At 68.5% G+C, this 115,343-nt stretch carries 94 protein-coding genes, 1 tRNA gene, 1 other RNA gene and 3 pseudogenes (1 of these 99 cut by a window edge); 55 read left to right on the forward strand and 44 right to left on the reverse strand.

The genetic code is table 11. The annotated features are described in order from the left end of the window. Positions 1–400 precede the first annotated feature (400 nt). The 5 genes from GO592_RS28350 to GO592_RS28370 all read left to right on the forward strand — a co-directional run bounded on the left by GO592_RS28350 (position 401) and on the right by GO592_RS28370 (position 4,908). Positions 401–1,615 (forward strand): low temperature requirement protein A, encoded by a 1,215-nt coding sequence (locus tag GO592_RS28350; RefSeq protein ID WP_039951772.1) that lies wholly within the window; start codon positions 401–403, stop codon positions 1,613–1,615. A 116-nt stretch (positions 1,616–1,731) separates the two neighbouring features. Then, the gene (locus GO592_RS28355; protein ID WP_007298470.1) at positions 1,732–2,982 is read left to right on the forward strand and encodes a molybdopterin-dependent oxidoreductase; all 1,251 of its coding nucleotides are present in this window, start codon (positions 1,732–1,734) and stop codon (positions 2,980–2,982) included. A 1-nt stretch (position 2,983) separates the two neighbouring features. Beyond that, positions 2,984–3,496 (forward strand): hypothetical protein, encoded by a 513-nt coding sequence (locus tag GO592_RS28360; protein WP_007298469.1) that lies wholly within the window; start codon positions 2,984–2,986, stop codon positions 3,494–3,496. Further along, positions 3,493–4,152, forward strand: a complete 660-nt coding sequence (locus tag GO592_RS28365; RefSeq protein WP_039951770.1) for a class I SAM-dependent methyltransferase — start codon at positions 3,493–3,495, stop codon at positions 4,150–4,152. Before GO592_RS28360 ends, GO592_RS28365 begins: the two co-directional genes overlap by 4 nt. A gap of 87 nt (positions 4,153–4,239) precedes the next feature. Then, positions 4,240–4,908 carry a hypothetical protein gene (locus tag GO592_RS28370; RefSeq protein ID WP_007298467.1) on the forward strand — a complete coding sequence of 223 codons (669 nt, stop codon included), beginning with the start codon at positions 4,240–4,242 and terminating at the stop codon, positions 4,906–4,908. Positions 4,909–4,946: 38 nt separating this feature from the next. On the opposite strand, the gene GO592_RS28375 is transcribed toward GO592_RS28370, so the two are convergent. Further along, positions 4,947–6,359: a hypothetical protein gene (locus GO592_RS28375; protein ID WP_007298466.1), complete on the reverse strand. Its 1,413-nt coding sequence runs from the start codon at positions 6,357–6,359 to the stop codon at positions 4,947–4,949. A 20-nt stretch (positions 6,360–6,379) separates the two neighbouring features. On the opposite strand from GO592_RS28375, the gene GO592_RS28380 reads away from it, so the two are divergent. The 7 genes from GO592_RS28380 (at position 6,380) to GO592_RS28410 (ending at position 11,526) form a co-directional block, all read left to right on the forward strand. Further along, positions 6,380–7,186: an S-methyl-5'-thioadenosine phosphorylase gene (locus tag GO592_RS28380; RefSeq protein ID WP_007298465.1), complete on the forward strand. Its 807-nt coding sequence runs from the start codon at positions 6,380–6,382 to the stop codon at positions 7,184–7,186. Continuing rightward, positions 7,183–8,250, forward strand: coding sequence for an NAD-dependent epimerase/dehydratase family protein (locus tag GO592_RS28385; protein ID WP_007298464.1), 1,068 nt, complete (start codon positions 7,183–7,185; stop codon positions 8,248–8,250). The genes GO592_RS28380 and GO592_RS28385 overlap by 4 nt, the downstream gene beginning before the upstream one ends. Then, entirely contained in the window at positions 8,243–8,917 is a 675-nt protein-coding gene (locus GO592_RS28390; RefSeq protein ID WP_039951767.1) for a glycosyltransferase family 2 protein, read from the forward strand. Before GO592_RS28385 ends, GO592_RS28390 begins: the two co-directional genes overlap by 8 nt. Further along, complete coding sequence (locus tag GO592_RS28395; protein WP_007298462.1) at positions 8,914–9,588, forward strand: TIGR04282 family arsenosugar biosynthesis glycosyltransferase; 675 nt, start codon at positions 8,914–8,916, stop codon at positions 9,586–9,588. Before GO592_RS28390 ends, GO592_RS28395 begins: the two co-directional genes overlap by 4 nt. 50 nt (positions 9,589–9,638) lie before the next feature. Then, complete coding sequence (locus GO592_RS28400; protein WP_007298461.1) at positions 9,639–9,869, forward strand: hypothetical protein; 231 nt, start codon at positions 9,639–9,641, stop codon at positions 9,867–9,869. An 85-nt stretch (positions 9,870–9,954) separates the two neighbouring features. Continuing rightward, a complete protein-coding gene (locus GO592_RS28405; RefSeq protein WP_157234267.1) occupies positions 9,955–10,308 on the forward strand; it encodes a hypothetical protein in 354 nt (117 codons plus the stop codon). Positions 10,309–10,368: 60 nt separating this feature from the next. After that, on the forward strand, positions 10,369–11,526 hold the full coding sequence (locus GO592_RS28410) for an alpha/beta fold hydrolase (RefSeq protein ID WP_007298459.1): 1,158 nt from the start codon (positions 10,369–10,371) through the stop codon (positions 11,524–11,526). On the opposite strand, the gene GO592_RS28415 is transcribed toward GO592_RS28410, so the two are convergent. Further along, a complete protein-coding gene (locus tag GO592_RS28415) occupies positions 11,495–12,394 on the reverse strand; it encodes a phosphatase PAP2 family protein (RefSeq protein ID WP_007298458.1) in 900 nt (299 codons plus the stop codon). The genes GO592_RS28410 and GO592_RS28415 overlap by 32 nt on opposite strands. Positions 12,395–12,534: 140 nt before the next feature. Continuing rightward, positions 12,535–13,320: a crotonase/enoyl-CoA hydratase family protein gene (locus GO592_RS28420; protein ID WP_007298457.1), complete on the reverse strand. Its 786-nt coding sequence runs from the start codon at positions 13,318–13,320 to the stop codon at positions 12,535–12,537. A 79-nt stretch (positions 13,321–13,399) separates the two neighbouring features. Between GO592_RS28420 and GO592_RS28425 the strand changes: the two genes are divergently transcribed. Genes GO592_RS28425 through GO592_RS28435 form a run of 3 tightly spaced genes read left to right on the forward strand, consistent with a single transcriptional unit; the run spans position 13,400 to position 16,673 of the window. Then, positions 13,400–14,011 (forward strand): TetR/AcrR family transcriptional regulator, encoded by a 612-nt coding sequence (locus GO592_RS28425; RefSeq protein WP_007298456.1) that lies wholly within the window; start codon positions 13,400–13,402, stop codon positions 14,009–14,011. Next, on the forward strand, positions 14,008–15,645 hold the full coding sequence (locus GO592_RS28430; RefSeq protein ID WP_007298455.1) for an acyl-CoA dehydrogenase family protein: 1,638 nt from the start codon (positions 14,008–14,010) through the stop codon (positions 15,643–15,645). The genes GO592_RS28425 and GO592_RS28430 overlap by 4 nt, the downstream gene beginning before the upstream one ends. Further along, entirely contained in the window at positions 15,642–16,673 is a 1,032-nt protein-coding gene (locus tag GO592_RS28435) for a crotonase/enoyl-CoA hydratase family protein (RefSeq protein WP_007298454.1), read from the forward strand. Before GO592_RS28430 ends, GO592_RS28435 begins: the two co-directional genes overlap by 4 nt. On the opposite strand, the gene GO592_RS28440 is transcribed toward GO592_RS28435, so the two are convergent. The 4 genes from GO592_RS28440 to GO592_RS28455 are packed head-to-tail and all read right to left on the reverse strand — an operon-like array spanning position 16,640 to position 19,421. Next, positions 16,640–17,329 carry a cation diffusion facilitator family transporter gene (locus tag GO592_RS28440; RefSeq protein ID WP_007298453.1) on the reverse strand — a complete coding sequence of 230 codons (690 nt, stop codon included), beginning with the start codon at positions 17,327–17,329 and terminating at the stop codon, positions 16,640–16,642. The genes GO592_RS28435 and GO592_RS28440 overlap by 34 nt on opposite strands. Beyond that, positions 17,329–17,658 (reverse strand): ArsR/SmtB family transcription factor, encoded by a 330-nt coding sequence (locus GO592_RS28445; RefSeq protein WP_007298452.1) that lies wholly within the window; start codon positions 17,656–17,658, stop codon positions 17,329–17,331. Before GO592_RS28445 ends, GO592_RS28440 begins: the two co-directional genes overlap by 1 nt. A gap of 57 nt (positions 17,659–17,715) precedes the next feature. Beyond that, positions 17,716–18,975 carry an RNA polymerase sigma factor gene (locus GO592_RS28450; RefSeq protein ID WP_007298451.1) on the reverse strand — a complete coding sequence of 420 codons (1,260 nt, stop codon included), beginning with the start codon at positions 18,973–18,975 and terminating at the stop codon, positions 17,716–17,718. A gap of 5 nt (positions 18,976–18,980) precedes the next feature. Continuing rightward, on the reverse strand, positions 18,981–19,421 hold the full coding sequence (locus tag GO592_RS28455; protein WP_005253402.1) for a YciI family protein: 441 nt from the start codon (positions 19,419–19,421) through the stop codon (positions 18,981–18,983). A gap of 220 nt (positions 19,422–19,641) precedes the next feature. On the opposite strand from GO592_RS28455, the gene GO592_RS28460 reads away from it, so the two are divergent. Together GO592_RS28460 and GO592_RS28465 are read left to right on the forward strand one after the other, a co-directional pair. Continuing rightward, positions 19,642–21,465, forward strand: a complete 1,824-nt coding sequence (locus tag GO592_RS28460) for a flavin-containing monooxygenase (protein WP_007298450.1) — start codon at positions 19,642–19,644, stop codon at positions 21,463–21,465. A gap of 115 nt (positions 21,466–21,580) precedes the next feature. After that, complete coding sequence (locus tag GO592_RS28465) at positions 21,581–21,877, forward strand: hypothetical protein (RefSeq protein ID WP_007298449.1); 297 nt, start codon at positions 21,581–21,583, stop codon at positions 21,875–21,877. Positions 21,878–21,939: 62 nt separating this feature from the next. Here GO592_RS28465 and GO592_RS28470 read toward each other — a convergent pair whose 3' ends face one another. Together GO592_RS28470 and GO592_RS28475 are read right to left on the reverse strand one after the other, a co-directional pair. After that, complete coding sequence (locus GO592_RS28470) at positions 21,940–22,374, reverse strand: SRPBCC family protein (RefSeq protein WP_007298448.1); 435 nt, start codon at positions 22,372–22,374, stop codon at positions 21,940–21,942. A 9-nt stretch (positions 22,375–22,383) separates the two neighbouring features. Then, a complete protein-coding gene (locus GO592_RS28475; protein WP_005248611.1) occupies positions 22,384–22,683 on the reverse strand; it encodes a DUF4193 domain-containing protein in 300 nt (99 codons plus the stop codon). A gap of 467 nt (positions 22,684–23,150) precedes the next feature. On the opposite strand from GO592_RS28475, the gene GO592_RS28480 reads away from it, so the two are divergent. Continuing rightward, positions 23,151–23,582 (forward strand): hypothetical protein, encoded by a 432-nt coding sequence (locus GO592_RS28480; protein ID WP_063709734.1) that lies wholly within the window; start codon positions 23,151–23,153, stop codon positions 23,580–23,582. On the opposite strand, the gene GO592_RS28485 is transcribed toward GO592_RS28480, so the two are convergent. Together GO592_RS28485 and GO592_RS28490 are read right to left on the reverse strand one after the other, a co-directional pair. Continuing rightward, entirely contained in the window at positions 23,554–25,935 is a 2,382-nt protein-coding gene (locus tag GO592_RS28485) for a glutamate--cysteine ligase (RefSeq protein ID WP_007298446.1), read from the reverse strand. The genes GO592_RS28480 and GO592_RS28485 overlap by 29 nt on opposite strands. Positions 25,936–25,944: 9 nt before the next feature. Then, entirely contained in the window at positions 25,945–26,142 is a 198-nt protein-coding gene (locus tag GO592_RS28490) for a hypothetical protein (RefSeq protein ID WP_007298445.1), read from the reverse strand. A 113-nt stretch (positions 26,143–26,255) separates the two neighbouring features. Here GO592_RS28490 and GO592_RS28495 point away from each other — a divergent pair, with 113 nt between their 5' ends. Next, positions 26,256–27,266 carry an LLM class flavin-dependent oxidoreductase gene (locus GO592_RS28495; RefSeq protein WP_007298444.1) on the forward strand — a complete coding sequence of 337 codons (1,011 nt, stop codon included), beginning with the start codon at positions 26,256–26,258 and terminating at the stop codon, positions 27,264–27,266. Between the two features lie 19 nt (positions 27,267–27,285). Here the strand turns inward: GO592_RS28495 and ggt are convergent, their stop codons facing one another. From ggt to GO592_RS28510, 3 genes are all read right to left on the reverse strand, one after another. Beyond that, complete coding sequence (ggt, locus tag GO592_RS28500; protein ID WP_039951760.1) at positions 27,286–29,256, reverse strand: gamma-glutamyltransferase; 1,971 nt, start codon at positions 29,254–29,256, stop codon at positions 27,286–27,288. Positions 29,257–29,293: 37 nt separating this feature from the next. Continuing rightward, on the reverse strand, positions 29,294–30,859 hold the full coding sequence (locus GO592_RS28505; protein WP_039951814.1) for an FUSC family protein: 1,566 nt from the start codon (positions 30,857–30,859) through the stop codon (positions 29,294–29,296). A gap of 125 nt (positions 30,860–30,984) precedes the next feature. After that, the gene (locus GO592_RS28510) at positions 30,985–31,422 is read right to left on the reverse strand and encodes a DoxX family membrane protein (protein WP_005253393.1); all 438 of its coding nucleotides are present in this window, start codon (positions 31,420–31,422) and stop codon (positions 30,985–30,987) included. An 85-nt stretch (positions 31,423–31,507) separates the two neighbouring features. Here GO592_RS28510 and GO592_RS28515 point away from each other — a divergent pair, with 85 nt between their 5' ends. Further along, entirely contained in the window at positions 31,508–32,194 is a 687-nt protein-coding gene (locus GO592_RS28515; RefSeq protein ID WP_007298441.1) for a helix-turn-helix transcriptional regulator, read from the forward strand. A 28-nt stretch (positions 32,195–32,222) separates the two neighbouring features. Here the strand turns inward: GO592_RS28515 and GO592_RS28520 are convergent, their stop codons facing one another. Next, complete coding sequence (locus GO592_RS28520; RefSeq protein ID WP_007298440.1) at positions 32,223–33,014, reverse strand: putative protein N(5)-glutamine methyltransferase; 792 nt, start codon at positions 33,012–33,014, stop codon at positions 32,223–32,225. Between the two features lie 349 nt (positions 33,015–33,363). On the opposite strand from GO592_RS28520, the gene GO592_RS28525 reads away from it, so the two are divergent. The 3 genes from GO592_RS28525 to GO592_RS28535 all read left to right on the forward strand — a co-directional run bounded on the left by GO592_RS28525 (position 33,364) and on the right by GO592_RS28535 (position 45,574). Further along, positions 33,364–43,947 carry a type I polyketide synthase gene (locus GO592_RS28525; protein WP_007298439.1) on the forward strand — a complete coding sequence of 3,528 codons (10,584 nt, stop codon included), beginning with the start codon at positions 33,364–33,366 and terminating at the stop codon, positions 43,945–43,947. Positions 43,948–44,041: 94 nt separating this feature from the next. Then, positions 44,042–44,452, forward strand: a complete 411-nt coding sequence (locus tag GO592_RS28530; RefSeq protein ID WP_005248623.1) for a DUF732 domain-containing protein — start codon at positions 44,042–44,044, stop codon at positions 44,450–44,452. Positions 44,453–44,608: 156 nt separating this feature from the next. Then, complete coding sequence (locus GO592_RS28535) at positions 44,609–45,574, forward strand: pirin family protein (protein WP_005569602.1); 966 nt, start codon at positions 44,609–44,611, stop codon at positions 45,572–45,574. A gap of 86 nt (positions 45,575–45,660) precedes the next feature. Here the strand turns inward: GO592_RS28535 and GO592_RS28540 are convergent, their stop codons facing one another. Beyond that, positions 45,661–46,011, reverse strand: a complete 351-nt coding sequence (locus GO592_RS28540; protein WP_007298438.1) for a hypothetical protein — start codon at positions 46,009–46,011, stop codon at positions 45,661–45,663. A 1-nt stretch (position 46,012) separates the two neighbouring features. Next, complete coding sequence (locus GO592_RS28545) at positions 46,013–47,041, reverse strand: hypothetical protein (RefSeq protein ID WP_007298437.1); 1,029 nt, start codon at positions 47,039–47,041, stop codon at positions 46,013–46,015. Positions 47,042–47,244: 203 nt separating this feature from the next. Between GO592_RS28545 and leuA the strand changes: the two genes are divergently transcribed. From leuA to GO592_RS28565, 4 genes are all read left to right on the forward strand, one after another. Next, a complete protein-coding gene (gene leuA / locus GO592_RS28550) occupies positions 47,245–49,053 on the forward strand; it encodes a 2-isopropylmalate synthase (RefSeq protein ID WP_005569596.1) in 1,809 nt (602 codons plus the stop codon). Positions 49,054–49,211: 158 nt separating this feature from the next. Further along, positions 49,212–50,951 carry an aa3-type cytochrome oxidase subunit I gene (gene ctaD, locus GO592_RS28555; RefSeq protein ID WP_007298436.1) on the forward strand — a complete coding sequence of 580 codons (1,740 nt, stop codon included), beginning with the start codon at positions 49,212–49,214 and terminating at the stop codon, positions 50,949–50,951. A gap of 416 nt (positions 50,952–51,367) precedes the next feature. After that, positions 51,368–56,857 carry an ATP-binding protein gene (locus GO592_RS28560; RefSeq protein ID WP_007298435.1) on the forward strand — a complete coding sequence of 1,830 codons (5,490 nt, stop codon included), beginning with the start codon at positions 51,368–51,370 and terminating at the stop codon, positions 56,855–56,857. A 169-nt stretch (positions 56,858–57,026) separates the two neighbouring features. Continuing rightward, entirely contained in the window at positions 57,027–57,404 is a 378-nt protein-coding gene (locus GO592_RS28565) for an SHOCT domain-containing protein (RefSeq protein ID WP_005253383.1), read from the forward strand. A 57-nt stretch (positions 57,405–57,461) separates the two neighbouring features. Here the strand turns inward: GO592_RS28565 and GO592_RS28570 are convergent, their stop codons facing one another. Then, positions 57,462–58,355 (reverse strand): LysR family transcriptional regulator, encoded by an 894-nt coding sequence (locus tag GO592_RS28570; protein WP_007298434.1) that lies wholly within the window; start codon positions 58,353–58,355, stop codon positions 57,462–57,464. A 72-nt stretch (positions 58,356–58,427) separates the two neighbouring features. Here GO592_RS28570 and GO592_RS28575 point away from each other — a divergent pair, with 72 nt between their 5' ends. The 3 genes from GO592_RS28575 to GO592_RS28585 are packed head-to-tail and all read left to right on the forward strand — an operon-like array spanning position 58,428 to position 61,327. Continuing rightward, positions 58,428–59,345: an EamA family transporter gene (locus GO592_RS28575; RefSeq protein ID WP_007298433.1), complete on the forward strand. Its 918-nt coding sequence runs from the start codon at positions 58,428–58,430 to the stop codon at positions 59,343–59,345. Between the two features lie 25 nt (positions 59,346–59,370). After that, positions 59,371–60,624, forward strand: coding sequence for a Mur ligase family protein (locus GO592_RS28580; RefSeq protein WP_005253380.1), 1,254 nt, complete (start codon positions 59,371–59,373; stop codon positions 60,622–60,624). Then, the gene (locus GO592_RS28585) at positions 60,617–61,327 is read left to right on the forward strand and encodes a type 1 glutamine amidotransferase (protein WP_005562801.1); all 711 of its coding nucleotides are present in this window, start codon (positions 60,617–60,619) and stop codon (positions 61,325–61,327) included. The genes GO592_RS28580 and GO592_RS28585 overlap by 8 nt, the downstream gene beginning before the upstream one ends. 84 nt (positions 61,328–61,411) lie before the next feature. Here the strand turns inward: GO592_RS28585 and GO592_RS28590 are convergent, their stop codons facing one another. Continuing rightward, a complete protein-coding gene (locus GO592_RS28590) occupies positions 61,412–62,425 on the reverse strand; it encodes a type IV toxin-antitoxin system AbiEi family antitoxin domain-containing protein (RefSeq protein WP_007298432.1) in 1,014 nt (337 codons plus the stop codon). 206 nt (positions 62,426–62,631) lie between these two features. Between GO592_RS28590 and GO592_RS28595 the strand changes: the two genes are divergently transcribed. After that, positions 62,632–63,078, forward strand: a complete 447-nt coding sequence (locus GO592_RS28595) for an SRPBCC family protein (RefSeq protein WP_007298431.1) — start codon at positions 62,632–62,634, stop codon at positions 63,076–63,078. Further along, positions 63,075–63,407: an ArsR/SmtB family transcription factor gene (locus tag GO592_RS28600; protein WP_007298430.1), complete on the forward strand. Its 333-nt coding sequence runs from the start codon at positions 63,075–63,077 to the stop codon at positions 63,405–63,407. Before GO592_RS28595 ends, GO592_RS28600 begins: the two co-directional genes overlap by 4 nt. A 125-nt stretch (positions 63,408–63,532) precedes the next feature. Here the strand turns inward: GO592_RS28600 and GO592_RS28605 are convergent, their stop codons facing one another. From GO592_RS28605 to GO592_RS28625, 5 genes are all read right to left on the reverse strand, one after another. Further along, a complete protein-coding gene (locus GO592_RS28605; RefSeq protein ID WP_007298429.1) occupies positions 63,533–64,990 on the reverse strand; it encodes an MFS transporter in 1,458 nt (485 codons plus the stop codon). 84 nt (positions 64,991–65,074) lie between these two features. Next, a complete protein-coding gene (locus tag GO592_RS28610) occupies positions 65,075–65,647 on the reverse strand; it encodes a TetR/AcrR family transcriptional regulator (protein WP_005253374.1) in 573 nt (190 codons plus the stop codon). Next, the gene (gene recR, locus GO592_RS28615) at positions 65,644–66,252 is read right to left on the reverse strand and encodes a recombination mediator RecR (protein WP_005248644.1); all 609 of its coding nucleotides are present in this window, start codon (positions 66,250–66,252) and stop codon (positions 65,644–65,646) included. The genes GO592_RS28610 and recR overlap by 4 nt, the downstream gene beginning before the upstream one ends. A 9-nt stretch (positions 66,253–66,261) precedes the next feature. Then, positions 66,262–66,603 carry a YbaB/EbfC family nucleoid-associated protein gene (locus GO592_RS28620; RefSeq protein ID WP_005248645.1) on the reverse strand — a complete coding sequence of 114 codons (342 nt, stop codon included), beginning with the start codon at positions 66,601–66,603 and terminating at the stop codon, positions 66,262–66,264. Between the two features lie 117 nt (positions 66,604–66,720). Then, a complete protein-coding gene (locus GO592_RS28625; RefSeq protein WP_005248646.1) occupies positions 66,721–67,155 on the reverse strand; it encodes an SRPBCC family protein in 435 nt (144 codons plus the stop codon). Between the two features lie 248 nt (positions 67,156–67,403). Here GO592_RS28625 and GO592_RS28630 point away from each other — a divergent pair, with 248 nt between their 5' ends. Together GO592_RS28630 and GO592_RS28635 are read left to right on the forward strand one after the other, a co-directional pair. Further along, positions 67,404–68,855: an FAD-binding oxidoreductase gene (locus GO592_RS28630; protein WP_007298428.1), complete on the forward strand. Its 1,452-nt coding sequence runs from the start codon at positions 67,404–67,406 to the stop codon at positions 68,853–68,855. Further along, the gene (locus GO592_RS28635; protein ID WP_007298427.1) at positions 68,852–70,153 is read left to right on the forward strand and encodes a class I SAM-dependent methyltransferase; all 1,302 of its coding nucleotides are present in this window, start codon (positions 68,852–68,854) and stop codon (positions 70,151–70,153) included. The genes GO592_RS28630 and GO592_RS28635 overlap by 4 nt, the downstream gene beginning before the upstream one ends. 32 nt (positions 70,154–70,185) lie before the next feature. Here GO592_RS28635 and GO592_RS28640 read toward each other — a convergent pair whose 3' ends face one another. The 3 genes from GO592_RS28640 to GO592_RS28650 form a co-directional block, all read right to left on the reverse strand. Then, positions 70,186–71,193, reverse strand: a complete 1,008-nt coding sequence (locus GO592_RS28640; RefSeq protein ID WP_007298426.1) for a type IV toxin-antitoxin system AbiEi family antitoxin domain-containing protein — start codon at positions 71,191–71,193, stop codon at positions 70,186–70,188. Positions 71,194–71,351: 158 nt separating this feature from the next. Next, the gene (locus GO592_RS28645) at positions 71,352–73,490 is read right to left on the reverse strand and encodes a 3-hydroxyacyl-CoA dehydrogenase NAD-binding domain-containing protein (RefSeq protein WP_007298425.1); all 2,139 of its coding nucleotides are present in this window, start codon (positions 73,488–73,490) and stop codon (positions 71,352–71,354) included. Positions 73,491–73,519: 29 nt separating this feature from the next. After that, entirely contained in the window at positions 73,520–74,734 is a 1,215-nt protein-coding gene (locus tag GO592_RS28650) for an acetyl-CoA C-acetyltransferase (protein ID WP_007298424.1), read from the reverse strand. Positions 74,735–74,969: 235 nt separating this feature from the next. On the opposite strand from GO592_RS28650, the gene GO592_RS28655 reads away from it, so the two are divergent. Then, on the forward strand, positions 74,970–76,619 hold the full coding sequence (locus GO592_RS28655) for an amidase (protein WP_007298423.1): 1,650 nt from the start codon (positions 74,970–74,972) through the stop codon (positions 76,617–76,619). A 10-nt stretch (positions 76,620–76,629) separates the two neighbouring features. Here GO592_RS28655 and GO592_RS28660 read toward each other — a convergent pair whose 3' ends face one another. The 4 genes from GO592_RS28660 to GO592_RS28675 form a co-directional block, all read right to left on the reverse strand. Then, on the reverse strand, positions 76,630–77,304 hold the full coding sequence (locus GO592_RS28660) for a response regulator (RefSeq protein ID WP_007298422.1): 675 nt from the start codon (positions 77,302–77,304) through the stop codon (positions 76,630–76,632). Then, entirely contained in the window at positions 77,301–79,244 is a 1,944-nt protein-coding gene (locus tag GO592_RS28665; protein WP_039951813.1) for a sensor histidine kinase, read from the reverse strand. Before GO592_RS28665 ends, GO592_RS28660 begins: the two co-directional genes overlap by 4 nt. Positions 79,245–79,288: 44 nt before the next feature. Next, the gene (locus GO592_RS28670) at positions 79,289–79,987 is read right to left on the reverse strand and encodes a hypothetical protein (RefSeq protein WP_237720479.1); all 699 of its coding nucleotides are present in this window, start codon (positions 79,985–79,987) and stop codon (positions 79,289–79,291) included. Between the two features lie 85 nt (positions 79,988–80,072). After that, positions 80,073–82,313: a DNA polymerase III subunit gamma and tau gene (locus GO592_RS28675; protein ID WP_007298419.1), complete on the reverse strand. Its 2,241-nt coding sequence runs from the start codon at positions 82,311–82,313 to the stop codon at positions 80,073–80,075. A 210-nt stretch (positions 82,314–82,523) separates the two neighbouring features. Between GO592_RS28675 and GO592_RS28680 the strand changes: the two genes are divergently transcribed. Continuing rightward, positions 82,524–83,870, forward strand: a complete 1,347-nt coding sequence (locus GO592_RS28680; protein WP_007298418.1) for an ammonium transporter — start codon at positions 82,524–82,526, stop codon at positions 83,868–83,870. Positions 83,871–83,876: 6 nt separating this feature from the next. Here GO592_RS28680 and GO592_RS28685 read toward each other — a convergent pair whose 3' ends face one another. Together GO592_RS28685 and fes are read right to left on the reverse strand one after the other, a co-directional pair. Then, positions 83,877–84,470 carry an HhH-GPD-type base excision DNA repair protein gene (locus tag GO592_RS28685; protein ID WP_007298417.1) on the reverse strand — a complete coding sequence of 198 codons (594 nt, stop codon included), beginning with the start codon at positions 84,468–84,470 and terminating at the stop codon, positions 83,877–83,879. Positions 84,471–84,556: 86 nt separating this feature from the next. Continuing rightward, positions 84,557–85,770: pseudogene (gene fes, locus GO592_RS46615) on the reverse strand (enterochelin esterase). Between the two features lie 73 nt (positions 85,771–85,843). On the opposite strand from fes, the pseudogene fepB reads away from it, so the two are divergent. Both fepB and GO592_RS28700 read left to right on the forward strand, forming a co-directional pair. Further along, a pseudogene (gene fepB, locus GO592_RS46620) lies at positions 85,844–86,868 on the forward strand (Fe2+-enterobactin ABC transporter substrate-binding protein). 86 nt (positions 86,869–86,954) lie between these two features. Continuing rightward, positions 86,955–87,791: a DUF1206 domain-containing protein gene (locus tag GO592_RS28700; protein WP_007298415.1), complete on the forward strand. Its 837-nt coding sequence runs from the start codon at positions 86,955–86,957 to the stop codon at positions 87,789–87,791. Between the two features lie 51 nt (positions 87,792–87,842). Here GO592_RS28700 and GO592_RS28705 read toward each other — a convergent pair whose 3' ends face one another. Together GO592_RS28705 and ffs are read right to left on the reverse strand one after the other, a co-directional pair. Further along, the gene (locus GO592_RS28705; RefSeq protein ID WP_007298414.1) at positions 87,843–89,141 is read right to left on the reverse strand and encodes an aminotransferase class I/II-fold pyridoxal phosphate-dependent enzyme; all 1,299 of its coding nucleotides are present in this window, start codon (positions 89,139–89,141) and stop codon (positions 87,843–87,845) included. Between the two features lie 43 nt (positions 89,142–89,184). Further along, positions 89,185–89,279, reverse strand: an RNA gene (gene ffs / locus GO592_RS28710) — signal recognition particle sRNA small type. A 125-nt stretch (positions 89,280–89,404) separates the two neighbouring features. Here ffs and GO592_RS28715 point away from each other — a divergent pair. The 4 genes from GO592_RS28715 to GO592_RS28730 all read left to right on the forward strand — a co-directional run bounded on the left by GO592_RS28715 (position 89,405) and on the right by GO592_RS28730 (position 91,963). Beyond that, the gene (locus GO592_RS28715) at positions 89,405–89,899 is read left to right on the forward strand and encodes a DUF3558 family protein (RefSeq protein ID WP_039951754.1); all 495 of its coding nucleotides are present in this window, start codon (positions 89,405–89,407) and stop codon (positions 89,897–89,899) included. A gap of 59 nt (positions 89,900–89,958) precedes the next feature. Further along, a tRNA-Ser gene (locus tag GO592_RS28720) sits at positions 89,959–90,046 on the forward strand. Between the two features lie 189 nt (positions 90,047–90,235). Beyond that, positions 90,236–91,195 (forward strand): alpha/beta hydrolase, encoded by a 960-nt coding sequence (locus GO592_RS28725; protein WP_005253354.1) that lies wholly within the window; start codon positions 90,236–90,238, stop codon positions 91,193–91,195. Positions 91,196–91,282: 87 nt separating this feature from the next. Next, positions 91,283–91,963: a YoaK family protein gene (locus tag GO592_RS28730; RefSeq protein WP_005567001.1), complete on the forward strand. Its 681-nt coding sequence runs from the start codon at positions 91,283–91,285 to the stop codon at positions 91,961–91,963. On the opposite strand, the gene GO592_RS28735 is transcribed toward GO592_RS28730, so the two are convergent. Then, positions 91,938–92,453, reverse strand: a complete 516-nt coding sequence (locus GO592_RS28735; RefSeq protein WP_007298413.1) for a COG4315 family predicted lipoprotein — start codon at positions 92,451–92,453, stop codon at positions 91,938–91,940. The two genes, GO592_RS28730 and GO592_RS28735, sit on opposite strands and share 26 nt — an antisense overlap. A gap of 155 nt (positions 92,454–92,608) precedes the next feature. Here GO592_RS28735 and GO592_RS28740 point away from each other — a divergent pair, with 155 nt between their 5' ends. From GO592_RS28740 to GO592_RS28750, 3 genes are read left to right on the forward strand one after another with little or no spacing between them, the layout of a single operon-like run. After that, entirely contained in the window at positions 92,609–93,418 is an 810-nt protein-coding gene (locus tag GO592_RS28740) for an AraC family transcriptional regulator (protein ID WP_007298412.1), read from the forward strand. Next, positions 93,415–93,975 (forward strand): TIGR03086 family metal-binding protein, encoded by a 561-nt coding sequence (locus GO592_RS28745; protein WP_007298411.1) that lies wholly within the window; start codon positions 93,415–93,417, stop codon positions 93,973–93,975. The genes GO592_RS28740 and GO592_RS28745 overlap by 4 nt, the downstream gene beginning before the upstream one ends. A gap of 38 nt (positions 93,976–94,013) precedes the next feature. After that, the gene (locus GO592_RS28750) at positions 94,014–95,552 is read left to right on the forward strand and encodes a metallophosphoesterase (protein ID WP_039951753.1); all 1,539 of its coding nucleotides are present in this window, start codon (positions 94,014–94,016) and stop codon (positions 95,550–95,552) included. Here the strand turns inward: GO592_RS28750 and GO592_RS28755 are convergent. Next, a complete protein-coding gene (locus tag GO592_RS28755) occupies positions 95,542–96,123 on the reverse strand; it encodes a TetR/AcrR family transcriptional regulator (RefSeq protein WP_039951751.1) in 582 nt (193 codons plus the stop codon). The genes GO592_RS28750 and GO592_RS28755 overlap by 11 nt on opposite strands. Before the next feature lie 53 nt (positions 96,124–96,176). Here GO592_RS28755 and GO592_RS28760 point away from each other — a divergent pair. Beyond that, positions 96,177–96,844 (forward strand): annotated as a pseudogene (locus GO592_RS28760) (lysophospholipid acyltransferase family protein). Here the strand turns inward: GO592_RS28760 and GO592_RS28765 are convergent. Then, a complete protein-coding gene (locus GO592_RS28765) occupies positions 96,828–97,409 on the reverse strand; it encodes a TetR/AcrR family transcriptional regulator (protein WP_007298407.1) in 582 nt (193 codons plus the stop codon). The pseudogene GO592_RS28760 and the gene GO592_RS28765 overlap by 17 nt on opposite strands. An 85-nt stretch (positions 97,410–97,494) precedes the next feature. Between GO592_RS28765 and GO592_RS28770 the strand changes: the two genes are divergently transcribed. The 3 genes from GO592_RS28770 (at position 97,495) to gluQRS (ending at position 99,731) form a co-directional block, all read left to right on the forward strand. Then, positions 97,495–98,073 carry a dihydrofolate reductase family protein gene (locus tag GO592_RS28770; RefSeq protein WP_007298406.1) on the forward strand — a complete coding sequence of 193 codons (579 nt, stop codon included), beginning with the start codon at positions 97,495–97,497 and terminating at the stop codon, positions 98,071–98,073. 79 nt (positions 98,074–98,152) lie between these two features. Continuing rightward, the gene (locus GO592_RS28775; protein WP_007298405.1) at positions 98,153–98,764 is read left to right on the forward strand and encodes a TetR/AcrR family transcriptional regulator; all 612 of its coding nucleotides are present in this window, start codon (positions 98,153–98,155) and stop codon (positions 98,762–98,764) included. Positions 98,765–98,774: 10 nt separating this feature from the next. Then, positions 98,775–99,731, forward strand: coding sequence for a tRNA glutamyl-Q(34) synthetase GluQRS (gluQRS, locus tag GO592_RS28780; RefSeq protein WP_007298404.1), 957 nt, complete (start codon positions 98,775–98,777; stop codon positions 99,729–99,731). Here the strand turns inward: gluQRS and GO592_RS28785 are convergent. After that, positions 99,700–100,269, reverse strand: coding sequence for a DUF4190 domain-containing protein (locus GO592_RS28785; RefSeq protein ID WP_039951749.1), 570 nt, complete (start codon positions 100,267–100,269; stop codon positions 99,700–99,702). The two genes, gluQRS and GO592_RS28785, sit on opposite strands and share 32 nt — an antisense overlap. A 522-nt stretch (positions 100,270–100,791) precedes the next feature. Between GO592_RS28785 and GO592_RS28790 the strand changes: the two genes are divergently transcribed. From GO592_RS28790 to GO592_RS28800, 3 genes are all read left to right on the forward strand, one after another. Beyond that, complete coding sequence (locus tag GO592_RS28790) at positions 100,792–101,460, forward strand: hypothetical protein (protein WP_005253341.1); 669 nt, start codon at positions 100,792–100,794, stop codon at positions 101,458–101,460. A 159-nt stretch (positions 101,461–101,619) separates the two neighbouring features. Further along, a complete protein-coding gene (locus tag GO592_RS28795) occupies positions 101,620–102,252 on the forward strand; it encodes an RDD family protein (RefSeq protein WP_007298402.1) in 633 nt (210 codons plus the stop codon). 118 nt (positions 102,253–102,370) lie between these two features. Next, positions 102,371–103,099 carry a queuosine precursor transporter gene (locus GO592_RS28800; protein ID WP_005248717.1) on the forward strand — a complete coding sequence of 243 codons (729 nt, stop codon included), beginning with the start codon at positions 102,371–102,373 and terminating at the stop codon, positions 103,097–103,099. 43 nt (positions 103,100–103,142) lie between these two features. On the opposite strand, the gene tgt is transcribed toward GO592_RS28800, so the two are convergent. Next, a complete protein-coding gene (gene tgt / locus GO592_RS28805; RefSeq protein WP_007298401.1) occupies positions 103,143–104,387 on the reverse strand; it encodes a tRNA guanosine(34) transglycosylase Tgt in 1,245 nt (414 codons plus the stop codon). A gap of 106 nt (positions 104,388–104,493) precedes the next feature. On the opposite strand from tgt, the gene GO592_RS28810 reads away from it, so the two are divergent. Then, a complete protein-coding gene (locus GO592_RS28810; RefSeq protein WP_007298400.1) occupies positions 104,494–106,377 on the forward strand; it encodes a sulfatase-like hydrolase/transferase in 1,884 nt (627 codons plus the stop codon). A 5-nt stretch (positions 106,378–106,382) separates the two neighbouring features. Further along, the gene (locus GO592_RS28815; protein ID WP_007298399.1) at positions 106,383–107,624 is read left to right on the forward strand and encodes a hypothetical protein; all 1,242 of its coding nucleotides are present in this window, start codon (positions 106,383–106,385) and stop codon (positions 107,622–107,624) included. A gap of 42 nt (positions 107,625–107,666) precedes the next feature. Here the strand turns inward: GO592_RS28815 and GO592_RS28820 are convergent, their stop codons facing one another. From GO592_RS28820 to GO592_RS28835, 4 genes are all read right to left on the reverse strand, one after another. Then, the gene (locus GO592_RS28820; RefSeq protein WP_007298398.1) at positions 107,667–109,646 is read right to left on the reverse strand and encodes an ABC transporter ATP-binding protein; all 1,980 of its coding nucleotides are present in this window, start codon (positions 109,644–109,646) and stop codon (positions 107,667–107,669) included. Next, positions 109,643–111,376, reverse strand: coding sequence for an ABC transporter ATP-binding protein (locus tag GO592_RS28825; RefSeq protein ID WP_007298397.1), 1,734 nt, complete (start codon positions 111,374–111,376; stop codon positions 109,643–109,645). The genes GO592_RS28820 and GO592_RS28825 overlap by 4 nt, the downstream gene beginning before the upstream one ends. A 116-nt stretch (positions 111,377–111,492) precedes the next feature. Further along, on the reverse strand, positions 111,493–113,841 hold the full coding sequence (locus tag GO592_RS28830) for an MMPL family transporter (RefSeq protein WP_007298396.1): 2,349 nt from the start codon (positions 113,839–113,841) through the stop codon (positions 111,493–111,495). 50 nt (positions 113,842–113,891) lie between these two features. Continuing rightward, on the reverse strand, positions 113,892–114,494 hold the full coding sequence (locus tag GO592_RS28835) for a TetR/AcrR family transcriptional regulator (protein WP_005253325.1): 603 nt from the start codon (positions 114,492–114,494) through the stop codon (positions 113,892–113,894). Positions 114,495–114,615: 121 nt separating this feature from the next. On the opposite strand from GO592_RS28835, the gene GO592_RS28840 reads away from it, so the two are divergent. Beyond that, positions 114,616–115,343, forward strand: partial view of a class I SAM-dependent methyltransferase gene (locus GO592_RS28840; protein ID WP_007298395.1) — the 5' portion only. The gene runs 88 nt beyond the window's last position; the window shows 728 of its 816 coding nt (coding positions 1–728); the start codon lies at positions 114,616–114,618; its stop codon lies beyond the right edge, outside the window.

A 115,343-nucleotide genomic window follows, 5' to 3' on the forward strand; every position in this document is an offset into this window, starting at 1 on the left:
ATGCCACCCCGGATCCGGGCTCGGTCACGGTAGTCCGGGATCTCCCACGAGAATTCCGGCCATCGTCCGAGCATAATCCGGTTCGAGGCCCTCTCACGGGCTTTCCGTGATCCCACCGTGGTGGGTTCACCCGACACACAATTGGCCGCGGCCCTGGAGGAGGCGTCGGTCCCCGAAACCACCGCCCAGGGCGTCCTCGACATCAATTCCGGCGCGCGACTCGAGGCGCTCCGGGGGCGTACTCCGTCACCGCACTGCTCGTCACAACGGCGTTGTTCTCAACCGCGCGGATCCCCCGCACCCCGTCGGTACGCCCGAACGAAAGGCTGCGGCCGCCCCCACGGGTCGCCGCCGTTCGTAGGACTTTCCCGCGTCGCTGTCCGGTGGCAGCATTCTCCACGTGACTTTTGCTCATCGTTTGCGTCCCCGTCTCGTCGAAGAGCGAGCGTCGGTATCGCCGCTCGAGCTGTTCTTCGACCTCGTCTTCGTCTTCGCGCTCACCCGCGTCACCGACCTGATGGCCGAGGACCCCACCGGGGTGAACCTACTGCGCGGCGCACTGGTGATGGCCGTCCTGTGGTGGAGCTGGGTGGGGTACGCCTGGCTCTGCAACCTCGTGCGCGCCGACGAGGGCATCGTGCGGGTGGTGATGTTCGGCGCGATGAGCGCCATGTTCATCACGGCCCTGACGATCCCCGAGGCGTTCGACGACCTGGCCGGCGGACTCGACGGCCCCGTCATCTTCGCCCTCGGGTACTTCGTCGTCCGCCTGCTGCACCTGGTGATGTTCTGGGTGATCAGCCGCACCGACCCCCAGCTGCGCGGTCAGGTGCTGCGCTTCGCACCGAGCATGATCACCGGCACCGTGTTCCTGCTCATCGCGTCGCAACTCACCGGCACCGCGCAGACGGTGATGTGGATCCTCGCCCTCGCCGGCGACTACCTCGGCACACTGATCGGCGGCACCAACTGGCGGTTGCGGTCGGTGAGCCACTTCGCCGAACGGCACGGCCTCATCATCATCGTCGCGCTCGGCGAGTCGATCGTGTCGATCGGCATCGGTGTGGCGAGCCTGCCGATCTCCTGGGCGATCATCGTCGCCTCGCTGCTGGGACTGGCGGTGTCGGGGCTGCTGTGGTGGTCGTACTTCGACGTGACGTCGCTGGCCGTCGAGCACGCCTTCGAGGAGGCGACCGGTGCGCGTCAGATCAGGATCGCCCGCAACTGCTACAGCTTCCTACACCTGCCGATGGTGATCGGGATCGTGATGCTGTCGCTCGGCCTGAAGAAGATCCTGTCGTACGTCGGCGACGGCAACCATCACCGGCTCACCGACCCGCTGTACGGCTGGCCGCTGATCGCACTGTTCGGCGGCGCGGCGCTGTACCTCCTCGCGCTGGTCGCGTTCAAGGCGTACGCGACGAGGTCGGTCACCGTGCCGCGCGTCGTGACAGCGGTCGTGCTGATCGCGCTGCTCCCCGTCGTCTGGCACATCCCGGCCCTCGCCACCCTGGGCGTGCTCACCGCGGTCCTGGTCGCGATGATCGGATACGAGATGGTCCGGTACGACCAGCCCCGCGACGAGATCCGCCACGGAGGTGCTTCGCACCCGTGAGTACTTGTCAACGTCCGGCGGTTGACAAGTACTCACGGGCGAAGCAGTCCTGCACGGTGGCGGCACCGAATTACCTCTGAGGCCCGAGATGATCGAGCCGGAGGGATTGACACACCATGACCGACAACTCTCGCGGCCCACGATTACGCAGTCCACTGCGCGGACCGTGGCTGACCTCGGTATTCGGCCTCGTCCTGCTCATCGGACTTCCGGTCGTCATCGTCACGGGACTGCTCTCGTACATCGCGTACGGTCCGCAGTTCGGGCAGGCCCGTCCCGGCGACGTCGGGTGGTTGCACCTTCCGTACTTCGCGTGGCCCACCCGGCCGTCGTGGTTGTACCGGCTCACCCAGGGGCTGCACGTCGGGCTCGGACTGATCCTGGTGCCGATCGTGCTCGCCAAGCTGTGGTCGGTGATCCCCAAACTGTTCGTGTTTCCGCCGGTGCGGTCGCCGGCGCAGGCGCTCGAACGTCTGTCGCTGATCGCCCTGGTGGGCGGTGCGCTGTTCGAGATCATCACCGGGGTCCTGAACATTCAATACGACTACATCTTCGGCTTCGACTTCTACACGGCGCACTACTGGGGCGCGTGGGTCTTCATTGCCGGGTTCGTGACGCACACGATCCTGAAGGTGCCGTTGATGGTGAGGTCGCTGCGTTCCCGGTCGTTCCGGGAAGTGCTGCGCACGTCCCGCGCGGACACGCGCCCCGAACCGCCGGACGAGAACGGCCTCGTGGCCGAAGACCCCACCCCGCCCACGATCAGCCGCCGCGGCGCCCTCGCCCTGGTCGGTGGCGGCGCCGCCCTGGTCGCCGTCCTGTCGGTCGGGCAGACCACCGGCGGGTTCCTGCGCAGCGCCGCGCTACTCCTCCCCCGCGGCCGCTCGTACGGCGACGGTCCCAACGACTTTCAGATCAACCGCACCGCCGCGGCCGCGCAGATCACCCCGGAGCAGATCGGCGACACCTGGCGGCTCTCGGTGACGGGTGGCGCGGAACCCGTGCAGCTGAGCCGAAGTCAACTGCGCGCGATGCCGCCGCACACCGCGTCCCTTCCGATCGCGTGCGTCGAAGGATGGTCCACCACCGAGACGTGGACGGGCGTACGACTGCGTGACCTCGCGGACGCCGCCGGGGTGACGGCGTTCACGTCGGCGAAGGTGACGTCGCTGGAACGGTCCGGGGCGTTCAACCAGGCGGTACTGACGTCCGATCAGGTGCGCGACGCCGACGCCCTGCTCGCCCTCGAGGTCAACGGCGCGGACCTGTCCCTCGACCACGGCTACCCCGCCCGGATCATCGTTCCCGCCCTGCCCGGCGTCCACAACACCAAATGGGTGCAGGCCATCGAATTCCGGGAGGCGTGAGATGCGCCGATTTGCCCGCTTCTACGGAGCCAACCCGCTGCATTTGCTGGCGGTGCTGTTCACGTTCGCCCTCGCCGGCTATGCGGTGGCGGTGGTCGGTCCGCAGAATCTGTGGAATCAGGACGTGTGGTGGAAGTCGATCGCCGTGTGGTTCCTCGGCGCCGTGATCGCCCACGACCTCGTGCTGTTCCCTCTGTACGCGCTCGCGGACCGGTCCCTGACGTCCGGGCTGAACGCGTTGCGGGGCAGGAGAACGTCACGACCGCAGACGGTTTCGGCGCTCAACTATATTCGCGTACCGGCGCTCGCGTCCGGGCTGACGCTGCTGCTGTTCCTGCCGGGAATCATCGAGCAGGGTGCCGACGCGTATCTCGCTGCGACGGGGCTGACGCAGGAACCGTTCCTCGACCGCTGGCTGCTGCTCACCGCAACGTTCTTCGCGGTGTCCGCCGTCGCGTACGCCACCCGACTCGCGCTGTCCCGCAAGGACGGTGACACGGTGAGCGGCTCATGAGGAGAGCCGACGTGTCCACGGACCTTCTGATGCGGCGCGCGTCGGCGGGACTCCCGTGCTGGGTGCGCGACGTACGGGGAACGCGTCGCCCCCTGCCGGTGGGCCGGTGGATGGGCGGGGATGCATCCTCCCTCTCCGATCGGATCGCGGACCGGGTGATGCTCACCGGCTGTCACGGCGCCACCGTGGATCTCGGCTGCGGACCGGGGCGCCTCACCGCGGCGCTCGTGTCGGCCGGCGTCGCGGCTCTGGGCGTCGATTCGTCCTTCACGGCAGTGCAACTCACGATCCGCCGCGGTGGACTCGCGCTGCACCGGGACATCTTCGCGCCGCTTCCACGGTCCGGGCACTGGGACCGGGTGCTGCTCGCCGACGGCAACATCGGCATCGGCGGAGAGCCGGTGCGGATACTGCGTCGCGCGCGAGAATTGTTGCAACCATACGGAATTGTGATCGCCGAGGTGGATCCGCCGACCACGACAGGAGTTCGTCACGAACTACTGCGCTGGGAGACGGAGCATCTCGCCGGCGAGTGGTTCGCCTGGGCGAGTGTGAGTGTCGCCGCGATGTCCGGGGTCGCACGCGCCGCCGGACTGAGCGTGATCGATGTTCTGCAGCACGCCAATCGGTACTTCGTGCGGATGGAATGGGCGTAAGAACTCCCATCCGACGGCGAAGTCGCACCGAATACCTAGTGAACATCCACCCACCACCCCTTCCTCCGGAAAGGTTGTTTGATCATCATGTCGAACTATCGAAAAGCACTCGTAGCAGCGGCCATCGGCGCCCTCGCCCTGACCCCGCTCGCGGCGTGCTCGAGCAACGATTCGAATGCGTCGTCGAATGTGAGCGCAGCAGCAGCCACGCAACCCGAACCCGTCGCCCAGGTCGACAACCTGACCGGGGTGAGTACCGCTGTCGCACTGGATTCAGGCTTCACCGGAGCCCTGACGACGCTCGGCCTCACTCCCGGAGTGGTGGGTACGGCGGCCCTCGCCGACGGATCGGTCAGCTTTCCGATCACCGGCGGCAACGTCAAGTACTGGGAGCCGGGCACGGTCGATCCCTACGTACAGGGCGAGATCATGCACGACGGCAGTGGATTGTCGCTGGCGGCACCCGGCACCGTCGTCGAACTCACCGATTTCGCGATCGACCCGGGCACGTCGCTGCTCACCGGCGACGTGAGCGTCAACGGTGCGCCCGCGGCCGCCGATGCGGTGCTGTTCGATCTCAACGGCCGCACGTTGAAGCCGCTGCAGACAGGACCGAACGACACCGCGATCCTGCAGGGTACCGAGGTCAAGATCTCGGAGGACGCGGCCGGACTGCTGAACGAGACATTTAAGACCGACGCCGTGAAGCCGGGGCTGCTGGTCGGAATCGCCACCATCACGATCGCGACCAAGTGACCGTCTGCCCCCGAACGGCACCTCGGATGCGCCGGCCGTCACCAGTTCGTGAACAGAAGATGGTTGACGGCCAGCGCACCGGCGGCCTGCACCGCGAGCCAGAACCGATGGCTTCCGCGCGGCAGGAGTGCGGGGGCGGCGAGAAGCCACACTGCGAACGGCAACCAGATCCGCTCGGTCTCCGCCTTGCTCAACGCGCTCAGGTCGGCGATCACCACCGCCAGCAGCGCGGAGAGTACGAGGAGGGGAACCGGCGACAGCGCCCGCACCCGCGACCAGGCGAACGCCCGGGGCAGCGCGGCGGGCACCGCCAACCCCACCGCGCAGACGAGCGACGCGAAGTTGGCCCAGCCCCAGTAGGCGAAGGGACGATCCGACGCGATGCCCTGGTAATACCGTTCCTGCACCAGTTGGTAGCCGTCGAACCACCAGAATCCGTACCGCGTGAACACAGCCGCCACCGCGAGCGCACCGACCAGCGCGCCGACCAGCGGGCGGGCCGTGCGCGCGATCACCAGGACGGCGACCGCCGGAATCGCCATCAGCGTGAGCCCGTAACTGAGGTAGACACCGAACCCGAGCAGCACGCCCGCCGCCACCGCGACGAGGGCGGGGACCGGGACGGCCCGAGTCGCCGACAGGGCCAGCAGGGCGATCCCCCACGCCACCACACCGGCGAACAGTGCGTCCGCCGACACCGCCACCCAGATCGCGGCGGGTGCGAGGACGAGGAATGGGGCCGCGCGGCGGGCCATGGCCTCGTCGCCGAGCGCACGGATGGCGACGATCACCGCGGCCCCGGCGCTGGATCCGACCGCGACGCACAGCGCGGACGCCCAGGCACCGCCGTCGAGTCCGATCCGGTCGAGCCAGACGAACGTCAGGAGCGCACCGGGCGGATGGCCGGACACGTGGGTGGTCCACGAATCGGCCTGCAGGTCCAGGATCCGCCCCGCGAAACCGCGCAGCGTCGCGGGGATGTCCGTGACACGAGGGACCTCGTGGAGATACTCGTCGGTGGAGGTCAGGCGCCCGGCGAAGCCGCGCTGCCAGCCGTCGACCAGCGCGAGCGCCATCGACCACAGGGCGGAAACGAGCCACACTCCCACCGTGAGGCGACGCCACGCCAGCGTCTGTGCCAGGCCCGGCCCCCACATCACGACCGCCGCCGCGACGGCGACGGCGACCGGCGTCCCCCACCCGAAGTGCACGTCGCGGAACCCGAACAGCGGCGCGGCGTCCGCGAAGTCCCGCACGCTCTCCGCGGTGCGGTTGACGATGGGGGTGATGGTCTCGTTTCCCAGGCGCGGGACGACGAACGCGACCACCACCAGGATCAGGGCGAGCGCGGCGCCCACGACGTCGCGGTACGGAAAATTCCGCTCCTCGGCGCGCTGCGGGGATCCGATGACGTCATCTCCTTCGGCGAAAGTCGCACTCGCGCCCAGCATAACGACGCAGGATTGACTGCATGACCGCAATGAGTGCACGCGAACCGGCCCGCGCGGACGTCGCCGTGATCGGCGGGAGCGGCTTCTACTCGTTCTTCGACGAGGACGCCGCGGAAGTCACGATCGACACTCCGTACGGCCGCCCCAGCGCCCCGATCACGGTCGGCGACGTGGAGGGCAGGCAGGTGGCGTTCCTCCCCCGCCACGGCGCCCGGCACGAATTCGCGCCCCACACCATCCCCTACCGCGCCAACCTGTGGGCGCTGCGCACGCTGGGCGTGCGGCAGGTGTTCGCCCCCTGCGCCGCCGGCAGCCTCACCCCGGACCTCGGACCGGGCTCGATGGTCGTGCCCGACCAGTTGGTCGATCGCACCAGCGGGCGCACCCAGACGTACTTCGACGGAGGCGGCGTGCACGTGCAGTTCGCCGACCCGTACTGCTCGGACCTGCGCAAGGCCGCCGCCCGGCCGGGCACCGTGGAGGGCGGTGTGCTGGTGGTGGTCGAGGGACCGCGCTTCTCGACCAGGGCGGAGAGCCTGTGGTTCGCCCGGCAGGGCTGGACCCTCGTCAACATGACGGGCCACCCCGAGGCGGTCCTCGCCCGAGAACTCGAGATGTGCTACGCCACCATCGCTTTGGTCACCGACCTCGATGCGGGGATCGAGGCCGGCGGCGGTGTACGCGCCGTAGACGTGTTCACCGAGTTCCAGCGCAATCTCGGGTCGCTGAAGAAGCTGGTGCGGTCCGCGATCGCCGCCGCGCCCGAGGGCGCCTGCGAAGCCTGCCGCGTCCACGAGGGTGTGACACTGCCGATCGAGCTGCCATGACGGGAACACGCGTACTGCTCACGGGTGCGGCCGGATTCATCGGCAGTCACGTCCGCGCCGCGCTGACCGGAGCCGGCCACGACGTCGTGGCCGTGGATGCGCTGCTCCCCTCCGCGCACGGTGCCGACGTCGAGCCGCCGGACGGTGTGCGACGCGCCGACGTCCGCGACCTTCCCGCTCTGATCGAACTGCTGCGGGGTGTGGACGTCGTGTGCCATCAGGCGGCCGTCGTCGGTGCCGGTGTGGATGTGAGCGATGCCCCGGCCTACGCCAGCCACAACGATCTCGGCACCGCGACGTTGCTCGCCGCGATGCACGAGTCGGGTTGCGAGAAGCTGATACTCGCGTCGTCGATGGTCGTCTACGGAGAAGGCCGGTACCGCAACGGGCGCGGCGAGTTCGTGGAACCGGCCGCCCGCCGGGAGAAGGACCTGGCAGCGGGGATCTTCGACGAGACGGATCCCGATACCGGAGAGCGCCTGAGGTGGGCACTCGTGGAGGAGAACTCGCCACTGCGGCCGCGGAGTCTCTACGCCGCAGGCAAGGTCGCGCAGGAGAACTATGCGCTCGCCTGGGCACTGGCCACCGGCGGTTCCGTGACCGCTCTGCGCTATCACAACGTGTACGGCGAGCGCATGCCGCGCAACACCCCGTACTCCGGCGTGGCCGCGATGTTCCGTTCCGCCCTCGAGAACGGCGACCCACCGCACGTGTTCGAGGACGGCAGGCAGACGCGGGATTTCGTGCACGTCCACGACGTCGCGGCGGCGAACGTGGCCGCGGTCGAGGCGGCGCTGACCGGATTCTCGGCGTTCAATGTGTGCTCGGGACAACCGATCACGATCGGCGAGGTGGCCGCGACGCTCGCGCGTTCGTACGGTGGCCCCGAACCCGTCGTCACCGGCGAGTACCGTCCCGGCGACGTGCGGCACATCGTCGCCGACCCCCGGCTGGCCCGGGAGCGGCTGGGGTTCCGGGCGCGGATCATGCCCGCCGAGGGGATCGCGGCGTTCGCGCACGCACCCCTGAGGGACGCGGCGCCGGCGGGACCTCCCCGTGTCTGAGCGCTCACCGATCCGTGCACGGGACGTCACCGTCGTGATCCCGTGCATGAACGAGGCCGGTTCCCTGCCCGGAGTGCTGGCCGCGGTGCCCCGCGACTACCGGACGGTGGTGGTGGACAACAACTCCACCGACGACACGGCCGCCGTCGCCGGCGCGCACGGTGCGTCGGTGGTGCGGGAGCAGGTCCCGGGATACGGTTCGGCCGTGCACGCCGGGGTGCTGGCGGCGCGAACACCGGTGGTCTGCGTGCTGGACGGCGACGGCTCGATGGACCCGGGTGAACTCCCCCGGCTGGTCGCCGCGCTGGACTCGGGAGCCGATCTCGCCGTGGGGCGGCGGCGGGCCGATCGGCGCGGGACGTGGCCGCTGCACAGCAGGATCGGCAACGCCGTCCTCGCCGCACGACTCCGGCGCCGGTACGGCCTGCCGATCCACGACCTCGGGGCGATGAGAGCCGTGCGCAGACAGGACCTCCTCGAGTTGGGCGTCGACGACCGCAGGTCGGGCTACCCGCTGCAGCTACTGGTGCTCGCCGGCCGCGCCCACTGGCGGGTCGTGGAGCGTGACATCACGTACCACCCGCGCACCGCCGGCGCGTCGAAGGTGTCGGGTTCGCTGAAGGGCACCGTCGTCGCCGTCCACGACTTCTGGAAGGTGATCGGGTGACTCTCGACGTATCGGTGCTCGTGGTCGCGAAGGCGCCGGTGCCCGGGTTCGCGAAGACCCGGCTCGCGCGGGACGTCGGCGACGCCCGGGCCGCCGACCTCGCCGCCGCCTCACTGCTGGACACCCTGGACGCCGTCACCGGTGCGGGTGCCGCGCGGCGGGTGGTGGCGATGACCGGCGACCTCGGCCGGGCGGTCCGGGGCACCGACATCACGTCGGCGCTCGACCGTTTCACGGTGCTGCCGCAACGGGGTGAGGATTTCGCGGAGCGATTGGTGAACGCCCACACCGACACGTTCGACGCGTTCGGCCTGCCGGTCCTCCAGATCGGCACGGACACACCGCAGGTGACGGCGGGACTGCTCGCGGAATCGGCGGACCTGCTCACCGAGAGGAAGGGCCGATGCGTCCTCGGACTCGCGGAGGACGGCGGGTGGTGGATCCTCGGAGTGCCCGACGCCGTGGCGGCGGAGGCGATCCGCCTGGTTCCCACGTCGAGTCCGGACACCGGACGCCTCACCCGGGAGGCGCTCCTCGCGGCGGGCGCCGAGGTGCTGTCGCTGCCGACGCTCCGCGACGTCGACTACGCGGCCGACGTCGCCCCGGTCGCCGCCCTCTGTCCGGAGTCCAGCCGCTTCCGCCGTGAGTACTTATTAACCACGGGAGGTTGATAAGTACTCACGGGGCGTTGATGCGGGCAAGTGCGAGGCAGAGAGGTTCGGTGGGATCGAGTTCGATCCGATGGCTGGCCGGGGTCGCGTCGACGATCTTCGAGTCCGTGTCCGCCGAAGTCTCCGACGTCCGGTTCACCGCCCGCGCCGCGGTCGGGATCATGGTCTCGACCACCGACCTGTGGCTCGAGTCGTCGAAAGACTCCGGAAAGCCGGACACCGGGTACTTCGTCGGCCAGCCGGTCGGTGAGGTCGCGCTCGACGTCGAGGGACAGGGCTGATCCCGCGCCGTCCTGTTTCAGCTCGCCGTCTGCCAGGAAGCGGAAGACGTTCGGGTGCTCGGCGACTACTTCGGCGTAGCCGGTGATGGCATGGTTCAGCGCCTCGTGCGGTGTGGTGAGCAGGGAGCAGGAAGTCGAACTTGGGCGCCACCAGCTTGTAGACGTCGTGGGTGGTGCGGTCGGCGATGGTCTTACCAACCTGTCGCTGGTCAAGAGCAACTCCGTCGGCGCATTCGCCGGACAGTATTCGCAAGTGGCGTCGAACCTGCGGGACATGATCGTCCAGTACCAGGCCACGTCGTCCGCCCAGATCGTGCAGGCCGGGCTGGCCAGCGGCGATCAGGACGCCGCCGAAGTCCTGGTGTTCCTCGACCAGACGGTCACCACGAGGGCGGCGGCTGGAAACTGGCGAATGTCCAACTGCTGTAACGCACCGTAACTTCCATGCCACCTGACCCCTCCGTCCCCGCGCGTACCATCGGAGTGGATGTCGGAGAGAATGACACGCCATCCGTCCACCGTGGCCGACTGGAGCAACGATCGCCGCAAGGCGCGTCTGCACGCGACACGGCTCGGTCACCAGTGGCAGAAATTCGGTCGCACCCGGCGCCTCCTCGCCGCGATCGCGCTCGGGACCGTCCCCCTGCTCCTGGCCGGCGGCCAGTACTGGGTTCACGACGTGCAACCCGAACGCGAGCGACTCGCACTCACCCAGCCACAGATCCACGAGGTGTACGACGCGCAGTCGCCCGCAGACCACGACACCGCCGTCGTCGACCTGGTCGGGCTGGGCAACAAGGATGCCACCGACACGGCCCGCACCCTGTCCTCGTACGACCGCATCGGGCGGGTATGGGCGGTCCAGTACGACAACGGCGGCATCGACACCAAGGTGATCAGCGAACTGATCGCCACCCGCGCGGCCGACGAGGGCATCGACAACATCGTCCTGTCCGGGCACAGCATGGGCGGCGTCGTCGCGCTGGAGGTCGCGCAGCACATCTACGAGGACACGGACGCCAACCTCATCGGAGTGGTACTCGACTGCACCCCGGTGGACCTGCACGCCGTCCGGGCCGGGAGCCGCGACAGCGGCGAGGACATGCTGCGGTGGATCGGCTGGCTCCCCGGCGCGCGGGAGAGCCGGACGCTGCGCCTGCTGGTGGAGACCGCGGCCCGGCAGAGCAGGTTCCTCGACACGAAGTCGGACTGGTATCCGCACGTCGACGTCGACGAATTCCGCGACGTCGTCGACGAGGTCCTCACCGAGAAGGTCCTGTCGGAGGACGTGGCGAGCAACGGGCTGATCGAATCGCAGTTCAAGACCATCGTCGCGTCCGGTGCGATCGACAACCTGCAGTCGCTGGCGGTGGAGACGGACGACAAGCCGCGGCCCGGGATCGTCTTCGTGCGTCCCCGCGCGGGGTGGAAGGACCAGGTGGTCGACGTCGACTACACGCAGAAGATCCTCGTCGAACAGTCCGGCGGGACCGACGGCGCGCTGCTGGTGGCGAAGCTCGACGGGACCGGCCACGCGAATCCGAATCAGCAACCGGTCGCGTACAACGAGGCGATCGTAGGCCGCATCCTGCCTTTCCTCCAGCCCATGTTCGACGAGGTGTCGGTCACCAGCGACGCCGCGGGCGGCCGGCGGTGACGGCCCGGCCGGGCCATACCGTCGTGCGGGATTCCCACGCCCGCGCCAGCAGGACCGCCAGGCCCAGGTACGCCCATCCCACCAGCACGTCCACCACGTAGTGCTCGCCGCCGTAAACCAATACGAACGCCATGGCGAGCGGGTAGGCGACCAGCAGCGCCCGCGACCACAGGTTCTTCGTGAACGGCCAGAGAGCGACGGCCACGAGCAGGGCGAACGCCGCGTGCAGGGACGGCAGCGCGGCGACGGGGTTGCTCTGCGCCTCCAGCCACCGTGTGCTGACATCCGTGGGGACCACACCGAATCCGAAACCGGCGACGCGGCCCACGCTGCCCGAGATCACGTCCCCCTCGGCGGCCAGCCACGGCGGAACGGATGGAAGCAGGATGTAGGTGACCAGGCCGAGATACGACAACAACAGCACCCGCCGCATGTACCCCGACCACAGGTCGCGCGAGTACACGTAGAAGACGGCCGCGACGACCCACGGAACGATGAAGTGGCTGGTGTAGACGATTCCCGTGAGCAGAGTCCACCCCGGCAGCTCACCCGTCGGGGACAGCAGATTCTCCTGCAACCACACCGTGGGGATCGTGCCGCCGAACAGCCAGGTCTCCACGGACACCAGTTCCTCCGCCCGCACCGGCATCCCGAGTTCGTGGGCAAACCCCCGGCTGAGGTCGTACACGACGAGAGCGGCGATGAGCGGCAACCAGTCCCGCACGACGCGCAGATGGTCCTGCCACGGCCGATCTATCGTGAAGGCGACGAGGCCGGCGACGATCCACGTCGCCTGGTAGATGCGGTCGGTGGGGAGCCCCAGCGTGTAGATCGTGACGGCCAGCGCGAGCAGGTACGCACACCACACCGCGCGCCGGAACCGCACTCGTCGCCAGGAGGCACCCGGCGTCCCCGGCGGCAGCGTGTTCGCGGGTGAGGACCGCTCGTCCGACCAGTCATCCACGCGCACAATGCTATCGCCCGTGAGTACTTATTAACCGCCCTTGGTTAATAAGTACTCACGGGCGCAGCATCACCGTGCCTGCCTGCCCCGGCAGCGAAGCGTGCGGCACCCTCGACCGTTCCGTTGGCCAGAGAGATTGCACCGTGCCGGAATTCGTTCAGCAGGGCCTGATCCTCGGTGAGCCCCGACTGCTCGAGCAGCGACAACCGGTCCTGCCGCAGGCACACCTGAGGCAGACCGGCGATCTCGGCGGCCAGCTGCCGAGCCGCGGTGAGGGCCTCCCCGGCCGCGACCTTCCGGTTGATCAGCCCGATGCTCAGGGCTTCGTCGGCGTCGACGGGCCGGCCGGTGAGGACGAGGTCCATCGCGCGACTCTCCCCGATGAGCCTCGGCAGGCGGACGGTTCCGCCGTCGATGAGCGGCACGCCCCAGCGGCGGCAGAACACTCCGAGGACGGCGTCCGCGCCAGCGACCCGCAGGTCGGCCCACAGCGCCAGTTCGAGCCCGCCTGCCACCGCGTGCCCGTCGATCGCGGCGATCACCGGTTTGGACAACCGCATCCGGGAGATCCCCATCGGGGCGTCACCGTCGGGTGCGACCCGGTTCCCGTTCCCGGAACTGATCGACTTGAGATCCGCTCCCGCACAGAATGTTCCACCCTCACCGTGGAGCACCGCGATGGACGCGTCCTCGTCCGCGTCGAATGCGCGGAAGGCGTGGGCGAGCGCGTCGGCGGTGGGCCGGTCGACGGCATTGCGGACTTCGGGCCGGTTCAGGCTGATGGTCGTGACCGGGCCGTCCTTGCGGACGAGTACCACGTCGGAAGTCATCGAGTGCGCCTTTCCTCGCTGGTGCAGCCGACGCTAGCACTCTTGACGGAAGAACGGAACGGGTGTTCACTCCTTGAATATGGCCTACCGGCGCACACCCGCCGTCCAGGAACGCCTGGACGCGCTCCGCACCACCCTCATCGATTCCGCGATCGGGCTGATCGCCCGCCACGGATACGCCGGGTGCTCGATCTCCGCGGTCGCGGCCGAGGCAGGGGTCGGCACCGGCACCGTCTACCGGCACTTCGCGAACAAGGGCGAACTGTTCGCGGACGTCTTCCGCATCGTCTGCAGTCGCGAGGTGAGCGCCGCCGTCGAATCCGGCAACGCCGCCCGGGGCGCCGAGGGCCGCTGCGTCGCCGCGGTATCCGCCTCCGTCGGCACGTTCGCCGAACGCGCGCTGCGCGCACCCACCCTGGCCTACGCGCTGCTCGTCGAACCCGTCGACCCGCAGGTCGACACCGAACGCCTCCTGTTCCGCGAGTCGTTCCGCAACGCCCTCGCGGTCGCGATCGCCGCCGCTGTCGAGGCCGGGGAGATCCCGGAACAGGACGCGTCGGTGACCGCCGCCTGCATCGTCGGCGCCATCGGTGAAGCGCTGATTCTGCCCCTGGCCCGCGGTGCCGCCGACGGCGCGATCATCCCCGCCCTGCTCACCTTCACCCTTCGATCCCTCGGGAGCCCGACATGAGTGCCACACACGAGGTCGTCAACCAGGTGCCGCCGCTGATCAACTTCGACGCGGCCGATTACGCACCGATCCTCGACGTGCTGCAACGCGAGGGCGCCCACGACGCGCTCGAGGAACTACACGACGTCGGCCGCCTCGCCGGCAGCGAGGAGGCGCAGCGCTGGGGCGATCTCGCCGAGGCGCACCCTCCCCTCCTGCGCACCCACGACCGCTACGGCAACCGCATCGACGAGGTGGAGTACGACCCCGCGTACCACCAATTGATGACTACTGCCGTCGAGATGGGCCTGCACGGCGCGCCGTGGGCCGACCCCAACCCGCGCGCCCACCTGGTCCGGGCCGCGAAGATGGCGGTGTGGGGCCAGGTCGACGCCGGTCACGGCTGCCCGATCTCCATGACGTACGCCGTCGTCCCCGCCCTGCGCCACAACCGTGAGCTGGCGGAACAGTACGAACCGTTGCTCACCGCCCGGGTCTACGATCCGGCGCTGCACCCTCCACTGACGAAGGCCGGGCTGATCGCCGGGATGTCGATGACGGAGAAGCAGGGCGGCTCCGACGTCCGCGCGGGCACCACCCGCGCCGTGCCGCAGTCCGACGGCAGTTACGTCCTGACCGGGCACAAGTGGTTCACGTCGGCGCCGATGTCCGACGTGTTCCTCGTGCTGGCGCAGGCCCCCGGCGGACTGTCGTGTTTCTTCCTCCCCCGGGTGTTGCCGGACGGCACCCGCAACCGGATGCACCTGCAGCGACTCAAGGACAAACTCGGCAACCATTCCAACGCCAGCAGCGAGGTCGAGTACGACGAGGCCGTGGCGTGGCTGGTCGGCGAGGAAGGCCGCGGCGTGCGGACGATCATCGAGATGGTCAACATGACCCGCCTCGACTGCACCATCGGCACGGCCACCGGCATGCGTGCCGGCACCGCACAGGCCGCGCACCACGCCGTGCACCGCAGCGCATTCGGCGCTCACCTGGTGGATCAGCCGCTGATGCGGAACGTGCTCGCCGACCTCGCCGTCGAGTCGGAGGCGGCCACGACCGTCGCCCTGTGGCTGGCCGCGCTCACCGACCGCGCGACCGCGGGCGACGAGCACGCGAACACCCTGCGTCGCATCTCGCTGGCGGTCAGCAAGTACTTCGTCTGCAAACGCGGCCCGATCCACGCCGCCGAGGCCCTGGAATGCCTGGGCGGCAACGGGTACGTGGAGGAATCACGGATGCCGCGACTGTACCGGGAGGCTCCCCTGCTGTCGGTGTGGGAAGGCTCCGGCAACGTCGCCGCCCTGGACACCCTGCGTGCGATGGCGAAACAGCCGGAGACACTTCAGGTCTTCTTCGACGAACTCGATTCCACCGCGGGAGCCGACGCGCGACTCGACGCCGCCGTCGCGGATCTGAAGGCAAGTTTCGGCGACGTCGACACGCTCGAGCACCGGGCGCGGCGGGTCGTCGGCGACATGGCGCTCGCCCTGCAGGGTTCGCTGCTGATCCGCCACGGGCATCCGGCGGTGGCCGACGCGTTCTGCGTCAGCCGGCTGTCCGGCGACTGGGGCACCGTGTTCGGGACGCTGCCGACCGGCGTCGACACCGCCGCCATCATCGACCGCGCCACACCCAAGGTGGGGTCGTGACCGGCCACGACGAACACGCCGGCACCCGTCCGGCGGCCTGGCGCGACGGCTGGGACGAGGGCGACGACTCCCTGTTCGCGGGTCGAGAACCGGATCGGCCGGACGCCCCGGCGGAGTATCGGACCCTCACCTACGAGGTGACCGGACGCATCGCCCGGATCACGTTCAACCGTCCCGACCACGGCAACGCGATCACCACCGACACTCCTCTGGAGCTCGCCGCCACCGTGGAACGCGCCGACCTCGATCCCCGCGTCCACGTGATCCTGCTGGCGGGGCGCGGAAAGGGATTCTGCGGCGGATACGACCTGGGCATCTTCGCCGAACACGGCGGCCACCCCGGCGAGGGGCCGGACCGCACGACGGGCACCGTGCTCGATCCGATCGTGCAGGCGCGCAACCACAATCCGTTCGGCAACTGGGATCCGATGGCCGACTACGCGATGATGAGCCGGTTCAACCGCGGCTTCGCGAGCCTGCTCCACGCGAACAAGCCGACGGTCGCGAAGATCCACGGATTCTGCGTGGCCGGCGGCACCGACATCGCGCTGTACTGCGACCAGATCGTCGCCGCGGACGACACGAAGATCGGCTATCCCCCGACCCGGGTGTGGGGTGTGCCTGCCGCGGGCATGTGGGCGCACCGCCTCGGCGACCAGCGGGCGAAGCGACTCCTCCTCACCGGCGACTGCATCACGGGACGGCAGGCTGCCGAGTGGGGTCTCGCGGTGGAGTCGGCGCCTGCGGAGGAACTCGACCGGCGCACCGAGGACCTCGTCGAGCGGATCGCGAGGATGCCCGTCAATCAGCTGATGATGGTGAAACTCGCACTGAACAGCGCGCTGCTGGCGCAGGGCGTCGCGAATTCGACGATGGTGAGCACCGTCTTCGACGGCATGTCCCGGCACACCCGCGAGGGATATGCGTTCCAATTACGCTCGGCCACAGCCGGATTCCGTGAGGCCGTCCGCGAACGCGACGAGCCGTTCGGCGATCACAAGTCGCAGCAGTCGCAGCCGGGATCCTGATCCGCGGCGCGAGCACCGGCCGGCGCGGGGCAGCAGGTGTCGCCCTTCCACGCGTCGACGCCTTCCTTCACCGCGATGACCGCGATCACCAGGCCGGCGATCGGATCGGCCCACGACCAGCCGAGGGTGCTGTTGAGCAGCAACCCGACCAGCAGCACCGCGGACAGGTACGTGCACAACAGGGTCTGCTTGGAATCCGCCACCGCAGACAGGGAACCGAGTTCACGACCGGCCCGCCGCTGCGCCCACGACAGGACCGGCATCACGACCAGACTCGCTGCGGCCAGCACGATTCCGACCGTCGAGTGCTGCGCTTCGCCGACCCCCAGCAGTGACCGCACCGCGTCGACGCTCACGTACGCGGCGAGCCCGAAGAACGAGAACGCGATGACGCGCAGCGCGACCTTCTCCCGCGACTCGGGATCGCGTCCCGCGAACTGCCACGCGACCGCGGCCGCCGACGACACCTCGATCACCGAATCCAGGCCGAACCCGATCAACGCCGTCGACGACACCCGCGCACCCTCGGTGAGTGCCACGATCGCTTCGATCACGTTGTAGGTGATCGTCGCGGCCACGAAGAACCTGATCCGGCGGGACAGGACCTGCCTGCGTTCGCCGGACGGCCTGGTGGGCATGCCGGGTTCGGACGCCATCAGCAACAGCCTTCGGTCTCCGCGTCCGGGCAGCAGGACGGATCGACCGCGAGCACCAGGCCGAGCAGGTCGTCGAGGGCACGTCCGATCCGCGGGTCGGCGAGTTCGTACCGGCTCCACCTTCCCTCCGGCACCGCGGCGACCAGACCGCAGCCACGCAGGCACGACAGATGATTCGACAGGATCTGTCGGGACACCCCGATCTTCTCGGCCAACTCCGACGGATACCCGGGCCCGGACCGCAGGCTCAGCAGAATCTGTGTGCGGGTGGTGTCCGACAGCGCGTACCCGAAACGCGCGAGGGCGTCCCGGTGGACCCGTGTCTCCATGGGTCTGACCGTACATCGATTTCTGTATTCAGGAAATCGTGAATCAACGGTCGAGACTCACGGCTCGGCGTGCTCCGACGCGGCGGCGGCACGGGCCATGAGGAGGTTCCGTTCACGGTGGGTGGGTGCGGTCGCCGCGGCGTCCTCGAGCGTCCGGGCCGCCTCGTCGTAACGACCGAGGCGTTCGAGGACTTCGCCCCGCACGGCGCCGTAGAGGTGGTGGCGCGCCAGCCGAGGGTCGTCCCGTACGGCGTCGAGAGCAGCGAGCGCCGCCTCGGGTCCGTCCGAATGCAGCAACGCCACCGCACGATTGAGTTCCACCACCGGCGACGGCGCCACCTGCGCCAGCGCGTCGTACAGGGCGACGATCGCCTCCCAGTCGGTGGCCTCGAAACGTGGCGCCCGGGCATGACACCCGGCGATCGCGGCCTGCAGCGAGTAGGGGCCGAGCGGGCGGCCGAGCCCGACAGCCCGTTCCAGCGCGGCATTGCCGTGTGTCAGAAGGGTTCGGTCCCACCGCGACCGGTCCTGATCCTGCAGCAGGACCGGCTCACCGTCGGGACCCACCCGGGCGGCGAACCGTGACGCCTGCAACTCGGTGAGCGCCACCAGTCCGTGCACCTCCGGTTCCCGGGGCAGCAGGCCGGCGAGGACACGGGCGAGCCGCATCGCCTCCGACGCGAGGTCACGCCGAATCCAGTCCTCACCCGACGTGGCGGAGTACCCCTCGTTGAACACCAGATAGACCACCTCGAGCACCTCCGACAACCGTGCCGGAAGTTCCTCGCGTGCGGGCACTTCGAATGGGACCTTCGCCTCCGACAGCGTCCGCTTGGCCCTGCTGATCCGCTGCCCCATCGTCGCCGAGGGGACCAGGAACGCCCGCGCAATCTCGTCGGTGCGCAAACCCCCGACCAGTCGAAGGGTCAGTGCCACACGCGATTCCCGGGGAAGCACCGGATGACACGCCACGAAAACCAGAGCCAGCAGGTCGTCCTCCACGCCGTCGACGGCGTCCGGCGCGGGCAGGGCGCTCGGCGGTTGCGCGGACGGATCGACGGCGATCTCCGCATATTTCGACTGCCGCGACCGTTCACGGCGAATGCGATCGATCGCCTTGTGCTTGGCCGTGGCCGTCAGCCACGCACCCGGTTTGTCGGGAACGCCCTGCTCCGGCCACTGTTCGAGCGCGAGTACAAACGCGTCCTGAGCGATCTCCTCGGCGATCCCGATGTCACGGACGAGGCGGGTGAGCGACGCGATGAGGCGCGGCGACTCCATGCGCCACACCGCCTCGACCGTGCGCTGGACGTCCACCGGACTCAGCCGTTCGGGTGCTGCTCGCGGATCCGCGCCGCGAGTGCCTCTTCCTTCTCCCGCAGCTCCGGAGTGAACTCGTCCCCGAAGTCCTCCGACTCGAAGATCGGCCGCACCTCGATCAGCTGGCGCATTCCGGTGCCGGGGTCGGCGGGGCACTTCTTGACCCACTCGATCGCCTCTTCGAGGGATCGCACCTCCCAGATCCAGTAGCCCGCGATGATCTCCTTCGACTCGGTGAACGGGCCGTCGACCACCGACGTCGTGCCGCCCTCGAACACCACCCGCGCGCCTGCGCTGGTCGGCTTCAGACCCTGGCCGTCGAGCATGATGCCCGCGTTCACCAATTCCTCGTTGTACGCGCCCATCGCGGCCAGCATTTCCTCGGTCGGGGCGATCTTGTCTTCGTCGGCACCTGCACCCTCGATCATCACCATGACCCGCATGATTTCCTCCTCGATTGTGGTCGGTCCAGGCCTTCTTGCCGTGGACTCACACAGTACGTCGAACGGGCCACCACGGATTTCGACATTCACCCCGTGAGTACTTATCAACCGCGGGACGTTGACAAGTACTCACGGGCGGGATTGCAACACGATGCAACGCTTGCCGCCCGCCCCACTCCGGAGTGTGCTGTATGTCACATACCAAGCGAAGGAGAGGTACATGACACAGACGGTCCAGCCGACTGCGGTGCAGACGTCCCTGACACCTCAGGAACGAGTCGACCTGTGGTTGGCGAGCTTCGAATCCGCTCTCGCCGCGCGCGATGTCGACCGCGCCGCGGGCATGTTCGCAGTCGACAGCTTCTGGCGCGACCTGGTGGCGTTCACCTGGAACCTCAAGACGGTCGAGGGACGCGACGCCGTCGCCGCGATGCTGCACGCACGCCTGGACGACACCGACCCCGTCAACTTCCGCACCACCGAGACACCGGACGAGGCCGACGGCGTCACCTCGGCGTGGATCGAATTCGAGACCGCGACGGGCCGGGGCAAGGGACACCTGCGCCTGAAGGATGACGAGGCGTGGACCTTCCTCACCACACTGCAGGAGTTGAAGGGCCACGAGGAACGCCGGGGACGGAACCGCGTCAAGGGTGCAGTTCACGGCTCCGGCGGCGACACCCTGAGCTGGACGGAGAAACGGGAGATCGAGGAGCGGGAACTCGGTTACACCCGCCAGCCGTACGTTCTCGTGATCGGCGGTGGCCAGGGCGGCATCGCGCTCGGCGCGCGGCTGCGCCAACTCGGGGTCCCGGCCATCGTCGTGGACAAGAACGAACGCCCCGGCGACCAGTGGCGCAACCGCTACAAGTCGCTGTGCCTGCACGACCCGGTCTGGTACGACCACCTGCCCTACATGCCGTTCCCGGACAACTGGCCGGTCTTCGCGCCGAAGGACAAGATCGGCGACTGGCTCGAGATGTACACCAAGGTGATGGAAATTCCGTACTGGTCGTCCACCACCTGCACATCCGCGACGTTCGACGAGGAGACCAAGGAGTGGACCGTCGTCCTCGACCGCGACGGCGAGGACGTGGTACTCCACCCGAAGCAGCTGGTGCTCGCCACCGGCATGTCGGGCAAGCCGAACGTCCCGTCGTTCCCGGGCCAGGACGTCTTCCGGGGCGAGCAGCACCATTCGAGTCAGCACCCCGGTCCGGACGCCTACGTGGGGAAGCGCGTCGTCGTCGTGGGAGCCAACAACTCGGCTCACGACATCTGCAAGGCGCTCTTCGAGAACGGCGCCGACGTGACGATGCTGCAGCGGTCGTCCACGCACATCGTGAAGTCGGAGTCCCTGATGGATCTCGGCCTCGGCGACCTCTACTCGGAGCGCGCTGTCGCGGCGGGAATGACGACGGAGAAGGCCGACCTCACGTTCGCGTCGCTGCCGTACAAGATCATGCACGAGTTCCAGATCCCGATCTATCAGAAGATCGCCGAACGGGACAGGGACTTCTACGACCGACTGGAAAAGGCCGGATTCAAGCTCGATTTCGGTGACGACGGGTCCGGTCTGTTCATGAAGTACCTGCGCCGTGGGTCCGGCTACTACATCGACGTCGGCGCGTCCGACCTCGTCGCCGACGGCAGCATCCACCTCGTGTCCGGACAGGTCGACCATCTCACCGAGGACGCCGTGGTTCTCACCGACGGGACGGAACTGCCGGCCGACCTCGTCGTCTACGCCACCGGCTACGGGTCCATGAACGGCTGGGCCGCCGACCTCATGGGTCAGGAAGTGGCCGACAAGGTCGGAAAGTGCTGGGGCCTCGGCTCCGACACCACCAAGGACCCCGGACCGTGGGAGGGCGAGCAGCGCAACATGTGGAAGCCGACCCAGCAGGAAGCGCTGTGGTTCCACGGCGGCAACCTGCACCAGTCGCGGCACTACTCGCTGTATCTCGCTCTGCAGCTCAAGGCCCGGCACGAGGAGATCCCGACACCGGTCTACGGGCTGCAGGAGGTGCATCACCTCAGCTGATCGCCCCCGACATGCAGCGGCGCCCCGCATCACCGGTGCGGGGCGCCTAGGCGCGCACCGGTCACACGGTCGAGGTCGATGCCCCCACTGCCGCCGCCAGGGAGTCGAACTGTGGGTGGATGAGCGCCACGTAGCGCTCAAGATCGCAATGCTGCCCGGGATGAAGGTACAGGTGTCCGGCCGGCGGATGCTGTCGTCTCGCAAGTCGTATTTCGAGTACACGGCATCACTCCCCCGCACGCTGCGCGCCCACGGGTTGACGAAGCAGGCACGCGTCTCGTGGATCGGTGTGTGGCTGGTCCGGGCGATGTACTTCGCGGTCTGGATACCCACGCGCAGTTTCGACCCGGTCACCCGCAAACACAGTGTGCGGCGGATCTTTTCGGATCACGAGGACCGGATCATACCCTGATCCGAGGGGACGAAGCGCCCTCACTCGTCGAGAGTGAGGGCGCTGGTGAATCGTGGTACCGCTTACCTCGCTTCGAGAACCCCGGTCATCTGTTTGACGGTCTTGGCCGCGAGCACCTCGAATGCGAGGCGGGCGACGGGGTCGGCGAATCGCGCCAGGCCGGTGAAGTGGAGTTGCGCGCGGTAGGTGATCGACGTGGAGGCGTCGTCCACCCTCTCGAACGCCAGATCGTCCGACGTGACTGCGGTCTTGTTGCGACCTTCGAAGACGACGTGATCGGGGTCGTCGCGGGTCATGCGGTAGGTGAGTTCGGTGGTGCGTCCGAAGAACGACGACACGTTGTGCCATTCCGTGCCCACCGCCACCGGGCCGGGGGTGGTCTGCTCGCACTTGTCGGTCCCGGGATCCCAGGCCGTGGTGTTCGCGAAGTCGCGCAGGTACGCGACGACTTTCTCGAGCGGTGCGGCGACGGTGAACGTTCTACTGACCTCCGCCACTCGGGCCTCCTATGCGCAATCGCGGCAAATCAGCTGTCCGCCCTCTTCGGACGCGAGACGCGACCGATGATGGACCAGGAAGCAACTGCTGCAAGTGAATTCGTCGGCCCTTTTCGGGACGACGCGGACCGTGAGTTCCTCACCGGACAGGTCGGCGCCGGGCAGTTCGAAAGACTCCGCCGTGTCGGTCTCCTCGACGTCGACGACGGACGACTGCGAGTCGTTCCTCCGTGTCTTCAATTCTTCGAGCGAGTCCGCGGCGAGTTCGTCGTCGACGGTAACCCGTGGTGCGTCGTAGTCGGTTGCCATGACTTCCTCCCTTTGGCTCATGTTCCCCGTGTCGTGAAATTCCACACTTGCGGGGCACGGTTGCTAGACAACGCACCGATCCCGCGTTTTGTTCCCGGGCGGCCACAGCTCGGCCCGTGATTGCGGGATGCCCGTTCCGGGTACCACTCAATCAGCCGATCGGAAGGTGGTCAGTTGATGACGAGTGCCCACGACGAGCTCGGCAATCCCGTGCCGGACCCGGAGCCGGTGCCGCCGGATCCAGGCCCTCCTCCGGTGCCGCCGACGCCGACACCGCCTCACCCGTTTCCGCCCGAGCCGGGCCCCGAACCTGCACCTCCCGAGCCCGGACCACAGCCGGAACCGCCGGGACCTCCGGGACCTCCGCCGACACCTCCGATTCCCGAGCCGACTCCCCCGTTTCCGCCGCAGATGCACGGCCGGGGCCACTCCCTGTAGGTCAGCCTCACCTACAGGGAGGTACGTGGATGCGAACGCTCGACCACCGCAAGTTCCTGACCGTGAGTGCCGGGGTCGGCCTGGCCGACGCCACGTGGGCCTGGACCCAGGACGCGCGCGGCGGGACGCACCCCGAAGTCTTCAACCGCGGACAGTTCACCGGTGAGGCCGATTCGCGTACGAGGCGAACGTTCTACGTCCGCTCCCCGAACGACCCGCGCTCACGTCTGATGACGTCGCTCGGGTTCGTCGTCCCGGAGCAGATCGCACAACTCGCAGGCGATCGGGACGCGTTCACCAGCAGCAAGGAGCAGTTCTCGACATCGTCGACGTCGACGTCCTCATCTGGAACGTCCTCAGCCTCCCGTACGCCGTCGAGGCACTGGTGCCGAAACTGGCGGATGCCGCCGCCAAACCGGCCTGACGCCGCGGTCACCCGGACTGGTCTTCGAGCCGGGTGAGCGCGACCAGCGTCCGGACCCCGTGGATCATGGCGCGTTCGTCGAGGTTGAACCCCGGCTGGTGAAGCTCTTGCCGGGTGCCGATCCCGTCCCACACGCCGAGTCTGGCCATCGCGCCCGGAACCTTCTCGAGGTACCACGCGAAATCCTCGCCGCCGCTGGACTGATGTGCCTCGGCCAGGTGGTCGAAGCCGACGACCGATTCGATCGCCTCCCGGAGGTCGGCGGTGCAGTCGGGATCGTTGACGACGGGCGGGACGCCCTGCAGGTAGGAGAGTTCGTACCGCACGTTGTACGGCGCGAGCAGGTGACAGATCGTGTCCGTGACCAGCGGTTCGAGCGATGCCCACGTCTCGCGGGACGCGCTGCGCAGGGTGCCCACCAGTTCACCCGATTCGGGCACGGAGTTCGCGACCTGCCCGGCGGCCACCTTCCCCCAGGTGAGGACGGTCGCGGTGCGGGCGTCGATCCGGCGGTCGAGTACGGACGCCAGTCCGGTCACCAGGACGGCGGTCGCGTGGATCAGATCGCCGGTCAGGTGAGGTCGGGCGGTGTGGCCGCCCGCCGACCACAACCGCACCGTGACGGAGTCGTTGGACGACGTGATCGGCCCCGTCCGGGTGGACAGTTTGCCGACCTCGAGGTGCGGGTCGCAGTGCAGTGCAAAGATTTTCGACACCCCGTCGAGTGTGCCCGCGGCGATCGTGTCGACCGCCCCGCCGGGGGTGGTCTCCTCCGCCGGCTGGAAGACGAGACGGACGCGGGTCGGCGGCGGGTATTTCGTCAGGACGGATGCCGCGCCCATCAGCATCGTCGTATGGGCGTCGTGACCGCACGCGTGTGACACTCCGGGCACCCTCGACTCGAACGGGAGACCGGTTGTCTCGGCGACCGGCAGCGCGTCGAGGTCGGCCCGCAGCGCGATGCACTCGCCCGTCTCCGGACCGACGTCGCACCACAGGCCGGTTCCGCCGGGCATCAGGACGGGTTCGAGCCCGAGACCGACGAGATGATCGCGCACCACTCCGGTGGTCCGGCGTTCCTCGAACGACAGTTCTGGATGCGCGTGCAGGTCGCGGCGCCACTCGACGAGCTTCTTCTCGTCGAGCTCCGTCGACTCCGTCCAGGTCATGTCGGCGGTGTCGCCGCGGTCCCAGAACCTCGCGCTCCAATATCTCCGGGTCCGGCCCGCCCCGGTCGACTTCGGGCCGGGTTCGCGCGGCGGCGGCACCTCCACGTCGGGGAGATGCTCGGTGCGGCCCGCCGTCTCCGCCAGCAGCAGATCCACCACGTCGGTGAGCCGGCCTCGGCGACCGAGCGCCTGACGTTGCCGGGCGGCGGAACTCCCGTGGGCGGTAGCCTCGGCGGACAACCCCACCACGCGGTCCCAGTCACCGGTCTTCTCGAGCTGGGGGCGCAGCGAATTCACGAAGTCGCCGACGAGTTCCGACGCAGGACGTGCCTGCGGAACCGTCACGTCGACGAGTTCCTCCTCCAACCCCGACCGGGCCGCCCGCCACAGCGCCGCCCTCGTCAGGGTCGGGAGTACCTCGACGCCCTTCCTCCCGGCGCGCAATCCCTCCACCTCGCGTTCCACGAGCGCACGGAACAGGGCGGCGACGAGCAGGACCGTGTCCAGTCGCGGGCAGCTGTCGCACACCCGCAACTCCAGGGTCGGAAGCTTCACCGACGGCCGGACGTCGAAATACGCCATGCCGGGATCGCTGATCACCCCGCTGGCGACCAGGTCGTCGATCAGGGCGCTGTATTCGGCTGCCGAGGAGACGGGTGCGGCCGGACCCGTGCTGGGCCAGCGCAGCCACAGTAGTGTGCGCGCGCTGGCATAGCCGGTGTCCGCGCCGTCGGACCGGAACGGGGAACTCGCGCTGAGCGCGAGGAGGACGGGCATGTGCGGAGCAACGCGGTGCGCGACCTGCACGGCCTCGTCACGATCGGGCAGGTCGACGTGAACCTGCGTGCCGCAGATCAGCTGCTCGCGGGCGAGCACCTGATAGTCGGCGAGCATGCGCCCGTAGCGCTGCGTTCCCGTCACGTGCATCTCGGCGGGCAACGCCAGCGGCACCGAGCCCGCGGCCGCTACGCCGATGCCGAGATCCTCGGCCGCGTCGACGAGCAGCCTGCGGTGTCGCTCCAGATCGTTCCGCAGGCCGTCGAGGTCGGCGTACACACCACTGTTGACCTCGACGACGCACTGCTGGAGTTCGTCGACGTACACGTTGTCGGGAAGTCGTGCCAGCAACTCCGGCGCGCGGGTGGTCAGGCGCCGGGTCTTCAGATCGATGAGGTGGAATTCCTCCTCGACGCCCACTTTCCGTGGGTCGCTGGCGAGCACGATGTGCCTCTATTTCTGTTTCTCCGTGGCACCCTCGGTGTCGTCGAAGAACGCCCAGGTGCCGTCCTCGTCGACTTCCATCCGCCATCCGAGTTCGGAATTGTCCGCGCGAACGTCGACGAACCACGCGTGCGCGTCACCGGCGCTCGGAATCTCCTTCGTTTCGACGACACTGCCCTGGGGATCGATCACTCGGTATTTCGCCATGGTCGTCGGGTTCCCCGCCCACCCGGGTCTGAATCATCGGACGGAATATCCCTTCCACCCACGCAGCTACACCGCCTAATTGATGATTCAACTATCTAGAGCGAGGGTGTGCGATGGAACTCGGGTTGACGACGTTCGCGGAGGTCGGTTCCGGCGGGTCCGGGGTGGTGTCGCCGCGGCAGCGTCTGAAGGATCTGTTCGAAGAGGTCGTCCTGGCCGAGCAGGTCGGCCTCGACGTGTACGGCGTCGGTGAGCACCACCGCGCGGACTTCGCCGCGTCGGCACCCGCGGTCGTGCTGTCGGCCGCTGCCGCCCGGACGTCCCGCATCGCATTGACCAGTGCGGTCACCGTCCTGAGCTCCGACGACCCGGTACGGGTGTTCGAGGAATTCGCCACCCTCGACCTGATCTCCGACGGGCGCGCCGAGGTGATGGCCGGTCGCGGCTCGTTCACCGAATCGTTCCCGCTCTTCGGTTACGACCTGGCCGACTACGACGAGTTGTTCGTCGAGAAACTCGGCCTGCTACTCGCCCTCCGCGACTCGGAGACCGTGAACTGGTCGGGACGGCACCGGGCGGCGCTGACGGACCAGTCCGTCTACCCGCGGCCCGAACGTCCCCTTCCCATCTGGGTCGGGGTGGGTGGCAATCCCGAGTCGGTGGCTCGCGCCGGACTGCTCGGCCTGCCGATGGCGCTCGCGATCATCGGCGGACGACCCGCCCGATTCGCACCGCTGGCCGACCTGCACCGCCGTGCGGTGTCGGAGGGTGGGCACGAACCGCAGCCCATCGCCGTCCACGCGCACGGTTACGTCGCGGACACCGAGGACCGGGCGGTATCGGAGTTCTACCCGTCGTACGCCGCGGCCATGACCGGCCTCGGACGCGAACGCGGGTGGGCACCGATGAACCCGCAGGCATTCGACGGTCTGCGCGGACCCGGCGGTTCGCTCGTGCTCGGCAACCCCGAACAGGTGGCCGAGAAGATCGTCGGCATGCGAGACACCCTGGGCATCGAACGGTTCATGCTGCACCCCAGCGTCGGGCCGCTGCCCCACGACAAGGTGATGCGCGCGATCGAACTGCTCGGCACCAAGGTGGCCCCGCTCATCGAACAGGCGTGATTCCTGCGGTGGCGGTGCGTTAACCCGTACCGTCACCCATCACCGCGCCCTCCCGTCGTGGGTCCGCGCCGCCGACCCACCCCGAGTCCTGACGCTGCAGCGCACTGAGCCCACTGGACTGCGGTGCGACCGACACCTGGTGACCCATTGCCCGCAACTGCACGATCAACGGGTCGTCGGCGCCGTCGTTGACCGCGTTGATGTTCGGATGCTCCCCGCCGACGCCGGTGACCGGGGTGTTGGCGGCCCCGAAGTCGACCGCCGACACCGCCTGCTGCGGGTTCAGACCCCAATCCAACATTCCCACGAGCGTTTTCACGACGAACTGGATGATCACCGAACCGCCCGGAGACCCCGTCACGTACTGGACGTCCCCCAGCGACCCGTCGCTGCTGCGGTCGAAGACGAGCGTCGGCGCCATCGAACTGCGGGGCCGCTTACCCGGTTCGACGCGGTTGGCGAGCGGCGTCCCGTCCGGCCCGACGGGCTGGGCCGAGAAGTCGGTGAGCTGATTGTCGAGAACGAAGCCGTCCGTCATGTGGAACGAGCCGAACGCCGATTCCACCGTCGTCGTCATCGACGCGACGTTGCCGTACTGGTCGGCGATCGAGATGTGGCTGGTGCCGTGTTCCTTGTCCTGCGGCTGCACACCGAGCGGGACCGGACCGAAGTTTCCGGGTTGCGCGGTGCCCATGCTCTTGCCGGGGTCGATGAGGTCGGCCCGCTGCTTCAGGTAGTCCTCGTTCAGCAGCGTGTCGAGGGAATTGCCCGGCAGCGGAACGAAATCGGAGTCCGCAACGTACTTGTCCCGGTCGGCGTACGCCAGTCGCTCCGCCTCGGAGATGAGATGCACGGCCTCCGCCGTCGGCTTCCCGCCGTTGTCGTCGAGGTTCGTGGGCCCGTACTCCGACAGGTCGAAGTTCTCCAGGATGCCGAGCGTCGCCGCGACCGCCGTCCCGCCGGACGACGGGTTGGGCATGCCGCAGATCTCGTGGTCCCGATACGGCGTGCACAGCGCCGTCCGCTTCTTCGCCTGGTAGTTCGCGAGGTCACCGAGAGTCATCTGTCCGGGGGTGCGCCCGCCCGACGCCGTCGCCGTCGCATCGACGATGCCCTGGGCGATGGCCCCGGTGTAGAAGGCGTCGGCACCGCCCGCCGCGATCGCACCGAGCGTCTTGGCCATGGCCGGGTTCGTCAGCTTCGTGCCCGCCGGCTTGGGGCTGCCGTCCGGGTTGAGGAAGTACGCCTTCGACGGCTCGTCGAGCGCCAGATCGGGTGCGGACTCGGCGATCTGCCCGGCCATCCGGGGGCTGATCTCGAGCCCCTGGTCCGCGAGCGAGATGGCCGGGTCGAACAGTTCCCGCCACTGGTCCCGGCCGTGTTCGCGGTGCGCCAGCTCGAGCATCCGCACCACCCCGGGAACCCCGATGGACCGCCCGCTCGCCCGGGCGTCGGGCTTGGGCTCGGTGCGGTCGGTGTCGCTGATCCAGCGCAGGTAGTTCTCCGTCGCCGCCATCGGCGCGACCTCGCGACCGTCGTACGCCTCGACGCTCTTCTGCCCGGCGTCGTAGTAGAGCAGGAACGCCCCACCCCCGATTCCGGAGGACTGCGGTTCGACGAGCCCGAGAACGGTCTGGGCCACGATCAGCGCGTCGGCGGCCGTGCCCCCGTCCCGCAACACCTCGCACGCGGCTTGCGTCGACACGGGATTGGCGGTGGAGACCGCGTACGACGCGGTGGTCACCGGCACCATCCCGGAGCGGTACACGGTGGCGATCTCGGGGTTGGTCGCGAGGTTCTGGGTGGTCGGCGCCGGGCCGGGGGGCGGCGGTGCCTTGGCGATCGGGGTGCCGTTGGGAACGTCCGCACAGGTGGCCGCCGGATCGCTCTGCGGTTCCTCGTCCGACGCGCACGCGGCCAGCATGCCGACGCAGAGAGCCGCGGCCAACGAGGCCCGAATTGCCGTTCCGATTCCCGTCACAGGACCCATCACCGAACCCTAACAGCGGGGATCCGGTGCCGACCGGCTAAAGACGAGGTCCGAAGTGCCGGGTGAGGATTCGGTAGCCGAGCTCGTGGAGGTGGTGGTGCTCGGGCCACCGGTCGAGGGTCCACGCCGGGTCGGTGTGGGCGGCGGTGATCGCGGCGGTGGTGGAACTGTGCAGATCGAACTCGAGATCGCGGCAGAGTTCCGCGACGGCAGCCGGTTCCCGCGCATCTCCGAGCCGCCCGATCGTCCCGGCCACCTGCTCGTCCGCGTCGCGCAGGATCCGCCGGTACGAACCCGGAAGCACGGCCCACAGCACGAGGAGCGCCACCGCCACGCCGAGGACGGTCTCGAGAAGCCGGTCCCGGGTGACGGCGACGAGGTCGACGTGCGTTCCGAGACCGCCGAGAACCAACGCGAGCGGGGTGATGAACACCATCGCCAGGCCGTAGTTGCGGACGAGGAAGGCTTCCGTCCCCGCCATCAGGAGCGCCACGACGAGTACCAGCGCGGCCGGCGACAGGTCGAGCGTCGCCAGCGCTGCGAACAGAGCGAGTCCGAGCACCGTTCCGAAGAACCGGTGCAGCCCGCGGTACGTCCCCAGCACCCGGTCCGGGCCCTGGTGCAGGATCATCGCCGCGGTGATCACCGCCCAGTCGGGGCGGGCGACACCGAGACCCAGCGCCAGGAGACCGGCAGCGGGGCACGCGACCAGCAGTCGCGCGACGATCGTCCAGGACCGGCCCCGGAAATGTGCCGCCCGCGCGAGCCGGTAGCGGATCGACGGCCTGGGCAGCGGGACCTGCGGCCGCAGGTCGTCTTCGTCGGAGGCGTGGTCCGCGTCGTGGCCGTCGACCACGGCGGCGCACCGCAGGTGAGCCGCACGCAACGTGCGGGTGAGCGGATGATCGCGGCCGACGAGGGCCGCGTCGTGGAGGCACTGCCAGGCGGCGTGCAGCGACCGCACCGCGTCCCGGCGGGCATTCGGTGCGGGCGAGTCGGCGAGTGCGGCGTCGACCGCGGCGACCGCGGTCGCGACCGCGGCCCGCTCGGGGGTGCGTGGACGCGCAAGCAGCCCCGACATCGACACGAGCAACGCCGACGCCGCACCGGCCGCCGCCCAGGACGTCACCTCCGAAACGGAGACACCGAGGGCGGGCAGCGCGGACGAGATCTCCACCGTGAGCAGTGGAAGGAAGGCACCGGGCGCCCCGAGCCGCAACCCGTCGACGACGAAGGCGCAGACGGCCACGACGACGGTCATCGTGAGGACGAGCGCCATCCCCCACAGCGGGGAACCGCCCGCCGCGGTCGCGTCGTGAACGAGCGCGCCGACCGCGGCGCCGACACCGGCGAGGAGCACCATCACGGCGGCGGCGATCGAGACCACCCGCCACCGCACCCGGTACGCCCTGCCCTCGCCGTAGACGACGGCGAAGGCTCCCAGCGTCGCCGTCGCGGCGACCGCAGAGTGTCCGAGCGCGACGCCCGCCAGCGCGGGCAGGCACACGCCCACCGCGGCGCGGACCACGCCCGGCCAGCGCCGACCCTGTTTGGGTACCCCCAGGAGCAACGAGCGTGCCGGGGCCGGCGCAGGGATCGGCACACCGTGATCCCGAGACCCGGTTCCCTGGTCCTGCGCACCTACCGACACGACCACACAGACTACGAGCGGTCGAGTCACTCGAAACAGTCGATGAGGTGCATCTCACGTGCGGTGCGCGGTACCGATCAGGTGTGGGGGCGGTGGAGCGGGCGCCCGTACTCCGCGGCGAGCAGGCCGAGAGCGACGGCACCGGCGAGCAACCCGAAGTCGCGCAGTGCGACGTCGTAGTACCCGGACAGCGTGACCAGGTTGACGATGATTCCGGCCAGCCAGGCCGCGACGACCCAGGCGCCGATCCGCGGCGCCACGGCGACGAGGATTCCTGCGATCACTTCGATCACGCCGACGGCGTACATGCCCTGCTGCGCGGTTCCCGGCAGGATGCCGTCGATCCACGGCGCGAGGTAGGCCGGCCAGTCGGTGAGCCAGTTCGTGAACTTGTCCAGCCCGAACACGATCGGCGCCACGGTGAAGACCGTGCGCAGCACGAGAAAGGCCTGATAGCCGGGGTCGGCCAGGGTGTGCGAACCGTGGCTGACCTCGTGGGGTGTGTTGGTAGCCATGACGACTCCTTCTAAAAACTATGTGCATTCACTATAGAATTTCTCGCGCAATTAAGTCAACGGTTCTCGGTTTTACAATGGGTCCATGGGTGACACTCCACGCTCGGACGTCTCGGCCGTCTCCTCCCTCGACGAGCCGGTGCGCAGGCGGGTGTACGACCACGTGCGCACGCAGACGACGCCGGTCAGCCGCGACGACGTCGCCGAGGCGCTGGGACTAGCCCGCTCGACGTCCGCGTTCCATCTCGAGAAGCTGGCCGACGAGGGGCTACTGGCCGTCGAGTTCGCGCGGCGCGGGGGGCGGTCGGGTCCGGGCGCGGGGCGGCCCGCCAAGCTCTACCGACGATCCGACCGTGAATTCTCGGTACACCTGCCCGCGCGGGCTTACGCGCTCGCCGGGGAGTTGTTCGCCCGGGCGATCGAGGACGCGGAGGCCACCGGCGCATCACCGCGGGCGGCCCTCTCCGCGCGTGCCCACGACTTCGGGCGCGGCCTCGGCGCCGACACCGGCTGCACGGACGACGATCTGCTCGCGGCGCTCGCGACGTGCGGTTACGAACCGCGCCGTAGCGACGGCACCATCGTCCTGGTCAACTGCCCGTTCGACACGCTCGCCCGGCAGCACACCGACATGGTGTGCGGAATGAACCTCGCGCTGCTCTCCGGACTGCTCGACGGCGCGGGATGCGAGGATCGCCGCGCCACACTGGCACCCGCCGACGGGTACTGCTGCGTGCGGATCGAAAGTGAGCAGCCACCCGCATGTGAGTGACAAAGCGTGCCCCGGGACGCTTCGGCACTCACCTGGGGTTGGCGCCGACCACGACGGTGGCGTCCATGTCTTCCGAGATCTCGATCCGGGTGATCAACCCGGCCTCGGCGAAAGCTTCGGCGGTGAGCGCGGCCTGGCTCGCACTGGTCTCGATCAGTAGATGACCGCCCGGCGCGAGCCAGTCGCGCGCCCCGAGGGCCACCCGCCGCTGGATGTCGAGTCCGTCCGCGCCGCCGTCGAGCGAGACCCGCGGTTCGTGGAACCTGGCCTCCGGCGGCATCAACCGGATCGCGTCGGTGGGCACGTACGGTGCGTTCGCGACCAGGACGTCGACGCTTCCCCTCAGCGTGGTGGGCAACGGTTCGTACAGGTCGCCCTCGAACACCCGGCCGGGGTCTGGGACGTTGCGTCGCGCGCACCGGACCGCGGCGGGGTCGATGTCCACCGCATACAACTCGATGCCGTCCCCCAGCGTCTCGGCGAGCGCGGCCCCCACCGCGCCCGAACCGCAACACAGGTCGACCACGACAGCGCGCGGGCACGCGAGGGCGGCGGCCTGCTCGACGAGGAACGCGGTGCGGCGGCGCGGCACGAACACCCGCGGATCGACCGCGATCCGGAGCCCGCAGAATTCGGCCCAGCCGAGGACGTGTTCGAGGGGGACGCCCGCGACGCGGCGGTCCAGCATCGACGCGAGTTCGTCGGACGTCCGGGCCGCGGAGACGATCAAGCGGGCCTCGTCCTCGGCGAACACACAGCCGGCGGCGCGAAGCCTCGTGACGAGAACGAATTCGAGGGACGGTGAGAGAGACACTGACATGGGAGAGCCTTCCGGAATGCCGATGGGCGCTCTCCCGGTCACCTTATGTCGGTACGACCGCGCGGTCGCGGAGTGAGAGCACCCGAACTGAACGAACGGACACAGGTCTCACCTCCTCGATACGGAACCTGCTCGGAGTCGCCACACTACCTCCCTCAGCGGTCGCCGGGCATCCGAATAACCGGAAGTGGTGTGGACCGGAGCAGCGGCGGGTATCCCATGTGACCTGCCCGAATTGACCAGGCAGATCGATCGAAGGTGATGCTCGGACCGCTGCCTCCGCATGGTGGTGGCGGATACAATCGAGGTTTCCGCGCTACTGGAGGCGGATCTCGGATAGGACCCCGATATGGCCGATCAGGCGAAGCTCCTCGACTATCTGAAGCGAGTCACCGCGGAGCTCTACCAAGCGCGGGAGAAGCTGCGCGAGGTCGAGGGTGTGAGCCGTGAACCGATCGCCGTCATCGGGATGGGCTGCCGGTTCCCCGGCGGGGTGCGGTCGCCGCAGGACCTGTGGCGCCTGGTGGAGTCCGGCACCGACACCGTCGCCGGGTTCCCCGAGGACCGGGGCTGGGGCCTGGCGGACCTCTACGATCCGACGGCCGAGCAGGCCGGCAAGACATACACGGTGCAGGGCAGCTTCCTCGACGACCCGGCGGGGTTCGACCCCGAGGTCTTCGGCATCTCGCCGCGCGAGGCGCTGGCGATGGACCCGCAGCAGCGACTTCTCCTCGAGACGAGCTGGGAGACGTTCGAACACGCCGGCATCGATCCGCGGTCGGTGCACGGCCGCCAGGTCGGCGTCTTCACGGGGCTGTCCGGCATTGACTACGCGGCGCGGGCGGGCGGCATGCCGCCCGAGGACCTTGAGGGGTACTTCATCACCGGCAACGCCATGAGCGTCGCGTCCGGTCGCGTGGCCTACAGCTTCGGCCTGAACGGACCCGCGATCACGGTGGACACCGCGTGCTCGTCGTCGCTGGTGTCCATCCACCTCGCCATGCAGGCGCTGCGCAGCGGCGAGTGCGAACTGGCGCTGGCGGGCGGGGCGACCGTCATGGCGACCCCCGCGGTGTTCGTGGAGTTCAGCCGCCAGCGAGGACTGGCCCGGGACGGCCGGTGCAAGGCATTCTCGGCTGCTGCGGACGGAACGGCGTGGGGTGAAGGTGCGGGGATGGTCGCGTTGGAACGCCTGTCCGACGCAGAGCGCAAGGGCCGCCGGATACTGGCCGTCATCCGCGGCAGTGCGGTGAATCAGGACGGCGCCAGCAACGGCCTGACCGCCCCGAACAGGCAGGCTCAGGAGCGGGTGATCGCGCAGGCGCTGGCCAATGCGGGACTCGGCCCGGGCGATGTCGACGTGGTCGAGGCGCACGGGACCGGCACGAAACTGGGCGATCCGATCGAGGCGTCCGCCCTGCTGGCCGGCTACGGCCGCGACCGCCCCGCCGACCGGCCGCTGTGGCTCGGCTCGGTGAAGTCGAACCTCGGGCACACCCAGGCGGCCGCCGGCGTGGCCGGGGTGATCAAGATGATCATGGCGATGCGGCACGGTGTCCTGCCGAAGACGCTGCACGTCGACCGGCCGACCCCGCACGTCGACTGGTCCGCCGGTTCGGTGTCGTTGCTCACCGAGAACCGGGAGTGGCCGGGGTCCGATCGGCCCCGGCGGGCGGCGGTCTCGTCGTTCGGCATCAGCGGCACCAACGCGCACGTCGTCCTGGAGGAGTCCCCACCGGTCGAGCCGACTACTTCCGAATCAGCTACTCCCCCGGACGAAGTCGTGGCCTGGTTCCTTTCGGGCCACACCGAGCCCGCGCTGCGCGCCCAGGCCGAACGGCTGCGCGACTACGTCACCGAGCACCCCGAGCTGACGCCCGCCACGGTGGCAGGCACACTACTGGGTTCCCGTGCCGCGTTCGATCACCGCGCCGCCGTGATCGGCGCACGGCCCCAGAGTCTGCTGAGCGGCCTCGACGCACTCGGCCGAGGTGCGCCCAGCGCCGACGTCGTCACCGGTGTGGCGTTGGAAGCGGGCGACCGGCCGGTGTTCGTCTTCCCCGGCCAGGGTTCGCAGTGGGTGGGCATGGCCACCGAGCTACTGGACACGTCGCCGGTGTTCGCCGACACCGTGCGGGAGTGCGCCGACGCGCTGGCCCCGTACACCAACTTCTCGCTGCTGGACGTGCTGCGCGACCGCGATCCCGCGGCGCTGGACCGGGTCGACGTGGTGCAACCGGCGTTGTTCGCGATGATGGTCGGTCTCGCGGAGCTGTGGCGCTCCCACGGCGTCGAACCGGCGGCCGTCGTCGGACATTCACAAGGCGAGATCGCGGCCGCGTATGTCGCGGGTGCGCTGAGCCTTCCGGACGCGGCACTCGTCGTGGCCGCGCGCAGCAGGGTGATCGGCGCGTCGGCCCGGCGGGGCGGGGGAATGGCCTCGGTGGCTCTGCCGGCGGACATCGTGCGGGAAAAGATTCAGCCCTGGGCCGGCGCCGTCGAGGTCGCGGCGATCAACGGGCCGTCCGCGACGGTGATCTCCGGACCCGTCGACGCCCTCGACCTCCTGGTCGGGCAGTTGCAGGGCGACGGCGTCCAGGCCAGGCGGATCGCGGTGGAATACGCGTCGCATTGCGCGGACGTCTCCGTTCTGCGGGAACCCATTCTCGACGTCCTCGCCTCCATCACTCCCCGCCGGTCGCGAATTCCGTTCTACTCGTCGGTGACCGGTGGTGTGCTGGACGGCACCGCATTGGAGGCGGACTACTGGTACCGGAATCTGCGACGGACGGTCCGGTTCGAGCAAGCGACGAGATCACTGGCCGCGGACGGGTATCGACTGTTCGTCGAGTCGTGCAGCCACCCCGTCCTCACCGTGCCGTTGCAGGAAACCCTCGACGCGGCGGGTGTCGCCGGCCGCGCCATCGGCACCATCCGGCGCGACCGCGCGGGCCTCCGCCAGTTCACCGCCGCACTCGCCGAGGCACAGGTGCACGGGCTGCACGTCGAGTGGGATCGGGTGCGCTGGGCTCGACACGACGATCGGCAGCAGTGGGTGGACCTCCCCACGTACGCCTTCCAGCACCGCCGCTACTGGCTGGAAAGTCCGGTTCCACAGGGCGATTTCGCGTCGACGGGCATGGAAACGGGTGGACACCCGATGCTCGCCGCGTCGGTCGAGCTCGGCGACGGCCGGGGCGCGGTGTTCACGGGTCTGCTGTCGCCACAACGCCTTCCATGGCTGAGCGACCACGGCGTCAGCGGCACCGTCATTCTGCCGGGAACGGCTTTCGTGGAGCTCGCCCTGCACGCGGGGAACCGCGTGGGGTGCGGCCGGCTCGAGGAACTCGCCATCGAGGCACCCCTGGTGATCCCCGCCGAGGGTGAGGTGGCATTGCAGGTGAGCGTGCTCGCCGACGGTGAGGCGGGTCGAACCACGGTGTCGGTGCACTCCCGGCCTGCCGATGCCGCGCAGGACACCCCGTGGACCCGGCACGCCACCGGCACGCTCGCGGCGGCCGTGGACACCGCCGACTCCCCCGAACAGCCCTGGCCGCCCGCCGATGCCACGCCGATCGACGTTCGAGGCCTGTACGACGTGCTCGACGAGGCCGGCTACGAGTACGGCCCGGCCTTCCGTGGTCTCCGCGCGGCGTGGCGGCGCGGCGACGACCTGTACGGCGAGGTGCGGCTGAGCGGAGAGGACCCGGCTGCGGCGGTCGCGGGATACGGGATCCATCCGGCGGTGCTCGACGCGGCGCTGCACGTGATTGCGCTGGGAGCCGCAGACTCCGGTGTCCGGCTGCCGTTCGCCTGGGACAAGGTGCAACTGCACGCCGTGGGCGCCACCGCCTTGCGCGTGCACGTCACCACGACCGGACCCGAGCGCTACCGGATCTTCGCGTACGACGCGGCCGGCAGTCCGGTGCTGACCGCCGAATCGCTGGCGCTGCGGCCGCTCGGGGATGCGGGCGTGCCTGCCGCCGGGGTGCGAGACAGCCTCTACCGCGTGGAGTGGATGCCGGTGGGTGCGTCCAGCACCGCTCCGGCAGACCTGATGCCGCTCGAGGAGGCGCTTGCCGGCGGTGATCCGGCGGGTCGCGTGCTGTGGCTCGACCGCGAACCGGGCGACGAACCGGACACGCCGGCTCGGGCGCACGCCGCCGCGGAGGCGACGTTGCGGGCGGTCCAGTCCTGGCTCCGCGACGATCGCCTGGCCGAGACTCGCCTGCTGGTCACGACGAGGCTCGCGGTGGCGGTCCGCGACGACGATCCCGTCGACGACGTCTCCGCCGCCCCCGCGTGGGGACTGATCGGCGCGGTGCAGAACGAGCACCCGGACCGCATCACCCTGGTGGACCTGGACGCACACGCCGGTGACCCTTCGTTGATCTCCATGGCCCTGGCCTGCAACGAGCCTCAGCTGGCCATCCGGGACGGCGTACTGCTGGCGCCCATGCTCGCCGCGGTGACACCCGTTGCGGCGGCACCCGAACCGGTACCCGCGATCTTCGGCCCGGACGGCACAGTCCTGATCACCGGCGGCACGGGAACCATCGGCAGACTGATCGCCCGCCACCTCGTCGCGCGGCACGGGGTGCGCCGGCTGCTGCTGACCGGACGGCACGCGCTCGATCCCGAGGGTGCGGCCGGACTGCGTGCCGAGTTCGCGGAGTCGGGGGCGGAGGTCAACGCTGTCGCCTGCGACGTGGCCGACCGCGCCGCGGTGGCCGCTCTCCTTGCCGGCATTCCCGACCTGTCCGGCGTGATCCACGCCGCCGGAGTGCTCGAGGACGCCACCGCCGCCACCCTGACCGAACACCAGTTGCACGCCGTCCTTCGTCCCAAGGTGGACGGTGCCTGGCATCTGCACGAACTCACCCGGGACCGGGACTTGTCCGCGTTCGTGCTGTTCTCCTCCGCGGCGGGTGTGCTCGGCGGCGCAGGCCAGGCGAACTATGCGGCGGCGAATGTCTTCCTCGACGCACTCGCGCAGCACCGCCGCGCCCGCGGGCTGCCCGCGACGTCCATGGCCTGGGGACTGTGGGACCGGCCCAGCGGCATGACGTCCCATCTGAATGCGGCCGACCTCGACCGATTGCAGCGCAGTGGCATCGACACCATCAGTCCGGAGTCGGGTCTGGCCCTGTTCGACGCTGCCCTTGCCGTGAACCGTCCGTTGATCGTGCCGATACGGCTCTCGACGAGGGCCTCCCGATCCGACGGTGAGTCGCTGCCGCCGATCCTGCGCCGGGTGCTCGGCGTCCGCCGTCGCCGCGCCGCTGCCGCCGATTCCCCGACCGGTCTGGCCGAGGAGTTGCGGGCGCTGGACCCCGCCGAGCGGCACAGCCGCGTGCTCGACGTCGTCACCACCCACGTGGCGGCCGTGCTGGGTCACGAAGGCAAGGAGGCGATCGACCCGGAACGTGCCTTCAAACAACTCGGTTTCGACTCGCTGACCGCGGTGCAACTGCGCAATCAGCTGGCGACCGCCACCGGTGTGCGACTGGCCGCGACTGTGGTGTTCGACCATCCCACCGCGGACGCGCTGACCCAGGAGCTGGTGGCGCGCCTGCTCGGCGACGATACGGCTCCGCAGCCGGCCGGGCCGACGCGTGCCCGCAGGGACGACGACCCGATCGTGATCGTGGGAATGGCGTGCCGATACCCGGGCAAGGTGTACTGCCCGGAGGACCTGTGGCGGCTCGTCCGGGACGGCCGCAACGCCGTGGGCGCTTACCCCCACAACCGGGGCTGGAATCTCGACGAGGTGTACGACCCCGACCCCAACCGGGCCGGCACCACGTACATGAAGGAGGGCGGGTTCCTCTACGACGCAGACGAATTCGACGCCGCGTTCTTCGGGATCAGCCCGCGCGAGGCGATCGCGATGGACCCGCAGCACCGGCTGCTTCTCGAGAGCGCCTGGGAAGCCTTGGAGCAGGCGGGAATCCGGCCGACCGCGCCCGGCCTCACCGACACCGGCGTGTACGTCGGGCTGATGGGCGGCGACTACGGCTTCCACCTGATGACTCAGCGCAACGTCGACGCCGAGGGCTATCTGATGACCGGGACGAGCAACAGCGTGGCGTCCGGCCGGATCTCCTACTCCCTCGGCTTCACCGGTCCCGCGGTCACCGTGGACACGGCCTGCTCGTCGTCGCTGGTGGCCATGCATCTGGCGGCGCGGGCGCTCCGCGACGGGGAATGCGCGCTGGCGCTGGCCGGCGGCGCGACGGTGATGTCCACACCCGGTGTGCTGATCGAGTTCAGCCGCCAGCGCGGGCTCGCCTCGGACGGACGCTGCAAGCCGTTCTCCGACCGCGCCGACGGCACCGGGCTCAGCGAGGGCGCGGGAATGGTGGTGCTGGAGCGGCTCAGCGACGCCCGGCGCAACGGCCACCGGGTGCTGGCGATCATCCGCGGATCGGCGGTCAATCAGGACGGAGCGTCCAACGGATTGACCGCCCCGAACGGGCCGTCCCAGGAACGGGTCATCCGCCAGGCGCTGGCCGACGCCGCGCTCGGCCCGGCCGACATCGACGCCGTGGAGGCACACGGCACCGGCACCACGCTCGGCGACCCGATCGAGGCGCAGGCACTGCTGGCCGCGTACGGGCAGGGCCGGGAGGGCCGGCCGCTGTGGCTCGGTTCCGTCAAGTCGAACATCGGCCACTCCCAGGCGGCGGCGGGCGTCGCGGGCGTGATCAAGATGGTGATGGCGATGCGGCACGGGATGCTGCCACCCAGCCTGCACGGCGACGTCCCCACCCGGCACGTCGACTGGACCGCAGGCGAGGTCTCGCTGCTCGCCGAATCGGTTGCCTGGCCGGAGACCGGACGACCCCGGCGGGCGGCCGTCTCGTCGTTCGGTATCAGCGGCACCAACTCGCACATGATCCTCGAACAGCCGCCCGAGGACACGGCGCCGGGGGTCTCTCCGTCGGCGTCGCCGCTGGTCTGGGTGATCTCCGGAAAGACCGGGGATGCGCTGCGGGCGCAGGCCACCCGGTTGGCGGAGTTTCTCGACACGGACGAGTCCGAACTCCCGGATCCGGCCGACCTCGCCTACTCACTGGCCACCACCCGATCCGGATTCACCCACCGCGCCGCGGTGATCGGAGAAACACTGGCCGACCTGCGCGACGGCCTCGCCCGCATCGTCACGGGGCGACCCGGCGGCAACGTCGTCACCGGCACGAGCGCCCGCGGCAAGACGGCCTTCATGTTCACCGGCCAGGGTGCGCAGCGCATCGGGATGGGCCGCGGCCTCTACGAGACGTACCCGGTGTTCGCGAGGGCACTGGACGAGGTCTGCTCCGCACTCGACGAGCACGTGGAAACCCCGGTACGGCAAGTGATCTGGGACGAGTCCGACGGCGGCGGCGCGAAGCTCGACAGCACCGAATACACCCAACCGGCACTGTTCGCCATCGAGGTCGCGCTCTATCGGCTGCTGCGGGACTGGGACATCACTCCCGACTACCTGATCGGCCATTCGATCGGCGAGATCACCGCGGCACACGTCGCGGGAGTGTTCAGCCTGCCCGATGCCGCCGCTCTGGTGGGTGACCGTGGGCGGTTGATGCAGTCGACCAAACCGGGTCTGATGATCGCCGTACGGGCACGCGAGGAGGACATCCTGCCGCGGATCGACGGGCGCGTCGATCTCGCGGCCGTCAACGGCGCCGAATCCGTCGTTCTCGCCGGCGCCGAACGCGACGTGCAGGCCGTCGCCTCCGAACTGTCCGCCGCCGGTCTGAAGACCACGAGCCTCCGGGTCGAGCGGGCCTTCCATTCGACCCTGATGGACCCCATCCTCGACCAGTTCGCCGCCGTGGTGTCGAGGCTGACGGCGCAGCCGCCGAAGATTCCGGTCGTCTCCAACGTCACCGGGCGCGTCGCCACCGCCGAGGAACTCATGGCCCCGGACTACTGGACCCGGCACATCCGGCACGCGGTGCGTTTCCACGACGGCGTCTGCGCCCTCGACGAACTCGGCGTCACCCGCCTCGTCGAAGTCGGTCCCGGCGCGGCCCTGGCGGCGCTCGCCGCCGAGGTCGTCCCGAACACGATCGCCACGCTGCCCGGACGCGGAGACGAAGCACACGGGATCATCGAGGCGGTCGCCGCCGCCTACGTGCAGGGCGCCACCATCGACTGGGATCGGGTGCTGCCCGGTCGCCGCCGGGTGGCCCTGCCCACCTACGCATTCCAACGCCGCTCCTACTGGCCGACGGCGACCACCCGACATACCGGCGACCCGACCGAGCTGGGTCTGACCCCGGCCGATCATCCGCTGCTCGGTGCCGCGGTGACGCTCGACGACGACGCGACCCTGTTCACCGGACAGCTGTCCCTGCACCGGGATCCATGGCTCGTGCCACCGACGATCGACGACGGCGACCAGCCGTCGACCGTCGAAGCGAAGACGTTGTTGCCTGCGGTGCCGGTCGAACTCGCCCTGCACGCGGCCCACCGCGTCGGTCTCGACCACATCGACGAACTCACCCTGCACCACCCGCTCGTCCTCCCGTCGTCGGGACTGGCCTCGATTCGCGTGCTGGTGTCGCCGCCCGGCACCGACGGCGCTCGCACCGTCACGATCACGTCGAAGTCGGGTGACACCGACGGCCCGGACAGCTGGATTCGGAACGCTTCGGCGACGATCGACGACGTCGTCGGCCCTGCCGCCGGTGTGCCGCAGCAGGACCCGGGCGACACCGAGACCGAGGTGCGCCTCGACGAAGGCACCGACACGAGTGGTTTCGGTATTCACCCGGAACTGCTGCAGGCCGCGATCGAACCCCTCCTCGGGTGGGACGGCTGGCCGCTGACCTGGTCGGGGATCCGTCTGCACACCGTCGGCGCAGAGGCGATGACCGCCCGGTTCACCGCCGGCGAGGACGGACGGTACCGCGTTGCCGCCGTCGACCCCGCGGGCGAGCCGGTGCTGACCGTCGACGCGCTGCGGGTGACGCAGAGGACGGGCGACGGGCAGGACGCAGGCCGGTCGGCGGCCCTGCGACTGCACCGGGCCGCCTGGATCCCGGTGGAGGTGGCCACGTCCGAACGGGCCCCCGGTCCGGCGGTGGTCCTCGGCGCCGAGGGGTTCGGCGACCCGGGTGTCGGCTCGACGTTCCCGCGCTATCCCGACCTGGAGGCGCTGCGCACCGCGATGGAGTCCAGGCCGGACGGCGACGACCTGCGTCCGTGGACGGTGCTGGTCGGGTGTGCGACCGAGGGCGACCACGGTCCGGACGCGACCCACGACCTATGCGCGCGGGTATTGCGACTGCTCCAGGAGTGGCTCGACGACGAGGCTGTCGCCGACAACCCGCTCGTGATCGTGACACGCAACGCCATGGCGACCGACGACGGGCAGGACCACGACGCTCGTCCCGACCTCGCGGCCGCGGCGGTGTGGGGTCTCGTCGGCTCCGCACAGAACGAGAACCCGGACCGGTTCGTACTGATCGACCTGGACGACGCATCGGACGCCGAGGCCGCGATCACGTCGGCACTGGAGAGCGGGGAACCGCAATTGGCGGCCCGGAACGGCACCTTGCGCGCACCTCGGTTGCGGCGCATGCCCGCCGTCGACGAACCGACACCGTTCGATCCCGACGGCACCGTTCTGGTCACCGGCGGCACCGGCACGGTGGGATCTCTCGTAGCCCGGCACCTGGTGACCGAGCACGGGGCACGGCACGTGCTGCTGACCAGCCGGCACGGACCCGACGCCGAGGGCAGCGACGAACTGCGCAGCGAACTGCGCGGTCTGGGTGCCGAGGTGAGCATCGTTGCCTGCGATACCGCGGACGAGTCGGGGGTCGCCGCGCTGCTGGCCGGGATACCGCCCGAACACCCGCTCACGGCGGTGATCCACGCGGCCGGCGTGATCGACGACGGCACCCTCGCGTCGCTCACCCCCGAGCGGCTCGACGCGGTCCTGCGACCGAAGGTCGATGCGGCCTGGAACCTGCACCGGCTGACCGCGGACACCGACGTCCGGGCGTTCGTCATGTTCTCGTCGCTCGCCGGCATCCTCGGGGCCCCCGGGCAGGCGAACTACGCGGCCGCGAACATGTTCCTCGACGCCCTCGCCCATCACCGCCACGCCCTCGGGCTGCCCGGGCTCTCGATCGCGTGGGGCATGTGGGCGGCACCGAGCGCCATGACCGACAACCTCGGTGCGATCGACCTCGCCCGAGCCCGCCTCAGCGGAATGATTCCGATGCCCGCGGCCGACGGCCTGGCCCTCTTCGACAGCGCGCTGGCCGCCGGTGCACCCACGGTCGCGGCCGCACGGTTCGACCACTCCGGTTCGGCCGCACCGTACGTTCCCGCCCCGCTGCGTGGCCTGATCCGGGAATCGCGCCCGCACGCCGCGGGGTCGGACGCGGTCGTGACCGGTGCGAGCGGGTCCGGGCCCTCGGATTGGGCGCAGCGCCTCGCCGACCGGTCGATCCCCGAACAGCGGCACCTGATGCTCGATCTGGTGCGGGGCGGAGCCGCCACGGTGCTCGGCTACGACGCGTCGGACTCGGTGGACCCCGACCAGGCGTTCAAGGAACTCGGCTTCGATTCACTGGCGGCGGTTGCGCTCCGCAACCATCTCGGTGCCGCCACGGGGCTGCGGTTGCCGCCGACCATGGTGTTCGACCACCCGAGTCCGCGCGCGGTCGCCGAGTTCCTGCGCTCGGAACTCGTCCCGGATCCGATGTCCGTTGCTCTCGCCGACGTCGACCGGTTGCGCGCGACGATCGCCGAACTCGGCGAGGACAGCGAGGCACGGTCGGCGATCGCGCAGCGCCTCGGAAGCCTGTTGGCCGAGGTCGGCACGTCCGACGATGCGCATGCGGCCGCGGTCGACAAGATTCACGCCGCGACGAGTGAGGAGATCCTCGACCTCATCGATCGCGGTCTCTGACCCGAAACAGTGCGGGTGATCGCCGCCGGGAACACCGGCCCCGCAGGCGATACGATCGTCGCCGTCACAGGCCTCGAAAGGAATCACACGCCCCATGCGCCGCACCCTTGCTCTGACCGCCCTCACCGTCTGCTCCGCGGCAATCCTCACCGCCTGCGGTGGCGACAGCGACACCGCCGCCTCCGAGACGACGTCCGCCTCGGCTTCCGTGGCGGCGAGGACGACCGCCGCCACCGCCCCCGGCAGCCGCGTGTTCTCGGTCGCCGACGACCCGCAGACGGCCGCCGACTACCTGGCCTACCTGCGCGCGAACAACCAGACCGTCACCGACGACGACCTCGCGGTCCATCAGGCCGGTGAGATCTGCACCGCCCTCGACGCAGGCAAGCCCCTCGATCAGGTGCGTGAGGAGTGGACGCCGATGCTCACCAACGACGGCGTCTACCCGTACATCATCGGCGCGATCACGCGGTACTGCCCCGATCACGAGAACGTCCTCAACTAGTACGCGCTTCGCGCCCGTGCGCCTTTCTGGTTGTTGCAGCTACCAAAAAGGGGCACGGGCGGCGGAGCCGCCCCTGTGGGAATACCTGGACGCAGCGGGTGTTACACACCATGAAGTAGTTGAACAATCAATTACCTAAGTACGAGGAGACACCCCATGCCTGCCGTGACGGTCGACAACATCCTTGCCCTGCCGCGTATCGACGCACCCGCTCCCGGCGCCGTCGACCGCCCGGTCCGTTCGCTCACCACCGCACCCGTCGGCTACGAGGGCGAAGGCTTCCCGGTTCGCCGCGCGTTCGCCGGCATCGACCTGACGGCCCTCGACCCGTTCATCCACATGGACCAGATGGGCGAGGTCGACTACGCACCCGGGGAACCCAAGGGCACCCCGTGGCATCCGCACCGCGGCTTCGAGACCGTCACCTACATGATCGACGGCATCATGGAGCACCAGGATTCCAACGGCGGCGGCGGCACCATCGGTGGCGGCGACACCCAGTGGATGACCGCGGGCGGCGGCATCCTGCACATCGAGACCCCGCCCGAGCACCTGGTGATGAGCGGTGGCCTGTTCCACGGCGTCCAGTTGTGGGTGAACCTGCCGCGCGACAACAAGATGGCCGCGCCCCGCTACCAGGACATCACCGGCCAGAAGGTGGCCCTGCTGTCCTCGTCCGACGGCGGCGCTCTCGTTCGGGTGATCGCCGGTGACGTGGACGGACACCACGGCCCCGGGTCCACGTACACGCCGATCAGCCTCGTCCACGCGACGATCGCACCGGGTGCGAGTCTGACGCTGCCGTGGAACCCCGAGTTCAACGCGCTCGCCTACGTCCTCGCGGGCGAGGGGCTCGTCGGTTCGGAACGTCGTCCGATCCGCATGGGCCAGACGGCCGTCTACGGACGCGGTGACACCCTCACGATCGCCGCGGCTGACACACAGGATTCGCGGACCAAGTCCTTCGAGGTGTTCCTCCTCGGCGGCAAGCCGATCCGCGAGCCCGTCGCGATGGCCGGACCGTTCGTCATGAACACCAAGGCCGAGGTGCTGCAGGCGTTCGAGGACTTCCAGGCCGGCCGCCTGGGTTCCGTTCCCGCGGCGCACGAAACGCTCGACTGACCCCATGTGAGTGGCAAAGCGTGGCGGGGCACACAATGCCACTCACGTGCGGAAGACAATGCGCTACAGACGATTCGGCGCCAAGCTCAGGGGCGCCGGATCTTCGCGTCGATGCGGTGGATCCGTAGGTCGTCCTGCGGGATTTGGAACGTCTCGATCACCCGGACCGTCACGAGGGTGCGGCCGAACAGTCCGGCGTCGAGGAGGTAGTCGACGGTGACGTCGTCGCCGTCGACCGTCCACACGCAGTCGCGGATCGCCCGGATCACCCGGTACTGGGGGCCGCCGGACAGGCTTCGGCGCAGGTGATTTCCGGAGAATGCCGTCTTCAGCCCCATCTCGTAGCGCACGGCCCGCGGCTCGATGGGCACCGTGTTGCCGTCGTGGCTGAGCAACGCGTCCAGATAGGCCCGGGCGACATCGACCTGTGTGTTCATGTCAGTAGTCGAACATTTCGGCTGCGGCGAGCACCAGCGTTTCCGCGTCGTCGCAGCTAGGCGCGGATGCCGCCACGGACGCGGTCAGCCGATTGCTGCGTTTGTCCCGTTCGCTCACCGGACTCGACGGCAGGTTCGTGTCGAACACCGCACCCGGGTAGAAGTAGTAGTGACATTCGAGTGCGTCCCGGAAGTACGTGAACGTCTTGCCGTCGAGTTCGACCTCTTCGGGGCCGCCGGTCTGCGACGGTTCGGGCGACAGCGCCAGTTGCACGGATGCCGCGTCGCCGCCGCGGAGCGTCAGGAGACATTCGTAGGGACGGCTACCCGGAGAGAACGTCTCGACGCCCCGTCCGGACATCTTCTCGACCACCCGGCACGGATCCTGCTGCGCGAGAGGAATATCCGAACGCACCGGCGCCGGGGTGCGCAGCCTGCCGGCGACTGATCCGAGGACCGTGCGGGCCTCGGCGCAGTCGTCGCCGCCGGCGGAGTCACCCGTTCCGCCTGCCCCGTCGAGATACGACACGTGCCCCCATCGCCCCGGGGCGGTGTCGTCGTCCGGCACTCCCGGAACCGGCGGCAGCGAGAAGTAGAGGGTGCACGTGCCGGGGAGCGTGCCGACCGCGGGACGCACCTCGATTCCCGACGTCACCTCGCCGGCACCGGTGTCCTCCGTGGGTTCGCGTTCGCCCACCGTCACCTCGACCCAGACGGGGTTGGCGGGTGTGCCGCGGGGAGGCACCAACTCGGCGTGGCAGGTGGACAGATCGCCGACGGGCCCGAATGCAGTGACCTGCCCGAGCGAGGCGACGAGATTTTGGTCGAGCAGTCCGCACGGCGCGATGTCGCGGGCCCCGGCGGCGACGGCCAACTCGACGCGGCTGTGGTCGCTCACGGGCAGGCCGTAGATCGGCTCGCCGACCCCGGCGACGCTCGGCGCTCCCTCGACCACCCCGGCGCACGACGCGAGCAGTGCCGCAAAAAGTGCGGCGACCAGCGGTGTTACCACTGTCGCGCTGCGGCCCACCGCTGTCTCCTCACTCGGACTTCGAACCCCGGCACGCGAACGATGGTGCCCGGAGTACAGTGCTGAGTATGCAGCGCGCACTCCTCCTTGGTTGCCGCGACGGGGTCTGATCCAGACTGGCTTCCCGTCGCGGGGTTTCTCGTGCGCCGGTCGACACAGCCGTTGGACTCAGAAAGTCCACATCGAACCTGGAGATCAATCCCATGTCCCCCGCTGACGCCTTTACCTCCGGAACGCGCACCATCACGCCGCCTTCCAAGCCTGCTCCCTCCGATCAGCCGGAGTGGAACACGCAGAAGAATTCGTCGATGCCAACGTTCCGCTACCGCTCCTTCTCCGAAGAAGTGGAGCCCGTGTCGCTGCCGGACCGCTCGTGGCCCGACAAGATCATCGACCGTGCGCCGCAGTGGTGCGCGGTCGACCTCCGTGACGGCAACCAGGCGCTGATCGACCCGATGAGCCCCGCCCGCAAGCGCCGCATGTTCGAACTGCTGGTGCGGATGGGCTACAAGGAGATCGAGGTCGGCTTCCCGTCGGCGAGCCAGACGGACTTCGACTTCGTCCGCGAGATCATCGAAGACGGAGCGATTCCGGACGACGTCACCATCCAGGTGCTCACGCAGTCCCGGCCGGAACTGATCAAGCGCACGTTCGAGGCCTGTGAGGGCGCGAACAAGGTGATCGTCCACTTCTACAACTCGACGTCCATCCTGCAGCGGCGGGTGGTGTTCAAGGCCGAGCGCGACGTGATCAAGAAGATCGCGACCGACGCGGCGACCCTGGCCCTCGAAGAGGCGAAGAAGTACCCCGACACGCAGTGGCGCTGGGAGTACTCCCCCGAGTCGTACACCGGCACGGAACTCGAGTACGCCAAGGAGGTGTGCGACGCCGTCACCGAGGTGCTGCAGCCGACGCCGGAGAACCCGGTGATCCTGAACCTGCCCGCCACCGTCGAGATGGCGACGCCCAACGTGTACGCCGACTCCATCGAGTGGATGCACCGCAACCTGGCCCGCCGCGACTCGGTCATCCTGTCGCTGCACCCCCATAACGACCGCGGCACCGGCGTGGCCGCCGCCGAGCTGGGCTACCAGGCAGGCGCCGACCGCATCGAGGGCTGCCTGTTCGGCAACGGTGAGCGCACCGGCAACGTCTGCCTGGTCACGCTCGGCCTCAACATGTTCACCCGGGGCGTCGACCCGCAGATCGACTTCTCGAATATCGACGAGATCCGCCGCACCGTCGAGTACTGCAACCAGCTGCCCGTCCACGAGCGTCACCCGTACGGCGGCGACCTCGTGTACACCGCGTTCTCGGGCAGCCACCAGGACGCGATCAACAAGGGTCTCGACGCCATGAAGTTCGACGCCGACTCGCAGGACGCGGACGTCGACGACATCCTGTGGGCGGTTCCCTACCTGCCGATCGACCCCAAGGACGTGGGCCGCACCTACGAGGCCGTGATCCGCGTCAACTCGCAGTCCGGCAAGGGCGGCGTCGCGTACATCATGAAGGCCGATCACGGGTTGGTGCTGCCGCGTCGCCTGCAGATCGAGTTCTCGCAGGCCGTCCAGCGGATCACCGACGGCGAGGGCGGCGAGGTGTCGCCCAAGGAGATGTGGGACGTCTTCCACGAGGAGTACCTGGCTCCGATCACGCCGCTCGAGCGGATGAAGCAGAAGGTCACGGCGTCCGAGGAGGACGGCGGCACCGACTCCATCACCGCGACCGTGAAGGTCGACGGCAAGGAGCACGAGATCTCGGGTTCGGGCAACGGCCCGCTCGCCGCGTTCGTCGACGCGCTCGCCACCATCGACTTCGACGTGCGTGTGCTCGACTACTCCGAGCACGCCATGTCGGCCGGTGACGACGCCCAGGCGGCCGCGTACGTCGAGTGCGCGGTGACCGCTCCCGACGGACGGAACACCGTGGTCTGGGGTGTCGGCATCGCGACGTCGATCACCACCGCGTCGCTGCGCGCCGTCGTCTCGGCGGTCAACCGGGCGCACTGACCGCTTCCCGACCCTCGCTGCCGCAGGCGCGCACCACGCGCACCTGCGGCAGCGTCGTTTCCGGCCACGGAAAGCGGCTCCCTCCGGGCTTCGGGTGACTACCCTGGTAACGGAGTCCACACCGGACCCGAACCGCCTCGGACCCTTCGGGGGGCGTCGTGAATCTGGCATTTCAACAGCATCTTCCGGTCCGTCCGTATCCGGCCCGGCGCCGCCCCAAGGGCAGCTTCTTCTACAAGATGATCACAACGACGGATCCCAAGGATCTGGGGATTCTGTACCTGATCACGTCGTTCGTCTTCTTCATGGCCGGCGGTCTGATGGCGCTGTTGATCCGCGGCGAGCTCGCCGTTCCGGGTCTGCAGTTCCTGTCGAACGAGCAGTACAACCAGCTGTTCACGATGCACGGCACGATCATGCTGCTGCTGTACGCGACGCCGATCGTGTTCGGGTTCGCCAACTACATCCTGCCGCTGCAGATCGGCGCCCCCGACGTCGCGTTTCCCCGCCTCAACGCGTTCAGTTACTGGGCGTTCCTGTTCGGCGGCACCATCGCGATCGCGGGTTTCATCACTCCGGGTGGCGCCGCGGACTTCGGCTGGACGGCGTACTCGCCGCTGACGAGCGCGCTGCATGCGCCGGGCGTCGGCGCCGATCTGTGGATCATGGGGCTGGCGCTGTCCGGTCTCGGCACCATCCTCGGCGGGGTCAACATGATCACGACCGTCATCTGCCTGCGAGCCCCGGGCATGATCATGTTCCGGATGCCGATCTTCACGTGGAACATCTTCATCACCAGCATCCTGATCCTGGTGGCGTTCCCGATCCTCACCGCAGCGCTGATGGGGCTGTTCGTCGACCGCCATCTGGGCGGCAATCTGTACGACCCGGCCACCGGCGGCGTGCTGCTGTGGCAGCACCTGTTCTGGTTCTTCGGCCATCCGGAGGTGTACATCGTCGCGTTGCCGTTCTTCGGCATCGTGTCGGAGATCTTCCCGGTCTTCAGCCGCAAGCCGCTCTTCGGATACAGCGGGCTCGTCTACGCGACGATCGCCATCGCCGCCCTCTCGATCGCCGTGTGGGCGCACCACATGTACGCGACGGGCGCGGTGCTGCTGCCGTTCTTCTCCTTCATGACGTTCCTGATCGCGGTACCCACCGGGGTGAAGATCTTCAACTGGATCGGCACCATGTGGAAGGGGCAGCTGACGTTCGAGACCCCCATGCTGTTCTCGCTCGGCTTCCTCATCACGTTCATCTTCGGCGGCCTCACCGGTGTCATCCTCGCGAGTCCCCCGCTGGACTTCCACGTCACCGACAGCTACTTCGTGATCGCCCACTTCCACTACGTGCTGTTCGGGACGATAGTCTTCGCCACGTACGCAGGCATCTACTTCTGGTTCCCGAAGATGACGGGCCGCATGCTCGACGAGCGTCTCGGCAAATGGCATTTTTGGACCACGTTCACCGGTTTCCACGGCACGTTCCTCGTCCAGCACTGGCTCGGCGCCGAGGGGATGCCGCGCCGCTACGCCGACTACCTGCCCTCGGACGGCTTCACCGTCCTCAACTCGGTCTCCACGGTGTTCGCGTTCGTCCTGGGCGCGTCGACCGTGCCGTTCGTCTGGAACGTCTTCAAGAGCTACCGCTACGGCGAGGTGGTCACGGTGGACGATCCGTGGGGGTTCGGCAACTCCCTGGAGTGGGCGACGACGTGCCCGCCTCCGCGGCACAACTTCACCGAGCTGCCGCGCATCCGCTCCGAGCGGCCCGCGTTCGAACTGCACTATCCGCACATGGTCGACCGGATGCACCGCGAGGCACACGTCGGAGTGCGGGGCGCGGTGGCGCACGCGACCGAATCGGCGGGTGCCGATCCGAAGGTGAACCGCCAGTAACTTCTGCGTGAAAGTTCCCTTCCCCAAGAGCTTCTCGGGGAACCGGACGAAAACGACTCTGTGACAACGGGTTGCAGATACCTCTCCGGAGGACGCCCAGTTCGGCGGAATTCCGGCCGCATTACTCCCTCGTAGCGTCGACACGCAAGTCCTTGAACGCTTGACAAGCAGATCGGCGCCTCGCAGAAGTTACGCGCGGGTACAAATTTTCGACGTTATGCTCGCATTCCCCGAGCATCGGTCCCGCAATGGCGCAGGTCCGACGATCGCGTTCGGGACGCCCCTGGAGGTAGTCAAGTGGGTTGTGCAGGGGTGCACGTGTCCGCGAAGGCGGCACCCAGTCCTCGGCGGACATGGCCTTGGCCATCGAAACACTCTGCGGATCAATGAGTTTTACGGAAACGGAGCGATAACAGATGTTCAAGCGAATAGCGATAGTCAACCGCGGCGAAGCGGCGGTCCGCCTGATTCGTGCGGTGCGCGAACTGAACGCCGAGCACAACTACGGCATCCGCACGATCGCACTCCACACGGAGGCAGAACGCCGCGCGATGTTCGTTCGGCAGGCCGACGAAGGTGTGTGCTTGCGCACAGTCAAGACCGGCACCGCCTACCTCGATCACGCCGAGCTGGCCCGCGCGCTGCGCGAGAGCAAGGCCGACGCCGTGTGGGTCGGCTGGGGCTTCGTCGCCGAGGATCCCGCGTTCGTCGAGGTCTGCGAGCAGCTCGGCATCACGTTCATCGGCCCGCCCGCCGAATCGATGCGCCTGCTGGGCGACAAGGTCGAGGCCAAACTCCTCGCCGAGAAGGTGGAGGTCCCGGTCGCGCCGTGGAGCGGCGGCCCCGTCGCCACCCGCGCCGACGCCCGCCGTCACGCCCAGGCCATCGGCTACCCGCTCATCATCAAGGCCCGCTCCGGTGGTGGTGGCCGCGGTATCCGCAAGGTGTGGTCGGAGGACGAACTCGAACTCGCGCTCGAACGCACCCAGGGTGAGGCCCAGCGGTCCTTCGGCGACCCCGTCGTGTTCATCGAACGACTGGTCACCGACGCACGCCACGTCGAGGTACAGGTGATTGCCGACAACTTCGGCAACGTCTGGGCTCCCGGTGTGCGCGACTGCTCCATCCAGCGCAAGAACCAGAAGGTCATCGAGGAGTCCAGCTCGCCGCTCCTCACCTCCGACCAGTCCAACCACCTGCGCACCGTCTCCGCAGAGCTCGTGCGCGCCGCCGGCTACCGCGGCGCCGGCACGGTCGAGTACCTGTACCAGCCCGAGCAGAAGACGTTCACGTTCCTCGAGGTCAACACCCGCCTCCAGGTCGAGCACCCCATCACCGAGGCCACCACGGGCATCGACCTGGTGAAGCTGCAGATCCTCGTCGCCAGCGGTGAGCCGCTGGTCGGCGACTGCCCGCCCGAGTTCGGTCACGCCGTCGAGGCCCGCCTCAACGCGGAGGACGCCGCCAACGGCTTCGCTCCCGCGCCCGGCGCCGTGCAGCTGCTCAAGTTCCCGCTCGGCAGCGGCCTCCGCGTCGACACCGGTATCGCCCAGGGCGACGTCATCCCGCCCGACTACGACTCGATGGTCGCCAAGGTCATCGCCTGGGGTCGCGACCGCTCCGAGGCGCTCGCGCGTCTGCGCACCGCTCTCCGCGAGACCACGGTCGTGCTGCAGGGCGGCACCACCACCAAGTCGTTCCTGCTGGACCTGCTGGACCGCGAAGAGGTCATCTCGGCGTCCGCGGACACCGGCTGGCTGGACCGCACCGACGCAGGCACGTCCAACGTCCCGTCCCGGACCGCGGATGTCGCCCTGATCGCCGCCGCCATCGACATCTACGACGCCGAGGAGAAGCTCGAGCGTGAGGCGTTCCTGTCGTCCGCTCGGGGTGGACGGCCCCGCGCCGGCCACGCCATCGGCCGCAAGGTGGAGCTCAGCTACCAGGGCCAGGCCTATGGGCTCACCGTCACGCAGGTCGGCGCCCACAGCTACCGCGTCGACGGGGACGCCCCCGAGACCGAGGTCGAGGTCGACCGGCTCAGCGAGTTCGAGAGCCGCCTGGTGATCGGCGACCGCCGCCACCACGTCGTCTCGGTCGCAGGCCGCGCCCAGTACCTCGTCGAGGTCGACGGCATCAGCCACCAGATCAGCCAGGACGAGGCCGGCGTCGTCCGCGCACCGGCTCCCGCAGTCGTGGTCGCGGTGCCTGTGTCCGTCGGCGACGAGGTCGAGGTCGGCGCCACGCTGGTCGTCCTCGAGAGCATGAAGATGGAGACCGCGGTCCGCGCTCCCGTCGCAGGCCGGGTGCGGGAAGTTCTCGCCATGGTCAACTCCCAGGTCGACGCCGGAACGGCACTGCTGCGCGTCGAGGAGAGCTCGGAGGAGTCCACCGCTCCGAAGTCGCCTCGCGTCCAGTTCGATCTCGGTGCCCCCGCTTCGCACGGGAACACCCGGGCCGACGCCCTCGAGCAGATCGACGCACTCGCCGCACTGCTCACCGGTTACGACGTCAGCGCGAAGCGCGCCGGAGTGCTCCTCGCCGATTACGAGAAGCTGCGCGCCGAGATCGCGGGCGACCCGGATCTCGTGCAGGCAGAGCTCGCTCTACTGAACACGTTCGCGGATATCTGCGAGATCGGACGTAACCGTCCGACCGCCGCCGAGGAGGACGGTGACGAGCGCGTCCACAGCCCGCGCGAGCACTTCCACACCTACCTCCACACCCTCGACGTCGAACTCGAAGGCCTGCCCGAGTCGTTCACGACCCGGCTGTCGCGGGCGCTGCGTCACTACGACGTCACCGACCTCGAGCGCACCGCCGAGCTGGAGGAGGCGGTCTACCGTCTGTTCCTCGCGCAGCAGCGCATGGACAACCAGGTTCCCGTCATCGCCGCACTGCTCGATCGGTGGCTGAACGACGGCAACGCTCCCGGCCGCGCACCCAGCGGACTCGGTGAGGTCCTGGACCGGCTGATCATCGCCACCCAGGTCCGGTACCCGGTGATCGGAAACGTCGCCCGCAACGTGCGGTTCCGGTTCTTCGACGAGCCGCAGATCCGCAAGGCCCGCGAGCAGGTCTACGACGGTGTCCGTGGCAGCCTCGAGTACCTCGCCGAGCGTCCCGACGCCGCCGACTACCAGGAACGCCTCGAGGCCCTGGTCGCCACCCCGCAGTCGCTGACCGAGCTCCTCGGGCAGCGGATCGCACGCAAGAGCACGACCGTCGGGCCGCTGCTCGAGGTCGTCACCCGTCGCTACTACGACATCCGCACGCTCGAGGACGTCACGTCCTTCGACCGCAACGGACGGCGTTTCGTCACCGGCAACTTCGACCTGCTCGGCGAGCGCCTCAACCTGGTGTCGGCCGTCGCCGAGTACGCCGAACTGCCCGGTGCGCTCGACGAGATCGGTGCCGTCGCCGCGGAGAACCCCGCCAACCTCGTCCTCGACCTCTACCTGTCGTGGACCGCACCGCCCGCCGACCCGAACACGATGTCCGAGGACCTGCGGAAGGCGCTGGCGGCGCTGCCGCTGGCCGCGACCTGCCGCCGGGTCACGGTGTCCGTCTTCGGCGGAACCGACATAGACGTCCGCAAGTTCACGTACCGCCCGGACGACGCAGGTGTCCTGGCGGAAGAGACGCTGATCCGGGACATGCACCCGCTCACCGGCCAGCGACTCGACCTGTGGCGCCTGAAGAACTTCGACGGCACCCGCCTCCCCGCGGTCGCCGACACGTTCCTGTTCAACCTGGTCTCGCGCGACAACCCCACCGACGAACGCCTCATCGCGCTCGCCGAGATCCGCGACATCACGCCGGTCCGCAACGAAGACGGCCAGGTCATCGGTGTTCCCGCTGCGGAGCGCGTGCTGCAGTCGTGCCTCGACGGCATCCGCCGGGCGCAGGCCACGCGCGGCAGCAAGCGCAAGCTCGACGCCAACCGCGTCGTGCTGTACGTGTGGCCGAAGATCGACGTCCCGGTCGAGGACCTCGAGGCGTTCGCCCGGGTCGCGGCACCGCTCACCGCGGGCGCCGGACTCGAGGAGATCACCGTGATCGCCCGGCTCCAGGGCGAGCCCGGCACGGAGTCGCGGGAGAAGGCTCTGCGCTTCTCCTACCGCACCGGTGCCGGCGTGGTCGTCAAGGTCACCGAGCCGCCGACCGAGCCGCTGCAGCCGCTCGACGCGTACACGCAGAAGGTCCGCAGCTCACGTGCCCGCGGCACCGTCTACCCGTACGAGCTGATCCCGCTGCTCACCGGCCGTGACGGCAGCTTCGTCGAGCACGACCTGGACGAGACGGGCCAGCTTGTTCCCGTCGAGCGTCCGTACGGTCAGAACAAGGCCGGCCTCGTCGTCGGTCTGGTCACGGCCCGCACCGACCGGCATCCCGAGGGAATGACCCGCGTCGCGCTCTTCGGTGACCCGACGAAGGCACTGGGCACCGTCGCGGAAGCCGAGTGCGCCCGCCTCGTCGCCGGTGTCGACCTGGCCGAGAAGCTGGGTGTCCCGGTCGAGTGGTTCGCGCTGTCGTCCGGCGCGACGATCTCCATGGACAGTGGCACCGAGAACATGGACTGGGTGTCCCGCGGCCTGCGTCGCCTCATCACGTTCACGCAGAACGGTGGCGAGGTCAACGTGATCGTGGCCGGCATCAACGTCGGTGCGCAGCCGTACTGGAACGCCGAAGCCACGATGCTGATGCACACCAAGGGCATCCTCGTCATGACGCCGGACAGTGCCATGGTGCTCACCGGTAAGAACTCGCTCGACTACTCGGGTGGCGTCTCGGCCGAGGACAACTTCGGCATCGGCGGTTACGACCGCGTGATGGGCCCGAACGGTGAGGCGCAGTACTGGGCGCCGAACCTGCCCGCCGCGTGCGAGATCCTGTTCGCACACTACGACCACGCGTACGTCGTTGCCGGAGAACGCTTCCCGCGCCGGGCGCAGACCAGCGACCCGATCGGGCGCGACGTGCGGTCCTTCCCGCACATCCACCCGTCCAGCGACTTCACCACGGTCGGCGACATCTTCTCCGCGGAGACGAACCCGGAACGCAAGAAGCCGTTCGACATTCGCACGGTGATGCGTTCACTCGTCGACCAGGACCACGCGGTGCTGGAGCGGTGGGCCGACATGGCGGACGCCGACACGTCCGTCGTGTTCGACGCGCACCTCGGCGGTTACCCGGTGAGCGTCATCGGCATCGAGTCGCGGGCCATCGCCCGTAAGGGATGGTCGCCGGCCAACGGTCCCGACCAGTGGACTGCGGGAACGCTGTTCCCGCAGTCGTCGAAGAAGACGGCCCGGGCGATCAACGCCGCCAGCGGCAGCCGTCCGCTCGTCGTGCTGGCCAACCTGTCCGGCTTCGACGGTTCCCCGGACTCGCTGCGGCACATCCAGCTCGAGTACGGCGCCGAGATCGGCCGCGCCATCGTCAATTTCGACGGCCCGATCGTGTTCTGCGTCGTCTCCCGCTACCACGGTGGCGCGTTCGTGGTGTTCTCCGGAGCACTGAACGACAACATGGAGGTGCTGGCGGTCGAGGGTTCGTTCGCCTCGGTCCTCGGTGGTGCCCCCGCCGCGGCCGTGGTGTTCACCCGCGAGGTCAACTCTCGGGTGGCCGCCGACCCGTCGATCCGGGAGCTCGAAGCCAACCTGGCGGGCGCCCAGAACGACGCCCAGCAGGCTCACCTGCGGGTGGAGCTGGCGGCCCAGCAGGCTGCGGTGCGCAACGAGAAGCTCGGTGAGGTCGCGGCCGAGTTCGAGGCTGTGCACAACATCCAGCGGGCACAGCGGGTCGGCTCCGTCGACGCCGTCATCCCGGCCGTCGAGCTGCGTCCGTACATCATCGGTGCGGTCGAGCGCGGCATGCGCCGGGCGGTCGAAGCAGGCAAGTAGTCCCTACCCGAACGGCCGCGGCACCTACCGGTGTCGCGGCCGTTCGGCGTTTCGCGACCGCGGGCGGGGTCGGCACCGGCCACATTTCACCTGTTTCGGATGACGCGGGCGCCCCGGCCCGGTGCGATAGTCGGCGCAGAGTGAATTCGACTGTGAATGGAGCGCTGCAATGGACTCTTTCTGGGACTTTCTCTGGGTGATCATCGTCACGTTCGGCTTCGTGGCCTACCTGATCCTGTTGTTCTCCATCATCACCGACCTGTTCCGCGACCATAAGACGTCGGGCTGGGCGAAGGCCATCTGGATCATCTTCCTGTTCTTCATCCCGCTGCTGACCGCGCTCGTGTACCTCATCGTCAAGAGCGACGGCATGGCCCAGCGGTCGATGGCGGCCGCGCAGGAGGTGAAGCAGGCGCAGGACAGCTACATCCGTTCCGTCGCGGGCAAGTCTTCGGCCGAGCAGATCGCGGACGCGAAGGCACTGCTCGATGCAGGCACCATCACTCAGCAGGAGTACGAGACGCTGAAAGCCAAGGCGCTGGCCTGACCCCGCACCGTCACCGTCGAAGGCCCGCCCCGGTGCGGGCCTTCGTGCTGTCGGGGGTCAGTCCCGCACCCGTGCCGCGACATCCCGGAACGCCTGCAGCACCGTGGCCACCGCGGGAACGTCGTCGGCTGCCGGCCGCCGGGCCAGTTCGTAGATCCGGGCCGCGCGCACCCCGGCGAGCGGCAGCTGCACCACCGTGCGGCTCGTCACCGCATGGCGGGCCAGCAGGGCCACGCCGTGACCGCCGGCGACGAGTTCCTCGATGACCCGGAAGTCGTTGATGCGCATCACCACATGCGGCTGCACCCCGGTCGCGGCGGCCACCGACATCAGCACGTCGTCGACAGGGAAACCGCCGCGCACACTGATCCACCTCTCGTCCGCCAACTGGTCCGGGCGAACCGCATCCTGTCCGGCGAGCGGATGGCCGGGCGGCAGGATGAGGTCGATGGGTTCGCGCATCAGCGGTTCGGCCGACACCCGCGGCGAGGACGAGTCCGGGGCCCGCTCGTCGCGATGCGTCAGCACCACGTCGTAATCGGCGAGCAGGGTGGGCACCGCGGCGGCGGGCAGGTCCTCGTCGCGCGCCTGCACGTCCACCCCACTGCCTTCGAGCGCGTCCAGCAGTCCGGGAAGCAGCAGCGCGGCACCGGACGGGAACAGCGCCACCCGCACGCGGCCGCGCGGCGAACCGCGGTAGGCGCTCATCTCCGCCGCCGCACGGTCCAGGGCGGCCACGACGTCGTCGGCGCGGACGACGAGCGCCTGACCGGCATCGGTGAGCCGCAACCGGCGGCCGGCGGGTTCGAGCAGGGTCACCCCGGCCTCCCGCGAGAGGATCTTGAGCTGCTGCGACACCGCCGACGGCGTCATCGACAACGCCTGCGCGGTCGCCGCCACCGTGCCGCGGTCCGCCAGCTCGCGCAGCACGCGCAACCGGGTCGCATCCATGTAGCAAAACTACATCGATGATGCACTTTAATGCGCTTGTCCTGATTGTTTCCGGCCCTCACGATGGAAGGCATGACCTCCCGCGACCGGCTGCTCGGACTCACCGTCGTCGTCCTGTGGGGGCTCAACTTCCTCGCCATTCGCGCGGGCCTCGATCACTTCCCACCGTTCTTCTTCGCCGCGCTGCGATTCTTCGTCATCGCGATCCCGGTGATCCTGTTCGTTCCCCGGCCGCAGGTCCCGCTGAAGTGGCTGCTGGTGTACGGCCTGGGGTTCGGCGTCGGCCAGTTCGCCTTCCTGTTCTGGGCCATGCACGTCGGCATGCCCACCGGGCTGGCGTCGCTGGTCCTGCAGTCCTCGGCGCCGTTCACCGTGGTCCTCGGCGCGGTCCTGCTGCGGGAGCGACTGCGGCCGACGCAGGTGTGCGGACTGTTGGTGGCGATGGCCGGGATGACAGTCATCGGCTGGGACCGCGCCCAGCACGCCGCGCTGCTGCCGGTGGCCCTGACGCTGCTCGCGGGACTGTCGTGGGCGCTGGGCAACATCGGCAACCGCAAGGCCGCGTCGGATCAGCCGATGCGCCTGATGCTGTGGATGTGCGTCATTCCGCCGCTGCCGATGCTGGCGCTGTCGTTCGGCGTCGAGGGTCCGTCGGCGGGCTGGGACTCCCTGACGTCGTCACTGGACGGCAACGGCCCGCTCGCGCTCGCAGGCCTCGCCTACATCGTGATCCTCGGCACGGTCGCGGGCTCGGGCCTGTGGACGGCGCTGCTCAGCCGCTACCCCGCCGGAATGGTCGCGCCGTTCTCCCTGCTGGTTCCCATCGTCGGGATCGGGGCGTCCTGGCTGGTGCTGCACGAGGAGCCGAGCATCCTGTCGCTGATCGGCGGGGCCGTCGTCATCGCCGGTGCCGCCGCCACCCAGGTGCGCGGCAGGGTGCGTCCGAGCACACTTTCGCGCTCACGTGCCCCCGCGCGAGTCGGCGTCTGACCGGACCCTGTGCAAAACTCGCGGAGTGAGTACTGGAACTGGGATCACGACGCGCGGCAAGCTCGCCCTGCGCGCAGCGGCGGCGGCCTCCTGGGCGTCGCAGAAGGCGGGCCGGGGCAAGGGCTCGATGATCGGCGGACTGATCGCCCTGAAGATCGACCCAACCCTGATGGAGCAGCTCGGCGCCGGCCGGCGCACCGCGGTGATCACCGGCACCAACGGCAAGTCCACCACCACCCGGATGACGGCGGCGGCGCTCTCCACCCTCGGTGAGGTCGCGACGCAGGCCGACGGCGCCAATATGGACGCCGGCATCGTCGCGGCGCTCAGCACCCGCGTCCACGCGCCCCTCGCCGCCCTCGAGGTCGACGAGCTCCACGTCCCACACGTCAGCGACGCCGTCAACCCCGAGGCCCTGGTTCTGCTCAACCTCAGCCGCGACCAGCTCGACCGGGTCGGCGAGATCAACATGATCGAACGCAAACTCCGCGCCTGCGTCGCCGCGCACCCGGAGGCCGTCGTGATCGCCAACTGCGACGACGTCCTCGTCACCTCGGTGGCCTACGACGCGAAGAACGTCGTCTGGGTCGCTGCCGGGGGCGGATGGGCCAGCGACGCCGCCAGCTGTCCGCGCACCGGCGAACCCATCGTGTGGGAGGGCTCGCACTGGCGCAGCACGGGTTCCGACTTCGCGCGCCCGACCCCCGACTGGTGGTTGGACGACGAAAACCTGTACGGGCCCGACGGCCTGAAGATCCCGATGACCCTCGCCCTACCCGGACGCGCCAACCGCGGCAACGCCGCACAGGCCGTCGCTGCGGCCGTTGCGATGGGCGCGAAGGCGGAGGACGCCGTCGCCGCGGCGGCCACCGTCCAGGAGGTCGCGGGCCGCTACAGCACCGTCGAGGTCGGGTCGCACTCCGTGCACATGCTGCTCGCCAAGAACCCCGCCGGCTGGCAGGAAGCGCTGTCGATGATCGACCCCACCGTCGACGGACTCGTGATCGCCGTCAACGGGCAGGTTCCCGACGGCGAAGACCTGTCCTGGCTGTGGGACGTGCGGTTCGAGCACTTCGAGGGCGTCAAGGTGGTGGCCGCCGGCGAACGCGGCACCGACCTGGCCGTCCGCCTCACGTACGCCGGCGTCGAGCACACGCTCGACCCGAACCCGTTGCGGGCCATCGCGTCCTGCCCGCCCGGACGCGTCGAGGTGCTCGCCAACTACACCGCCTTCCGCGACCTGAACACCGCTATCGCGAAGGAGGCGCGCAATGCCTGACTCGACCGTACGCATCGGCCTGGTGCTGCCCGACGTGATGGGCACCTACGGCGACGGCGGCAACGCCCTGATCCTCCGGCAGCGACTGCGCATGCGCGGATACGACGCGGAGATCGTCGAGATCACGCTGAACGATCCGGTCCCGGAGTCCCTCGACGTCTACACGCTCGGTGGGGCCGAGGACTCGGCCCAGCGCCTCGCCACCCGGCACCTCGCCAAGTACCCCGGACTGCAGAAGGCCGCCGAACGCGGCGCCCCCGTCCTGGCGATCTGTGCCGCGATCCAGGTGCTCGGCAACTGGTACGAGACGTCGAGCGGCGAACGCGTCGACGGCGTCTCGATGCTCGACGTCACCACGTCCCCGCAGGCGACGCGTTCCATCGGTGAAGTGATCACGGCACCACGGATGGACGGGCTGACGCAGCCGCTCACTGGGTTCGAAAACCACCGCGGCGGAACCACACTCGGCTCCGACGCCCGCGGCCTGGCCCGGGTCACGCACGGCGTCGGCAACGGCGTCGGGGACGGGCTCGAAGGCGTCGTCCAGGGTTCCGTGATCGGCACGTACATGCACGGACCCGCGCTCGCCCGCAACCCCGAACTCGCCGACCTGCTCCTGAAGCGGGCGCTGGGCGTCGACGAACTCGCGCCCCTCGACCTGCCCGAGGTCGAGCAGTTGCGCCGGGAGCGCCTGCGCGTCTGAGCACGTGAGTGGCAAAGCGTCGTCCCGCACTCTTTCGCACTCACCTCCGCAGGTGAGTGAGAAGGAGTGGCGGGGCACTCTTTCTCACTCACGTGGGCAGGCTGGACAGCGGCGCGACATATCGGCCCATCCTTCGCGGACCAACACCCGGCGCACTTCCTCGAATACCCCGCAGGGGTCGCGGGTCGTCTCATCCCACCCGTAGACCAGCCGTGGACGGTCGGCCAGCTCCGCCGCGTTGTCGCGCCGACGGTCACGGAAACGGGACTGTTGCGCGCTGTGATACTTCTGCCCGTCGAGCCGGACGATCAGCGGCACACCCATGGGGCTGTAATCGACGTCCTCGTACAGAATCCGGCCGTCCACGACGTGCGGCATCTGACGTTTCCCGCTCGGCAGCCCGTGCGCCCGTTCGACGTCGAGTGCGTAGCGGTGTTCGAGGGCCGATTGAACGCCGTCGCCGAGCAGCATCACGGCGTCGGCGATGTCGGTCGCATACCGGTGTGGACGCCGGACCTCGAGTTTTCGCCGGAGCACCTCGACGTGGACCTTGCCACTTGTGGCGGCCTCGATGAACCGGAGGGCCGCCTCCCGCGGGGTGGCCTCGGACACCGCGAGGTCGATCACCGTGTCGGCCAACGATGTCCGTGGCCGACGGAACGGGACCGAGATGTGCTCGAACGCGCGAGACCGATGGACCACGACGCCACCATGAACGAGTGCGTTGCCGACCGAGGTCGGGCGCCGACTGCCGGGTGAGCGGACCGTCGGCCCCTGATTCACCGCCGAGCAGTTGTAGGGGACAGTGATGTGGACCGGTGCCGACGGGTCGTCGACGCGGAGCAGTCCCCATTCCTCGGCCGCGGTCCGGTGACTCAGGATCGCCCGGCCGCCGTACAGGAGTGCGGCGGATAGGGCCATCGGACGGGTGAGCGGACCGTTGTTGACCGCGATGACGCGCGGCAGCACCCGCAGCCACTGGCCGGACACCACACGATGCCGGAGTGCGGTGGCACTGACGCCGTGCGCCCGGAGCTGTGCCGTGGTGACGACGCCGTCCTGGGCGTCGAGAATGGACTGCCATGAGTCGTGTTCCATGCCCGGAACGGTGTCGGCCCGCCCCGACAGGAACCGCCCCTTCCCACCATTTTTTCCACAGCCTGTGGATAAACCCTGTGAGCGCCAATGCGCATCGGGGTACACATCGGCACTCGCCTGCCGAGCGCAACCGAAGGGTTGCAGAACGGCGGAAAGAGTGCAACCATGGAGTTGCACATCAACCGTCGTCGAAAAGGTGGCCCACCATGGACGCATCGAGCAGCATCACCCGGACCGTTGTCGTGAACGCCCCGAGATCGGCGGTGTGGGCGGCGATCACGGATCCCGACAAGATCAGCCAGTGGTTCGGGCAGCGCACGTCGCTCGACCTCAGCGTCGGCGGCAAGGCCGCCTTCACCTGGGACGAGCACGGCACCGCCCGCGCCGTCGTCACGGAGCTCGACGAACCGAACGCGTTCGGCTTCCGCTGGGCAGCCGACATGGAAGCAGACCCGGTGATCGGCAACTCCACGCTGGTGCGGTTCACGCTGTCCGAGCACGCGGCAGGCACCGAACTGACCGTCGTCGAGACCGGGTTCGACACCCTCGACCGCGACGTCGCCGACCAGAAGCGGGCCCGCGAGGGCAACGTCCAGGGCTGGCACGCCGAACTCGACGAACTGGTCGCGTACCTGCACGGCGTGAAGGCATGACAGGGGGCACGTACGCCGAATTGGCCTCGGTGTTCGCGGCGCTGTCCGACGAGACCCGCTGGGAGATCCTCACCGAACTCGGGCGGGCCGACCAGTCGGCGTCGTCGCTCGCCACCCGGCTTCCGGTGTCGAGGCAGGCCATCGCGAAGCATCTGAATGCGCTGCAGGCCTGCGGACTGGTGGAGTCGGTGAAGGTGGGCCGCGAGATCCGCTACCGCGCGCTGGGCGCCGAGCTCAACAGGACGGCGCGGACGCTGGAACGAATCGGCGCCGAGTGGGATCGCCGGCTGGCCACCATCAAGCAGATCGCGGAATCGATGGAGGAGTAAAGACCCCAGACAGGGGTTCGGCCGGGAATGCTTCTGCATTCTCGGCCGGATCTCTGCTTCTCGAGTTTTCTCTGCTCACAGGTACATTTCCTCGATCCGCATCACTGACGATACACGTGAGTGACCTACGTCACAAGAGGCTCTATCGGACTTTTCTTCATCCGATCGTGCCCCGGCAGGGCCAGGGACACCGCGAACACCAGTACCGCCAGCACCGCGCACACCCCGTAGGCGATCGAGAAACCGGCGGCCGAGGCGACACCGCCCACCATGCTCGCCGCCAAAACCGTCGCGACCACCGCGCTGCACATGGTGGTACCCATCGTCCGCAGCAGGACGTTGACGCCGTTGGCCGCGGCCATCTGCGTGGACGGCACAGCCCGGACGATCAGCATCGGCAGCGTGCTGTACACCAGCGCGGTGCCGACGGCCGCGACACCGAGCGCCGCGATCACCATCCACAACTCCTTGTGCGGCACGGTGTGCAGCGCGTAGCCGAGGACGAGACAGATCGCGCCCGACAGGATCGTCACCTTCGACCCGTAGCGCTCGGACACCCGGGCGCCGACCTGCGCGAAGACGATCATCGACAGACTCGTCGGCAGCTGGCACACCGCGGCCTGGAGGATCGTCAGGCCGTAGCCGGCGTCTCCGCGGGGCGCCTGCAGCAGCTGTGTGGTGATGAGAGCGTTTCCGTAGAACGCGAACCCGACGAGAAGCGCCGTCACGTGCGGCAGCAGCACCGACCGTCGCGCCGACACCCGCAGGTCCACGAGCGGGTTCCGGTTGCGCAGCTGCTGATGTCCCCACAACGCGAACAGGAACACCGCGGACGCGAACATGCCCAGCACCGCGGGACTTCCCCAGCCCCACGAGCTGCCCTGGGTGATCGGGACGAGCAGGCAGACGAGGGCGGCGGTCAGACCGACGGCACCGACACCGTCGAACCGCCCACCCGACCGCGCCTCGGACTCGCGAATGAACAGCACCGCGGCCATGGTGACCGCGAGCCCGATTCCCGCGATGACCCAGAAGAGGACGTGCCAGTTGGAGTACTCGGCGACGGACGCCGCGAACGGCAGTCCGAGCGCCGTGCCGATCCCGAGGGTCGAGCTCATCATGGCGATCGCGCCGTTGACCTTCTCCCGCGGCAATTCGTCGCGGAGGATCGAGATTCCGACCGGGATGACGGCGGCGCCTGCCCCCTGCAATCCTCGCGCGAAAATCAGGAACGCGATGTCGGACGTCACGGCGCAGATCAACGCGCCGAGCGTCATGAAGACGAAGGCGACGAGAAGCATCCGCTTCTTGCCGAACATGTCGGCGAGCCTGCCGAAGATCGGGGTGACGACCGCGCCGACCAGGAGGGTGGTGGTGATCAGCCAGGACACCGACGTCTGACTCGCGCCGGTGAACGTCGGCATGCTGGGCAGGAGGGGAACCATGACCGTTTGCAGGACGGCCTGGAACACGCCCGCGAACGCGAGAATCGGGAAGAGGTAACGCGATCCGCCGGCAGAGTCCGGCGGAGCGACCGGCTGATCCGCGAGCGCCGACAGTGGGCGCGGCAACGAGATCGTCAAGCGTCACCCCTTGCACAACTGGTAAATGGTTGTTCACCAGATTAGGTGAACAACCATTTACCCCGCAAGCCGGACAATCCGCCCTCAGCCGTCGAGCAACTCCTGCACCAGCGGGGCATAGTGCGCCACCACCTCTTCCGGGGTGCCTGTCGCGTGCTCCTGCATCATCTTGCGACGCATGACGGCGAGACCCGTCAGCATCGACATCACCAGTTCGGCGCGCAGCCGGGCATTCGGCCCGGGTAGTCGTTCGGCCAGCGCGTCGATCATCTGCGCCGAATAGTTGGCGCGGAGCTTGCGGCTGCTCTCCTCGCTCGGCCCGCTCATGAACAGAATGTTCAACGACAGGGGCTTGTACGGTTCGAGCGGCCGCGCGAACATCGACACCATCCGCTCACCGAGACCGTCCAGCGGACCGCTGAACACGATCTCCGCGGCGGCGCGGAAATCGACGAGCGCGTCGAACAGCTGCTCCTTCGACCCGAAGTACTTGATGATCAGCGGTGCGCTGACCCCGGCGTCCTCGGCGATGTCCTTGAGCGTGATCTCCCGATACGGACGTGTCGCGAACGCCCGCCCCGCCGCGTCGACGATCAGCGACCGCGACTGCTCGGCCGTCCGCTTCACCGGCGCGGCAGTGCCCGGATCCGACGTCACAGCGTGCGTCTCCCCGACAACGCCCTGCCCAGCGTGAGCTCGTCGGCGAACTCGAGGTCGCCGCCCATCGGCAGACCCGACGCGAGCCTGCTGACCGTCAGCCCGGGGAAGTCCCGCAGCATCCGCACCAGATACGTCGCAGTGGCCTCCCCCTCGGTGTTGGGGTCGGTCGCGATGATCACCTCGGAGACGTCGACGCCGTCCTCCTGATTGCCGATGCGCGCGAGCAACTCCCGGATACGGAGCTGATCGGGACCCACCCCGGACAGCGGATCCAGCGCGCCGCCCAGAACGTGATAGCGACCCTTGAACTCGCGCGTGCGCTCGACGGCCTGGACGTCCTTCGGCTCCTCGACCACACAGATCACCGTGCGGTCACGGCGCGGATCGGCGCAGATGCGGCAATGCTCCTTGTCGGAGACCGTGCCGCACACCACACAGAACTGGACGCCGTCGCGCACCCGCTGCAGCGCATTCTTGAGCCGGTCGATCTCCGGCGGCTCGACGCTGAGCAGGTGGAACGCGATGCGCTGTGCGCTCTTCGGCCCGACGCCAGGCAGCTTGCCGAGCTCGTCGATCAGATCCTGAACCGGACCTTCGTACACGCCGCGCCTCTAGAAACCGGGGAGACCGGGCAGGCCTCCCCCACCGAATCCACCCGCGAGCGGACCGAGTTTCTGCGCCGCGATCTCCTGCGCCTTGTTCGACGCGTCCTCGATCGCACCGATCACGAGGTCCTGCAGAGTCTCCACATCGTCGGGATCGACGACCTTCGGATCGATCTTCAGACCGACCACTTCACCTGTCCCCTTGACCGTCGCGGTCACGAGTCCGCCACCGGCCTGCCCGGTGACCTCGGCCTCGGCCATCTCCTGCTGAGCGGCCATCAGCTGCTGCTGCATCTGCTGTGCCTGCGCGAGGAGCTGCGACATGTCGGGTTGTCCACCTGGTTGCACTGACGTGGTCCTTTCTGCTGTTTCCCCTGCCAGCGTAGACCGTGACCGTCGGCGCGGTCCGGCGCCGACGCCGTCGTGGGACTCACCACGACGGCACCGGAGCGAACCGGCGTCGCGTCAGGCGAGTTCGCGCTCGAGGTTCGCCAGCACCTGCCCCTGGATCTTCTTCAGACCCAGCGGGGCGAACGTCTTCTCGAAGAAGCCCCCGATGCCGCCCGCACCCTTCCACTCGGTGGTCGTGGTGACCGTCGAACCGCTGCCGCTCGGGGCGACGACCCAGGTGGTGACGAGCGACGAGTTCGCGTCCGTCTCGGTGATCGTGTTGCCCGCCACGGTGACCGTGGCCTTGATGTCGCGGGACCGCTTCTCGGTGGCCTTCAACGTCCACTGCGCGACGGTGCCGCCGCCCTGCCCGCCCTCGAGGACGCGGTAGTCCAGGTACTGCTCCGAGAGGATGCGCGGACGCACCGTCTCGTAGTCCGTCAAGGCCGCGAGCGCCTTCTCCGGTGTGGCTGCGACGGTAATCGAACTGCTCGCGCTGACCTGGCCCACTGTTCTGACTCCTCTTGTACGATTTGTACGAAACTGCTTCCTCCTCTCATCCTGCCTTCCGTCCGCGAGTCCGGGCGATGACGTGGCAATCTATTGTGAGGTAGCTCACTTCGACGTGGTCACGACCCGCACATTGATGAGACATTTGTGTGAATCTTCGGTCGACCGCGCCGATATGCGTGGCCTGAACCCGCGGAGAGGGATAGCGTCAGGGTGTGGCTGCCTCTTCGGTTGAACTACTGAAAAGCATGCGGGAGGGTGGACGCCCCTTCCGTGCGCATCGCACTCTGCCCGTCACCGGGATTGACGCTCACCGCGCCGGCGTCGAACGACTTCTCGCGTCCTACCGCGCGATTCCCACGGACGCCACCGTGCGACTCGCGAAGAAGACGTCCAACCTGTTCCGGGCGCGGGCCCAGACCAGCGCACCCGGCCTCGACGTCTCCGGCCTCGGCGGAGTCATCTCGGTCGACGAGCAGGCCCGAACCGCGGATGTCGCCGGAATGTGCACGTACGAAGACCTGGTGGACGCCACCCTGCCGTACGGGCTGGCGCCGCTGGTGGTTCCGCAGCTCAAGACCATCACGCTCGGCGGCGCGGTCACCGGCCTCGGCATCGAGTCGACGTCGTTCCGCAACGGGCTCCCCCACGAATCGGTCCTCGAGATCGACGTGCTGACCGGCAGCGGCGACATCGTCACCGCGAGACCGGAAGGCGAGAACTCCGACCTGTTCTGGGGGTTCCCCAACTCCTACGGAACCCTCGGCTATTCCACACGACTGCGCATTCAGCTCGAGCCCGTCAAACGGTATGTGGCACTGCGGCATCTGCGTTTCGATTCCCTGGACGAGCTGCAGTCGGCGATGGATCGCATCGTCACCGAGCGCGTCCACGACGGCATCCCCGTCGACTATCTGGACGGCGTCGTGTTCACCGCGTCCGAGAGTTACCTGACGCTGGGCCATCAGACCGACGAGGGCGGCCCCGTCAGCGACTACACCGGGCAGAACATCTTCTACCGGTCCATCCAGCACAGTTCCGTGAACCACCCCAAAACGGACAAACTGACCATCCGAGACTACCTGTGGCGCTGGGACACCGACTGGTTCTGGTGCTCGCGCGCCTTCGGCGCCCAGAACCCCACCATCCGCCGGCTGTGGCCGAAGAACCTCCTCCGCAGCAGCTTCTACTGGAAGCTCATCGCCCTCGACCACAAGTACGACATCGGCGACCGACTCGAGAAGCGCAAGGGCAACCCGCCACGCGAACGCGTCGTGCAGGACGTCGAAGTGCCCATCGAGCGCACCGCGGACTTCGTCCGCTGGTTCCTCGACGAAATCCCGATCGAACCGCTGTGGCTCTGCCCGTTGCGGTTGCGGGAACCTGCCCCCGCCGGCGCGTCCTCGCAACGCCCCTGGCCCCTGTACCCCCTCGAACCGAAACGCACGTACGTGAACATCGGATTCTGGTCATCGGTGCCCATCGTTCCGGGCCGACCCGAGGGGGCCGCGAATCGGCTGATCGAAGACAAGGTCAGTGACTTCGACGGACACAAGTCCCTCTACTCCGATTCGTACTATTCACGCGAAGATTTCGAACGCCTCTACTACGGCGGCGATCGATACACGGAACTGAAAAAACGCTACGACCCAAAATCACGATTACTGGACCTTTTCTCCAAGGCGGTGCAACGTCGATGACAACTCTGAAAGCTTCACGCTCCCAAGACCACAAGCTGACCATCGCAGAGATTCTCGAAACTCTGTCCGACGGCATGCTCCCCCTGCGGTTCTCCGCCTACGACGGCAGCGCCGCCGGCCCGAAGGACGCCCCCTACGGTCTCCACCTCAAGACGACCCGGGGCACCACCTACCTGGCGACCGCCCCCGGCGACCTCGGCATGGCCCGGGCCTACGTGTCCGGCGACCTCGAGGCCCGCGGCGTCCACCCCGGCGACCCGTACGAAATCCTCCGCGTGATGGGCGACGAACTGCACTTCCGCCGTCCGTCCGCGCTCACGCTCGCCGCCATCACGCGCTCGCTCGGCTGGGATCTGCTGCGCCCCATCGCCCCTCCCCCGCAGGAGCATCTCCCGCGGTGGCGTCGAGTCGCGGAAGGGTTGCGGCACTCCAAGTCCCGCGACGCCGAAGTCATCCACCACCACTACGACGTCTCGAACACCTTCTACGAGTATGTCCTCGGCCCGTCCATGACGTACACGTGCGCCTGCTACGAGAACGCCGAGCAGACCCTCGAAGAGGCACAGGACAACAAGTACCGCCTCGTCTTCGAGAAGCTCGGCCTCCAGCCCGGCGACCGACTGCTCGACATCGGCTGCGGCTGGGGATCGATGGTCCGGTACGCCGCCCGCCGCGGCGTCAAGGTCATCGGCGCCACCCTGTCCCGCGAACAGGCCGAATGGGCACAGAAGGCCATCGCCGAAGAAGGACTGTCCGACCTCGCCGAGGTCCGGTTCTCCGACTACCGCGACGTCCCCGAGACCGGATTCGACGCCATCTCCTCGATCGGCCTGACCGAGCACATCGGCGTCGGCAACTACCCCGCCTATTTCGGCCTGCTGCAGAGCAAGCTCCGCGAGGGCGGTCGGCTGCTGAACCACTGCATCACCCGGCCCGACAACCAGAGTCAGGCACGCGCGGGCGGCTTCATCGACCGGTACGTCTTCCCCGACGGCGAACTCACCGGCTCCGGACGCATCATCTCCGAGATCCAGAACGTCGGACTCGAGGTGCGGCACGAGGAGAATCTGCGCGAGCACTACGCACTCACCCTCGCCGGCTGGTGCCAGAACCTCGTCGACAACTGGGACGCCTGCGTCGCCGAGGTCGGCGAAGGCACCGCACGTGTGTGGGGTCTCTACATGGCCGGGTCGCGACTGGGCTTCGAACGCAACGTCGTTCAGCTGCACCAGGTCCTCGCCGTCAAGCTCGGCCCCAAGGGCGAGGCGCATGTGCCGCTGCGTCCGTGGTGGAAGTAGGCGGCTCCGCCGCCCGTGCGCCTTTTTGGTAGCTAGAGCAACCAGAAGGGCGCGCAGGCCGGGCAGGGCCTCTCGCCGGGCCTGATCCACCCCTCCCGCACGAGCACGGTCTCCACTTCACGGGCCACTTCACACGGATTCTTCGTCACCTCGTCGAATCCGTAGACGAGTCGTGGGCGCCCCTGCAGTTCCGCGGCGTTGTCGCGTCGACGGTCCCGGAACGCGACCTCCGCCATGGCGTGCGCGCGGCGACCGTCGAGGCGCACGATGAGCGGCACACCATTGTCGGAGTAGTCGCAGTCCTCGAAAAGGGTGCGCCCGTCCACGACCACGGGTGATTGCCGCCGCGCCCGTGGGAGCCCGTGCGCGTCCTCGACGTCGGTGGCGCAGCGGTATTCGAGCACCGCATCCACGAGCGTCTTGCGGTACCGACGTGGTCGTCGCTCCTCCATGCGTCGCCGGATGTCGCGCAGTGGGATCCGGGCATTGGTCACGAGCGCGATGAGCCGGGTGTAGGCGTCCCGTGCCGTGGGCTCGGCGATCGCGAGGTCGAGCGCAGTGTCCGCTCGCGTCGTCCGAGGCGGATCCGTGTCGACGGCTATGTAATCGTGCGCCCTCGACCGGTGCACCACGACACCGGGATGCAGCGGTGAGGACAGTGCGATCGGATTGCCCGGCTTACGCGACGGACGCATGCCCGTCTCGCTCTGGCACCGCGACGATTTCCCGTACGGCACCGTGATGTGGATCGGTTCGCCGTCGCGGCGAGGGACCATCCCCCATTCCTCGGCGGCGGTGATGTGGCTGAGCATCGAATGGCCGCCGCCGTAGAGGAGTGCGGCGGACAGGATCATGTCCCGGGTCAACGGGCCGTTGGTGACGGCATAGACGCCTTGGAGGACACGGCGCCACTGCCCCGAGTCCAGGAGATGACGAACCCTCCCCCGGGAGAAGCCGAACGGCTCGAGTTGGGACTGTGTGACGATCCCGAACTGGGTGTCGACCAGGCGCTGAAAGTCGTGGAGATCGATGTCGGTCATACGGCGCATCGTGCGATGCGCGTCCGACTCCGATGCCGACAAAAACGCGGTTATCCACGCTACCTGTGGATAACCGCGAAGTTGTGGATAACCCGACCCGTGCGCCTTTTTGGTTGTTACAGCTACCAAAAAGGCGCACGGGCGGCGGAGCCGCCCTGCTACTTCAGCGACGCCGGCGGGGTGAAGCGCTCGCCGTACTTGGCGGCGAGTTCTTCAGCGCGCTTGACGAAGCCGGCCTGGCCGCCTTCGTAGCCCTGAATGTACTGCGACACACCGCCGGTCCAGGCGGGGAAGCCGATACCCATGATGGAGCCGATGTTGGCGTCGGCGGTGGTGAGGAGCACGCCTTCGTCGAAGCACTTCTGCGTCTCGATGGCCTCGATGAACAGCATGCGCTCGATGAGATCCTGGAACGGCACCTCGAGTTCCTTGGAACCGAAGTTCTCCCGGAGACCGGACCACAGGCCGGTGCGCTTGCCGTCGGCGTAGTCGTAGAAGCCGGCGCCGCCGAGCTTGCCCTTGCGGTCGAACTTGTCGACCATCGTGTTGATGACGTCGCCTGCCGGATCGGCGGGCAGTTCCTTGCCTTCGGCCTTCGCAGCTTCCGCGGTTTCCTTGCGGATCTTCTGCATCAGCGTGAGGTTCAGCTCGTCGGACAGCTGCAGCGGTGCCGCGGGGTAGCCGGCCTGCATGCCTGCCTGCTCGATGGTGGCGGGCTCGATGCCCTCCGCCAGCATGGCGATGGCCTCGTTGATGAACGTGCCGATGACGCGCGAGGTGAAGAAGCCACGCGAGTCGTTGACGACGATCGGCGTCTTGCGGATGGCCTGCACGTAGTCGAAGACGCGCGCGAGGGCTTCGTCGGACGTCTTCTCGCCGCGGATGATTTCGACGAGCGGCATCTTGTCGACGGGGGAGAAGAAGTGGATTCCGATGAAGTCCTCTTGACGCTTCACACCCGTCGCCAGGCCGGTGATCGGCAGGGTCGACGTGTTCGAGCCGAGCAGGGCCGTCGGCTCGACGATGTCCTCGATCTCCTGGAACACCTTGTGCTTCAGGTCCTGCGACTCGAACACGGCCTCGATGACGAAGTCGACACCGGCGAAGTCGGCGGGGTCGGCGGTCGGCGTGATGCGGTCGAGCAGCGTCTTCGACTTCTCCTCGGTGGTCTTGCCACGCGAGAGGGCCTTGGCCTCGATGCCCTCGGAGTACGCCTTGCCCTTGTTGGCGGCCTCGATGGTGACGTCCTTGAGGACGACGTCGAAGCCGGCCTTCGCGGACACGTAGGCGATGCCCGCGCCCATCATTCCGGCACCGAGCACACCGACCTTGGTGATCGGGGTCTTCTCGATGCCCTCGGGGCGGGAGGCGCCGGAGTTGATGGCCTGCAGGTCGAAGAAGAACGCCTGGATCATGTTCTTCGCGACCTGGCCGGTGACCAGCGACGTGAAGTAGCGGGCCTCGATGAGGAGCGCGTTGTCGATGTCGACCTGCGAACCCTCGACGGCGGCGGCCATGATGGCGCGCGGTGCCGGCATGGGAGCACCCTTGAGCTGCTTGCGCAGGTTCGCGGGGAACGCGGGCAGGTTGGCTGCGAACGCCGGGGTGGACGGGGTGCCGCCGGGGATCCGGTAGCCCTTCTTGTCCCACGGCTGGACGCCGCCCTCGGGGTTGGCCTTGATCCACGCCTTCGCGGCGGGCACCAGCTCCTCGACCGAGGACACGACCTCGTCGATCAGTCCGACCTCCTTGGCCTGCACCGGTCCACGCTGCTGCCCCTGGAGCAGCACCTGCATGAGCGCGTTCTGCAGGCCGAGCATGCGGACGGTGCGCACGACGCCGCCACCACCGGGCAGCAGGCCGAGGGTGACCTCGGGCAAGCCGATCTTGACGCCCTTCACGTCCGCGGCGACGCGGTGATGCGTGGCCAGGGCGATCTCGAGTCCGCCACCGAGCGCGGCACCGTTGATGGCGGCGACGACGGGCTTGCCGAGCGTCTCGAGTCGGCGCAGGTCTGACTTGATCGCGACGCTGTGGCTGTAGATCTCGTCGGCGTTCTCCGGGCCGACCTTGATCATGTTCTTCAGGTCGCCGCCGGCGAAGAACGTCTTCTTGCCGGACGTGATGACGACACCGGTGATGGAGTCCTTCTCGTCGACGAGGCGGTCGACGGTCGCCTTCATCGAGGAGATGTAGGCGTCGTTCATGGTGTTCGCGCCCTGGTTGGGATCGTCGATGGTGAGCACGACGATGCCGTCGGCGTCCTGCTCCCAGTTGATGATGTTCTGCTCGCTCACTGCTTCAAGTCTCCTGATGGTCCGGGCGGTCAGACGCGCTCGATGATGGTGGCGACGCCCATACCGCCGCCGATGCACAAGGTGATGAGGGCGTACCGGGCGTTGCGGCGTTCGAGCTCGTCGATCATGGTGCCGGTGATCATGGCGCCGGTGGCTCCGAGCGGGTGACCCATCGCGATGGCACCGCCGTTGACGTTGAGCTTCTCGTCGGGGATGTTCAGGTCCTTTTGGAACTTGAGCACGACGGACGCGAATGCCTCGTTGATCTCGAACAGGTCGATGTCGTCGACGGTCAGACCGGCGGCGGCGAGCACCTTCTTCGAGGCCGGGGTCGGGCCGGTAAGCATGATCGTGGAGTCGGCACCGCTGGTGGCCGTCGCGACGACGCGGGCGCGCGGGGTCAGGCTCATGTCCTTGCCCGCCCGCTCGGATCCGACGAGGACCAGTGCGGCGCCGTCGACGATGCCGGAGCTGTTGCCGCCGTGGTGGACGTGGTTGATCTTCTCGACCCAGTGGTACTTCTGCAGCGACACGGCATCGAAGCCGCCCATCTCGCCGACGCCGGCGAACGACGGGTTGAGGCCCGCGAGGTTCTCGAGTGTGGTGCCGGGACGCATGTGCTCGTCCTGATCGAGGACGGTGAGGCCGTTGATGTCCTTGACCGGGACGACGGACTTGGCGAAGTAACCGCCCGTCCACGCCTTCGCGGCGAGGTCCTGCGAGCGGACGGCGTACGCGTCGACGTCCTCGCGGGAGAAGCCCTCGATGGTGGCGATCAGGTCGGCGCCCACACCCTGGGGAACGAAGTAGTTGTCGTAGTTGGTGGCCGGGTCGAGCGCCCACGGTCCACCGTCGGAGCCCATCGGCACGCGGGACATCGACTCGACGCCACCGGCGATGACCAGTTCGTCCCAGCCGGAGCGCACCTTCTGCGCGGCGGTGTTGACGGCCTCGAGGCCGGATGCGCAGAACCGGTTCAGCTGGACGCCACCGACGGTGTCGGGCAGTCCGGCGTCGTTGACCGCGACGCGCGCGATGTCCATGCCCTGGTCGCCGACCGGGGTGACGACGCCGAGGATCAGGTCCGAGATGCGATCCTCGTCGAGGTCGGGGAAGCGGGCGCGGAGCTCGTCGATCAGGCCGGTGACCAGCGAGATCGGCTTGACCGAGTGCAGCGAACCGGTCTTCTTTCCGCGGCCACGCGGGGTGCGGATGGCTTCATAAATGAATGCCTCTGTGGTCACTGTGGAGTGTTCCTTCCTTATCTGCGTCGACGCCGACCGTGCACACGGCGCTCTGCACGGGGCATACCCCGGCACGTCCACCTTAGAACGTGTTGCAAAACGGAAGGAAGGACCGAAGCGATCCTGGATCGTGACCCAGGCGATCACGATCGGCCGGTCTCCACCCTGCCCGGCCCGACCTTTCGTGCTGTAGTGACGCGGCGCTCGACCCGATCCGAGCGGAGGAGAACACGCTGTGACCACCCGACTGTCCCGTCGGCAACTGTTCGGCGCCGCGACCGCGGGTGCGGTGACCGTTGCCGGGCTGGGGCGTGCCGCAGCGTCCGCGAACCCGGCTCTCCGACTGCCGTCTCCCGCCGCGATCACCGCGTCCGATCCGGCTCTCCTCAGTGCGGTCGAGGCCGCGTCGCTGTTGCAGTCCCGGGCGCTGCATCCGCGCGAACTGCTCGACGCGTGCCTGGCACGCAGCGCCGCGCACGACGGCGGCATCGGGGCGTGGATCCGGCTCTATCTCGAGCAGGCGTACGAGGCCGCGGAGTCGGCCGCGCATCGGCTGGCGGCAGGGTCCGCGCCGCTGGTCTGCGGATTGCCGATCGCACTGAAGGACCTGTACGCGGTGGCCGGGCTGCCCGTGACGGCGTCGAGCGGCGTCCTCGAGGGCAACATCGCCGCCCGCGATTCCGGGGTGTGGCGGCAGCTGCGCGACGCGGGCATGGTGCTTATGGGCCACGCGCACACCCACGAGTTCGCCATCGGAACGGCGACCCCGCAGGTGGGGAACCCGTGGGACGTCGAGTACTCGCCGGGTGGCTCGTCCGGTGGGAGCGCCGCCGCCCTCACCGCACGGTTCGCGCCCTGTGCGCTGGGAACCGACACCGGCGGGTCGTTGCGCATCCCTGCGAGCGCGTGCGGGATCACGTCGATCAAACCGACGTTCGGCCGGTGCAGCACCAGCGGGGTGATTCCACTGACCTGGACGCGCGATCACACCGGCCCGATGGGCCGCAGTGTCGCCGACGCGTCGCTGCTCCTGAGCCACATGGCGGGCGTCGACGTCGACGATCCCAGCACGTCGGTGGGTCCGGACGTTCCCGCGGAGGGTTACCCGCTGGCCGCCGCGGGTGGGTCACGCCCACTGTCCGGTACGCGCTTCGGGTTGCCGCGCGGTGTCGCCGACGAGCTACCCGGCCCGATCGGGGCCCTGTTCTCCGGCTTCCTCGACCTCGTCCGCGCGCTGGGCGGCGAGGTCGTCGACGTGACCGTGCCCGACGTCCCGAAGGGGCTGCTGAGCGGAGATTATGCCGAGTTCGGCTCGTATCACCGGCAGTTCGCGGACCGGCTCCCGGCGTACGGTCCGGAGTCGGCGCTCGCCGCGACCGCGGCGATGGCGAGCCTCGCCCTGCCTGTCGCGGACTACTTCGCTCTCGAACGCGCACGCCTGCGCTTCCAGCACGACTACAACCGGATGTTCGCCGAGCACCGGCTGGATGCGATTCTGCGTCCCGGCGCCCTCACCGACGGGGTGCGGCGCGACGCACTCTCCGATTCGAGCGTGTTCGCCGGTGCGCGGGAAAACTACTTCTGGGCCAACTACACGGGAGCACCGGTCGTCTGCACCCCGGTGGGCCGGTCCGCGGCCACCGGCATTCCGTTCGGGGTGCAACTGGGCGGGGTTCCGTGGTCCGAGGCGTCGCTGATCTCCATCGTCCTGGAACTGCAGGAAGCACAGCCGGTGTGGCGGGACACGCCACCGCTCGGCCCGTCGCCGCGGCGGATCCCCGAGGTGCGGGTAGCGGCCCCCGGCTCCGGACCGACCGCGACCAACACGGACGACACCGGCCCGGGCATCCGGTTCGTGCCGACGACGTCGACCGCGGCAGTGTGACCTCGCGAGTTCAGGCGTCGAGGCCGAGACCCGCGTCCCGCGCCCGGACGATCGCGGCGGGACGGTCGGGCACACCGAGTTTGGCCAGCACGTTCGACACGTGGTTGCGCACCGTCTTCGGGCTCAGCACGAGCCGCCGCGAAATGCTCGCGTTGTCGTAGCCGCGGGCAACGAGGTCGAGGACCTCACGCTCCCGGTCGGTCAGCTCGGGAAACACCGTGGGACCCACCCTGCGGGAGGCGGCCATGAAGCTCATCGCGCGCGCCGCCACCGCGGCGCCGAGGATCACCTCACCGTTGGCGACCGCCCGGACCGCCCGTTCGACCTCCCCCGGATCGGCCCCCTTCACCAGGTAGCCTCGAGCCCCGGCACGCACCGACGCGACCAGCGACTCGTCGTCCTCGTGCATGGTCACCACGAGCACCCGCAGTGCGGGGTGCCGCTCGACGAGCCGCCGGGTGGCGTCCACCCCCGAACCGTCCCCGAGTTCGAGGTCCATCAGCACCACGTCGACGTCGCCGTCGACGACGTCGAGCGCCTCCGCGACGGAGCTGGCCTGCGCGGCCACCTCCATGCCGTCCAGCGTCGACAGCAACGCGACCATCCCCAGCCGGAACACCGGGTGGTCGTCGACGACGGCGACCCGGATGGACGAGGTGGTGGAATTCGTGGTGCCTGCGCTCATGATGCGGTCAACGGTAACCGGGCCGTGACCACCGTGCCTGTCGGACGGGCGGATTCGATGTGGAGCGTGCCACCGAGTTCGTGGGCCCGCTCGCGCATCGACCGGGTCCCGACGCCGCCGCCCCCGGTCGGATCGAACCCGCACCCGTCGTCGTGGATGACGACCGTGAGCATCTCCCGCGCGAACGTGGCGTCGACCCGGCAGCCGTCGGCGCCGCTGTGCCTGCGCGCGTTGGTGACGGCCTCGACGACGATCCCGTACGCGGCGGCGCTGATCTCCGCACCCAGCCTCGGCGGCGGATCGGCCTGCACCCGCAGCCGGAATCCGCTGCGCGACTGGTTGGCTGCCAGTTCGTGCAGTGCCGGGACCAATCCGAGCTCGTCGAGCACCGGCGGGAACATGCTGCGGGACAGCTGCCGGACGCCCTCCACCTGATGGTCGAGTTGCTCCTGCAATGCGCCGATGAGTTCCGCGGCGGCAGCCGGATCCGAGCCGAGCAGGTTCCGGGCGCCTTGCAGGCCGAGTCGGATACCCGCCAGCGACGGACCCAGCCCGTCGTGCAGTTCGCGGCGAATCATCTGCCGCTCCTCCAGTCGCACGGACGCCAGCCGGCGTCGCGCCTCCTGCAGGTTCTCCGCCGACTGCAGCACCACGAGACCGGCCGTCACCACCGCCGACAGCTCGGTGAGCGACCGGCGGGTGCGCGCCCCCAGCGACTCCCCCGGCGGCGCCGTCACGACCATCGTCCCCAGCACCGCACCCCGGTGGACCAGCTCCACCGACTCGGCGTGCCCCGTCGCCGAACCCCACACCGCGGCAACCCCGCTGGTCCGCCGCACGGACACCGATTCGAGCCGCAACGCGACGCCCACGCCGGCAGCGAGACCCTCCAGGAGTTGTTCCGGGGTCTCGGCACTGCCGAATTGCCGGCCCAGGGTCCGGACGGCCCGAGCCGGATCCACGCCCTCGCCGTAGACGAGGCGGTGCACCCGCCGCTGCAGCCACAGCCGCACCGGCTGCACCGCGACGGCGACGACACCCGCCGCGACCACCTGCGCGCCCACCGAATCGCCCTCGGGCAGCAGCGCCGTCACGACCGTGGCCACCACCACGTAGAGCACCAGCAGCAGGACGGTGAGCGTGCCGGCCACCGTCGCGCGGCTGACGGCGAGATTCAGCCCCCACATGCGCTGGCGCAGGATGCACACCAGGATCGCGACCGGATAGAACGCCTGAACAGCCAAGTGCACCAACGGGTTGAGCACCCACAGTCCTGGCAGCGACGCGGGCAGGGCCAACGGAATGTACGCGGCGGTCATCAGCGCCGTGCCGAGGCACATCCATCCGAGCCCGACACGCTCGTCGGGTGGGCCGTGCCGCCACCGCCACCCGCAGTCCGCTGCCGCCGCGGAGCCGACGACGAGAACGGGCACGATCACCCACACCGCGGGGATCTCCGTGAACGTGCGGGACCAGAAGTACCAGGCCGTGGCGGCGATACCCGCGAGGACGCCGAGTTTCGCGCCGACGCCCAGCGGGTGGTCGCGGATCAGCCACGGCACTATCAGGAACAGGCTGAGCGTCCCGGGAATCCACGCCGTGTTCTGCAGCGGCGACAGCACGTCGACCCACGGCAGCCCGGGACGCACGACCGCGAGTTGCGAACAGCTGTAGCTCAGCGCAGCGAGACCCACGCCGATCGCGGTGAGCCCCATGATGATCGGCACGGGGTGCACCCGCCGCGCGAGGACGACGCCCGCCACGGTTCCGTAGACCGCCGCCCCGACGACGTCCACCAGGAAGAACAGCTGATTCGAATCGATGCCCGGATCGGCCCGGACGAACGCCACCACGGACAGGACGACCAGAATCCACGCGGATACCGCCATGACAGCAGCAGGTACGGGCGCACCGCCCGTACCTGCCGACCCCTCGGTCATTCGAGTGTCCTTCTGCTTCACCATGATGCGAACGAGTATCGCCCCTAATCGCGCACGGTGTCGGCGAAGCCGAATCCGATCGCGCTCACCAGCACCCACAGCGGTCCGGTGAACCCGGCGAGGTACTGCAGCGGCGAGACGCCGATGACGGCCGTCACCAGGCCCAGGACCAGGCTGACCCAGCCGATCCACCGTGGGCCCGCCTGTCCGCGCAGCAGTGCGACGGCCACCGCCACCGCGCTGACACCCGCGCCCGCCCACAGCCACGGGATGGTGCCCATCCAGTGGCCGCCGACCACCGCGAACTCCGGCACCAGCTGTTCGTTGTCACCGAGACCGAACACCAGCTCGGTGGTCAGGCCGGTCCCCAGCAGGCACGCCGCCGACGTCAGGACCAGACCGAACGCCGCGACCGACGGCAGGATGCTCTCGGCGGGCAATGCGGCTCGCAGCCGCTGGGACAGCCCGGCGGCGAACACGAGGATCAGCAGCGCCGCGGTCATGATCGACACGTGCATGACGAGGATCCCCGTGCGCTGTCCGGCGAGGCCGTTCATGATGGCGACCGGGTCACCGGCCGACGCCTTCGCGTAGACCGCGTCGATCGACATGCTCGCCTGGATGCCGACGATTCCGGCCACGCCGGCGAGGATCCCGACGTAGGCCCACCACCGGCCAGCTCGCGGTCGCCCGGGCGCCGGGACCTCGTTCTGCACGCCGTCTGGAACATTCACTGTGCTCATGGGACGAGAATCGGCCACCCGGCGTCCCGGGCACCAGGGGCGGATGTCCCGACGTTTCGGGACCGGCGACGACTGCCCCGTCGGGTCAGCCCTCGAGCTTCTTGGCCCCGAGCATGTCCTTGAGCAGTTCGAACGCCACGTCTTCCGGGTCGCGGCGAGTCGCGGGGTCGGCGGGTTCCGCCGCCTCCGCGAACATCTCTTCCTCGTCCTCGGGTGTGGAGACGGGCGGCGTCGTCGCCGAAGCCTCGTAGTCGATCGGCCCGGGATCGTCCGGGTAGTCGGGTGCCTCCGGCGGCGGAATGTCGTCGTCCGGCTCGGACGACGGACGTGCCTGACCCGCACCCGGACCCGAGTCGGAGCGCTGCGTGTCGGACGGCTGCTGCGGCGGACGCTGCGCAGTCTTCTCCTGGCTGGGCCGGGAGAATCGCGGTGCGCCTGCCGGCTTCGCCGGCGCTGCAGCGGCCTTCGCGACCGGTGGGGGCGGCGCCGTCGGAGCACCGGCCTGATACTCCACTTCCCAGGTGCCGCCGAACATCTCGGTGAGCACCTCGGTGATCACCTGGGCGTTGTGCGGTGACGCGATGCGAGCGCCCAGGTTGGGGACGGGGTGCGCCAGGATCAGGCGGTTGCCCTGAACGTCGTGCACCGTCGCGGCCGACAACATGGCGGGCAGGATCTTGTTCCGCTGACTCACCTTCTCGCGCAGCGAGTTCCAGGACTCTCGCAGCGCGGCAGCATCCGGACCGGCCGATGCGGCGGGCTCCGCCTCCACCTCGGGGGCGAGCGGCGGCTCCGGTTCCGGTTCGGGAGTCGGTTCCGGTGCAGGAGTCGGTTCGGGTTCCGGGACGGGAGCGGGCGCCGGCGCGGGGACCGGCTCGGGCCCGGGTGCGGGAACAGGGGCCGGTTCGGGCGCGGGCGTCGGTTCGGGGACAGGCGTCGGCTCGGGCTGCGGCTCCGGTTCGGGAACGGGTGTCGGCGCGGGTTCCGGAACCGGCCGCGGCATGGGTTCGGGTTCCGGCTCGGGCGGCGGGGGCACGGTGGCTGCCGCGGCCTGGCGCATGGACGGTCGCTGGAACTTCGGTTCCGGTTCCGGCTCGGCAGGCGGTTGCGGCGCGCGCGCAGGAGCCGCCGTGGGCCGCTCGGCCGCGTCGACGGCCGGCGCCGACCCGGCGGGCGGAAGTCCGCGTTCGACGCGTTCGAGTCGCTGCAGCACCGCGGACTCCGCATCGGACGCCGAGGGCAGCAGCATCCGGGCGCACATCACTTCGAGCAGCAGGCGGGGGGCCGTGGCGCCGCGCATCTCACCGAGGCCCGCGTGCATCACCTCGGCAAGGCGGGTGAGCGTGGCGGGACCGATTCGCTGGACCTGAGCGCGCATGTGCTCGAGCACGTCGCCGGGCGCGTCGACCAGGCCACGTTCGGCGGCGTCGGGCACCGCCTGCATCAGGATGAGGTCGCGCAGGCGCTCGAGCAGGTCGACGGCGAACCGGCGCGGATCGTGGCCTGCGTCCATGACGCGGTCGACCGTTCCGAACAGCGCTGCACCATCACCGGTGGCGAGCGCGTCCACGGCGTCGTCGATGAGCGCGACGTCGGTGACGCCGAGCAGCGCGAGCGCGCGCGGGTAGGTGACGCCCTCGTCGCCGGCTCCGGCGAGCAGCTGATCGAGGATGCTCAGCGAGTCACGCGGCGAACCGCCACCCGCGCGGATGACCAGCGGATACACCGGGTCGGCGACCGGCACACTCTCCTGGTGGCAGATCTTCTCCAGCAACCCGCGCATCGTCGCCGGCGCGAGCAACCGGAACGGGTAGTGATGGGTGCGCGAACGGATGGTCGGCAGCACCTTCTCGGGTTCGGTGGTGGCGAAGATGAAGATGAGGTGCTCCGGCGGCTCCTCGACGATCTTGAGGAGCGCGTTGAAACCGGCCGTGGTGACCATGTGGGCCTCGTCAACGATGAACACCCGGTACCGCGACTCGGCGGGCGCGTAGAACGCGCGGTCACGCAGCTCACGGGTGTCGTCGACGCCACCGTGGCTGGCCGCGTCGAGTTCGGTGACGTCGAGGTTGCCCGATCCGCCGGGGCCGAGCGCCACGCACGAGGGGCACTGGCCGCACGGCGTCGAGGTCGGACCCTCGACGCAGTTCAGCGATCGGGCCAGGATGCGGGCAGACGACGTCTTGCCACAGCCGCGGGGACCGGAGAACAGATACGCGTGGTTGATCCGTCCGGCGTCGAGAGCGGTGCTCAGTGGTTCGGTGACGTGCTCCTGCCCCACCACCTCGGCGAAGGATGCGGGTCGGTACTTCCGGTACAGGGCCACGCGGAAAGACTACCGGCGGTCCCCGACAGTCCGGGCCGGGTGGTCGAAGCGCCCGCTCAGCACCCGCTCGGGGCGCTACTCACAAGCAAAAGTCCGAACCTGACCGCATTGTGTAACACGTTCGCAACGCAGCGGCAGCACAGTCGAAACCGCTCGCGGTCATCGTGACTTTCCGCGCCGGGTTTCGTCCCGGTGTGTGAGGAGAATGTCGTGCCTGCAATCGACGCCGGAGCAACCGCCTGGCTTCTGATCAGTACCGCGCTGGTCCTTCTGATGACGCCGGGCCTCGCCCTGTTCTACGGCGGGATGGTCCGTTCCACCGGCGTACTGAACATGATCATGATGAGCTTCGTGTCGATCGCCCTGGTCACGGTCGTGTGGCTGGTGGCCGGATACTCCCTCATCTTCGGCGACGACATCGGCGGTGGACTGATCGGCGGGCTGGAGCACCTGGGGATGGTGGGCATCGACCCGACCACCGTCCACGGGCAGGTCCCCGAGATCCTGTTCGCCACGTTCCAGCTGACGTTCGCGATCATCACCGCCGCGCTGATCAGCGGCGCGATCGCCGACCGGGCCAAGTTCTCGGCCTGGATGATCTTCGTGCCCGTCTGGGCCCTCGTCGTCTACGCACCCGTCGCGCACTGGGTGTGGAACCCTCAGGGCTGGATCGCGCAGTTCGGCGCCCTCGACTACGCGGGCGGACTGGTCGTCGAGATCGTGTCCGGCGCGTCGGGCCTGGCGCTGGCGCTGGTCCTGGGCCCGCGCCTCGGATTCCGGTCCGAGTCGATGCGCCCCCACAACCTTCCGCTGGTGCTGCTGGGCGTCGGCCTGCTCTGGTTCGGCTGGTTCGGTTTCAACGCCGGCTCGGCGCTCGCCGCCGACGGCACGGCCGCCGCGATCTTCCTCAACACCCTCGTCGCCGGGTGCACGGGCCTGCTCGGCTGGCTCCTCGTCGAGCAGAAGCGGGACGGCCACCCCACCACGTTCGGTGCGGCGTCCGGCGTCGTCGCCGGTCTGGTCGCGATCACCCCGTCCTGCGGCACCGTCAGCATGGTCGGGGCGCTGGCCGTCGGCGCCGTCGCCGGTGTGGTCTGCTCGTTCGCCGTCGGCTGGAAGTTCCGCCTCGGGTACGACGACTCGCTCGACGTCGTGGGTGTCCACCTGATGGGTGGCATCGTCGGCACCCTCCTGATCGGACTGCTGGCCACCGAGGTCATGACCGACGGACCGGAAGGCCTTTTCTACGGGGGCGGGTTCGCGCAACTCGGCAAGCAATTGCTGGCCGTGGTGGTCGTCGCCCTGTACGCGTTCGGCGTGACGTACGCGCTGGGCAAACTGATCGACCGAATCTTCGGGTTCCGGGTGAGCGCGGAGGACGAGTCGTCCGGCATCGACCTCGCGTTGCACGCCGAATCGGCGTACGAACACGGTGTGCTCGGGCACGGTCCGGGCGGCGGCGGTCAGGGCAACAGCGTCTTCCCGTGGATGCACGAGGCCGAACGCCGGCGGCACCTGGACGCCGAGCGAAAGCAGAAGCCGTCCGATCCCGAGTAGCGGCGGCTACTTCTTCTTCGCTGCCGCAGCCTTCTTCGCCTCGGCCTTCGCGGCCTTCTTGAAGTCGCGGACCTCGTGGAGGCTCTTGTCGTCCACGACGTCCGCGATCGACCGCCGGGCTCCCTCGGTGCCGTAGTCGCCTGCGGCCTCCCGCCAGCCCTTCGGCTCCACACCGATCTGCTTGCCGAGCAGTGCCAGGAAGATGCGCGCCTTCTGATCGCCGTAACCCGGCAGCGCCTTCAGCCGTTTCAGGACCTCTTTGCCGTCGGGATCGCCGCTGGTCCACAACGCCTCGACGCTGCCGTCGTAGTTCTCGACGAGGAACGCGCACAGCGACTGGATGCGGGTGGCCATCGATCCGGGAAACCGGTGGACCGCCGGAGTCTGTGAGCAGACGGCCGCGAACTCTTCCGGATCCATCTCCGCGATGCGGTGCACCTCGAGGCCGCCGATCCGGTCGTCCAGCTTCTTCGGACCCGCGAACGCCGTCTCCATCGGAACCTGCTGATCGAGCAACATCCCGATGAGCAACGCCAGCGGATCACTCGCCAGAAGTGCGTCGGCGTCCGGATCCCCTACCAGATTCAGCGTGCGTGCCATGCTCTGATCCTGCCATCCCACGATCGGGCGGGTGCGCCCTTCACCTCGACGCGCGGTTTATTCACAGAGTTATCCACATCACTGCATTACCGGTCGGTACGCTCCAGCATCGAGGCCACGCCGGCGATCAGACCGTCGCCCCAGTGCAGGACGTCGTGGCCCCCGCAGAACTCGCGGTATCGCACGTCGTGGCCGGTGCCGGCCAAGAGGTCGCGCACCTCGCGGTTGGGTTCGACGAGCATCCATTCGAGTGTCCCGACCTCCACGCTGAACCGGCTGTTCGACGGGGCCACGCCGCGGACGCGGTGCTGGAACGGAACTCCCGGCCACGAGCCGGGCCACCAGAACGATCCGGACAGGCTGACGGCCCACCCGAACACCTGCGGGGCCGTCAGCGCGAGGTGGCACGCTGTCAGTCCGCCCAGGCTGCAGCCGGCCAAGATTGTCGACGCGGGATCGTCGGTGGCACTCCATTCCCGCCGCAGCCACGGAAGCAGTTCACCGGCGAGACCGGATGCAAACGCGGCACTGCAGCCCAGTTCCTCGGATCGCAGTTCGGGTCCGACACTGTCGACCATCACGACGAGCGGAACCCGGTGCCCCGTACGTCCGAGCGCGTCGACGGCGCCCCCGATCGGCGGATCGACCGCCCACGTCCGGCCGTCCAGCATCACCACGACGGGGCGGTGAGTCCGGGCGGTTCGTAGACCCACACCGACCGTCGCGTGCCCGACAGCGTGAACGTCGTCTCGTGGAGCGCGCCGCGGCCGGGCCGGTCCGTCCACCAGAGCTGGGCGGGTGCCGCCGGCATCACCGCCTCGGAGCTGTCGCCGGTGTGCACCACCTGCGTCGGCAGTGGGTTGAACGGGTCGGACTGCGCGTCTGCGAGCAGGCTCCGCCACCACTGCCAGCCCGGGGTGTCGCCGGGAACCGTCAACGATTCCGCGCGGGGGATGAAACGGTAAGCACCGCGCCACGTCTCGGGGACCTCGATCGACAGGGACCAGAGGTCGGTGCCGGGTAGCCGCGACAGCGCGGCCCGTTCCAGGCGGGAGCGGTCGGTGATTCCGTTGGCGTCGAGGTAGACGTGCCGCGTGCGCGACGTGTGCTCGTCGCCGTCCGGATCCCGCCAGCAGAACGTCGCGATCACACAGCCGGGGTCTGCCCCGTCCGGTTCGATCAGGGGACTGCCCGCGGCGGCGAGACGGTCCCAGAACGCGGGGACGCCGTCACGCGTCAGATCGTCGATAGACCGTACGCGTACGACGCGACGCTCGGGTCCCGGCACTCGTTGCAGCATCCACTTCCCCGTTTGAATGTAGGTAAAGCTAGCCTAAATCAGTTTGCTTACCCGTGCGAAAGAAGGTCTTACCGTGAAACTTCGTCGCTCACTGGCAGCCGTCGCTGTCCTCGCCGTGGGGATCGGCGCTGCCGCGTGCTCGTCCGATCCCGATCCCGATTCCGATTCCGACGCCGCGACCACCGGCACCACCGCCGCGTCCGACCAGAGCTGGCCCGCGCACCGTCACCGATGAGACCGGCAGCATCACGCTCGAACAGCAGCCCGAGCGGATCGTGTCCACCAGCGTCACCCTCACCGGCTCACTGCTCGCCCTCGACGCTCCCCTGATCGGCACCGGCGCGCAGAGAGCCAGCGACGTGACCGACGAGAACGGTCTGTTCACGCAGTGGGCGGCCATCGCCGCCGAGCGCGGCGTCGACACGCTGTACCGGGGAGAACCCAACGTCGAGATGATCACTGACCGCCGATCCGGACCTCATCTTCGTGTCCGCCACCGGCGGCGACTCGGCGCTCGATCAGGTGGACACGTTGAGGCAGATCGCGCCCGTCGTGGTGCTGCGATACGACGACAAGTCGTGGCAGGACCTCAGCGGACAGATCGCCGCGGCCATCGGGACCGAGGCACAGGCCGACGCCCTCGTCGCGAAGTTCGACCAGCAGCTCGACGACGCCAAGTCGGCGCTGGGCGGCAAGGTCGCTGCGGCGAACCCGGTGAATGTGCTCGCGTACAACTCGCCGGAGGAGTCGCGGATCTTCACCGCCGAATCGGCGCAGGGCATCCTGCTGGAACGCCTCGGGTTCTCGCTTGCCGAGCTGCCGTCCGACCTCACCGCCGCCGACAAGGGCATCATGGCCGGCCGCAAGGACGTCGTGCCGGCCGGGCAGGAGAACCTGCCGCGAGCGGTGCCCGGCAACACCACGTTCATCGTGATCGGTGAAGCAGCGGACGCCGACAGGTTCCTCGCCGATCCGACGCTGCGGGAGACGCCGTCCGTGGAGAAGAAGCAGGTGATCGGGCTCGGGAAGGACAGCTTCCGCCTCGACTGCTACAGCGCGTCCAACCTGATCGACCGGGTCACGAACACAGTGCGATAACGCTCATCCCGTGTCGGCGCGGCCCATATCGGGTACCTCTACGTCACAGGGACTCCGGTCCGTTCGCACAACCCGAAGGACACCCGATGGCCCAGAACGAAACGAATCGAGCCAACGGGATGAGCCGCGCCGTCGACAGGGCAACCGACAGCAACACTTTCGAACGGGTCGCGCGCGCCGGCCACGTGATGAGCGGTTTCGTCCACCTGCTGATCGCGTACATCATCATTCAGCTGGCGTTCGGCACCGGCGGCAACGCCGATCAGTCCGGGGCCCTCGGCGCCCTGGCCGCCAAACCCGGTGGCCGGTTCGTGCTGTGGGTGGCGATGGTCGCGTTCATCGCGATGGCGCTGTGGCGGCTCGCCGAGACCGTCCTCGGCCCCCACGTCACCGAGAAATCCGGGGGCGACGGCGACGACACGTCCCTGCTGGACCGCGCGAAGGCGTTCGGCCTCGCCGTCGTCTACTTCGCGTTCGCCTTCTCGGCATACCAGTTCGCGAGCGGCGGCGGGAAATCGAGCGGTCAGCAGAACGCCGGAATGAGTGCACGCCTCATGGAGTCCGGGGGAGGCAAGATTCTTCTCGTGGTGGTGGGTCTCGTCGCCATCGCGATCGGCGGCTACCACATCTACAAGGGGGCGTCGAAGAACTTCCTGGACGACCTGAAGGGCACCCCGTCGAAGCTCGTCGAGCCCCTCGGAGTGGTCGGCTACGTGGCCAAGGGCCTCGTCATCGCGGGCGCGGGCGTGCTGGTGATCGTGGCGGTCGTCAACGCCGACCCGTCCAAGGCCACCGGCCTCGACGGCGCGGTGAAGACCCTGGGCTCGGCGCCGTTCGGGCAGTTCCTCCTGGTCCTCGCCGGACTGGGCATCGCCGCGTACGGGCTGTACAGCTTCGTGATGGCGCGCTACGCCAGGATGTAGAGACACGTCCGGCCGCTCACCTGGGAAGGGTGAGCGGCCGGACGTCGTCTGCTAGGACTTCGGCAGGTCCAGACGCGATTCGGTGGCCGCGAGCAGCACGCACGTCGCGACACCGTTCATCGACTTGTCCAGGTCCTCCATCGAGGGGAAGCTCGGCGCGAGCCGGATGTTCTTGTCCTCGGGGTCGACGCCGTACGGGAACGCCGATCCGGCGGCGGTGAGCGCGATCCCCGCGTCCTTCGCCAGAGCGATGACGCGCTTCGCGGTGCCCTCGACGACGTCCAGGCTGATGAAGTATCCGCCCTTCGGCTCCGTCCACGACGCCACCTTCGACGCCCCGAGACGATCCTCGAGGATCTTCAGGACGAGCGCGAACTTCGGCGCCAGGATCTCGCGGTGCTTCTCCATGTGGGCGCGCACGCCCTCGGCGTCACCGAAGAACCGAAGGTGCCGCAACTGGTTCAGCTTGTCGGGACCGATGCTCTTCTTGCCGAGGTACTTCTGGTACCAGGCCAGGTTCGCGGTCGAGGAACCGAAGAAGCTGACGCCCGCACCGGCGAACGTGATCTTCGACGTCGACGCGAACACGAGCGGCCGGTTGGGGTTACCCGCCTCCGCGGCCATCCCGAGGATGTCCAGCGACGGCGCCGTCTCGCCGACGAGCGGGTGGACGGCGTAGGCGTTGTCCCAGAACAGCCGGAAGTCGGGGGCGGCGGTCGGCATCGACGCCAGCGTCCGCGTGACCTCTTCCGAGTACACCGCGCCCGTCGGGTTGGAGTAGTTGGGGACGGCCCACAGACCCTTGATCTGCGGATCGTTCGCCACCAGCTCGGAGATGACGCCGACGTCGGGGCCGTCCGGGCGCATCGGCACCGAGATCATCTCGATGCCGTAGGTCTCGGTGATCCCGAAGTGGCGGTCGTAACCGGGTGCCGGGCACAGGAACTTGACCTTCTCCTCCTGCGACCACGGGCGCGGGGAGTCGGGGGTGCCGTGCAGCAGGGCGAACACGACGTTGTCATGCATGATCTCGAGGCTGGCGTTGTTGCCGGCGAGCAGGTTCTCGACGGGGATGCCGAGCAGTTCACCGAAGATGGCGCGCAGCTCCGGCAGTCCGGTGAGCCCGCCGTAGTTGCGGGTGTCGGTGCCGTTGCCGTCGCGGAAGTCGCCGTCACCGGGCAGTGTCAGCAGCGCCGCCGACAGATCCAGCTGCTCGGGCGAGGGCTTGCCGCGAGTGAGGTCGAGCGTGAGCTTCTCCGTCTTCAGCTGCGCGTAACTCGCAGTCTGGCGCTCGTGCTCCGAAAGTAGTTCCTCATGGCTCATCAACCCGATCTGGGTCTGGTTGGTCATCAGGAGCGGCCTCTCACCGACGTCGTGGGTCGGGTATGCGAAAGATAGGGGACCCCGCGCACCCGGCAGAGCCCGTTGACCCTTGCTGCCTTCCGGCCCTGGGGGAGTTCACAGGATGCGCGCCGCGCGGGATCCACCACAGAGTGTAGACGGCCCCGAGCCGTGGTCGGGATCCACCCCGGCCCGCGCCCGACGCGCCACCTCTGACCACGGCCAGTGTTACCGTCGCCCCCGCATTCGGCCACCGTCGGCAAAGGATCGGGATGAAACTCAGAAGGACAGCACACGCGGTGACACTCGCCGCCGTCGTGGCAGCACTGTCGGCATGCGGCGGAGGCAGCGACGACGCAGCCACGTCGGACGCGGTGAGCTGGGACGCGGCCGAGCCGTGCACGCTCGCGGACGATGCGACGCTCGCACCGCTTCTCACGGCAGGCGCCGGCGAGGGCACCGCCACCGACAGTCCCGAACGTCGCGCCTGCACGTGGGGTAAGCCCGAGGCGCTGAACACCGTGACGATCACCACGACGAGCGCGCCGGAACCGGTCGACCCGCTGCGCACGATCGACGTCGGCGGACTCGAGGGGCGCGCGCTCGCCGAGAGCAAATACCAGTGCATCCTCGAGATCACGACCGATGCGGGCACCCTGTCGATCGAGACCAAATTCGGTCTCGACGCCACCGCTAACCCGGACACGTCCTGCGACCGGTCCGTCCCCCTCGCCGAGCACGCCCTCACCCAGCTGAAGTGGGCCTAGAACGGGCGGCTACCTGGCCGTTTAACGGTGAGCCGCCGTCGTTGGGTATGCTCCTCCACGGAGGATTCGCCTAGTGGCCTATGGCGCTCGCCTGGAACGCGGGTTGGGTTAACGCCCTCAGGGGTTCAAATCCCCTATCCTCCGCCACAGGAACCCCTGTGAACTGCTGAGAAGCGGTTCGCAGGGGTTTCTTTTTTCTGTCTCCGAGCGACGACCGACCGGCTGTCGGATCCGAAAGTCCTGGCCACAGCAGGCGCAACCCGTTATCTTCCTGTTATCGTCGGCGGTGCAGCGTTCGCTGTGCTGTGTGTCGATTCGAGATAAAAGGACATTCGTATGGCGATTCGTCGCACCCGCGCACTGATCGTGGGCCTGGTCGCAGTGTTGGCATCGGGCCTCGTGTCCGTATTGGCCGGAACAGGCGTCGCCCACGCCGACTCGGCCCTGATCTCGGTGTATTCACCGTCGATGGACAAGGACATTCCCGTCAAGGTGCTCAAGGCCGCGGGCGGTGGTCCCGCGCCGACCCTGTACCTGCTCGACGGTCTGCGGGCACCGGACGACAACAACGGCTGGCTGATCGAGACCGACGTGGAGAGTTTCTTCGCCGGCAAGCACGTCAACGTGGTCATCCCGTTCGGCGGCGGCGGCACCTTCTACTCCGACTGGCAGCGCGACGACCCGAAGCTCGGCCGCGTCAAGTGGGAGACGTTCCTGACCAATGAGCTGCCCCCGGTGATGGCTTCCCAATTCGGCAGCGACGGGGTGAACAACGCGGTCGCGGGTCTGTCGATGAGCGGCACCTCCGCGTTGAACCTCGCCACGCACCGCCCCGACTTCTACAAGGCGGTCGCGTCCTACAGCGGATACCCGACGGCCAGCTCCCCCGGCTTCGCGCAGGGCATCCAGGTCTCCGTCGCCCAGATGGGCGGCAACGCGCTGAACATGTGGGGCTTCTGGCCGTCGGCTGCGTGGCTTCGCAACGACCCGCTGCTCAACGTCGGCGCGCTGCGCGGCAAGTCCGTCTACATCTCGTCCGGCGCAGGCTCGACGGCGAGCGATCCGACCGTCGACCCGGACAGCGCCTCGTTCGACCCGGTGAAGTTCTCGCAGACGGTCCCCCTCGAGACGGCCTCCGGTCTGAGCAGCAAGGTTTTCGTGCCCGCTGTGCAGCGCGCTGGCGCCAAGCTGCAGACCCACATCACCGACGACGGTCTCCACACGTGGAACTACTGGCAGGACCGCTTGCACGAGTCCTGGGCCAACACGCTGGCACCCGCCCTCGGGACGTCCTGAGCCAGGCGTCGTGAGCGCCTGACCTACGCCGCAGTGGCCCCCCGATCTCCGGATCGGGGGCCACTGCCGTCGGCTGCGGTGTTTGATGTGGGTGTGCCGATCGACGACAGCAAGCGGACGCTCGCGCTGGCGGTGGTGCTGTCCACGCTGGCCGGTTACGTCGACGCGCTGGGATTCATCACGCTCGGCGGGTTCTTCGTCGCGTTCATGAGCGGCAATCTCACCCGGTTCAGTGTCGGGTTCGCGGACGCCGAGTGGGCGCACGCGGCGACTGCTGCCGCGGTGATCGGTATGTTCGTCCTCGGCTGCGCCCTGGGTGCCGTGGTCGTGCACCTGTCCGAGCGACGGCGCCTGCCCGTCCGGACGACGGTGCTCGCGGTCGTGTCGGGACTGCTGATCGCGGGCGCGGTGGCCGCGACCGTCGGGGCGAGCACGGTAGCTGTCGGCGCGATGCTGCTCGCGATGGGCGCCGAGAACTCCTTCTTCCAGCGCGACGGCGAGGTGACCATCGGTCTCACCTACATGACGGGCGCGCTCGTGAAGATGGGACATCGACTGGCCGGGGCACTGTTCGGTGGGCCGCGGTGGGCGTGGCTACGACATTTCGCGCTGTGGGCCGGCCTGGTGGTGGGCGCGGTGACGGGCGCCCTCGCGCACCACTGGATCGGGCTGGACGCCCTGTGGTTCGCTGCCGTCCTGTCGGCAGCGCTGACCGTCACCGTCCACCTGAGGATCGACCGCGCTACTCGCCGCCCGCAGTTGTCGTGACCGGGTTGCCTGCGGAGTCGAGGGTCCACCACACGCTGCCGACCGCCTGCCCGAATGCGTCCCCGGGTTCGTTGTCGTCCTTGTAGCGGTACACGGGGCGGCCGTTCACGGTCAGCTGATGGGTGCCGTCCGGCGCCGGGATGGTGTCGATGACCACGTCCTGCAGCCCCTGCACGGTCGGGTTCTCGGTGACGGAGGTGACCGGCGGCCACGACTGCAGGCAGGTGTCCCGGCACGAACTGGCGCCGGAGCCGACCTCGTCTTTGTCGTACACGTAGACCGTCATGCCACCGTCGTCGACCATCACCTCGCCGAGCGTCGTCGGTCCCATCTTCAGGACGGGTGTGCCGGGCGCGGCGGGCGGGGACGTCGGCGTCGGCGACACCGGGGCGTTGCCGCCCGTGTCGCCGGAATCGGTGCTGTCGTAGGCGCAACTCGAGAAGGTCAGGCTGACGGCGGCGATCGCTGCCAGCGCCCATGTTCGTCTCATGGAGTCCTCGTTCTCTGTGACGGCGAAGTGGCGGGCCTTCGGGGAACCTCTGCGGACCCGTGCATACAGTTCACCTCGAGTTGCGTGCCGGTGCGGGCACTTCGGGCGATGTGACCGGCCCGCACGTGTCGGTATCCGTGATTAGGCTCCTGTGCATGGGCTGGTACACGCCGACCGCACCGTCGCCCGACCTCACCGGCACCCTGGTGTGCGGGTGGTCCGCGCGGACACAGGGCGAGCATCTGCTGGTGCCGGACGCGTGCATGGACATCCTGTGGATCCCGGGTGTGGGAATCCGCGTGTGCGGTCCCGAAACCAGGGCCTGGTCTTTCGCGCTGCCGCCGGGCACTGAATCCGTCGGCGTCCGTTTCCGACCCGGTGCCGCCTCGCATCTGCTGCGGACGTCGGCGGCCGAGGTCCGCAACATCCGGGTCGGTCTCGGGGACGTGCTCGGGTCCACGTGGGAACGGAAACTGACCGACCGGCTCGACAACGCTCCCGGCTACGCGGAACGCATCGCCCTGTTCGAGAACGCCGTGCGCGCGTGGCGAAACCGCGGACCGGAAGCCGACCCTCTGATCGGCACCGTCCGGAAGGCGCTCGCCCGGCATTCGTGGAACGTGGGCGCGCTCGCCGACGCCGCCTCGGTCACCGAGCGGCAACTGCAGCGGCGATGCAACGACGCGTTCGGATACGGGCCCGCGACCCTCCGCGGAATCCTGCGGCTGCAACGGTTCATGGCGCTGGCGCAATCGGGGACGCGGACCGGACTCGCCGAACTCGCCGCCACCGCCGGCTACAGCGACCAAGCGCACCTGTCGCGCGAATGCCGGCGGATCTCCTCGCTCACCCCGTCCGACCTCCTCACCAGTGAGGCCCCCGACTGGCACGGAACGGAATCTGTCGTCGATGTCGGAAATGTTCAAGCCCTCGGACGCCGGACGGGAGAAGAATCGGCAGCATGACCTCGACAACCGAAACCCCCGCAGCCCACTACCGCGACCTCGCCGCGAAGTTCACGAAGCGCGTCGAATCCGTGCCCGCCGCACGCTGGGACGACGCGTCCCCGTGTGACGGCTGGACGGCCCGCGACGTCGTGCGGCACGTGATCGACACGCAGCGCTACATCGTCACCGTCGTCGATCTGGAACTGCCGGAGCCGCCGTCCGTCGACGACGACCCGGTGGCCGCGTGGGCGGCCACGCGCGATGGCATGCAGGAGATCCTGAACGACCCGGCTCTCGTGAGCCGCGAGTACGACGGGCACTTCGGCCGCACCGACCTCGGCAAGACCATCGACAGCTTCTACTGCTTCGACCTGGTGGTCCACGGCTGGGACCTGGCGCGGGCCACCGGCCTCGACGAGACCATCCCCGCAGGTGACCTGACCTGGGTGGGCGGCGTGGCCGAGCAGATGGGCGGAAGCATCCGCACGGCCGGGGTGTGCGGCCCCGCCGTGGACGTCCCGGCGGACGCCGACGAGCAGACCAGGGTCCTGGCCTTCCTCGGCCGCAAGGCCTGACCCGAGCGCCTGCCCGGTCGCGCTTGTAACCTCGGGTCATGAGCGTGCCGGGCAGGATCGCCGCACTGTCGGCGGTGTCACTCGCCGCGGCGCTGCTCGGCGGTGACGTGGTCGCGGCGGCCGATCCCGAACCCCGGGGCGCGTCCGGTCTGCCGGCGCGTGGCCTCGTCACCTCGGCGCCCCTCGCGTCCGCGGTCATGTTCGCCGGGATCACCGGCGACGCCGCTCCCTCACAGCGGGTTCCGGGTGACGAGTCGAACGGTAGGTCGGCCACCAGCCACCGCTTCGACGAGTACCCGTACATGCGGTACGAGGTCCGGTTCGGCCCGGAGTCCGCCGGCACGGACGTGACCTGGCACGGGCGTTCGATGAATCTCGACGACCTCGCAATGCACGTGTGGGACGAGGAGGGGCAGAGCTGGGGTGAGCCGGTCGCGACGGCGCAGCCGTCCGAACCGGGCGGTCCGGTCACCCTGACCACCCGGATCGCGGGCGAGGACTCCGCTCAGATCCTCGTCATCGACGGCCCTCGACGGGATCGGAGTTTCCGCGAGGCCAACGCGACAGCCGATCAGCAGTTCGCCGACCCGAACGCGTACGACTTCGCGCTGCAGCACATCAGCGACACCCAGTACGTGTCCCGGGACCGGCCGGAGGTGTACTTCGACATGACCCGCTGGACCGCCGAAAACGCCGCCGAACGCAAGATCGCCTATTCCATGCACACCGGCGACCTCGTCCAGAGCTGGATACGTCCGGGCGCACCCGAGTCCCGCGCCCGGCCCGAGTTCGAGGTGGCGGACAAGGCGATGGCGACGCTCGAAGAGGCCGGCATTCCCTACGGCGTCCTGCCCGGCAACCACGACAACCTGTGGAACGTCGGCGGACGGCTCATTCCCGGCGAGCACGAGAAGAACCACTCCCTCTACAACGAGTTCTTCGGGCCGTGGCGGTACCGCGACCAGCCGTACTGGGGCGAATCCGTCACGGACACGGACAATTCGGCGCACTACGACCTGCTCGACATCGCCGGCGCGAAATTCCTGATGCTCTACATCGGCTACAACCCACCCGAACACGTGCTGCAGTGGGCCGAGGACGTGCTCGCCGACCACCCGGACCGCAACGTGGTGATCGGCAGCCACTACTACCTGGACGAGGACGGCTCGCTGCGGATGAGCGGGTTCGGCGACATCGGTAGCAGTGCGGGACAGCAGATCTGGAACCGGCTCGTCGTTCCCTTCGAGACGGTCTTCCTGGTCCTCGCGGGGCACGTCGACGGGCAGACGACGGTCACCGACCGGAAGGTGGGCGACACGGACCGGAAGGTCGTGGAGTTGCTCGCCGACTACCAGTACTTCACGGTGGACAGCCGCCGCGAGACCGGGTTCCAGCGACTCCTGCAGTTCGATCTCGACGGCGGAACCCTCGCCGTCACGACGCACTCCCCCACGCTGGACAGCTTCCGGGTGGAGGACTTCGATCCGCAGCGTCGCTACCAGCCGGACGACGGGGACTTCGTCACCGATGTGGAACTGCGGGCAGACCTGCCGCGCGCCGTCCTGCCTACGCCCTGAGATGGAGGTCGATCAGCTGCGCGACGAACGCCTCCACGTCGAAGTCGCCGACGATCACCTCGATGCTGCGGGTGGCGCGGAGGGTCGCCACCCCGTGCAGCTGGGTCCACAGGTTCAACGCGACCACGTGCGGGGTCTCGGCGCCTGCGTCCGCGACGAGTGCGACGACCGTCTCGAACAGGGGTTTCGAGTGGTGCCGCAGGTCCTCTCCCGAACCCTCGAGCAGGTCGTGCCGGAACATCAATTCGAACAGGGTGCGGTGGGTGTCGGCGAAGGAGAGGTACTGCCGTGCCGTCCGCCGCACGCGTGCGAGGGGGTCCGCCTCGGACACGATCGCCGACCGGAGTTCTTCGGACAGCTCGGCGAATCCTGACGCGGCGATCGCGGCGAGCAGCGCCTTGTGGGTGGGAAAGTACCGCCGCGGCGCGCCGTGCGAGACACCCGCGTGCCGGGCGACGGCGCGTAGCCCGACGGCGTCGATGCCGCCGTCGTCCAGCAATTCGCGCCCGCAGTCGATCAGCCGCACGCGCAGGGGTTGCACTTCTCCACTCATGTAGACAGTGTCTATCATGACGGTAGTAGACAACGTCTACTCCACTGCGGCACCCGAGTCAGGAGTTCACCGTGTGGTACTGATCTTCAAGTACGTGCTGATCGGACCGGTGCTGCGGATCTTCGGGCGGCCCACGATCGACGGCGCGCACCACATCCCGGTGTCGGGCCCGGTGATCCTGGCGAGCAATCACCTCACCGTCGTCGACTCGTTCTTCCTCGTCCTGATGGTGCGCAGGCGCATCACGTTCGTGGCCAAGAGCGAGTACTTCACCGAGGGCGGCGCGAAGGGTCGCGCGAAACGCTGGTTCTTCACCGCGGCCGGCCAGGTGCCGATCGACCGATCCGGGGCCTCCGCGGCGGAATCCGCACTGAACACCGCGGAGAAGATCCTGGACGACGGCAAGGTCTGGGGAATCTACCCCGAGGGCACCCGGTCGCCCGACGGTCGACTCCACAAGGGCAAGACCGGAATTGCCCTGGTCGCGCTCGCGACGGGCGCCCCGGTCGTGCCCGTCGCCATGCACTGCACACGGCAGGTCAACCCCGTCGGATCGAGGATGTGGCGGTTCGGCACGGTGTCAGCGACCGTCGGCGAACCACTCGACTTCTCCCGATTCGCCGAGCTACGCGACAACCGGCACGTCGTCCGGGCCGCGACGGACGAGCTGATGCACGCCCTCATGACACTGTCGGGCCAGGAGTACGTGGACGACTACGCGCTCAGGCGTCCGGCGTAGCGACGGCACGCGTCACGAGATCGGCGACGAGGCGCTCCGTGTCGACCCCGTCGAGCACGCCGGGCAGCGTCAGGTGCTCGACGATGAGCGCATTCATCGCGAGGTACAGCATCAGCACGGTGCTGCGATCACCGGGCAGTCCCGAGTCGAGGTGAAACCCGATGTCGCGCTCCAGGTTCTCGGAGATCGTGCGCGTCAGCGTGGTCCGCAACTCGGGCCGCCGGACCGCTTCGAGTCGCAATTCCTGCAACGCGAGATAGCCTGTCCGATCGCGGGTGATCCTGCCGAACAATCCCTGCATGTACTCGATCGCGAGCTCGAGATTCTGCGGCTTGCGACCGCTTTCCTCGACCACCGAGGGGTCGGGGCCCATGCGTTCATGAATCCGCTTGCCGACCTGGTCGAACAGGTCGTCGCGGCTGGCGAAGTAATTGGAGGCCGTCCCTTTGGGGACGTTCGCCTCGACGTCGACGGCGCGGAAGGTGAGACCGCGCGCACCCTCTCGCGCAAGCACTTCGATCGCCGCGTTCACGAGAGCCGCACGTCGTTCCGGATTCTGCGCCATCGACACTCCTCCAAAAAAAGGGACTTGCAACCACTGCAGACATAGTACTACAAATGGAGTAGTTATCGCCTTCGGGAGGACTCACATGCGAAAGCTCGTCTACTACGCCGCCGCCACCATCGACGGATTCATCGCCGGCGCCGACGGCTCGGACCCCACCGGCACCATCTTCGAGATCGACGGCGATCACATGCCCGTGATGATTGTCGAGTACCCCGAGACGGTCCCGACCCACATGCGGGCACCGCTGGGAATCGACGCCCCCAACAACCATTTCGACACACTGCTCATGGGCCGCGCCACCTACCAGCCCGCCCTCGACCTCGGCGTGACCAGCCCGTACGCGCATCTGCGGCAGTACGTCTTCTCGACCACGATCCCCGAGTCGCCCGACCCGGACGTCGAGATCGTCGCGGGCGATCCGATCGAGAAGGTGCGCGAACTCAAGCGGGAGGACGGCAAGGACATCTGGCTGTGCGGCGGCGGGAAGCTCGCCGCCGCCGTGGAGCCCGAGATCGACGAGCTCCGGATCAAGCTCAACCCCGTCGCGATCGGCACCGGCATTCCCCTGTTCGACGGCGAATTCGGCCCGCAGCGGTTCCGGCTGGCCGCGTCCCGCGCGTTCGAGAGCGGGATGATCTTCCTGACGTACGTCCGCCGATAGCCGAAGTCACACCCGCCACTCGCGGCAACACGCGCACCTGACGCAGGTATTAATTCAATACGTCAGTAATGTTCGAGGCATGCGCGAACGCCGATACTCGTCCACCAGCCCCGAACGCCTGGCCGCAGCCCTGTTCGACGTCGCGGCCGAGTCGGGTCTCGAGGGCGCCAGCGTGCGCGAGGTCGCCAAGAGGGCGGGGGTGTCCATCGGAGCCGTCCAGCACCACTTCTCCACGAAGGACGAGATGTTCGCGTTCGCCCTGCGAACCCTCGTCGACAAACTACTCACCCGACTGTCGGAGGTCGACCGCGGCGGGGATCCCGCCCGGGCCCTGTTCGCCGCGATGTCCCAGTTGCTCCCGCTCGACGAGGCGCGGTCGCGGGAGGCGCACGTCATGGCGGCATTCGCCGTCCGGGCCGCCACCTCCCCGTCGCTCGCCGAGATCCGGCGCAAGACCCTGTTCACCATCCGGACGGGACTGTCCGCCGTGCTCATCGGGATCGGCACCCCGGAGGCGGAAACCCGTGCGGCGCTTCTCCTCGCCACCGTCGACGGTCTCGCCCTCGATGCGATCGGCAGTCCGGCGCTGTACCCGCCCGAGTACCTCGAGCACGCCCTCGACATTCAGATCGGCATGATTCTGCAGGGCGCCGACGTCGTACCGTCGTCGTCGATCGAACTGGCCAGCTGACCCTCGGCCGATGTCACATCCGTCTCGTCAGAGTGAACCGCCGTCACATCGGGCGGCGGGCGCGGGTCGGTTCGCGCCCAGCCCGTCCGGCGACCTGCACCTCGGCAACCTGCGGACGGCCGTGCTGGCGTGGTTGTTCGCCCGGTCCACCGGCCGACGGTTCCTCATGCGCGTCGAAGACCTCGACCGCGTCCGCGAGGGCGCCCGGGACCGGCAACTGGCCGACCTCACGAAACTCGGCCTCGATTGGGACGGCGACGTCGTCTCGCAATCGCACCGACTGTCGCGGTACGACGCGGCCATCGCCGAACTCCATGCCGCCGGTCTCACGTACGAGTGTTTCTGCACGAGAAGAGAAATCCAGAAAGCGGCGTCGGCGCCGCACGCACCGCAGGGTGCCTACCCGGGGACGTGCCGCAACCTGACACCGGACGAACGCGCAGACCGGCTCGCCGGCGGACGACCACCCGCGCTGCGCCTGCGCGCCGGCGTCACCTCGTTCACCATCGATGACGTCCTGCACGGCAGCTATTCCGGCATGGTGGACGACCTCGTGCTGCGTCGCGGCGACGGCACACCCGCCTACAACCTCGCGGTGGTCGTCGACGACGCCGCCCAGGGAATCGATCAGGTGGTACGCGGCGACGACCTGCTCTCGTCCGCGCCCCGTCAGGCATACCTCGCCGGGCTGCTCGGGTTGACCGCCCCCACCTACGCGCACGTGGCCCTCGCACTCAACGAGGACGGCAAACGGCTCGCGAAACGCGACGGCGCCGTCACGCTCACCGACCAGAAAGCGTTGGGACGCAACCCGAGCGACGTCCTCGGAGTGCTGGCGACGTCGCTCGGGCTCGCGGAACCGGGCGAGGTCGTGGATCTCGGGATACTCCTCGACCGGTTCGACCCGGCCCGCCTGCACCGCGAACCGTGGGTGGTCAGGCTCCCGACGCCGCCGCAATCACCATGATCACGAAGAACAGGATCCAGCCGACGACATAGGCGCCGCCGATGGCGATACCGGCGATCGCGAGCCCACGGCCCTCCTGCCCGGACTGCTTGATCTGGCCCAGCGCGATGATGCCGAGGATGATGCCTACGACGGAGCCGACCCCGTAGAAGCATCCACCGACGATCGACGTGATCAGCGACGCGATCGCGAGACCGTTCGTCCCCAGCGACTGCGGGTAAGGCGCGCCGTACGGGTTCGGTGCGCCGTACTGCGGGGCGGGACCGCCGTACTGGCCCGGCGGCCCGTACTGATTGGGTGCGCCGCCGTACTGGTTGGGGGCGCTGTACTGATTCGGGGCGGCATACGGGTTGGGCGTCCCGTACTGCTGGTTCGGAGCCCCGTACTGGTCGCCGCCGTACTGATTCCGATTCGGCGCGGCATACGGATTCGGCGACGTCCCGTACGCGCCCGGCTGCTGATAGTCGGGATACTTCTCGGTGGGCGCCGAATACGTGGGATAACCGGATTCGTCCACCCCGTATCCGTCGCGCGGCAAGCCGGGCTCGCCGTAAGTGGGTGGTGTTTGCCCGTTGTACGGATTCGAATCGTCCGATCCCCCGGAATTAGTCACGATAACCAGCGTAAAGCATCAAAACCGCAGGAGAAGAAGCAGACCAAAGGGAGGCGAGTAAAGGATTGTCCACGTAGTGTTTATTCGCACTGTCACGCGCGAGCATTCAACTCTTGCTGAGGGGATCACATGACGACTGGTGGATACGACCCTAACGACAAACCTGAAGGTGGTGACCAGGGCGGATACCCCCCGCAGGGCAATCCTCCACCGCCGCCCGGTGGTTATCCGCCGCCCCCGGGGAATTACCCTCCGCCGCCGCAGGGACCGCCGCCCGGCGGATATCCGCCACCGCCGCCCGGCGGAAACTACCCGCCTCCGCCCGGCGGAAACTACCCACCGCCCGGTAATTACCCACCGCCCGGCGGAAATTACCCGCCGCCGCAGGGCAATTACCCGCCGCCGCCCCAGGGACCGCCGCCCGGCGGATATCCGCCGCCCCCGCCGATGTCGGATTACGGCACGCCCGGGCAGACGCCGGGGCAGTTCTCCGTGGGCGACGCGATCGGCTACGGCTGGAACAAGTTCAAGGACAACGCGCTCATCTGGATCGGCATCCTGCTGATCGCCGCCATCATCCAGGTCGTGCTGAATCTCGTCTTCGGCGGCTTCAGCACGTCGTCCGACATGAGCGCGGCGTTCTCGGTGTGGCGCATCATCGGCACGATCGTCACGACCATCGTCGGCTACCTGATCAATGCGGCTCTGGTGCGGGGCGCATTGCACGAAGTGGACGGGAACAAGCCGGCGTTCGGTTCGTTCTTCCAGTTCACCAATGTCGGGGCGATCATCATCGCCAGCGTGATCATCGGTGTGGCCGCCACCATCGGTTTCGTCCTGCTCATCATCCCGGGTCTCATCGTGATCTTCCTGACCTGGTGGACGCTGCAGTTCGTCATCGATCAGAACGAGGACGCCATCACCGGCATCAAGTCGAGCTTCCGCGTCATCTCGCAGAACGTCGGCCCGGTGCTGCTGCTGGCCCTGGCCCTCGTCGGCATCAACATCGTCGGTGCAATCCTCTGCGGCGTCGGACTTCTCGTCTCGATCCCGATCACGATCATCGCGTCGACCTACGCGTACCGCGTGCTCACCGGCCGTTACGTCGCGGCCTGACCGACCGCTCCCCACGGGTGAGCGTGCTTCCTGTCCAACGAGGACGGAAGTACGCTCACCCGTTTTGCTACTCCCGTCACTCGAGTCACTCCCACCCCTTGCGTAAGGTGCTCAGGCGTCATCCGAGACATTCAGGACTCGAGATTCGAGGGGGAACACATGACTACCGGTGGATTCGATCCAGGCCAGGGACAACAGCCGTTCGGCGGGCAGCAGTACGGGCAACCGCACTACAACGGGGCGGGGCAGCAGCACGGACAGCAGTTCGGCGCACCGCCGCAGTTCGATTCGGCGCAGCAGTTCGGCACCCAGCCGTTCGCGCAGCCGGACTTCGGGTTCGACCCGTCCCGCCCCGGTGAACTTCTTCCCCGCCTGGGCGCACGGGTGATCGACGGCCTGATCGTCGGCATCCCGATGGCCGTGGTCAGCACCGTCCTCGCGCTGGTGCTGGGCAACTTCCTGGGCAGCGTCCTCGGCGCGATCCTCACCGCGGCCGCCGCCGTCGGCTACTTCGTCTTCCTCGAAACGACGAGGGGACAGACCCTGGGCAAGCAGATTCTCGGCCTGCGCGTCGAGGGCCCGAACGGCGGACTCCCCACCCAGCAGCAGTCGCTGACCAGGAACGGTTTCTACGTCCTGTCCGCGCTCGGCGGGTTCCCGCTCCTCGGGTTCCTGTTCGGACTGCTCGGCGTCGTCGCCGCGATCGTCATCGGGGTGACCATCAACGGCAGCCCCACCAAGCAGGGCAAGCACGACGAACTAGCCGGCGGCACGCGCGTCGTCCAGGGCTAGTCCGAACCACTCCCTACCGTGCGGGTGAACGTACCTTTCGTCGCGTCAGATCGGACAAAAGGTACGTTCACCCGTTCCTGATTCGCGCCCTTCCCCGTTCAGGTGCTTGGATTGCGGCGTGACGGCCTCAGATCAGCAGACCAAACCAGACGACCACGCGACGTTCGCGCACGTCAGCCGGGGGTACTACCCCACGTTCGTCGCCCTCTTCACCGCGACGCTGCTGATCTCGAATATCTGCGCGACGAAGGGCGTCGCATTCTTCGCCGACTCGTCGCTGACCATCGGACCGCTGCAGATCCTGCCCGTCATCACCGACGGCGGCTTCTTCCTGTTCCCGCTGGCCTACATTCTCGGCGACGTCCTCAGCGAGGTGTACGGGTTCAAGTCGACCCGTCGCGCGATCTACCTGGGCTTCGGCGCCCTGATCCTGGCCGCGTTCTGCTTCTGGCTCCTCATCGAGCTGCCGTCCGCCGACTTCTACGAGAACCAGGAAGCGCTGCGGTCCGTCGTCGGCGTCTACCCGCGTCTGCTGCTCGCCGGGCTGGCCGGTTACCTCGTCGGGCAGATGCTGAACTCGGTGACGCTGGTCCTGATCAAGGAGCGCACCAAGGAGAAGCACCTGTGGGCGCGGCTCATCGGTTCCACCATCGTCGGTGAGTTCGCCGACACCCTGATCTTCTGCTCCATCGCCGCAGGCGCGATCGGCATCAGCACGTGGAGCGATTTCGTCAACTACGTGATCGTCGGCTTCCTGTGGAAGACCCTCGTCGAGGTACTGGTCATGCCGATCACGTACCGCGTCATCGCCTACGTGAAGAAGCGCGAACCCACCTACCAGCTCTGACCCCCACGTGAGTGGGAAAGTGTGCCCGAGGACGCTTTCCCACTCACGTGCGGTAGAAGCGACCCAGGGTGTCGGCCTTGAACTCGTCGAAGTAGCCGCCTTCGATGCTGGCGCGGATCTGATCGACCAACCGGACGGTGAAGCGTTCGTTGTGGATGGTGCACAGCGTGGACGCCAGCATTTCCTTCGCCTTGAACAAATGGTGAATGTAGGCGCTGGTGTAATTCGCGCAGGTGTAGCAATCGCAGTTCTCGTCGATGGGCGTGAAGTCACGACGGAAGCGGCTGGTGTTGATGTTGAACCGGCCGTCCGGGTGGTAGATCGCGGCGTTGCGCGCGACCCGCGACGGATTCACGCAGTCGAACGTGTCGGCGCCGTTCTCGATGGCCACGAAGAAGTCGTCCGGCTCGCTGATGCCGAGCATGTGCCGCGGCTTGTGCTCGGGAAGCTCCTCGTTGCACCACCGGACGATGGTGCCCAGGTTCTGCTTCTCGAGCGCCCCGCCGATGCCGTACCCGTCGAAACCGCGGCCACTCTCCCCCGTGATCGACTCCAGCCCCCGGCACGCCTGCCTCCGCAGGTCCTCGTACTGCGCGCCCTGGACGACCCCGAACAGCGCCTGGTACGGGCGATGGGAACGCTCGGCGGTCAGCTTCTCGTGCTCGGCGATGCAGCGCACCGCCCACGCCTGCGTCCGCTCCACCGACTGCTCCTGGTATCTGCGGGTGTTCAGCAGTGTGGTGAGCTCGTCGAACGCGAACATGATGTCGGCGCCGAGCTGGTGCTGGATCTGCATCGACACCTCGGGGGTGAACCGGTGCCGCGACCCGTCCAGATGCGATTTGAACGTGACGCCGTCGTCGTCGACGGTCGCGAGGCGTTCCTTGCCCTTCGCGATGACGTCGTCGGAGCGCACCCCGACGGCTTCCATCGCGAGGACCTTCTTGAACCCGACGCCCAGCGACATGACCTGGAATCCGCCGCTGTCGGTGAACGTCGGGCCATCCCAGTTCATGAACTTGCCCAGACCGCCGGCCTCGTCGACGATGTCCGGTCCGGGCTGCAGGTACAGGTGGTACGCGTTGGCGAGCAGCGACTGCGCGCCCAGCTCCTTCATGCTCTCCGGCAGCACCGCCTTGACGGTGGCCTTGGTGCCGACGGCCACGAACGACGGCGTCGCGATGTCGCCGTGCGGGGTGTGAATGGTTCCGGTGCGGCCCAGCTGCCCGTCGAGTCGGGTGCCGACGGTGAAGAACGGATCGGGCGGGGTCGGGACTACGGCATTCACGGGTGTATCCAATCACGGGCGACATTTCCGGCGACACATCACTACTTCGTTCGAAAGTGGGTACAGACAGGGAGACGATCCCAGCCCTTCGACCGGAGGAACCGCCATGAGCGACGAGAAGGCCGGCCATCGGATCGACAGGCGAACGTTTCTCTCGGGTGCGGCGGTCGCCGGCGGGGTGACCGTGATGTCGGGCCTCTTCGACCGTCGGGCGGACGCGTCGGAGAAGCCGCTGCACCGTCAGCCCAGCACTTACGTGCAGCCCAACATCGTGTTCATCGTCGTCGACGAGATGCGGTTTCCCCAGGTCTTTCCCGCGGGAATCACCACTGCCGACCAGTTCCTGCAGCGGTTCATGCCCAACCTCTACACGCTGTGGGCGCCCGGGGTGAAATTCACGCAGCACTACACGGCCGGGGTGGCATGCAGCCCCGGCCGTGCGTGTTTCGTCACCGGTCTCTATCCGCTGCAGAACTGGATGCTGCAGACGCGGACCGGCAATCGGGCCTCCCCCGTCCCGTCGCCCGCGATGGGAAGGGACTTTCCGACGTACGGCAAACTGCTGCGGCAGGCGGGCTACGTCACGCCGTACGTCGGGAAGTGGCATCTGTCGCCGTCCCCCGACGAGGACTCCGGGCTCGCCCCCGGCTACCTCGAGGAGTACGGGTTCGACGGACTGACGATGCCCGACATCATCGGAATGAACGGTGAGGGATTCGAATTCGACGGGCACATCGCCGATCAGGCCGCGGCGTGGTTGTCGACGCGGATGCCCGGGGACGGCCCGTTCTGCCTCACGGCGAGCTTCGTCAATCCCCACGACCAGCAGTTCTTCTGGGCCGGAACGGAAGCGGAACGGTATCAGTCGCTGTACGCGAACAACGTTCCCCCGCTGAGCCCCGCCCGCGCCTGGTCGGTGACCACCGCCGAGAGCGACCCTCCGCGGCTGGGTTATCCGTCCGTGCCGCCCAACTGGGAACCCGAGAAGGCGCTGCAGTCGAAACCGAGCACCCAGGTGTTCGCCCGGGAGTTCCAGGCCCTGGTGTGGGGCGGCGTCACCGACGACATCCAGAATCTGTCGAACTACTACCTCCAGCCCTACGGTCAGGGCACCGATCCCGACCGACACATCGCGTTCGCCCCGTACACGTACTGGGAGCGGGCCCTGGACAGTTACACCAACGTGCTGTCGATGGTCGATCACCACATCGGCACGGTGATCAACTCGCTGCCGGAAGACGTCGCGGCGAACACCGTCTTCGTCATGACGTCCGATCACGGCGAATACGCCGGGGCGCACGGCTTCGTCGCAGGCAAACTGTCCACCGCCTACGACGAGGCGTTCCACATCCCGCTGATCGTCGCCGACCCGACCGGACGATTCACCGGCGACACCGACACCCCGCGCGGTCAGCTCACGTCGAGCGTCGACGTGGTGCCGCTGCTCGCGACGCTCGGTCACGGCGACCGGAACTGGATGTCCGGGGACCTGTTCGCCACCTATGCCGAACGCGTCGACCTCCTGCCCTTGCTGCGGAGCAACGCCGCGGCCGGTCGCGACCACGTCGTCCTCGCCACCAACGAACACGCACCGCAGGGGGTCAACTGGAACAACTCCCCCACCCACATCTACGTGCTGCGCACCCCCGAGGCGAAGGTCGCGGTGTATTCGAAGTGGTTGGGACCCACCGCCTACGTCGACCCGGCCTCGTTCCAGTACGAGTTCTACGACTACGCCACCGAACGCGGCCGGGCGGAACTCGACAACACCTTCGATCACGACCCGCGCGGTCCGGCCATGGCCGCCCAGCTGATGACCCAGTACCTGCCGACTCAGCTCGCCGCGCCGCTACCCCCGGCGTTCGCACAGCAGGGTGCCGACGCGATGGCCCGGTACCTCGCCTACATCCAGCTGATCAACCGGTACACGCCCGGAGAGATCGACCGGGAGGGCATCGACAAGCTGACCGCGTTCGGGGAGGTGTTCTGACAGCTATGACCGGGAAAGTCGTTGCCGCCGTGCTGGTTCTGCTGCTGTGGTCCGGTGGCGCCTCCCTCGCGTCCGCGGCGCCCCCACCGACCGCGCAGTGCGCGTGGCAGTTCATGTCCGACTCGACCGTGCTCGACGTCGCCTTCCCCGACGCCAACGCGACGTACTGGGTGCTGCCCTACGCGTTGGGGCCGGGTGACACCATCGAACTCAGCGGCAGTTACCCGGCTGCCCGCTACTTCTCACTCAACACGTACGGGACGAACTTCGACACCGTCGACACGTTGCGCGACAACCAGATCGGACCCGACCCCGGCAGCGGAAACCCGTTCACCGACGCCGCCACCGACGCCCTGCCCGCCACGCAGAAACGCTGGCACGCGACGGTCGTGACCGGCCCGGCCGACCACTCCCGCAACCAGATTCAGGCCCTGCCCACCGGGGCCGACGCGCAGTCGGTACCCGTCGGTTTCCTCATCATCCGGGTGTACGTGCCCGACGACCCGGCATCTCCGACCGGCGGCGTTCCACTACCCGACGTGACACTGACGTTCGGGGGCCGGACGTCGCCGGTGCCGACCTGCGGATCCGAATTCGATCCCTCCGCCTACGACAACGGCCCACTCGAACAGGCCGCGGAGGCCGCATTCGACCAGATCATCGCCGGCGCGGCGTCCGGCGCGTTCCCCGGCAACGTGCCCGAGGCGACGTTCGTGAACCCCGCGAGCACGTCGGGCCTGTTTCCCAACGGCGACAACAAATATGTCGGGGCGGGGCTGACGTACCAGCCCGGACGCATCGTCGTCGTGCAGGGCCGGGCGCCGACGTTCCCCGACACCCGTGCCGGCCAACCCGTCACGGCACCCAGCCGGCAGGTGCGGTACTGGTCGATGTGCCAGAACGATCAGGTCACGCCGTACCCGGTCGTCGCGTGTGCCGCCGACTTCCAGACACGCACCGACGGCGCAGGCAACTACACGTACGTCGTCGCCGCACCGCAGGACGTCCCCGCCCGCGCCGCGTCCGACCCGACCGTCACCGTCCTCCCCTGGGGCTCCACCGACGTCGCGAAGAAGGTGCTGTTCCTGCGGTACATGCTGCCGTCCGACGCCTTCTACCCGCAGTCGGTGCAGGCGTCGCAGAACAATCACACCGACCCCGCCACCACGATGGGTCCGTACTATCCCCGCGCCGCCTACTGCGACACCGCCACCTTCGAAGCCGGGGGTGCCGCCGCCTGCCTGTGAGTACTTGTTAACCGCCGGCGGTTAACAAGTACTCACAGGTCGTCAGACATCGGCGCCGACGAACTGGCTGTTGTAGAGGCGGTAGTACGCGCCGCGGGTGAGGAGCAGGTCGTCGTGGCTGCCCTGCTCGACGATGCGACCGCCCTCCATGACGACGATGAGGTCGGCGTCGCGGATGGTCGACAAGCGGTGTGCGATCACGAAACTCGTGCGATCGCTGCGCAGGACCGCCGTCGCGTGCTGCACCAGCAACTCGGTGCGGGTGTCGACGGAACTGGTCGCCTCGTCGAGTATCAGGATCGACGGCTGCGAGATGAACGCGCGGGCAATGGTGATCAGCTGTTTCTCACCGGCACTGATGTTGCTGCCCTCTTCGTCGATGACGGTGTCGTAGCCGTCGGGCAGCGAGTGGACGAACCGGTCGACGTAGCTGATCCGCGCGGCCGCCTGGATCTCCTCCTCGGTGGCGTCGGGACGTCCGTACGCGATGTTGTCGCGGATGGTGCCGCCGAACAGCCACGCGTCCTGCAGCACCATGCCGATGCGGGACCGCAGGTCGTCGCGCGACATCTCGGCGATGTCGACGCCGTCCAGGAGGATCTTGCCGCCGTCGAGTTCGTAGAACCGCAGGATCAGGTTGACGAGTGTGGTCTTGCCGGCGCCGGTGGGTCCGACGATGGCGACCATCTGACCGGGTTCCGCCACCAGCGACAGGTTCTCGATCAGCGGCTTCTCCGGCGAGTAGCTGAACGACACGTCCGAGAACTCCACCCGGCCGAACGTATGGACGCGACCCGCATCACGGGGCTCCGCCGGTGTGGGAGCTTCGGTGAGGTCGGGCTCCTCCTCGTCCTCGTCGAGGATGGCGAACACCCGCTCGGCGGACGCCACACCCGACTGCATGAGGTTGACCATCGCCCCGATCTGGGTGAGGGGCTGGGTGAACTGGCGCGAGTACTGGATGAACGCCTGCACGTCGCCGAGGCTCATCGTGCCGGACGCCACCCGCATGCCGCCGAGCACGGCGATGGCCACGAAGTTGAGGTTTCCGAGGAACATGATCGCGGGCATGATCAGACCCGAGATGAACTGGGCCCGGTAGCTGGCCTGGTAGAGCGCCTCGTTCTGCTCCTCGAAGCGGGCCTCCACCTCACGGCTGCGGCCGAACACGGTGACCAGTTCGTGGCCCGTGTACGCCTCCTCCACGTGAGAGTTGAGCGCTCCCGTCGACTTCCACTGCGACACGAAGTGCGTCTTGGACCGTTTCGCGATCTGCGCCGTCACGAGGATCGACAGCGGCACCGTCAGCACCGCGATCAACGCGAGCAGCGGCGAGATGACGATCATCATCACGAGGATGCCGATCACCGTCATCGCCGACACGATCAGCTGGCTCATCGTCTGCTGCAACGACTGCGAAACGTTGTCGATGTCGTTGGTGACCCGGCTCAGCAGGTCGCCGCGGGAGTGGGAGTCGAAGTAGCGCAACGGAAGTCGGTGGATCTTCCGTTCGACCTCGGCGCGCAGGTTCTTCACGACGCCCTGCACGATGATGTTCAGCAGGAAACCCGACAGCCACATGAACACCGACGACCCCAGGTACAGGGCCAGCACGATCGCCAGCACCCGGCCGAGCGCACTGAAGTCGATACCGACACCGGGCACGACGGCCATGCCGGACACCATGTCGGCGAACGTGTTCTGCCCGTCGGCCCGCAGTGCGGCGACGGCCTGATCCTTCGACATCCCGGCGGGCAACTGCGCGCCGATGATGCCGTCGAAGATCAGGTTCGTGCCCTGACCGAGCATGCGCGGCGCGATCGAGGTGAGCACCACCGACACGGCGGCGACCAGGAGAACGATGCCGACGGCGATCCGGTGGGGACGCAGCCGCCTCAGCAGCCGCTTGGTGGACGGCCACAGGTCGTTCGGCTTGGACCCCGGGGCACCCGGAGCGACCGGTCCCGGAATACGGGGGCCGGCGGGCCTTTCGGCAGTGGTGGTGGTTGCGCGATCGCTCATAGTGCTTCCTGGACCGATCGTTGGGATTCGACGATCTCGACGTAACACGGACACGTCTCGAGCAGTTGGTCGTGCGTGCCGATCCCGACCACCGCGCCGTCCTCGAGGACCACGATCTGCTCGGCCTCCACGATCGTCGAGACACGTTGGGCGACGACGATGACGCACGCGTCCGAAGTTTCGGGTTTGAGCGCCGCACGCAGCCGGGCGTCGGTGGTGAGGTCGAGGGCGGAGAAGGAGTCGTCGAACAGGTAGATCGACGGGCGACGGACCAGTGCCCGCGCAATGGCGAGTCGCTGTCGCTGACCGCCGGACACGGTCGTGCCGCCCTGCGAGATCGGGGTGTCGAGACCCTCGGGCATCGCGCGGACGAAATCGGCGGCCTGCGCGATCTCCAGAGCCCGCCACAGTTCGTCGTCGGTGGCATCGGGCTTGCCGTACCGGAGGTTGGTGGCGACGGTGCCCGAGAACAGGTACGGCCGCTGCGGAACGAGTCCGATTCCGGACCGCAGGACGTCGAGGTCGATGCGACGCACATCCGTGTCGGACACGGTGACCGAACCCGACGTGGCGTCGATGAGACGCGGGATCAGCGACAGCAGCGTCGTCTTACCGGATCCGGTGCCGCCGATGATCGCGGTGGTCTTGCCCGGTTCGGCGCGGAAGCTGATGTCACGCAACACTGGTTCGTCGGCGCCGGGGAACTTGAACTGGGCGTCGCGCAGTTCCACCACACCGGGGTTCTCCAGCACGGTGACCGCATCGACCGGCGGCACGACGGTGGAATTCGTGTCGAGCACCTCGCCGATACGTTCGGCGCAGACGGTGGCGCGGGGGGCCATCATCGCGATGAACGACGCCATCATCACCGACATCAGGATCTGCATGATGTAGCTGAGCATCGCGGTCAGCGAGCCGACCTGCATGGTGCCGCTGTTGATCTCGTGACCGCCGAACCAGATGACGGCGACACTGGTGATGTTCGCGATGACCATCACGAGGGGGAACATCACCGCCGTCAGCCTGCCGACCCGCAGGGCTGTCTGGGTGAGCTGCTCGTTCGCGTCGCCGAACCGCGCCACCTCGGACCGCTCACGGACGAACGCCCGCACCACGCGGATACCGGTGATCTGCTCACGCAGCACCCGGTTGACCCCGTCGATACGGGTCTGCATCTCCCGGAACGCGGGCACCATCCGCGAGATCACGAACCCCATGGACAGCGCGAGAACCGGCACGGTGACCGCCAGGATCCAGGCGAGCCCGGCGTCCTCCCGAATCGACATCACGACACCGCCGACGCACATGATCGGCGCCATCACCAGGATCGTGCAGCTCATCACGACGAGCATCTGCACCTGCTGCACGTCGTTGGTGTTGCGGGTGATCAGGGACGGCGCGCCGAAGCGGCCGAATTCGCGGGACGAGAAGCTCCCGACCTGATGCATCACGGCGCGGCGCACGTCGCGCCCGAAACCCATTGCGGCACGGGCGCCGAAGAACACGGAACCGATCGAGCAGATGATCTGCACGACGGTGACGAGCAGCATCATGAGGCCCGTGGACAGGATGTACCCGGTATCGCCCTTGGTGACGCCGTTGTCGATGAGATCGGCGTTCAGACTGGGCAGGTAGAGGGCGGCCGCGGTCGCGACGAGCTGGAACAGGACGACCGCCGTGAGGTCCCGCTTGTACGGGCGGAGGTACGTGGTGAGCAGGGCATTCAACATGGGCAGCGATCCTGGCGGGTCATCATTGTGTCCGAAGGTTACCAACAGAAGGCCTACGGCCTTGTGCGCCTTTCCGGTAGCAGGCACTACCAGAAAGGCGCACGGGCGCGAAGCGCCTACCGGACGGGCTGCAGCGGTTCGTCCGCGTCGTGCAGGACCTTCTTCAGCTTCTCGCCCTCGATGTCGACGTTGGGCAGGATCTTGTCCAGCCACTTCGGCAGCCACCACGCCTTGTCGCCGAGCAGTGCCATCACTGACGGGATGATCACCATGCGCACGACGAAGGCGTCGAAGAACACGGCCGCCGCCAGGGCGAAGCCGATCGACTTGATGAACGAGTTCGGCTCGGCGATGAACGCCGCGAACACCGAGATCATGATGACCGCGGCGGCGCTGACCACCCGGGCACCGTGGTTGAAGCCGACGGTGACGGCCTGCTTCGCGGTCGCGCCGTGGACGTATTCCTCCCGCATCCGGGTCACCAGGAACACCTGGTAGTCCATCGCGAGACCGAACACGACGCCAATCAGGAAGATCGGCATGAAGCTGACGATCGGCTGCGGGTTGGAGATGATGCCGCCCCAGCCCTCCTGGAACACCGCGACCGTGGCACCGAACGTGGCCGCGACGCTGAGGAGGAAGCCGAGCGTGGCCGTCAGCGGCACGAGCACCGACCGGAACACGAGCAGTAGCAGGAGGAAGGCCAGGCCCACGACCACCGCGAGGTACGGGATCAGCGCGTCCTGCAGCGTCTCGGACACGTCGCCTTCGAGCGCGGTCTGCCCGGTGACGCCGTAGTTGACACCGATCGAATCGTGCAGACCTGCTTCCGCATCGCGGATGTTGTTCACCAGGTCCATCGTCGCCGGATCGCTGGGAGCGCTGCTCGGCGTCACCAGGATCTGCGCGGTGTCACCGGCCTTGTTCACGCCGACGACCTGCGCGTTGGACACGTCGTCCTGCGCGGTGATGGTCTTCACGACCTCACCGAACGCCGCCGACGGCGTGCCGGTGGTGACGTCCTTGGCGTCGACGACGACGAGCAGCGGACCGTTCTTGCCGGGGCCGAAGCCTTCGCTCACGAGGTCGTAGGCCTGCCGGGAGCTGGTGGCGGGGTCGCCGGTGCCCTCGCTGGGCAGGGCCAGGCTCAGGCCGGTCGCGGGGATGGCGAGAGCCACGAGCACCACGACTCCGGCGATCAGCGGAATCGCGGGACGGCGGACCACGGCGCTGATGTACCGCAGGGCGAGGCTCGGCTTGCCCTCGTCGTCCTCGAGGTCGCGACTGCTGAGGAACGGGATCTTGCCTGCGAACGCCTTCTTCCCGAACAGCCCGAGGATCGCGGGCAGGAGCGTCAACGCGATCGAGACGGCGATGAACACCGTGAACGCGGCGGCCGCGCCCATGTCGGAGAGGAACGGGATCCCGACGACGCGCAGCGCGATCAGGGCGATGATCACCGTGAGACCGGCGAATACCACGGCGGAACCGGCGGTGCCGACGGCACGTCCGGCCGCTTCCGAGCGGTCGTCCGTGAGGGTGAGTTCGTGCCGGAACCGGGACACGATGAACAGCGAGTAGTCGATGGCGACGGCCAGGCCGATCATGATGGCCAGCGTGGGTGTCATCGAGCTGAGGTCGGTGAAGCCGGTGGCGACGGTGATGCCGAGGCTGCCGATCATGATGCCGATGATCGCGGTGATCAACGGCAGGCCCGCGGCGACCAGCGAACCGAACGTCAGTGCGAGCACGACAGCGGCCACGCCGATACCGACGAGCTCGGTGGCGCCACCGGGCGGTTCGGCTTCGTTGGCGGCGGAACCACTGATCTCGACGGTCAGTCCGGCGTTGCGGCCGGCGTCGGCAGCGGCCGAGATCTGGTCGCGCAGAGCCTGGTCGACGTCACCCATGCTGCCCTTGAACGGCACCTCGACGTAGCCGACGGTCTTGTCGGCGTTGAGCGGGGACAGCGCCTGCGCGTTCGCGACGGCGGCCTCTTCACCGATTCCCTTGTCGGCCGCGGACGACTTCGCCATCTCGACGAGCTGCTCGTTCGCCGTGACGGGGTTGACCAGCGCCTTCGCGGCGTCGGCGCCCGAGGCGGTGGTGGGATCGACCTTGGCGGCGTCCTGGACCTGGTCGATGCCGCGCACCTTGGCGAGCACCGCGTCCATCGCCTGCCGACTCTGCTCGCTCTCGAGGGTCTGCCCCTCGGGAGCGGCGAACACGTAACGCGCGCTGACGGCGTTCATCGGGTCGCTGCCCGCGGCCTCGGGGAACCGTTCGGCCATCAGGTCCTGCGCCTGCTGCGCGGGGGTGCCCGGGATGGAGAACGAGTCCTTCGTGGGCCCGGACAGTGTTGCCGCCCCGACGCCCATGAGGACCAGGATCACCAACCAGACGCTGAGGACCGCACCTTTTCGCCGGTAGGCGAATCTGCCGATCCGATAGAGATAGGTGGCCACGAGAGGCTCCTTCTGAGTCGGTGGAACGAAGAGTGATTCGGGGCAGCCGGCTACGGCTGCGGGATTCCCTGACGGAGTTGGCGCATGGCGTCGCGGACCAGTTCCTCGGGTCCGCTCGCGCCGGACTTGCCGCTCATCCACAGGTCGAGCGACGCCTTGCACGCCGATCCGACCGCCAGGTGCAGCAGGTTGGGGTAGAGGTCGGTGTCGATGTTCGTGCCCGTGCGTTCGGCGATCACTTCACCGACCAGACGGGTGACGCGCAGGTGCACTTCGAGTTTCTTCGCGAGCAGCGCGGGGCTGGTCTCGACGAGTTCCATCATCACCGCGGTTTCTTCGAGCGGTTTCGCCGGATCGGTGACGATCTGGACCACCACGTGCTCGAGGGAATCCCAGATCGGCTCGTCCTCGGGACGGGCGCGGAGCAGGTCCACCCAGTCGTGGACGGACTGCTCGAAGTGCGCGAGTACCGCCTCCTCCTTGCTGGAGAAGTAGTTGTGGAACGTCCGAGTCGAGACTCCCGCCTCGGACGCGATGGCGTCGGCAGTGACGCATTCGATGCCCAGCGCGCGGGCCAGGCGTGCGGCGGCGCCGCTGAGGGCTGCGCGCGTGGCGGCCTTCTTGCGGTCCCGCAGTCCGATTTCCGAAATCACTACTCCGACGGTACAGAACTTGCAGAGCTCTGCAAATTTGCGTGACAGTGCAACTTTTATGTTCTTGCCCACAGTCCGCGCAGCACTGTGCCGGGAGTCACCGCGGCGTTACGGTGGATCCATGTCCGATCCGACGGCGCCGCTGTCGTTCCGGGCGGACGAGATCGACCGCGCCGCCCTGGACCAACTCGCCGCCGTCCTCGACCTGCAGGCCGCGCGCCCGGGAATCCGGCGACTGCGCGAGTGGTCGCTCGCTGCCCTGCACGTGCAGCCGGGCGAGAGCGCCCTCGACATCGGATCGGGCACGGGATCGGAGACGCGGGCACTCGCCGCCGCGGTCACCGCCTCGGGTCGCGCGATCGGACTCGATCCCAATCCCGGCATGGCCCTCCTCGCACGGGAGCGGACCGAGGAGGAGGGCTCGGCCGCGCAGTTCGTGATCGGCGACGCCTACTCGCTGCCGTTTCCCGACAACCGCCTCGACGTCGTACGGTGCGAGCGGGTGTTCCAGCACCTGAGCGAGCCGGACCGCGCGGCGGCGGAAGTGGCGCGCGTGCTGCGGCCCGGCGGGCGCGGCGTCATCGTCGACAGCGACTGGGGCACGGCGATCATGCACCCCGGAGATCCCGAGATCCTGCAACGGATCATGGACGTGATGCTGTCGCACACCGCGAACCCGCACTCCGGACGGCTGCTCCCGGGACAGCTCACCTCCGCCGGACTCGTCGTCGAGGACATCGGCACGGAGGCGCTGATCCAGGATCCGGGCGATGTGACCGGCCCACTCGTCCAGATGATGACGGCCGCCGCGATCGCCGCGGGGGCGATCACCGGCGCGCAGAGCGCCGA

It is taken from the genome of Rhodococcus sp. 21391, from assembly GCF_016772255.1.
GTDB lineage: Bacteria > Actinomycetota > Actinomycetes > Mycobacteriales > Mycobacteriaceae > Rhodococcus_F > Rhodococcus_F opacus.

Coding starts and splice junctions, on each gene's coding strand:
- GO592_RS28775 (WP_007298405.1), top strand. CDS start 98,153: ATGCGCGAACGCCGATACTCGTCCACCAGCCCCGAACGCCTGGCCGCA.
- GO592_RS28670 (WP_237720479.1), bottom strand. CDS start 79,987: ATGAGCACAGTGAATGTTCCAGACGGCGTGCAGAACGAGGTCCCGGCG.
- GO592_RS28410 (WP_007298459.1), top strand. CDS start 10,369: ATGACACGCCATCCGTCCACCGTGGCCGACTGGAGCAACGATCGCCGC.
- GO592_RS28825 (WP_007298397.1), bottom strand. CDS start 111,376: ATGTTGAATGCCCTGCTCACCACGTACCTCCGCCCGTACAAGCGGGAC.
- GO592_RS28455 (WP_005253402.1), bottom strand. CDS start 19,421: ATGCGGGTCATGGTGATGATCGAGGGTGCAGGTGCCGACGAAGACAAG.
- GO592_RS28430 (WP_007298455.1), top strand. CDS start 14,008: ATGAGTGCCACACACGAGGTCGTCAACCAGGTGCCGCCGCTGATCAAC.
- GO592_RS28600 (WP_007298430.1), top strand. CDS start 63,075: ATGACAGGGGGCACGTACGCCGAATTGGCCTCGGTGTTCGCGGCGCTG.
- GO592_RS28510 (WP_005253393.1), bottom strand. CDS start 31,422: ATGGCTACCAACACACCCCACGAGGTCAGCCACGGTTCGCACACCCTG.
- GO592_RS28480 (WP_063709734.1), top strand. CDS start 23,151: ATGCGAACGCTCGACCACCGCAAGTTCCTGACCGTGAGTGCCGGGGTC.
- GO592_RS28660 (WP_007298422.1), bottom strand. CDS start 77,304: ATGAGCGCAGGCACCACGAATTCCACCACCTCGTCCATCCGGGTCGCC.
- GO592_RS28440 (WP_007298453.1), bottom strand. CDS start 17,329: ATGGCGTCCGAACCCGGCATGCCCACCAGGCCGTCCGGCGAACGCAGG.
- gluQRS (WP_007298404.1), top strand. CDS start 98,775: ATGTCACATCCGTCTCGTCAGAGTGAACCGCCGTCACATCGGGCGGCG.
- GO592_RS28515 (WP_007298441.1), top strand. CDS start 31,508: ATGGGTGACACTCCACGCTCGGACGTCTCGGCCGTCTCCTCCCTCGAC.
- GO592_RS28530 (WP_005248623.1), top strand. CDS start 44,042: ATGCGCCGCACCCTTGCTCTGACCGCCCTCACCGTCTGCTCCGCGGCA.
- GO592_RS28700 (WP_007298415.1), top strand. CDS start 86,955: ATGGCCCAGAACGAAACGAATCGAGCCAACGGGATGAGCCGCGCCGTC.
- GO592_RS28535 (WP_005569602.1), top strand. CDS start 44,609: ATGCCTGCCGTGACGGTCGACAACATCCTTGCCCTGCCGCGTATCGAC.
- GO592_RS28685 (WP_007298417.1), bottom strand. CDS start 84,470: ATGGCACGCACGCTGAATCTGGTAGGGGATCCGGACGCCGACGCACTT.
- GO592_RS28420 (WP_007298457.1), bottom strand. CDS start 13,320: ATGACTTCCGACGTGGTACTCGTCCGCAAGGACGGCCCGGTCACGACC.
- GO592_RS28820 (WP_007298398.1), bottom strand. CDS start 109,646: ATGAGCGATCGCGCAACCACCACCACTGCCGAAAGGCCCGCCGGCCCC.
- GO592_RS28425 (WP_007298456.1), top strand. CDS start 13,400: ATGGCCTACCGGCGCACACCCGCCGTCCAGGAACGCCTGGACGCGCTC.
- GO592_RS28560 (WP_007298435.1), top strand. CDS start 51,368: ATGTTCAAGCGAATAGCGATAGTCAACCGCGGCGAAGCGGCGGTCCGC.
- GO592_RS28765 (WP_007298407.1), bottom strand. CDS start 97,409: ATGGCGCAGAATCCGGAACGACGTGCGGCTCTCGTGAACGCGGCGATC.
- GO592_RS28385 (WP_007298464.1), top strand. CDS start 7,183: ATGACGGGAACACGCGTACTGCTCACGGGTGCGGCCGGATTCATCGGC.
- GO592_RS28585 (WP_005562801.1), top strand. CDS start 60,617: ATGCCTGACTCGACCGTACGCATCGGCCTGGTGCTGCCCGACGTGATG.
- GO592_RS28665 (WP_039951813.1), bottom strand. CDS start 79,244: ATGACCGAGGGGTCGGCAGGTACGGGCGGTGCGCCCGTACCTGCTGCT.
- GO592_RS28360 (WP_007298469.1), top strand. CDS start 2,984: ATGCGCCGATTTGCCCGCTTCTACGGAGCCAACCCGCTGCATTTGCTG.
- GO592_RS28445 (WP_007298452.1), bottom strand. CDS start 17,658: ATGGAGACACGGGTCCACCGGGACGCCCTCGCGCGTTTCGGGTACGCG.
- leuA (WP_005569596.1), top strand. CDS start 47,245: ATGTCCCCCGCTGACGCCTTTACCTCCGGAACGCGCACCATCACGCCG.
- GO592_RS28570 (WP_007298434.1), bottom strand. CDS start 58,355: ATGGATGCGACCCGGTTGCGCGTGCTGCGCGAGCTGGCGGACCGCGGC.
- GO592_RS28565 (WP_005253383.1), top strand. CDS start 57,027: ATGGACTCTTTCTGGGACTTTCTCTGGGTGATCATCGTCACGTTCGGC.
- GO592_RS28490 (WP_007298445.1), bottom strand. CDS start 26,142: ATGGCGAAATACCGAGTGATCGATCCCCAGGGCAGTGTCGTCGAAACG.
- GO592_RS28475 (WP_005248611.1), bottom strand. CDS start 22,683: ATGGCAACCGACTACGACGCACCACGGGTTACCGTCGACGACGAACTC.
- GO592_RS28750 (WP_039951753.1), top strand. CDS start 94,014: ATGAGCGTGCCGGGCAGGATCGCCGCACTGTCGGCGGTGTCACTCGCC.
- GO592_RS28795 (WP_007298402.1), top strand. CDS start 101,620: ATGACTACCGGTGGATTCGATCCAGGCCAGGGACAACAGCCGTTCGGC.
- GO592_RS28520 (WP_007298440.1), bottom strand. CDS start 33,014: ATGTCAGTGTCTCTCTCACCGTCCCTCGAATTCGTTCTCGTCACGAGG.
- GO592_RS28495 (WP_007298444.1), top strand. CDS start 26,256: ATGGAACTCGGGTTGACGACGTTCGCGGAGGTCGGTTCCGGCGGGTCC.
- GO592_RS28590 (WP_007298432.1), bottom strand. CDS start 62,425: ATGGAACACGACTCATGGCAGTCCATTCTCGACGCCCAGGACGGCGTC.
- GO592_RS28355 (WP_007298470.1), top strand. CDS start 1,732: ATGACCGACAACTCTCGCGGCCCACGATTACGCAGTCCACTGCGCGGA.
- GO592_RS28745 (WP_007298411.1), top strand. CDS start 93,415: ATGACCTCGACAACCGAAACCCCCGCAGCCCACTACCGCGACCTCGCC.
- GO592_RS28640 (WP_007298426.1), bottom strand. CDS start 71,193: ATGACCGACATCGATCTCCACGACTTTCAGCGCCTGGTCGACACCCAG.
- GO592_RS28460 (WP_007298450.1), top strand. CDS start 19,642: ATGACACAGACGGTCCAGCCGACTGCGGTGCAGACGTCCCTGACACCT.
- GO592_RS28735 (WP_007298413.1), bottom strand. CDS start 92,453: ATGAGACGAACATGGGCGCTGGCAGCGATCGCCGCCGTCAGCCTGACC.
- GO592_RS28575 (WP_007298433.1), top strand. CDS start 58,428: ATGACCTCCCGCGACCGGCTGCTCGGACTCACCGTCGTCGTCCTGTGG.
- GO592_RS28635 (WP_007298427.1), top strand. CDS start 68,852: ATGACAACTCTGAAAGCTTCACGCTCCCAAGACCACAAGCTGACCATC.
- GO592_RS28790 (WP_005253341.1), top strand. CDS start 100,792: ATGTCGGATTACGGCACGCCCGGGCAGACGCCGGGGCAGTTCTCCGTG.
- GO592_RS28540 (WP_007298438.1), bottom strand. CDS start 46,011: ATGAACACACAGGTCGATGTCGCCCGGGCCTATCTGGACGCGTTGCTC.
- GO592_RS28405 (WP_157234267.1), top strand. CDS start 9,955: ATGGCATGGTTCAGCGCCTCGTGCGGTGTGGTGAGCAGGGAGCAGGAA.
- GO592_RS28525 (WP_007298439.1), top strand. CDS start 33,364: ATGGCCGATCAGGCGAAGCTCCTCGACTATCTGAAGCGAGTCACCGCG.
- GO592_RS28375 (WP_007298466.1), bottom strand. CDS start 6,359: ATGCTGGGCGCGAGTGCGACTTTCGCCGAAGGAGATGACGTCATCGGA.
- GO592_RS28705 (WP_007298414.1), bottom strand. CDS start 89,141: ATGACCAACCAGACCCAGATCGGGTTGATGAGCCATGAGGAACTACTT.
- GO592_RS28815 (WP_007298399.1), top strand. CDS start 106,383: ATGACCGGGAAAGTCGTTGCCGCCGTGCTGGTTCTGCTGCTGTGGTCC.
- GO592_RS28595 (WP_007298431.1), top strand. CDS start 62,632: ATGGACGCATCGAGCAGCATCACCCGGACCGTTGTCGTGAACGCCCCG.
- GO592_RS28715 (WP_039951754.1), top strand. CDS start 89,405: ATGAAACTCAGAAGGACAGCACACGCGGTGACACTCGCCGCCGTCGTG.
- GO592_RS28755 (WP_039951751.1), bottom strand. CDS start 96,123: ATGATAGACACTGTCTACATGAGTGGAGAAGTGCAACCCCTGCGCGTG.
- GO592_RS28370 (WP_007298467.1), top strand. CDS start 4,240: ATGTCGAACTATCGAAAAGCACTCGTAGCAGCGGCCATCGGCGCCCTC.
- GO592_RS28810 (WP_007298400.1), top strand. CDS start 104,494: ATGAGCGACGAGAAGGCCGGCCATCGGATCGACAGGCGAACGTTTCTC.
- ggt (WP_039951760.1), bottom strand. CDS start 29,256: ATGGGTCCTGTGACGGGAATCGGAACGGCAATTCGGGCCTCGTTGGCC.
- GO592_RS28380 (WP_007298465.1), top strand. CDS start 6,380: ATGACCGCAATGAGTGCACGCGAACCGGCCCGCGCGGACGTCGCCGTG.
- GO592_RS28740 (WP_007298412.1), top strand. CDS start 92,609: ATGGGCTGGTACACGCCGACCGCACCGTCGCCCGACCTCACCGGCACC.
- GO592_RS28365 (WP_039951770.1), top strand. CDS start 3,493: ATGAGGAGAGCCGACGTGTCCACGGACCTTCTGATGCGGCGCGCGTCG.
- GO592_RS28770 (WP_007298406.1), top strand. CDS start 97,495: ATGCGAAAGCTCGTCTACTACGCCGCCGCCACCATCGACGGATTCATC.
- GO592_RS28630 (WP_007298428.1), top strand. CDS start 67,404: ATGCGGGAGGGTGGACGCCCCTTCCGTGCGCATCGCACTCTGCCCGTC.
- GO592_RS28725 (WP_005253354.1), top strand. CDS start 90,236: ATGGCGATTCGTCGCACCCGCGCACTGATCGTGGGCCTGGTCGCAGTG.